General features: G+C 71.8%; 97 protein-coding genes and 4 pseudogenes (1 of these 101 cut by a window edge). 50 read left to right on the plus strand and 51 right to left on the minus strand.

What is annotated here, in order from left to right; translation table 11 throughout:
* The first annotated feature begins 191 nt into the window (after positions 1-191).
* Together JHAT_RS08485 and JHAT_RS08490 are read left to right on the plus strand one after the other, a co-directional pair.
* Entirely contained in the window at positions 192-671 is a 480-nt protein-coding gene (locus tag JHAT_RS08485; RefSeq protein WP_077797450.1) for a DUF1963 domain-containing protein, read from the plus strand.
* Positions 672-713: 42 nt separating this feature from the next.
* Positions 714-1,130 (plus strand): hypothetical protein, encoded by a 417-nt coding sequence (locus tag JHAT_RS08490; RefSeq protein WP_077797451.1) that lies wholly within the window; start codon positions 714-716, stop codon positions 1,128-1,130.
* A gap of 393 nt (positions 1,131-1,523) precedes the next feature.
* On the opposite strand, the gene JHAT_RS08495 is transcribed toward JHAT_RS08490, so the two are convergent.
* Together JHAT_RS08495 and JHAT_RS08500 are read right to left on the minus strand one after the other, a co-directional pair.
* Positions 1,524-2,432, minus strand: coding sequence for a DUF1963 domain-containing protein (locus JHAT_RS08495; RefSeq protein WP_055469146.1), 909 nt, complete (start codon positions 2,430-2,432; stop codon positions 1,524-1,526).
* Positions 2,433-2,768: 336 nt separating this feature from the next.
* A complete protein-coding gene (locus JHAT_RS08500) occupies positions 2,769-4,496 on the minus strand; it encodes a protein kinase (RefSeq protein WP_375603555.1) in 1,728 nt (575 codons plus the stop codon).
* A gap of 142 nt (positions 4,497-4,638) precedes the next feature.
* Here JHAT_RS08500 and JHAT_RS33800 point away from each other — a divergent pair.
* Both JHAT_RS33800 and JHAT_RS08510 read left to right on the plus strand, forming a co-directional pair.
* Positions 4,639-5,123, plus strand: a pseudogene (locus tag JHAT_RS33800) (SWIM zinc finger family protein); the annotation flags it as partial.
* Positions 5,120-7,678: a DUF6493 family protein gene (locus JHAT_RS08510; RefSeq protein ID WP_107481873.1), complete on the plus strand. Its 2,559-nt coding sequence runs from the start codon at positions 5,120-5,122 to the stop codon at positions 7,676-7,678. The pseudogene JHAT_RS33800 and the gene JHAT_RS08510, both read left to right, overlap by 4 nt.
* A 471-nt stretch (positions 7,679-8,149) precedes the next feature.
* On the opposite strand, the gene JHAT_RS08520 is transcribed toward JHAT_RS08510, so the two are convergent.
* Both JHAT_RS08520 and JHAT_RS08525 read right to left on the minus strand, forming a co-directional pair.
* A complete protein-coding gene (locus tag JHAT_RS08520; RefSeq protein WP_077797455.1) occupies positions 8,150-8,911 on the minus strand; it encodes an SDR family NAD(P)-dependent oxidoreductase in 762 nt (253 codons plus the stop codon).
* Complete coding sequence (locus tag JHAT_RS08525; protein ID WP_055469143.1) at positions 8,908-9,330, minus strand: VOC family protein; 423 nt, start codon at positions 9,328-9,330, stop codon at positions 8,908-8,910. Before JHAT_RS08525 ends, JHAT_RS08520 begins: the two co-directional genes overlap by 4 nt.
* A 149-nt stretch (positions 9,331-9,479) precedes the next feature.
* Here JHAT_RS08525 and JHAT_RS08530 point away from each other — a divergent pair, with 149 nt between their 5' ends.
* The 3 genes from JHAT_RS08530 to JHAT_RS08540 all read left to right on the plus strand — a co-directional run bounded on the left by JHAT_RS08530 (position 9,480) and on the right by JHAT_RS08540 (position 12,375).
* Complete coding sequence (locus tag JHAT_RS08530) at positions 9,480-10,157, plus strand: GntR family transcriptional regulator (protein WP_055469142.1); 678 nt, start codon at positions 9,480-9,482, stop codon at positions 10,155-10,157.
* 382 nt (positions 10,158-10,539) lie between these two features.
* A complete protein-coding gene (locus JHAT_RS08535) occupies positions 10,540-11,415 on the plus strand; it encodes a helix-turn-helix transcriptional regulator (protein ID WP_077797456.1) in 876 nt (291 codons plus the stop codon).
* An 87-nt stretch (positions 11,416-11,502) separates the two neighbouring features.
* Complete coding sequence (locus JHAT_RS08540; protein WP_077797457.1) at positions 11,503-12,375, plus strand: helix-turn-helix transcriptional regulator; 873 nt, start codon at positions 11,503-11,505, stop codon at positions 12,373-12,375.
* Between the two features lie 190 nt (positions 12,376-12,565).
* Here JHAT_RS08540 and JHAT_RS08545 read toward each other — a convergent pair whose 3' ends face one another.
* Positions 12,566-12,865: an Atu4866 domain-containing protein gene (locus JHAT_RS08545; protein ID WP_077797458.1), complete on the minus strand. Its 300-nt coding sequence runs from the start codon at positions 12,863-12,865 to the stop codon at positions 12,566-12,568.
* 389 nt (positions 12,866-13,254) lie between these two features.
* On the opposite strand from JHAT_RS08545, the gene JHAT_RS08550 reads away from it, so the two are divergent.
* The 3 genes from JHAT_RS08550 to JHAT_RS08560 all read left to right on the plus strand — a co-directional run bounded on the left by JHAT_RS08550 (position 13,255) and on the right by JHAT_RS08560 (position 16,969).
* Positions 13,255-14,022 carry an Atu4866 domain-containing protein gene (locus JHAT_RS08550; RefSeq protein ID WP_055470072.1) on the plus strand — a complete coding sequence of 256 codons (768 nt, stop codon included), beginning with the start codon at positions 13,255-13,257 and terminating at the stop codon, positions 14,020-14,022.
* Between the two features lie 207 nt (positions 14,023-14,229).
* A complete protein-coding gene (locus JHAT_RS08555; protein WP_077797459.1) occupies positions 14,230-15,624 on the plus strand; it encodes an amidohydrolase family protein in 1,395 nt (464 codons plus the stop codon).
* Positions 15,625-15,742: 118 nt separating this feature from the next.
* Positions 15,743-16,969 (plus strand): MFS transporter, encoded by a 1,227-nt coding sequence (locus JHAT_RS08560; protein ID WP_077797460.1) that lies wholly within the window; start codon positions 15,743-15,745, stop codon positions 16,967-16,969.
* Positions 16,970-17,720: 751 nt separating this feature from the next.
* Here JHAT_RS08560 and JHAT_RS08565 read toward each other — a convergent pair.
* A complete protein-coding gene (locus tag JHAT_RS08565; RefSeq protein WP_077797461.1) occupies positions 17,721-19,310 on the minus strand; it encodes an alpha/beta hydrolase in 1,590 nt (529 codons plus the stop codon).
* A gap of 312 nt (positions 19,311-19,622) precedes the next feature.
* Here JHAT_RS08565 and JHAT_RS08570 point away from each other — a divergent pair, with 312 nt between their 5' ends.
* From JHAT_RS08570 to JHAT_RS34605, 3 genes are all read left to right on the plus strand, one after another.
* Positions 19,623-21,686 (plus strand): sensor histidine kinase, encoded by a 2,064-nt coding sequence (locus JHAT_RS08570; RefSeq protein ID WP_077797462.1) that lies wholly within the window; start codon positions 19,623-19,625, stop codon positions 21,684-21,686.
* A gap of 140 nt (positions 21,687-21,826) precedes the next feature.
* Positions 21,827-22,498: a response regulator transcription factor gene (locus JHAT_RS08575; protein WP_077797561.1), complete on the plus strand. Its 672-nt coding sequence runs from the start codon at positions 21,827-21,829 to the stop codon at positions 22,496-22,498.
* Positions 22,499-23,633: 1,135 nt separating this feature from the next.
* Positions 23,634-24,056: a cupin domain-containing protein gene (locus tag JHAT_RS34605; RefSeq protein ID WP_171990805.1), complete on the plus strand. Its 423-nt coding sequence runs from the start codon at positions 23,634-23,636 to the stop codon at positions 24,054-24,056.
* A gap of 359 nt (positions 24,057-24,415) precedes the next feature.
* Here the strand turns inward: JHAT_RS34605 and JHAT_RS08585 are convergent, their stop codons facing one another.
* The 3 genes from JHAT_RS08585 to JHAT_RS08595 all read right to left on the minus strand — a co-directional run bounded on the left by JHAT_RS08585 (position 24,416) and on the right by JHAT_RS08595 (position 27,933).
* Complete coding sequence (locus JHAT_RS08585) at positions 24,416-24,928, minus strand: GNAT family N-acetyltransferase (RefSeq protein ID WP_077797562.1); 513 nt, start codon at positions 24,926-24,928, stop codon at positions 24,416-24,418.
* Positions 24,929-25,352: 424 nt separating this feature from the next.
* Positions 25,353-25,706, minus strand: coding sequence for a hypothetical protein (locus JHAT_RS08590; protein ID WP_143660383.1), 354 nt, complete (start codon positions 25,704-25,706; stop codon positions 25,353-25,355).
* Positions 25,707-25,782: 76 nt separating this feature from the next.
* Complete coding sequence (locus tag JHAT_RS08595) at positions 25,783-27,933, minus strand: AAA family ATPase (protein ID WP_077797464.1); 2,151 nt, start codon at positions 27,931-27,933, stop codon at positions 25,783-25,785.
* 303 nt (positions 27,934-28,236) lie between these two features.
* Here JHAT_RS08595 and JHAT_RS08600 point away from each other — a divergent pair, with 303 nt between their 5' ends.
* Positions 28,237-29,619 carry a sensor histidine kinase gene (locus JHAT_RS08600; RefSeq protein WP_077797465.1) on the plus strand — a complete coding sequence of 461 codons (1,383 nt, stop codon included), beginning with the start codon at positions 28,237-28,239 and terminating at the stop codon, positions 29,617-29,619.
* 1 nt (position 29,620) lies between these two features.
* On the opposite strand, the gene JHAT_RS08605 is transcribed toward JHAT_RS08600, so the two are convergent.
* Positions 29,621-31,594 carry an ATP-binding protein gene (locus tag JHAT_RS08605; RefSeq protein WP_171990806.1) on the minus strand — a complete coding sequence of 658 codons (1,974 nt, stop codon included), beginning with the start codon at positions 31,592-31,594 and terminating at the stop codon, positions 29,621-29,623.
* 424 nt (positions 31,595-32,018) lie between these two features.
* Between JHAT_RS08605 and JHAT_RS08615 the strand changes: the two genes are divergently transcribed.
* Positions 32,019-32,747, plus strand: a complete 729-nt coding sequence (locus JHAT_RS08615; RefSeq protein ID WP_143660385.1) for a hypothetical protein — start codon at positions 32,019-32,021, stop codon at positions 32,745-32,747.
* Positions 32,748-32,808: 61 nt separating this feature from the next.
* Here JHAT_RS08615 and JHAT_RS08620 read toward each other — a convergent pair whose 3' ends face one another.
* On the minus strand, positions 32,809-33,492 hold the full coding sequence (locus JHAT_RS08620) for a response regulator transcription factor (RefSeq protein WP_030856507.1): 684 nt from the start codon (positions 33,490-33,492) through the stop codon (positions 32,809-32,811).
* Positions 33,493-33,639: 147 nt separating this feature from the next.
* Positions 33,640-34,836 (minus strand): RNA-guided endonuclease TnpB family protein, encoded by a 1,197-nt coding sequence (locus JHAT_RS08625; protein ID WP_077797469.1) that lies wholly within the window; start codon positions 34,834-34,836, stop codon positions 33,640-33,642.
* A 566-nt stretch (positions 34,837-35,402) separates the two neighbouring features.
* On the opposite strand from JHAT_RS08625, the gene JHAT_RS08630 reads away from it, so the two are divergent.
* Positions 35,403-35,828, plus strand: a complete 426-nt coding sequence (locus tag JHAT_RS08630; RefSeq protein WP_055469927.1) for an OsmC family protein — start codon at positions 35,403-35,405, stop codon at positions 35,826-35,828.
* 611 nt (positions 35,829-36,439) lie between these two features.
* On the opposite strand, the gene JHAT_RS08635 is transcribed toward JHAT_RS08630, so the two are convergent.
* Complete coding sequence (locus JHAT_RS08635) at positions 36,440-37,705, minus strand: Lrp/AsnC family transcriptional regulator (RefSeq protein WP_253195445.1); 1,266 nt, start codon at positions 37,703-37,705, stop codon at positions 36,440-36,442.
* A gap of 86 nt (positions 37,706-37,791) precedes the next feature.
* Here JHAT_RS08635 and JHAT_RS08640 point away from each other — a divergent pair, with 86 nt between their 5' ends.
* Both JHAT_RS08640 and JHAT_RS08645 read left to right on the plus strand, forming a co-directional pair.
* The gene (locus JHAT_RS08640) at positions 37,792-39,048 is read left to right on the plus strand and encodes a M20 family metallopeptidase (RefSeq protein ID WP_077797470.1); all 1,257 of its coding nucleotides are present in this window, start codon (positions 37,792-37,794) and stop codon (positions 39,046-39,048) included.
* On the plus strand, positions 39,045-40,571 hold the full coding sequence (locus tag JHAT_RS08645) for an MFS transporter (RefSeq protein WP_077797471.1): 1,527 nt from the start codon (positions 39,045-39,047) through the stop codon (positions 40,569-40,571). Before JHAT_RS08640 ends, JHAT_RS08645 begins: the two co-directional genes overlap by 4 nt.
* 651 nt (positions 40,572-41,222) lie before the next feature.
* On the opposite strand, the gene JHAT_RS08650 is transcribed toward JHAT_RS08645, so the two are convergent.
* Positions 41,223-41,555: a transposase gene (locus JHAT_RS08650; RefSeq protein WP_253195451.1), complete on the minus strand. Its 333-nt coding sequence runs from the start codon at positions 41,553-41,555 to the stop codon at positions 41,223-41,225.
* Positions 41,556-41,646: 91 nt separating this feature from the next.
* Between JHAT_RS08650 and JHAT_RS34965 the strand changes: the two genes are divergently transcribed.
* The 3 genes from JHAT_RS34965 (at position 41,647) to JHAT_RS08660 (ending at position 42,727) form a co-directional block, all read left to right on the plus strand.
* Positions 41,647-41,799 (plus strand): hypothetical protein, encoded by a 153-nt coding sequence (locus JHAT_RS34965; protein ID WP_216353428.1) that lies wholly within the window; start codon positions 41,647-41,649, stop codon positions 41,797-41,799.
* A gap of 28 nt (positions 41,800-41,827) precedes the next feature.
* A complete protein-coding gene (locus JHAT_RS34970) occupies positions 41,828-42,019 on the plus strand; it encodes a hypothetical protein (RefSeq protein ID WP_077797472.1) in 192 nt (63 codons plus the stop codon).
* A 138-nt stretch (positions 42,020-42,157) separates the two neighbouring features.
* Positions 42,158-42,727, plus strand: a complete 570-nt coding sequence (locus JHAT_RS08660; RefSeq protein ID WP_077797473.1) for a DUF6328 family protein — start codon at positions 42,158-42,160, stop codon at positions 42,725-42,727.
* A 288-nt stretch (positions 42,728-43,015) separates the two neighbouring features.
* Here JHAT_RS08660 and JHAT_RS08665 read toward each other — a convergent pair whose 3' ends face one another.
* From JHAT_RS08665 to JHAT_RS08685, 5 genes are all read right to left on the minus strand, one after another.
* On the minus strand, positions 43,016-43,708 hold the full coding sequence (locus JHAT_RS08665; RefSeq protein ID WP_077797474.1) for an SDR family NAD(P)-dependent oxidoreductase: 693 nt from the start codon (positions 43,706-43,708) through the stop codon (positions 43,016-43,018).
* Between the two features lie 130 nt (positions 43,709-43,838).
* Positions 43,839-44,162 carry a putative quinol monooxygenase gene (locus JHAT_RS08670; RefSeq protein ID WP_077797475.1) on the minus strand — a complete coding sequence of 108 codons (324 nt, stop codon included), beginning with the start codon at positions 44,160-44,162 and terminating at the stop codon, positions 43,839-43,841.
* A gap of 55 nt (positions 44,163-44,217) precedes the next feature.
* Complete coding sequence (locus JHAT_RS08675) at positions 44,218-45,042, minus strand: alpha/beta fold hydrolase (RefSeq protein WP_077797476.1); 825 nt, start codon at positions 45,040-45,042, stop codon at positions 44,218-44,220.
* A 160-nt stretch (positions 45,043-45,202) separates the two neighbouring features.
* Positions 45,203-47,962 (minus strand): AAA family ATPase, encoded by a 2,760-nt coding sequence (locus tag JHAT_RS08680; protein WP_253195446.1) that lies wholly within the window; start codon positions 47,960-47,962, stop codon positions 45,203-45,205.
* 317 nt (positions 47,963-48,279) lie between these two features.
* On the minus strand, positions 48,280-49,104 hold the full coding sequence (locus tag JHAT_RS08685; RefSeq protein WP_077797478.1) for a helix-turn-helix transcriptional regulator: 825 nt from the start codon (positions 49,102-49,104) through the stop codon (positions 48,280-48,282).
* 78 nt (positions 49,105-49,182) lie between these two features.
* Between JHAT_RS08685 and JHAT_RS08690 the strand changes: the two genes are divergently transcribed.
* The gene (locus JHAT_RS08690) at positions 49,183-49,899 is read left to right on the plus strand and encodes an SDR family oxidoreductase (protein ID WP_077797479.1); all 717 of its coding nucleotides are present in this window, start codon (positions 49,183-49,185) and stop codon (positions 49,897-49,899) included.
* A 399-nt stretch (positions 49,900-50,298) separates the two neighbouring features.
* Here JHAT_RS08690 and JHAT_RS08700 read toward each other — a convergent pair whose 3' ends face one another.
* The 4 genes from JHAT_RS08700 to JHAT_RS08720 form a co-directional block, all read right to left on the minus strand.
* Positions 50,299-51,540 carry a low temperature requirement protein A gene (locus JHAT_RS08700; protein WP_077797481.1) on the minus strand — a complete coding sequence of 414 codons (1,242 nt, stop codon included), beginning with the start codon at positions 51,538-51,540 and terminating at the stop codon, positions 50,299-50,301.
* On the minus strand, positions 51,537-51,896 hold the full coding sequence (locus JHAT_RS08705) for a hypothetical protein (RefSeq protein WP_077797563.1): 360 nt from the start codon (positions 51,894-51,896) through the stop codon (positions 51,537-51,539). Before JHAT_RS08705 ends, JHAT_RS08700 begins: the two co-directional genes overlap by 4 nt.
* 188 nt (positions 51,897-52,084) lie before the next feature.
* Entirely contained in the window at positions 52,085-53,542 is a 1,458-nt protein-coding gene (locus JHAT_RS08710; RefSeq protein ID WP_171990807.1) for an aldehyde dehydrogenase family protein, read from the minus strand.
* 855 nt (positions 53,543-54,397) lie between these two features.
* Positions 54,398-54,868: a nuclear transport factor 2 family protein gene (locus tag JHAT_RS08720; protein WP_077797483.1), complete on the minus strand. Its 471-nt coding sequence runs from the start codon at positions 54,866-54,868 to the stop codon at positions 54,398-54,400.
* Between the two features lie 161 nt (positions 54,869-55,029).
* Between JHAT_RS08720 and JHAT_RS08725 the strand changes: the two genes are divergently transcribed.
* A complete protein-coding gene (locus tag JHAT_RS08725; RefSeq protein ID WP_077797484.1) occupies positions 55,030-55,473 on the plus strand; it encodes an Rrf2 family transcriptional regulator in 444 nt (147 codons plus the stop codon).
* 482 nt (positions 55,474-55,955) lie between these two features.
* Here the strand turns inward: JHAT_RS08725 and JHAT_RS08730 are convergent, their stop codons facing one another.
* On the minus strand, positions 55,956-56,543 hold the full coding sequence (locus tag JHAT_RS08730) for a TetR/AcrR family transcriptional regulator (RefSeq protein ID WP_077797485.1): 588 nt from the start codon (positions 56,541-56,543) through the stop codon (positions 55,956-55,958).
* A gap of 186 nt (positions 56,544-56,729) precedes the next feature.
* On the opposite strand from JHAT_RS08730, the gene JHAT_RS08735 reads away from it, so the two are divergent.
* Together JHAT_RS08735 and JHAT_RS08740 are read left to right on the plus strand one after the other, a co-directional pair.
* Positions 56,730-57,935 carry an SGNH/GDSL hydrolase family protein gene (locus JHAT_RS08735; RefSeq protein WP_077797486.1) on the plus strand — a complete coding sequence of 402 codons (1,206 nt, stop codon included), beginning with the start codon at positions 56,730-56,732 and terminating at the stop codon, positions 57,933-57,935.
* A 47-nt stretch (positions 57,936-57,982) separates the two neighbouring features.
* Entirely contained in the window at positions 57,983-59,503 is a 1,521-nt protein-coding gene (locus tag JHAT_RS08740; protein WP_077797487.1) for an FAD-dependent monooxygenase, read from the plus strand.
* Between the two features lie 199 nt (positions 59,504-59,702).
* Here JHAT_RS08740 and JHAT_RS08745 read toward each other — a convergent pair whose 3' ends face one another.
* A complete protein-coding gene (locus JHAT_RS08745; RefSeq protein WP_077797488.1) occupies positions 59,703-60,662 on the minus strand; it encodes an NADP-dependent oxidoreductase in 960 nt (319 codons plus the stop codon).
* Positions 60,663-60,720: 58 nt separating this feature from the next.
* Here JHAT_RS08745 and JHAT_RS08750 point away from each other — a divergent pair, with 58 nt between their 5' ends.
* A complete protein-coding gene (locus tag JHAT_RS08750) occupies positions 60,721-61,338 on the plus strand; it encodes a TetR/AcrR family transcriptional regulator (protein ID WP_077797489.1) in 618 nt (205 codons plus the stop codon).
* Between the two features lie 304 nt (positions 61,339-61,642).
* Here the strand turns inward: JHAT_RS08750 and JHAT_RS08755 are convergent, their stop codons facing one another.
* Together JHAT_RS08755 and JHAT_RS08760 are read right to left on the minus strand one after the other, a co-directional pair.
* On the minus strand, positions 61,643-62,206 hold the full coding sequence (locus JHAT_RS08755) for a DoxX family protein (RefSeq protein WP_077797490.1): 564 nt from the start codon (positions 62,204-62,206) through the stop codon (positions 61,643-61,645).
* 175 nt (positions 62,207-62,381) lie between these two features.
* Complete coding sequence (locus tag JHAT_RS08760; protein ID WP_077797491.1) at positions 62,382-63,134, minus strand: metalloregulator ArsR/SmtB family transcription factor; 753 nt, start codon at positions 63,132-63,134, stop codon at positions 62,382-62,384.
* Between the two features lie 125 nt (positions 63,135-63,259).
* Between JHAT_RS08760 and JHAT_RS08765 the strand changes: the two genes are divergently transcribed.
* The 5 genes and pseudogenes from JHAT_RS08765 to JHAT_RS08785 all read left to right on the plus strand — a co-directional run bounded on the left by JHAT_RS08765 (position 63,260) and on the right by JHAT_RS08785 (position 65,965).
* Positions 63,260-63,808 (plus strand): DUF2231 domain-containing protein, encoded by a 549-nt coding sequence (locus JHAT_RS08765; RefSeq protein ID WP_077797492.1) that lies wholly within the window; start codon positions 63,260-63,262, stop codon positions 63,806-63,808.
* A gap of 65 nt (positions 63,809-63,873) precedes the next feature.
* Complete coding sequence (locus JHAT_RS08770) at positions 63,874-64,326, plus strand: hypothetical protein (protein WP_077797493.1); 453 nt, start codon at positions 63,874-63,876, stop codon at positions 64,324-64,326.
* A gap of 1 nt (position 64,327) precedes the next feature.
* Positions 64,328-64,984 carry a GTP cyclohydrolase I FolE gene (folE, locus tag JHAT_RS08775; RefSeq protein ID WP_077797494.1) on the plus strand — a complete coding sequence of 219 codons (657 nt, stop codon included), beginning with the start codon at positions 64,328-64,330 and terminating at the stop codon, positions 64,982-64,984.
* A 66-nt stretch (positions 64,985-65,050) separates the two neighbouring features.
* A pseudogene (locus JHAT_RS35215) lies at positions 65,051-65,200 on the plus strand (LysE family translocator); the annotation flags it as partial.
* Positions 65,201-65,263: 63 nt separating this feature from the next.
* Positions 65,264-65,965 (plus strand): GNAT family N-acetyltransferase, encoded by a 702-nt coding sequence (locus tag JHAT_RS08785; RefSeq protein WP_171990810.1) that lies wholly within the window; start codon positions 65,264-65,266, stop codon positions 65,963-65,965.
* Positions 65,966-66,104: 139 nt separating this feature from the next.
* Here the strand turns inward: JHAT_RS08785 and JHAT_RS08790 are convergent, their stop codons facing one another.
* Positions 66,105-67,118, minus strand: coding sequence for an Lrp/AsnC family transcriptional regulator (locus tag JHAT_RS08790; protein WP_077797496.1), 1,014 nt, complete (start codon positions 67,116-67,118; stop codon positions 66,105-66,107).
* A 136-nt stretch (positions 67,119-67,254) separates the two neighbouring features.
* On the opposite strand from JHAT_RS08790, the gene JHAT_RS08795 reads away from it, so the two are divergent.
* Positions 67,255-68,055: an inositol monophosphatase family protein gene (locus tag JHAT_RS08795; RefSeq protein ID WP_253195447.1), complete on the plus strand. Its 801-nt coding sequence runs from the start codon at positions 67,255-67,257 to the stop codon at positions 68,053-68,055.
* A gap of 119 nt (positions 68,056-68,174) precedes the next feature.
* The gene (locus tag JHAT_RS35725) at positions 68,175-69,026 is read left to right on the plus strand and encodes a hypothetical protein (protein ID WP_077797498.1); all 852 of its coding nucleotides are present in this window, start codon (positions 68,175-68,177) and stop codon (positions 69,024-69,026) included.
* Positions 69,027-69,140: 114 nt separating this feature from the next.
* Here the strand turns inward: JHAT_RS35725 and JHAT_RS08805 are convergent, their stop codons facing one another.
* The 3 genes from JHAT_RS08805 to JHAT_RS08815 all read right to left on the minus strand — a co-directional run bounded on the left by JHAT_RS08805 (position 69,141) and on the right by JHAT_RS08815 (position 73,434).
* Positions 69,141-69,887, minus strand: coding sequence for a hypothetical protein (locus JHAT_RS08805; protein ID WP_077797499.1), 747 nt, complete (start codon positions 69,885-69,887; stop codon positions 69,141-69,143).
* 107 nt (positions 69,888-69,994) lie between these two features.
* A complete protein-coding gene (locus JHAT_RS08810; RefSeq protein ID WP_077797500.1) occupies positions 69,995-72,958 on the minus strand; it encodes a hypothetical protein in 2,964 nt (987 codons plus the stop codon).
* Between the two features lie 56 nt (positions 72,959-73,014).
* Positions 73,015-73,434: a DUF2690 domain-containing protein gene (locus tag JHAT_RS08815; RefSeq protein WP_171990808.1), complete on the minus strand. Its 420-nt coding sequence runs from the start codon at positions 73,432-73,434 to the stop codon at positions 73,015-73,017.
* A gap of 1,097 nt (positions 73,435-74,531) precedes the next feature.
* Between JHAT_RS08815 and JHAT_RS08820 the strand changes: the two genes are divergently transcribed.
* Together JHAT_RS08820 and JHAT_RS34330 are read left to right on the plus strand one after the other, a co-directional pair.
* Positions 74,532-74,969, plus strand: coding sequence for an Rrf2 family transcriptional regulator (locus tag JHAT_RS08820; protein WP_077797502.1), 438 nt, complete (start codon positions 74,532-74,534; stop codon positions 74,967-74,969).
* Positions 74,970-75,092: 123 nt separating this feature from the next.
* Positions 75,093-75,413, plus strand: a complete 321-nt coding sequence (locus JHAT_RS34330; RefSeq protein ID WP_143660388.1) for a hypothetical protein — start codon at positions 75,093-75,095, stop codon at positions 75,411-75,413.
* Between the two features lie 104 nt (positions 75,414-75,517).
* Here JHAT_RS34330 and JHAT_RS35840 read toward each other — a convergent pair.
* Positions 75,518-75,622 (minus strand): annotated as a pseudogene (locus tag JHAT_RS35840) (SDR family NAD(P)-dependent oxidoreductase); the annotation flags it as partial.
* A gap of 72 nt (positions 75,623-75,694) precedes the next feature.
* On the opposite strand from JHAT_RS35840, the gene JHAT_RS08830 reads away from it, so the two are divergent.
* The 3 genes from JHAT_RS08830 (at position 75,695) to JHAT_RS08840 (ending at position 78,147) form a co-directional block, all read left to right on the plus strand.
* Complete coding sequence (locus tag JHAT_RS08830) at positions 75,695-76,201, plus strand: NUDIX hydrolase (RefSeq protein ID WP_253195449.1); 507 nt, start codon at positions 75,695-75,697, stop codon at positions 76,199-76,201.
* 80 nt (positions 76,202-76,281) lie between these two features.
* Entirely contained in the window at positions 76,282-76,947 is a 666-nt protein-coding gene (locus JHAT_RS08835) for an MSMEG_1061 family FMN-dependent PPOX-type flavoprotein (protein ID WP_077797505.1), read from the plus strand.
* Positions 76,948-77,199: 252 nt separating this feature from the next.
* Positions 77,200-78,147, plus strand: a complete 948-nt coding sequence (locus JHAT_RS08840) for an ornithine cyclodeaminase family protein (RefSeq protein ID WP_077797506.1) — start codon at positions 77,200-77,202, stop codon at positions 78,145-78,147.
* A gap of 115 nt (positions 78,148-78,262) precedes the next feature.
* Here the strand turns inward: JHAT_RS08840 and JHAT_RS08845 are convergent, their stop codons facing one another.
* The 8 genes from JHAT_RS08845 to JHAT_RS08880 form a co-directional block, all read right to left on the minus strand.
* Positions 78,263-80,473 (minus strand): SWIM zinc finger family protein, encoded by a 2,211-nt coding sequence (locus tag JHAT_RS08845; RefSeq protein ID WP_077797507.1) that lies wholly within the window; start codon positions 80,471-80,473, stop codon positions 78,263-78,265.
* The gene (locus JHAT_RS08850; protein ID WP_077797508.1) at positions 80,470-83,373 is read right to left on the minus strand and encodes a DEAD/DEAH box helicase; all 2,904 of its coding nucleotides are present in this window, start codon (positions 83,371-83,373) and stop codon (positions 80,470-80,472) included. The genes JHAT_RS08845 and JHAT_RS08850 overlap by 4 nt, the downstream gene beginning before the upstream one ends.
* A 134-nt stretch (positions 83,374-83,507) precedes the next feature.
* Positions 83,508-84,089, minus strand: coding sequence for a sugar kinase (locus JHAT_RS08855; RefSeq protein WP_107481875.1), 582 nt, complete (start codon positions 84,087-84,089; stop codon positions 83,508-83,510).
* Positions 84,086-85,234, minus strand: coding sequence for an ROK family glucokinase (locus tag JHAT_RS08860; protein WP_077797509.1), 1,149 nt, complete (start codon positions 85,232-85,234; stop codon positions 84,086-84,088). The genes JHAT_RS08855 and JHAT_RS08860 overlap by 4 nt, the downstream gene beginning before the upstream one ends.
* Positions 85,235-85,348: 114 nt before the next feature.
* Positions 85,349-86,140: an ATP-binding cassette domain-containing protein gene (locus JHAT_RS08865; RefSeq protein WP_077797510.1), complete on the minus strand. Its 792-nt coding sequence runs from the start codon at positions 86,138-86,140 to the stop codon at positions 85,349-85,351.
* Positions 86,137-87,177 (minus strand): ABC transporter permease, encoded by a 1,041-nt coding sequence (locus tag JHAT_RS08870; protein WP_077797511.1) that lies wholly within the window; start codon positions 87,175-87,177, stop codon positions 86,137-86,139. Before JHAT_RS08870 ends, JHAT_RS08865 begins: the two co-directional genes overlap by 4 nt.
* Positions 87,174-88,178, minus strand: a complete 1,005-nt coding sequence (locus JHAT_RS08875) for a sugar ABC transporter substrate-binding protein (protein WP_077797512.1) — start codon at positions 88,176-88,178, stop codon at positions 87,174-87,176. The genes JHAT_RS08870 and JHAT_RS08875 overlap by 4 nt, the downstream gene beginning before the upstream one ends.
* 194 nt (positions 88,179-88,372) lie before the next feature.
* Positions 88,373-89,137, minus strand: coding sequence for a GntR family transcriptional regulator (locus JHAT_RS08880; protein ID WP_077797513.1), 765 nt, complete (start codon positions 89,135-89,137; stop codon positions 88,373-88,375).
* Positions 89,138-89,238: 101 nt separating this feature from the next.
* On the opposite strand from JHAT_RS08880, the gene JHAT_RS08885 reads away from it, so the two are divergent.
* Positions 89,239-90,261 (plus strand): Gfo/Idh/MocA family oxidoreductase, encoded by a 1,023-nt coding sequence (locus JHAT_RS08885; RefSeq protein ID WP_077797514.1) that lies wholly within the window; start codon positions 89,239-89,241, stop codon positions 90,259-90,261.
* Positions 90,262-90,294: 33 nt separating this feature from the next.
* Here the strand turns inward: JHAT_RS08885 and JHAT_RS08890 are convergent, their stop codons facing one another.
* The gene (locus JHAT_RS08890) at positions 90,295-90,975 is read right to left on the minus strand and encodes a response regulator transcription factor (RefSeq protein WP_077797515.1); all 681 of its coding nucleotides are present in this window, start codon (positions 90,973-90,975) and stop codon (positions 90,295-90,297) included.
* A gap of 103 nt (positions 90,976-91,078) precedes the next feature.
* Positions 91,079-92,353, minus strand: a complete 1,275-nt coding sequence (locus JHAT_RS08895) for a histidine kinase (RefSeq protein ID WP_077797516.1) — start codon at positions 92,351-92,353, stop codon at positions 91,079-91,081.
* 170 nt (positions 92,354-92,523) lie between these two features.
* On the opposite strand from JHAT_RS08895, the gene JHAT_RS08900 reads away from it, so the two are divergent.
* Positions 92,524-92,724 (plus strand): hypothetical protein, encoded by a 201-nt coding sequence (locus JHAT_RS08900; RefSeq protein ID WP_077797517.1) that lies wholly within the window; start codon positions 92,524-92,526, stop codon positions 92,722-92,724.
* Between the two features lie 30 nt (positions 92,725-92,754).
* On the opposite strand, the gene JHAT_RS08905 is transcribed toward JHAT_RS08900, so the two are convergent.
* Entirely contained in the window at positions 92,755-93,150 is a 396-nt protein-coding gene (locus JHAT_RS08905; protein WP_077797518.1) for a ribonuclease domain-containing protein, read from the minus strand.
* A 175-nt stretch (positions 93,151-93,325) separates the two neighbouring features.
* Here JHAT_RS08905 and JHAT_RS08910 point away from each other — a divergent pair, with 175 nt between their 5' ends.
* Positions 93,326-94,090, plus strand: coding sequence for an SDR family oxidoreductase (locus JHAT_RS08910; protein WP_077797519.1), 765 nt, complete (start codon positions 93,326-93,328; stop codon positions 94,088-94,090).
* A gap of 176 nt (positions 94,091-94,266) precedes the next feature.
* Here JHAT_RS08910 and alc read toward each other — a convergent pair whose 3' ends face one another.
* Entirely contained in the window at positions 94,267-95,406 is a 1,140-nt protein-coding gene (alc, locus tag JHAT_RS08915) for an allantoicase (RefSeq protein ID WP_077797520.1), read from the minus strand.
* A gap of 59 nt (positions 95,407-95,465) precedes the next feature.
* Entirely contained in the window at positions 95,466-96,806 is a 1,341-nt protein-coding gene (allB, locus tag JHAT_RS08920; protein WP_077797521.1) for an allantoinase AllB, read from the minus strand.
* A 303-nt stretch (positions 96,807-97,109) separates the two neighbouring features.
* Between allB and JHAT_RS08925 the strand changes: the two genes are divergently transcribed.
* Positions 97,110-97,913 (plus strand): IclR family transcriptional regulator, encoded by an 804-nt coding sequence (locus JHAT_RS08925; protein WP_077797522.1) that lies wholly within the window; start codon positions 97,110-97,112, stop codon positions 97,911-97,913.
* 150 nt (positions 97,914-98,063) lie between these two features.
* On the opposite strand, the gene JHAT_RS08930 is transcribed toward JHAT_RS08925, so the two are convergent.
* Entirely contained in the window at positions 98,064-98,378 is a 315-nt protein-coding gene (locus JHAT_RS08930) for a DUF5955 family protein (protein ID WP_077797523.1), read from the minus strand.
* A gap of 200 nt (positions 98,379-98,578) precedes the next feature.
* On the opposite strand from JHAT_RS08930, the pseudogene JHAT_RS08935 reads away from it, so the two are divergent.
* Positions 98,579-99,179 (plus strand): annotated as a pseudogene (locus tag JHAT_RS08935) (NTP transferase domain-containing protein).
* A gap of 184 nt (positions 99,180-99,363) precedes the next feature.
* The gene (aceB, locus tag JHAT_RS08940) at positions 99,364-100,986 is read left to right on the plus strand and encodes a malate synthase A (RefSeq protein WP_077797524.1); all 1,623 of its coding nucleotides are present in this window, start codon (positions 99,364-99,366) and stop codon (positions 100,984-100,986) included.
* A 166-nt stretch (positions 100,987-101,152) separates the two neighbouring features.
* Here aceB and JHAT_RS08945 read toward each other — a convergent pair whose 3' ends face one another.
* Complete coding sequence (locus tag JHAT_RS08945) at positions 101,153-102,067, minus strand: HipA family kinase (RefSeq protein ID WP_077797525.1); 915 nt, start codon at positions 102,065-102,067, stop codon at positions 101,153-101,155.
* A 432-nt stretch (positions 102,068-102,499) separates the two neighbouring features.
* Between JHAT_RS08945 and JHAT_RS08950 the strand changes: the two genes are divergently transcribed.
* Together JHAT_RS08950 and JHAT_RS08955 are read left to right on the plus strand one after the other, a co-directional pair.
* Positions 102,500-102,874: an ATP-binding protein gene (locus tag JHAT_RS08950; protein ID WP_077797565.1), complete on the plus strand. Its 375-nt coding sequence runs from the start codon at positions 102,500-102,502 to the stop codon at positions 102,872-102,874.
* A gap of 92 nt (positions 102,875-102,966) precedes the next feature.
* Entirely contained in the window at positions 102,967-105,810 is a 2,844-nt protein-coding gene (locus tag JHAT_RS08955; RefSeq protein ID WP_077797526.1) for a SpoIIE family protein phosphatase, read from the plus strand.
* 43 nt (positions 105,811-105,853) lie between these two features.
* On the opposite strand, the gene JHAT_RS08960 is transcribed toward JHAT_RS08955, so the two are convergent.
* Complete coding sequence (locus JHAT_RS08960; protein ID WP_077797527.1) at positions 105,854-107,413, minus strand: IucA/IucC family siderophore biosynthesis protein; 1,560 nt, start codon at positions 107,411-107,413, stop codon at positions 105,854-105,856.
* Between the two features lie 115 nt (positions 107,414-107,528).
* Here JHAT_RS08960 and JHAT_RS08965 point away from each other — a divergent pair, with 115 nt between their 5' ends.
* From JHAT_RS08965 to JHAT_RS08975, 3 genes are all read left to right on the plus strand, one after another.
* On the plus strand, positions 107,529-109,031 hold the full coding sequence (locus tag JHAT_RS08965; RefSeq protein ID WP_077797528.1) for an IucA/IucC family protein: 1,503 nt from the start codon (positions 107,529-107,531) through the stop codon (positions 109,029-109,031).
* A gap of 62 nt (positions 109,032-109,093) precedes the next feature.
* Positions 109,094-110,368: a VWA domain-containing protein gene (locus JHAT_RS08970; protein WP_077797529.1), complete on the plus strand. Its 1,275-nt coding sequence runs from the start codon at positions 109,094-109,096 to the stop codon at positions 110,366-110,368.
* On the plus strand, positions 110,368-111,168 hold the full coding sequence (locus JHAT_RS08975; RefSeq protein WP_077797530.1) for a hypothetical protein: 801 nt from the start codon (positions 110,368-110,370) through the stop codon (positions 111,166-111,168). Before JHAT_RS08970 ends, JHAT_RS08975 begins: the two co-directional genes overlap by 1 nt.
* A 52-nt stretch (positions 111,169-111,220) precedes the next feature.
* Here JHAT_RS08975 and JHAT_RS08980 read toward each other — a convergent pair whose 3' ends face one another.
* Positions 111,221-111,862: a winged helix-turn-helix transcriptional regulator gene (locus JHAT_RS08980; protein WP_077797531.1), complete on the minus strand. Its 642-nt coding sequence runs from the start codon at positions 111,860-111,862 to the stop codon at positions 111,221-111,223.
* Between the two features lie 87 nt (positions 111,863-111,949).
* Between JHAT_RS08980 and JHAT_RS08985 the strand changes: the two genes are divergently transcribed.
* On the plus strand, positions 111,950-113,158 hold the full coding sequence (locus JHAT_RS08985; RefSeq protein ID WP_077797532.1) for a pyridoxal phosphate-dependent aminotransferase: 1,209 nt from the start codon (positions 111,950-111,952) through the stop codon (positions 113,156-113,158).
* 10 nt (positions 113,159-113,168) lie between these two features.
* On the opposite strand, the gene JHAT_RS08990 is transcribed toward JHAT_RS08985, so the two are convergent.
* Positions 113,169-113,627 (minus strand): hypothetical protein, encoded by a 459-nt coding sequence (locus tag JHAT_RS08990; RefSeq protein ID WP_077797533.1) that lies wholly within the window; start codon positions 113,625-113,627, stop codon positions 113,169-113,171.
* Between the two features lie 91 nt (positions 113,628-113,718).
* Positions 113,719-115,099 carry the final stretch of an RHS repeat-associated core domain-containing protein gene (locus JHAT_RS08995; RefSeq protein ID WP_077797534.1) on the minus strand. 5,186 nt of this gene lie beyond the right edge of the window, so the window shows 1,381 of its 6,567 coding nt (coding positions 5,187-6,567); its start codon lies beyond the right edge, outside the window; its stop codon occupies positions 113,719-113,721.

Here is a 115,099-nt window from a genome sequence, read left to right on the forward strand (position 1 = left end):
CAGGTCCACTTTGAGTGCCGCAGTTCCTCGCTTGGTACGCCGATGGCACGGCCCTACTGGCCGACGGCCCCAGCTGCCCGGATGCCAGCCGGCCGAGAGCATGCCGACGGCACCGGAAAGGTGCCTCGCACGCGGTCCGCTGACGAAACCCGAGCGCATGGCATGTCAGTGGCAGGTGTGAGGATGACGGTATGTCATACACAGACGAGTTCCGGGCTTTCGCCTGTGAACACGGCGTCTCCGATGAGGCCATCACCCGCATCATGTGGTGCATGCAGCCGTCCGTACACCTCGACATGGTCGATCCGGCGGCTGTCGGCCCTCACGACATCGTGGTCGGTCACACCGGCGGCCTGCCCGAGCTGCCCACCGGTGTTCCCTGGGAGGGCGGGGAAGTCTATGTCGCCGGCCTGGACCTGGCCGCGATACCGGAGCAGCCCCTGTCCCTCAATCTTCCCCGTGAGGGACACCTCCTGTTCTTCACGAACGTCGGCTACGAGGACGACGAGTCCGCACCGGTGGTGTACGTACCGCCAGGCACCGAGACGACCGTACGACCCGCACCCGCGGGCGTCTCGGTCATTGCCCCGTACAACACGTGGACGACACAGGTCCTCAAGCGCCGGACACTGGTCTACCGCCCCGGTACATCATGGGACCCCCTGGGCTGAACATGGGCTCCCGAGCACCAGTACGACCATCCCCGGGCTCTGATGCCTGACCTCGATGACGTCCACGAGGACGACAGGGAGACGCTCCGTCCGCTTCTGGAGGCGATCACGGAGTACGCCGAGCAAGTCGGGAGTATCCCCTTCGTGCACCGGACCTGCACCCTGCGGGGGGAGTCGTTGAGTCCTCGGGACTACTGGTGCCAGTACGGCAGGGAGTTCTTGGACCGGTGCGAAGAAGCTGTGGTCACGCTGAGGAATACGCCGGAGAGGTTCGACGAGCTGTATGCCGAGGGTCTGGAGAAAGCGTGGTGGAAGGAGGGCGGCCCCTGGCTGAACCTCTTGGAGTTCGGCGAGTCCGAAATGTTCGACACCGGCGACGGCGAGGTGAGTTGGATCATCCGCCGTGAGGACCTTCTGGCGCAGCGCTTCGACCGCGTCATGCAGTCCTATTACTGCTGAATATTCCCTCTTCTCCCTGCTACGCCCGGCGGGTGTCGGAGCCGTGCGCCCAGGTCGGAAGCTCAGTTCGCGCAGCCGACCGACCCGCATCATTGCTCCATCTCGCCGACTGCCCGACGGGCGCCGTCGAGGCCCTACTCGACACCGGCGTCCGCGTCGGCACGGTGCTCATCATCCGCCTGGCGAGCATCACTGCCGACCGCTCTTCGACCGCTCTTGGTACCGGAGCGCGGGGCGGCCGTCGACGGACCGGTGGTTCGTGCACCAGCCACCCCGAACCGGGAGATGCCGACGGCAGAGCGCGTCGGCGTAGGTCTGTCCGAACGCGACACACCAGCGAAGGACCGTCTCATGCGAGGCGATCGCGCGGGGCGTGTGCGCGAGCCGCCGGGGTCAGCCCAGCCAGTAGTGCTCGACCTTGTCGAACCGTCTGGCGTGGAGGTCGTCGCGGCTGATCAACCAGCTGATGTCGCCGTCCATCCATTCGTACTGGAGCGACTCCATGTTGAAGGTCGCGAGGTGCAACAGCGGTTGTTCGGGCAGCTCCCGCCACGCCCGGTCGTAGACCTCGTCGAACCGCTCCGGAGCGTCCCTGAGTTCGAGGACCGCCTCCTCCCGCAGTCGCTGGAACTCCTCGGTGCTGTCGTCCCAGCTGTCGTGTACGTTCCGCTGCACTCCCCGCAGTTTGTCGGTGCTGTTGTTCATGGCCGGCCGGACGCCGACCTTGGTGGCGTACTCCTCGACGGCGGCCTCCAGCCGAGCGTGCCACTCGGCCTCCTCGTCCTCCACCTCGTCCCAGATGCCCCCGTACTCCTCGCCGATCAGCCAGGCGTGGGCGTCCCAGGCGTCGTCGCGGGAGGCCACCATGGTCCTGCGCTCCAGCACCATGTGGGAGGACCCGAACCGCAGGTCCAGTTCGCTCGGGACGGGCACCGGGGCCACAGCCGTCTCGGTCCCGGGCGGTATGTAGAGCGCCTTGCCGCCGCCCGCGTCCGACCAGGTGAACAGCAGGAGATGCCCCTCCCGGGGCAGCCCGTCGTCGAACAGCGTCCGGGGCACCGCCGCGAGGTCGAAGGAGGCGACGAAGACGTCGCCCATTTCCCACTCCATGTCCAGGGGCAGCTCCGGCGCCCCGCCGATGTAACCGATCACCCGGTCATCGGGCCGGACACTCCCCGGGGCCTTCCAGTCGAAGTACACCGCCGGCTCCATGCTCCACAGCAGGCGGGTGATGGCGTCGTCGGAGACCCCGTGCCGCCGGGCGAAGGCCCGGAAGGCGCTGTTGCGGGACGTCTGCCCCACAGGATCTCCGGAGGGGCCGACGGTGCTGGTCCAGTTGTCCACGAAGTCGCTTTCTGACGAGGGATCGGTGACCGGCACCGTGCGGGCGGGCCCGATGCCTGATCAACACGGTAAGGCACCCCTCCGACAACGCCCTCGCAGCCAACTACCAGCGGCCCTACGGCTCTCCACACACCGCGTCGCCCTTCGACCATCGCCGCCCGTGGCCGAGGTCCGCTGTCCCACCAGCCGACCGCGGACCTGCATCAGCCCCGCCGCTGTGAACGCCGAGTCCCACCGCGAACAGCTGGCAGTGCCCCCTGCTCTCCGAGCCGGCCATTCGGGCTGTCGGGCGGGTCATGGCTGAAGCAGGCCGACGATCTCCCCCTCGGTGAGGGCACGGTCGAAGACCGTGACGTCCTTGATGCTGCCCGGGAAGTGATCGACCGGCCTCCTGCCGTAACGGCCCCGGCCGATGACGAAGGGCCCCTCGGACCAGATCAGGATCCTGTCACGGATCGCGCCCTCCTCGACGCCGTTCACGAAGAGGCGCAACTCACCGGCGACGCTGTCGCAGACACCGGTCAGGTGGGTCCACGCACCGGCGACCGGTACGGACATCGACGTGACGCGCAGGTCCGGGCGGGCGAAGGCCCATCGGCCTTCGTCGGAGGAGTACTGGAGGTAGAAGCCGCTGGTTTCCTCGCCGTCCTGGCTGACCGCGGTGACGAAGTGGGGAGGGATCACACCGAGCCGGACCCACGCACCGACGGTGAAGCTGCCGCGTGCCGTGTCGATCACCGCGCCTTCGGTGGCCACTTCGCTGCTGAACCCGTTGAACTCGGCGCCCTCACCGTGGCGCGTTGCCCATCTGACCGCCGTGGCCGTGGCGTGGTGGCGTCCGGCGGCGTCCGTCGCCCGCGTTCCGAACCGTTCGTCGAGCCGCCAGGCCGCGACGGGGCGAGGCGCCGCCGACACCGGACCGGGGCCGGCCACGGCTCCCGCGGAGACCGGCGTGTACCCGGACGCCGGACCGAACCCGGATGCGGGAACCGCTTCCTCCGCGTGGACGCCGGCGGCCGGGGCCATCACGTCGCGACGAATGGACCGGCGGGGGTCGCCCGGCGCGGACGCCCGCCCGCCGGACGACCCCGGCGGGGAGAGCGGCGCCCCGGCGTACTGGGTGAACATTTCCGCGAGGGTGGCGAGCCGCGTGGGCCCACCGGTCTCTCCGTCGGTGGCCGGCCGGCCGGCCGGCGGCATACGCGGGGCCCAGGGAGCGGCCGGGGCCACCCGGCGGAGAATCTGCTGCGGAGTGGGGCGCAGTGCCGGTTCCTTGGCCAGGCAGTCGGCCAGCAGGGCACGCAGCTCGGGGTCCGGGACGCCCTGAAGGTCCGGGGGCTCGTACACCACGCGGTAGAGCATGGCGGGCGCCGATCCCACACCGAACGGACCGGCCCCGGTGGCGGCGAAGGCGAGCACCGCGCCCAGGGAGAAGACGTCGCTGGCCGCGGTGATCTCGCCACCGGCGACCTGCTCGGGGGACATGAAGCCCGCCGAGCCGATGGTGGCCCCGGTCCTGGTGAGGGCGGTGGCGTCGAGCGCCCGGGCGATGCCGAAGTCGATGACGCGCGGGCCGTCGTCGGTGAGTAGCACGTTGGAGGGCTTCAGGTCGCGGTGCACCAGGCCGGCCCGGTGGATGGAGACCAGGGCCTCGGCCAGCCCCGCGGCCAAAGCGGCCAGCGTCACCGGGGGCAGGACCCCCTGTTCGACGACCGCCTGGTGGAGCGAGGGGCCGGGGATGTAGCTGGAGACCATCCAGGGTTGTTCGGCCTCCGTGTCGGCGTCGATCACGGGGGCGGTGAAAGCTCCCCCGACCAGACGCGACGCCTCCACCTCGCGTCGGAACCGGTCCCGGAACTCCGGCTCGTGCACCAGCGACGCGTGCACCACCTTGATCGCCACGGACCGGCCGCTCGGCGAACGCCCGAGGAAGACCCGCCCCATGCCGCCTTCACCCAGTCGACCCACCACCCGGTAGTCACCCAGGAAGTCTGGATCTCCCTGTTCCAACGGCTGCACCACGACGAACTCCTCCCGTACACACGCATCGAACCTGAGCAGCTTACGAGAGCGCAGTGGTGCCAGCGGCCTCACAACTTCCGGACAGCGACGCGGCGTTGAGCGGCAGCCACCGTTGGAGCAGCTACCGGCCGGCCGTAAGGGAGGTGCCAAAGGTGAGGGCGGCGTACTGGAGGCACTGGCCGACGACGAGACCGTCCAGGACGCGGAACTGGTGGCCGTGCTGCTGGCGTGGGAACCGCGGATCGACGTGAGTGCTCTGGCCGCGGCCTGCGGGCTGACCACCGCGCGGGTCCGGTCGGCGCTGATGCGCCTGGCGACCTCGGGCCGGTGGGTTACGACACGGCCGAAGCAGCCTATTTCCACCGGCAGCTCCCCTACGACTCCGGTCTCGCCGAGCGTCACAACCCGAGGCTGCGGCATGCCCGTGCCCTGCTGTCGGCCGGTGCCGTGACGCTGGACGGCGCGATGGGGACCGTCACGGCCGAGGACGGCCACACCCACCGGGTGCGCGAGGACGCCGGCGTCTTGAGGTGCAGTTGCCTGTGGTGGGCGAGATACCGGGGCGGACGCGGCCCCTGCAAGCACGCGCTGGCGGTACGGATGGCACGACGGGAGAGGAACAGTTGAGCAAGCTGATCGAAGCGGTGCGCCGCGGACGAATCGACGACGTGGTGACGATCGTGAACGGCATGACGGCCGCCGAACGGCGCGGGGAACTGCCGGCGCTGAAGGCGTTGCGCAAGGAGTTCCGCGACGCCTGGGTGACGCCGCAGCTCCAAGCGGCCTCTCCTGCGCTGCTCGTGGCGGGCCTCGCCTGCCAGAGCGGAGCGGCGGCCGTCGCGTCCTGGCTCACCGCTTCCGGCTGGGAGCGCATGTGGGTGGCGGAGAAGAGATTCCTCCCCATGCTCGAGGAGCGCCCCGCCGAATGGCTGGCGGAGCTGGCGCACCGGATCGCCGACCGCAGGCCCTCCACGGACATCCGGTATCACCTTCTCGAAGCGATCGTGCAGGCGGCCCGATGCCCGATGCCGGTGACCGACGCCTCCGTGCACGCGTGGATACGCAACATCTACGGCAACAGCTGGAACACCGACGTGATCGCCGAGCGGCTGAGACAGTCGCCCCACCTCACGCCCATGGTGGCCGGCCTTTTCACGGCAGGGGGGACCGGCCAGGCGCTGAACAGCGGTCACTCCAACAAGGACAACCTCTGGCTTCTCGCTCTCGCGCGGCTCACCGCGGAAGGCACACTCGACCGCGCCACCATGGTCGACGGATGTCTGGGGCGGCTGCTGCGCGGCGGCACGGCAGTGGACCAGCGGGTGTTCCACCGGCTGCTGCTCGACCTCGGTCTGTCCGCCGAGGAGCACGCCGGCCGTGTCGCCGACTGGCGGGCCCTGGCCGCCGACGCGCTCCAGCCCGTCGCCGTCCACGCCCAGTCCGTCCTCGCCGAGCTCGCCCTGACCGGCTCCCTGCCGACGCATGACCTGGCCGACATGACGCGAGCGGTGCTCACCCGGCCGGAGAAGAACCTGGTCCGAGCTCAGCTGAAACTGCTGGACACAGTGGTCACCCGCGACACCGCCACAGCCGACGCACTGCTCCCGGCCGCGTCCCACGCCCTCACCCACGAGGACACCGAAGCCCAGGAACGGGCCCTGAAGCTGATCGAGCGGCACGGGACACATCTGACCGACGCCCTCTCGCGTGAAGAGATCCTCACCTCGGCCGCGCCCATCGCACCCGGCCTGCGCACCCGAGTGGTCGAAGCCCTGGGAACCGGAGCGGAAGAAGCTCTGCAGGCGGCCGGCGAGGACACGCTGCCGCCCGTTCCGTCCCCGGTCGCGCTCGCGTCGCCGCCGGCCTCAGTGGCGGAGACGGCCGAGGAGACCGGCGCGCTGCTGGCCTCCCACGGCATCCTGCCCGTCGCCGACTTCGAGCGGACCCTGGACGGACTGGTGCGCTGGGCCCATGAGGATCGAGCAGCACTGCTGGAGGCGCTCGAGCCGGTAGCGGCGACGCGGTGGTGGTCCCGCACCTGCCGCCGGCCTCTCCCCGACGACTCGGTCCCCTCCGCCTTCGCCCCCTCCCATGTCCGCTTCACCCCGCGACTCGCCCTCGACCTGGTCCTCGCCGGCCTCCACCAGCGGATCACACCGGGCACCGCGAAGGCAGTGCTCGACGGTGGGGGCGCGAATGCCGGATGCCTCCCGGACGGCCCCTTCCGGGTCCGCTTCTGGGAGATCGCCCACAGGTTGCTCACCGATCCGCAGCCGTTCCTGCTGTCGACGCCGAGCTGGGACAACGGGCTGCTGGAGCCAGGGGAACTGACCGACCGGCTGAAGACGTACCAGCGGCTGGGCGCCCACGTCGGAGCGTGCGACTTCGCACAGGCCCTGCTGCGGGTGCGCACCACGGACCGGGCGGCCGCCGATGCCGCCGCCGAGCGGGCCGCGGTGCTGGGCACGCCGGAGGGGCGGCGGCTCGCCGACTGGCTGCGGACCGGCGGCCTCACCGGCACGGGCCTGCACCGCACGGTGACGGACCGGACGACACCGGTCGTCCGGTCCGGCGAGATCACGGCCTTGCACATGTTCCCGCTCGCTTTCCGTGAGCTGGGGAGTCCGGCACTCGGTTCCCACCACCGGTGCTGGTGCGCCGCCACCGCGGCCGTCCAGCAGACCCACTGGCCCGCCCTCCTGCCCGAACACCCCGAACTCATAGCTCTGCGGCTGATACAGCACGTCCTGCCCTGCGCCCGGTACCCCGAGAAAGATCCGGACGTCTGCTCCGTCCTGCCCTTGCTCGCGCAGTCACCCGGCGCGAGCGGGCCCGCGACGTCCCTGGTGGTGGCCGGCGGGCTCGGCGTCCAGCGCCAGGAGGACAGAATCGCCGCGGTCGACGCACTGCTGCTGTTGGCGGCACAGAAGAAGCTGGATCCCGGTGCGCTCGCCACCGACCTCGGTGCGCTGATGCTCATCGGGATCGTCGCTCCGAGCCGCCTGGCGGAGTCCCTGGGAACGGCCGCGGCCTCGGCGGGCGCCGCACCGTCTGGACCGTGCTGCGTGACGCGCTGCCACCGCTCCTGTCCAAAGACCTCTCCCCCGCCGAGTCCCGTGGCCTCGGCGAACTGCTCACCGTCGCCGCCGAGTGCGCCGAACGCACCGGAGCCCAGGGCGTAATACCCGGACTCGACCCGATAGCCGCCCGGCGGGGCAGCTCACGGCTGGTGAGCCAGGCCCGTCGCCTACGCGCAGCACTTGCCGGCACGTAGGTCCGAAGAGGCGCATCCGCCCGGGAGATCCTGCTGCAGGGGCACGTAACGCGGCAGGAACGGTCCGATGCCGGCCGGCTCGAGCGGGAGGTGATCGGCCTCGGCGGCACGGAGTGCGGCCGAGGCCGGCGCCAGGACCTCCGAGCGCGACAACTCCTGTCGCTCGGGCAGCGGTCATGCCGAGTCGGTCGAGGGCGACGACGGCGGGGTGAGTCAGGCTGCGTTCGCCGTGGGGCCCGTACCGCCGCGATCGACGAGCTCGGCCATCTTCGTTCTCAGCGGTCCCAGCTTCCCCCGCACTGTCACCTCCAGGCCGAGCTGCTGCCCTGCGTGGGCGGGGCCCCACACGCGCGCCGTTCTTCTCTCGCGCGGTTGGGTGTCACGTGCGCAGGTGAGACGCGCCGTTGAGGTCGACGATGGTTCCCGAGGCCCATGCCGCGGCCGGGGAGGCGAGGAAATGCACCGTGGCGGCGACCTCTTCCGGGGTGCCGACGCGCCCGAAGGGGCTCTCCACGCGCAGACGTTCTCCTTCCGGGCCGGACAACTTCCCCGTCTGCCGTTCGGTGGCCACGAACCCGGGCGCGACGGAGGTGACCGCGATGCCGTGCGGGGCCAGGGCCACGGCCAGTGACTGACCGAGGGCGTGCAGGGCGGCCTTGGTGGCCCCGTAGGCGGGGAAATCGGGTTCGCCCCGGAACGCGCCGCGCGAGCCGATGTTCACGATCGCCCCGCCGGTGCCCCGGTCGACGAGGTGGTGGGCTGTGGCCCAGCACAAGTCGGCCGCGCCCAGCAGGTTGACGTCGACCATCCGCCGCCAGACCTGCTGCCAGTGCTCCAGCGGGGTCTCGGCGATGGGGTGCCGGGTGTCCGCCGCGGGTGCCACGGCCGCGTTGTTCACCAGCACGTCCACGGCACCGAGCGCGGCCACCGCCTCGGCCACGGTCCGCTCGGCCGCACCTGGCTCGCCCAGGTCGGCCTGCAGCAGTGTGTGCCCGGTGCCGGGAAGCTCGCGCACCGTCCGTTCGGCGTCCGCACGGCGACCGGCGTACTGCACCGCGACACGGTCACCGCCGGCGGCGAAGGCCCTCGCGACGGCGCGGCCGATGCCCCGCGATCCACCGGTGACGAGCACGCCCCTCATCGGGCGAACACCATCGACTCGTCACGGAAGGACTTGAACTCCAGGGCGTTGCCCGCGGGGTCGCGGAAGAACATGGTCCACTGTTCGCCGGGTTCGCCGGGAAAGCGGCGATGCGGTTCGATGTCGAAGCGTACCCCCGCGGCTCGCAACCGCTCGGCGAACTGGTGGAAGGACTGTTCGGGCAGCAGGAGACCGTAGTGCGGGATCGGCACCCGGTGCTGTCCCACCACGCTGGTACCCGCCGGCTGCGGCACGGTCGGTACCAGGTGGGTCACCAACTGGTGGCCTTCGAGATTCCAGTCCACCCAGTGGTCGGCGCTGCGCCCCTCGGGCAGACCCAGCACCTGTCCGTAAAAGCCGCGGGCGGCGACCAGGTCGTCGACCGGGACTGCCAGGTGGAAGGCGGGTCGGTGTGGCATCGGGGTCCCCTCTGGTGGAGTCGGCGGCCAGGGCAGCCTGACCCCCCGGTGTTTGAATGTCAACATTAGGACACCAGTCGACTGGAAATCCGGGGCGAGTCGCCTGGCCGGTCTGGTGGTTCCGATTGTCCGGATGTCAACATGGCGGCATGTCATCTGCACTGCCGAAGGCCGCCCGGCGCGGGCTGGCCGACGAAGCCGCCGACCTGGTGCGCGCCGCGATCTTCTCGGGTCACTTCCCGCCCGGAGCCCCACTGCGCGAAGTGGAGTTGGCCGAACGCCTCGGGGTCAGCCGTGGCTCGGTCCGGGAAGGACTGGCCCGGCTGGAGCATGAGGGGTTGGTGCGTGGCGGCTGGCACCGCGGCACCACCGTCATCAGGGTGACGGCCGAGGACGCGCAGGAGGTCTACGCGCTGCGGGCCGCGTTGGACCGCCTGGCCGCGACCACCGCGCGGCGAGCCGCGACCGCGGAGCAGCTGTCCGCGCTGGATCGGCTGGTGGCCGGGATGACGGCCGAGATCGCCGAGGGCGGTGACGCCCCCCGGCTGGTGGCGCTGGACATCGCCTTCCACGACCAGATCTACGCCGCAGCCGGGAACGGCAGGCTCACCTCCGCCTGGGAGGCGATCCGCTCTCAGGTGCACCTGTTCCAGCTGCGCCGCGTCGACGTGGCCTACGACCACTACCGCGCACGCGTGGTCGACGAGCATCGCGAGCTGGCCGCTCTCCTGCGCTCCGGCGACATCCGGACGCTGGCCCGCCGGGCCGAAGAACATGTGGAATCCGCACGGCGCAGTCTGCTGGCCGGTCTGCCGACCGCACCGTGACGTCAAGCACCACGTCAGGCACCGAGGCGTCCGGCCGTACCTGAGCGTGCCCGTATGCGCCAGGCAGCCGGAAAGCGGCGAGTGGCTGTGGGTGGGCTCCGGTTCCGGTTCGTCACCACGTCGTACCGGCTCGGATCTCCCGGCGCAGGGCGGACCGGCCAGGCAGACGCATGCCAAGACAGTGCTGAGGAGTCGCGGCGCTTCACCAGTCGCGGCGCTTCACCTGCGACGGGTGGGAAGCACTCGGCCTGTGCCGCCCTCGGAGAGCAAGGCCGTCGTCGACTCGGACAGGGGTGTGACTGTCCAGGGTGTGCTGTTCCCAGGGTAAGCGCACCCTCCCTCGCCCCTACGGCAGTGCGTCGCACCGCTCTAGCCTCGACGTATGGACAGAGAGAAGGAGCTCGTCGACAACACGCTGGGAGGTTTCCTCCGGGCGCGGCGCGCCCGCCTGCGCCCCTGCGACGTGGGGATCCCCACCTCCGGTCGTCGCAGGGTGCCCGGTCTTCGACGTGAGGAGGTGGCCGCCCTCGCGGGGGTGAGTTCCGACTACTACACGCGTCTCGAACAGGGCCGCGAGCGGCATCCGTCCCGGCAGATCCTCGAGGCCGTGGGGCGGGCACTGCAGCTGGACGGCGAAGCGATGGCCCACCTGCACCGCGTGGCCGGCCCGACCTCCCGCCGGACACGCCGAGCACCGCGCATGGAACGAGTGCCCCCGCACCTCAGGCGTCTCCTAGACACGTGGTGTGACACACCTGCCTTCGTCATGAGCCCCGTACTGGACATCCTGGCCCGTAACCGGCTCGCGAGCGTTCTTCACGCCGACTTCACTCACAGTGACAACCTGTTGCGCATGACGTTCCTGGATCCGGTCGCGCGGCGGTTTCACCGGGACTGGGACCGTGCGGCCGAGTCGACGGTGGCCACACTGCGCCGTGCGGCCGGCATCGATCCCGAGGATCCGCGGCTGAACCAGGTCGTAGGCGAGCTGTCCCTGAAAAGCGCGGACTTCTCCACGCTGTGGGCGCGGCATGACGTGCGCGCCAAGACGCGGGAGGCGAAACGCTTCCACCATGCTCAGGTCGGTGACCTCGAACTGCACTTCGAGTCCTTCACCGTCAACAGCGCGCCGACGCAGCAGCTCGTCGTCTATCAAGCCGAACCAGGCACGGCGTCCGCCGACGCACTGTCCCTGCTCGGCTCCCTCAGTGCCGGCGCAGTGGCCGAGGAGCCGGCGGCCGGCGCCGCGCTCGACTGAGTCGCCGCCGTTCGGGGCCGGGTCCACCGGCCAGGACCGCACGAGAGGGACGAAGGACGGGCCCGGCCTCTCCGTTAGGTTGGAGCAATGAGCGACACCACTCCCCTGGGAGACTTTCTGAGAGCACGGCGCGAAGCCCTCAAGCCGCACGACGTGGGGCTTCCGGAGCACGGGCGCCGGCGGGTGCCGGGGCTGCGCCGTGAGGAGGTCGCCATGCTCGCCGGGGTGAGCGCCGACTACTACATGCGCCTGGAACAGGGACGGGAGTCCAGCCCGTCCCCGCAGGTGACCGACGCGGTCGCCGCCGCCCTTCACCTCAGTGACGAGGAACACGGCCATCTGCGCAGGCTCACCAGGGCGCCCCAGGAACGTCGCGGTGCTCCGGCCGGCCACGACAGGGTTCACCCCCACCTTCTGCGGCTGATCGACGGCTGGCCCGACACCCCCGCCTTTGTCCTGGGCCCGGCCCTGGACATCCTGGCGCGCAATGCGCTCGCCGCGGCCCTGCACAGCGGATTCCAACGGTTCGACAACCTGGCTCGCATGGTCTTCCTCGACCCGGCGGGACGTGCCTTCTACAGGGACTGGGACGACTCCGCCCACTCGTGCGTGGCCGAACTGCGTGCGGCCTTCGGACACGACCCCGAGTCCCCGCGGATCACCGAGGTCGTCGACACGCTCCGCGGGAGGAGTCCCGAATTCGCCGGGCTGTGGGCACGGCACGAGGTCAGGAGCAAGACGCAGCAGGAGAAGTACCTGCTGCATCCCGAGGTGGGTGCCCTGGAGATCCAGTTCTCGGCCTTCACCGTGGGGGGAGCCCCGCATCAGCAGCTGGTCGTCTACCAGGCCGAGCCGGCGAGCGTCACCGCGGCTGCCTTCACCGCGCTTCGGTCCGGTGCCGGCGAAGAGGCGTCGGCGGAGGTGGTGCGGGAGGTTTCGCTGTCGTCAGGCAACAGCTGACTACTGAGTGGCCCCTCGTGTGAAAGGGCCCTGGACGAGAGGGAGGGCTCGCCGGCCGGCGACGAGCCCTCGCTGTGGCAGCCGGGCGGGTTCGGGCTTGTGAGGGCAACCGTGCCTTGTACCGTCGGCCGCCCGCTCCTGGAGTCGGCCCGAGAACCGACGGCCCCTCGGGAGTCCAGGAGCAGGTCCCTCAGCCGCGCGACCCCGTACCTTCCCGCCGGATGCGGTGATCGCCCTCACGGTAGAGCACCAGGTGCTCGTGGAAGAGAACGCCGTCACGAACGTCCCCCGTGGCGGTGAAGCCGGTGTCGTCGACGTAGTCGATGTGGTTGCCGCTGACGGTGTACCGGCCGGTGTAGGCACTCCGGCGCCGTCCGCGGGCCTCGTCGTAGCGGCCGTTCGGCAGTAGTTCCTGGCGGATGAATCCGTCCGCGGTCACCCACATCCCGACGTACGGGTGGGGAGCGCGAGGCGTGTCGTTGCTGGTCATGGCTTCACTCTCGGGCCCGATGACGGAACGTGGCCAGGCCGCCGCGTCCCCGGGTACGGGCTTCCTGGGAGCCGTGCACCCATGATCCGGGGCGGAACGGAGCGGGAGTCACGTGCCGGGGCGGACGGATTTCCCGGACGCTCTGCGCCGGGCCTGTGCCGGACCCGTCATCTCCCTGCCGGCCATGGTGCCGGCCCCTTCCGCTCTCCTCCGGCCGGGCATGGGTGGGTGCCGTGCACCCGGGTGCACGGCGGCCTGGTTCCGCTTGTCCGGCCGGACGAACCTGGTGGTCATGCGGCTGCCGTGACGCCGAGCAGCCGCGACCCGCCCGTGAGGACGCCCGCTTCGTTCGCCGGGCGGACCGAAGAGCCGAACCCCTGAGGAAAACGATGACCACCAACGACACCCACGCCCACACCGGCGCCCTGAGCTGGCACCCGGAGGCGCTCGACGAGATCCTCTCGAACGACGGGGGCCGCCCCGTCCTGTTCACCAACGCCCGGATCGTGACGATGGACCCGCTGATCGGGACCATGACCGGTGCCGACATCCTGTTCGTCGGCGACCTGATCGTCGGCGTCGGCCCCGGCATCATCACCGCGGCGCAGGACGACAACGCCATCGTCGTCGACTGCACAGGCACGACCATCGTCCCCGCCGTCGTGGACACCGTCGCCCTGGCCGGCGGCCGCGGCCGGCGCTCGGAGTACGTCGCGACGCTGACGCCCGGCAACAACACCGACTTCCTGGTGGTACCCGACGAACTCGCCGCCGACGTGCCGAGCGCGGTGGCCACCCTCGTGTCCCACCCGGAGCAGGTCCGCGCACTGGTCGCGGCCGGCCGTCCCGTCCGGTGGTCGGGCACGGAGATTCCCGGCGGGCCCACAACCCCCCAGGCCGGCATCCCCGCCGCTCCGGACCTGACCGGCAGCCCACGGCTCGGCGTCTGGATCGACCGGCAGGACTTCCTGCACCAGGAACTCACCGCGGACGGCCGTTACGACGAGACACGGGGCGGCCGCCCCCACGCCTACCAGGGGCGGTTCTGGATCGACGGCGACCGCATCGACTACCTGGACGACCTCGGCTTCTGGGCTTACGGAGAGTTCAGGGGCGACGAGCTGCACCACGCGGGCTACGTCATGAAGCTGGGCTGAACCGCCCGGCCGGCAACGGCCGAGCCGCACACACGGCGACAACACCGGGTCCGGACCGTGCCTCCGCAGCCTTTCGGTCCTGGACGCACGACGCCCGGGTGAACGGCGCCCTGGCTGCCGGGGCCGGCCCCGCCAGAACCGGAAACCGGGCTGCCGGGCGTTCCCGGCAGCCCTCCCCCTCCCCGAAGTACTGAAAGCAGCTTTTCCATGACCCACGTCAACGGCACCGCCGCCACGGCCGCCCTCGAACAGCTCCGTCGTCGCCCCGCGGACGAACGGCGCATCCTGTTCACCGGCGCGACCGTCGTCACCATGGACGCCGACCTCGGTGTCCTGCCCAACGCCGACCTGCTCGTCGAGGGCGACACCATCACCGCCGTCGGTCCCGGTCTCGAGGCCGGTGACGCCGTGGTCGTCGACGCCACCGGCACCGTCCTCAGCCCCGGCTTCGTCGACACCCACCGGCACGCCTGGGAGGCCCAGCTGCGCCGGATCATGCCGGACGTCGACGACCTCGGCGCCTACGTCATGTCCACCCTGGCCGGCTACGCCACCGTCTACCGGCCCCAGGACATGTACACCGGCACGAAGCTCGCCGCCCTCACCGCGATCGACAGCGGCATTACCACCATGCTCGACTTCTCCCACAACTCCCGCACCCCCGAACACTCCGACGCCGCCGTCGAGGCCCTCCGCGACACCGGCATCCGCGGTGTACACGCCTCCATGGGCCCGCACTTCGGTGACTGGGACAAGCAGTGGCCCGGCGACCTGACACGCCTCAGGGGGAAGTACTTCCACAGTGACGACCAGCTGCTGACCCTGCGCCTGGCGACGCTCGCCACCGACGAGATCGCCGGCCCGGCCCTCGCCTACGGCCCCGAACTCGCCCGCGTCGCCAAGGACCTGGGCATCGGGGTGAGCGTGGACGCGGTCTTCGGGACAGCCTCCTCCGAGGTGATTCTGAACTGGGCGAAGGACGGCATCCTCGGCAGCGACGTCACCCTGATCCACGCCACCGGACTGAGCCCCGAAGCATGGAAGGCGATGGGGGAAAGCGGCACCACCGTGGCCCTCGCCCCCACCTCCGACGCCCAGATCGGCCTGGAGACCGCGATCCCCGCCGTCGACGAGGCTTTGTCCGTCGGCATCCGTCCCGGGCTGAGCATCGACGTCGAAGTCGCCCTGGCCAGCGACATGTTCACCCAGATGCGGGCCCTGCACGCCATCCAGCGGATGCGGGCCGTCAACGCCGCCCACGGCACCGGCCGGCAGCCGGTCCGCATCACCACCCACGACGTCCTGGACTTCGCCACCCTCCAGGGCGCCCGCACCAACGGTCTCGCCGGCGTCACCGGCTCACTCACCCCCGGCAAGAAGGCCGACCTGCTGGTCATCCAGGCCGAGGACCTCAACAACATGCCGCTCAACGACCCGATCGGCACCCTCGTACTGGGCTCCGACGCCCGCAACATCAGCACCGTCCTCATCAACGGCGAGCCCCGCAAGTGGGACGGACAGGTCCTCGACGTCGACCTGCCCGCCCTGCGCAGCGAGGTCCACGCCTCGCGCGAGTACGTGCTGAACACCCACGCAGCCTGATCATCCCGTCACCGCCCCCGGCCGGCCCCTCGCCGGCCGGGGGCGCCCCGGTCCCCGGCGCCTGCCATCGGCCGGTCATGCCGCACACGGGGCCACCAGACGTTCTTTCGGAGTCCCCATGTCCCACCCCACCAGCGCACTCGATCGCACGACCGGGAGCGGAACGCCCGGTCGGCCACCAGGCTGGGCCCCGGCCGCCAGGACCACAGCGCTGCTCACCACGCTGGGCATGCTGATGGTCGGTCAGATGTACACCGTCCTGGCACTGCTGCACCCCATGGCCACCGAGTTCGGCACCACACCCGGTCAGGTCACGTGGACGGCGACGGCGTTCGGTTTCGCCTACGCAGCCGGGTTCCTCTTCGCCGGCCCGCTCTGCGACCGTTACGGACCACGCGCCGTGATCACCGTGGGGCTCGCGGCCGCCACGGCGTCCACCGCGGCGGTCAGCGCGGTCTCCGACCTTCCCACCGCCGTCGTGCTGCGCAGCCTGCAGGGACTGACCGCCGCGACCTTCGCCCCTGCCGCGCTCTCCTACGTCGTCCGGCACATCGCGCCTCGACACCGCGGCACCTCCCTCACCTGCATCACCAGTGGCATGCTCGCCGCCGCCGTCGTTGTTCAGGTCGGCGCGCAGGCCGTTGCGGCCGGAATCGGCTGGCGTGCGGTCTTCTGGATCAGTGCCGTGCTGATGGCCCTGAACCTGTTCCCGGTGCGCCGGGTCCTGCGACCCACTCCGCGTGGAGGCACCGACGGCGGACTGCTGCAGGCGTTCGCGGCGATGCCGCGGCTGCTGCGACAGCCGCGGCTGGGCGCCCTGTGCCTGTCCACCGTCGCCCTGATGACGGCTTTCGTCTCCCTCTACACGGCGGTGGCCATCGCGGGCCCACCGGCCGTCACCGGCAATTCCACGGCGATCCTCGCCCTGCGGGCCAGCGCGCTCCCCGCCCTGATCGCCGTACCCCTGCTGGTCCCCGTGCTCGGGCGGCTGCCCGCGCCCCTGCGCGCGGCCCTCGCCTTCGCCCTGGCCTCTCTCACCGTCGCCACCGGTTCCTTCCTCGGTGGTCACACGGCGCTGCTCGCCCTGGCCCTGCTGCTGTTCGTGGCCGCCGTCGCGGTAGCGGCGCCCGCGGTCGTCGAAACCATCAACGCCAACGCCCCGCAGGCACGTGGTGCGGCGGTCGCCCTCTACGGGTGCAGCATGTTCATCGGCGCCAGCCTGGGCCCACAGCTCGCCGGTGCGCTCACGGGACTGGGCTTCGACGGCATTCTGCTCGTCGTCGCCGGGGTGCTCCTTCTGGGCGCCTCCCTGATCCTGCCGGCCATGCGCCACTCCACCCCGTGACCCCCGCCATCGGCCCGGCACACAACGCATCGGCCCCCGCAAGGACCTCCCCCGACAGCCGTACGCCGACCGCTGCTCCCCCGGCGTACCACGGGCCGGCCCGCGAGAGCCGGAACCGCCGCCGGCCGAACGCCCCGGGCTCGGCAGCGGAGTCCGTCCGGTGCGGATGCCGGCCATCGAGGCGCATCGGACGGAGCAGAAGCGTTGTCCGGGCCGGCAGCGGAAACGGTCTGCCGGAACCCGGGGGCGACAATCTCTGGCCCGGTCCCTTCCTGACCGCTGATCAGAGACCCGCCGCCTCACCGGACCGGATACCGCCCCTGGACGGTGCCCTCGGGGCCCGAACCCGGGGGTACCGCACCCAGCCGGGCCTCCGTCCGAGCCCCGGCTGTCATCGGCACCGATGTAGTGGTCGGACCGTCGCGTCGCACGGGATGGTCAACGGTGAGCGGACACTGTCCGCGCTGTGCCATCCGCCCCCAACCGTTCAGCGCCTACGGAACCTCGGCCGGGGCGCGCCCACAGCACGAGGAGTACCGGGGCGGGTGGGACGTCGTGGCCGCCGGGGGACCGCGCCGGGCTCCAAACGGCCGGGTCCCTGAGCCGTGCGGGCGGCGACCCGCCGGACGCAGACCTTGGTGATCCGTCGGGCCTGAGGCCGGGCGGGTTCACCTCACCGTCCACGCCGGCGGGCAGCGGACCTGCCCGCCGCTGGGGACGGTGGCTCAGGGAAGCCGCGGGGACGCCAACGTCACGAGCAGACGGTGTCGTTCGCCGGGACCGTCCCGTCGAGCAGATACGCGTCGACCAGCTCGGTCAGGCAGTCGTTGACGGCGTAGGTGCCGTGCCCCTCGCCGTCCGCGGTGAGGTGGACGCCGACCTTCTCTCCCAGTTCGTCCGCCATCTTCTTGGCACCCTCGTAGGGAGTGGCCGGATCACCGGTGTTGCCGATGACGAGGACTGGGTTCGCGCCGTCGGCCGACACCTCGATGGTGGGTGCGTGGCCGTCAGCGGGCCAGCCGGTGCACTGGAGCAACCCCCAGGCCATCCAGTCGCCGAACACCGAAGATGCCGTGCGGAATCGGGGCAGGTGACGGTGTACGTCCTCAAGGGTGAAGCGGTCCTTGTAGTCCGCGCAGTTCACCGCGGTGTTGGCTGCGTTGATGTTGGCGTATCCGTCGTCGTCGATCCGTTCGTTGAGGAGGTCGGAGAGCAGCAGCAGTGCGCTGCCGTCGCCGTCCATGGCGGCCTCCAGTCCGCCCCTGAGCAGCAGCCAGCTCTCCTGGTCGTAGAGGGCGGCGGCGATGCCGTTGAGGGCGTGGCTCTGGGTCAGGGGACGCCCGAACTCCGTGGGCAGGGGGTCGGTGTCCAGGCGCTCGAGCAGCGCGATGATGTCCTTCTCGCCCTGCTGCGGGTTCGTGCCTTCGAAGAAGCAGGAGTCCTGCCGTGCGCAGTCCTCCAGGAAGTTGCGCAGTGCGCCCTGGAACCCCTTCGCCTGGCCGAGGGCACCGTTCAGGGCGTCCTCGGTGGGGTCGACCACGGCGTCGAAGACGAAGCGCCCGACACGCTTCGGGAAGAGATGTGCGTAGACGCCGCCGAGCTGTGTGCCGTAGGAGATGCCGAAGTAGTTGAGTTTCTCGTCGCCCAGGACGTGGCGCATCAGGTCGAGGTCACGTGCGGCCTCCTGGGTGCCGACGTGATCCAGCACCGCGCCCGACTCGCTCTGGCAAGCCCGGGCGAACGCGCGTACCCCACGCTCGCGGGCCTTCTCCTCCGTGGCGTCGTCAGGGGTGGCGTCCGCGGCCAGCCAGGCGTCCATGGCCTTCGTGTCCAGACAGTGCACGCCGGCACTGTCCCCGACCCCGCGAGGGTCGAAACTGACCAGGTCATAGCGCTTGTGAAGCGTCATGTACTCGTCGCCGGCGGCGAGGGGGAGGGTGAGCACCCCGGAGCCGCCGGGGCCGCCGAAGTTGAAGACCAGGGACCCGAGGCGCTTCTCGCCGGAGTCCGGGGACGCCTTCGCCCGGATCAGGGCCAGATCGATGGTTTCGCCGTCGGGGTCCGCGTAGTCCAGCGGAGCCTTCATGGTGCTGCACTGCCACGTCGTTCCGTCCGGCAGCTTCTCGGGCCTGTCTCCGCCGCCCTGGGCCGTGGACGGAGCGGAACACGTGCTCCACTTCAGTTCCTGCTCGCTGAGAGCGGTGGGCACCGCGGGTATCGCGGCATCGCCGCGAGCGTCGTCGGCGGTCTCGGGGTTGCAGGCTGTCACCGCGGTGGCCGCCAGCACGGCGAGCGACGCCAGGGCGACAGCGGTCCGGGACATGCGAGGGTGTGCGGGCATGCTTGTGCCGGTCTCCAGTTGGTGTGGGTGATACGGGCGCAGTGGACGGCCGCTCACACGAAGTCGTGGTGGTGGGCGTACCGGTCGGTGCGTGTGCCCTGGAAGGACCTGATCCCCCCGGAGGCTCGACGCGACGACGCGATCCATGTGCCGATCCTTTCGCGCTGAACGTGCCGCCCCGTCGCCCGCCGGAAGGATCGTCGCCTAGTCCGCGGGACATAGAGCGGTGGCGCGACCGCAGGGCCGGCACCGCGTGACCCCTTGAACCCCGCGGTGTCGGGGAGGGCGACGCCCGGCCATACACTTGCGCCAATGGGGAAAGGACGTCGGGTCAGGCCACTGCCGGTACTGTTCATGGGAGCGCAACTGCTGCTGTGGTTCAGCGTCGTTGCGTCTTCGAAGGAGCCGCCGGACACCATTGAGTGGATCACCGCCTTCTGTGCCACGGCGCTCGCTGCGGTGGCGCTCGATCGGCGTCACCGGGCACCGCTCGCCGCCCTGGGCGTCATCGTCGCGGTGTCCGTGGTGGGACAGATCCTGGCGCCGCCCGACCTGCTGGGCCTGGTACCAGGGCTGGCGGTCATGGTGGCGCTGTTCACCGTCACCGTTCTGTGCAGCTGGCCCGTCGGCCTGGGCGCGACCGCGGCTGTCGCCGTCGTCCAGCTCCTGCAGGCGGCCGCACGGCACGGCGTCGGCGGTCTTCTCCTCTCCGACTGGCTCACTGGTGTCGGCCCTTTTCTGCTGGTGTCCGCTCTCGGCACCGGCCGCCGGCACTGGCTGCGGGAACGGCGGGCCACGGCGGAGCGGCTGGCCGGTGCCGAGCAGCAGCGGGCGCGCGCCGCCGAGGCGGAACGGGAACGGCTGGCCGGTGAGTTGCACGACATCAGCGCGCACCACCTCACCTCCGTCGTGGTATCCGTCGAGGCCGCCCGCAGGCTCGGTGACAGCAGGCCCGACCTGGCCGCGGAGGCACTCGCGTTCGCGCGCCGCACCGCACGGGAGACCCAGTCCGCACTGCGGCGTCTCGTGGCGGTCATGCAGGTGGACGACCCACCGGCTCCCCAGGCGATGACCGCTCCGATCGAGACGCTGATCGCCGGATTCGGCAGGCTGGGCCGCCCCGTCTCCGTCTCCCTGCCCGCTGATCTCACCGGACCCGCGGCGGAAGCGGCCCACGGCATCATCCGGGAGGCCCTGACCAACGCCCTGCGCTACGCGCCGGGCGCCGCGGTCAGCGTGCGGGTGCAACGGGCCGGGGACACCCTGCATCTGACCGTCGACAACGGCAGGCCGCCCGGCGGCGCGCACACCGGCACGGCGGGGATCGGCTCCGGCCGGGGGGTGGAAGGAATGCACCGGCGTGCCGCCGTCCTCGGCGGGAGGCTGTCCGCGGGACCCCGCCCCGACGGAGGCTGGCGCGTACACGCCGTGCTCCCCGACGCCGCGTCCGGCCCTCGGCCGAGCCCAGGACGTCGGCGCGACTTTCCTCGCGAACAGCGGATCGCGGACAGGGCGGTCTTCGGCTCGGCCGCCGCGGTGGCGTCGGGCGTCGCCCTGACGAAGGCGGAGGACGCCGGCTACGGGGCCGGCACATGCCTGCTGCTCGTGTCGGTGCTGACCCTCCACGCACTGCCGTTGCTGTGGCGCCGCCACGCGCCCTGGGCGGTCCTGGCGGTGACCGGGGCCGCCGCCCTCCTGTGGCCGGTTCTGCTCCGCGGTGGTGCGCTGCCGCCGTCCTCCGCGATCTGCTTCCTCGGCGGCGGCATCGTCGCACCGGCCGCGGTCTACGCGGTCGCGGCGTACGGCCGGGTCCTGAGAACCGCGCCCATGCCCTCCGGCCGACACGTCCCGCCGCCGACGGCGCATCCACTGACATGTCCGGCGGGCTCACGGCTGTCGTTTCTGTCCGTGCCCGCCGCGGTTCTCCCGTCGGCGATCTCCTTCACGGCCGCCTTCGCCGCCGACGGGACGCTGCTCGGAGACCCGGCCGGGCCTTTTCTAGTGCTGTTCCTGGCCTGCTGGACGCTGGTCCTGTCCGGCCTGGGATGCACGGCCGCCTGGGGGGCGGGATGGCTGATGCACAGGCGTCGCAGGCGGGAACTGGGCCGGGAGGACACGGCCCTCACCACTGTGCTGTCGAGCACGAGGGCCATGGTCCATGGCGAGCGGCAGCGAGTCGCCGTCGGTCTGCGGGAGACGGTGCTCCGGCAGACGGACCGGATGATCTCCTCGGCTGAGGAGGGCAGCCTGGAGCAGGTGGCCGCGGCTACGCGGGCGACACTGAGCGCCATGCGCCAGTTGCTCGGAAGCCTGGACGCCGGCAGAGCGACGAAAGCGCCTCGAAGAGCCGTCGTGGCGAACACCCCTCGCATGTAGAAGTGGTCCGTGCCGACAGGTCGGCGACTGCGTGGCGGCCTCGGATGCGCACGCTGACCTGGTGGGTCCCGCGCACCGCCTCCGTGGGAGGATACGGCGCAGACAGTGGCCCCGGCGCGGGCGAAGAGAGGAGCAGGACCATCGGTATCCGTGTGCTGGTCGTGGACGATCAGGCGATCGTCCGCGCGGGTTTCGTGGCGATTTTGACGGCCGAGGCCGACATGACCGTGGTCGGCGAGGCAGCGGACGGTGACGCGGCTGTGGCGATGTCGGCACAGCTCGAGCCCGACCTGGTGCTCATGGACATCCGCATGCCGGGTATGGACGGACTGACGGCGACCCGGCTGATCACCAGTCACGGCAGCGGCTCCCGGGTTCTCGTGCTCACCACGTTCGACCTCGACGCCTATGTCTACGAGGCTCTGCGCGCCGGGGCCTCCGGCTTTCTGCTCAAGGATTCCGAGCCGGAGGACCTCCTGGCCGCGATACGGGTGGTCGCCTCCGGTGACGGCGTCCTCGCGCCCGCGGTCACGGGGCGTCTGATAGCAGCCTTCGCTCGGGGGGCCTCCTTCGCTCCGGAGATCACAGGGGCGCTGGACAGCCTCACCAACCGCGAACGCGAGATCCTCGTCCTCGTCGCCACGGGCCTGAGCAACGCGGAGATCGGCGCGCGTCTGGAAGTAGCCGTGGGAACGGTGAAGGTGCACGTGAGCTCAGTGCTCAACAAGCTGGGCCTACGGGATCGTGTGCAGGCGACCATTTTCGCCTACGAGAGTGGGCTGGTCCGCCCGTCGGTGACGCCGACTCTCTGAGCGGCCCTCCGCTTGCCTGCCACCAGGGCGATCAGAGGGAGAGTTGGCCGCGAAGCCGGCAGTCGCGATCGCGGACCCGCGGTGGACTGCGCCGCCGCTGCCCTGCGCGGGCCGACTCCGCCCAGCTTTTTCGCCTGCTGTCCAGGACCCCGAATGCAAGGCCGCCCAGTGCGGAAGGGCCGGGCCCCGGAACAGTCACTGCCGGGTCTTTGGACGCTCCCCGTGCGCTGCTACTCGGCAGGTACGACCACGAAGACCACCGGCAGAGCAGGTCACGAAACACGCACGGGTCGTTCCGTGATCTCACTGCGACGATCCGTGCCGTCGAGACACGGGGTTCGCGGACGGACGAGACGGCGCGTTGCTCCTGCCGGTGATCGACGAGTCGCGCCACATCAATTACTGAAGCAACGCGAAGGTCGCTTGTACGGCATCTTCCCTACATAATTCATGGCTTCTTCTGGCCATGAACCTCCCCTCATGCCTTTCGCGGAAGTGAATCCCGCTGGCGGTCGAGGCGATCGGCGCTTCTTGGAGTGCGTCATTCGACGGTCGGCGAGACGGCCGTCGACCCTGCGAATCATTCCTCACAAGAGGGACACAAGGTGCCATGTTGCTGTCACTCGTCCAGCCGCCGTATCGCGGCATCGTGTGCTCGGATATGTCCCGCAGCCCCGACGAGAGGCTCGACACACGAGGAGGATGGGACCCACCGTGCCCGCACACACCGTCTGGGAAGGAACCCGCTCGAGGGCGAGCGCGCCGTCGTCTTCGTTTCCTCCGGCATCGGCGAGCAGACGAACGGCAGCGGGGCTCCCGACGAGCTGACCACGGCCGCCCGCTTCTGCCGCCGCTTCATGCTGTTGGCGGACGGACCCACCGAGGCGCGAACTACCCGGCCCCAACGGCGGGCAGACGATCCTTCCGGCGACTCCTGGGAGACCACACGCTCCGCAGTCGTCGACGCAACGGGCCGATCCGGCGGGCCGCCGTCACTGCCCCGGCGACACCCCCGCGACACCCTCGAGAACGCCACGCCCTCCGCCAGGCGCACCACAGCGCTCCCCGCACCCGCAAGAAAGTACGAACCATGTCTTTGCCCCCACTGCACATACCGCCGGACGGTGGATCCCCTGTGTTCCTCGTAGGAGACACCTACACCACCTTGCTCAGCGCCGCTGACACCGGCGGTGAACTGTCCCTGGCCGAGGCCGTCGTTCCGGCCGATGCCGGCCCCCCGCCGCACACCCACCATCGCGAGTCCGAGACGTTCGTTCTTCTTGAGGGAACACTTCGTGTGACCGCCGGTGACGAGCAGTTCGACGTCGAACCCGGAGGGGTTGTGTACGTCCCCAAGGGCGTTCGTCACTCCTTCAAAAACACCAGCCCGGGCCACCCCGCCCGCATGTACTTCCTCTATGTGCCTGGCGGCATGGACGGCATGTTCCAGGAGATCGGCCGCCCCGGTGTCCGGGGCCAGGTCGGCCCTCCCCTCGACCCGGCCGATGTGGTCGCCATGGGCGAGGTTGCCGAGAAGTACGGCTACACCCTCGGCTGAACGACCGCCCCTCCGCGACGCCGCCGCAACCGCCGTACCCGGTGCTTGGGCGGACGTTCACCAGACGCATACCGGTCACCGGCCACGGTGCGCCAAGCTGGCGTCCCGCTGTGTGCAACGCCAGTGCGTTAAGGGTTCGTGCGCCCTGTCGAGAAGGCGGGACCTCTGGTAGTTCGCATGGTGTCGAAGCCTTTGCGAGTGTCCCGGAGGTCCCGTTGCCGCAGAATCCTGTCAGCGTCGGGTCCGGTGCGACAGCCCTCGACGTGTATGCGCCCGGCCATCTGGGCGAGTTGACCGAGATCATCGATCCCGAGCTGATCGGTGCGGTCCTGGAGGACACCGGTGCCCGGCAGCAGCGGCTACGGCTGCTCGACGGGGACGGTGAGGTCGGCGGTCGAGCGGTGAACGGCGGGCCGGGAGGCACCGAGGGTCCTCAGGATTCTCAGCATGCGCACGTTGTCCAAGCCGGTCATGACACTCATGGAGCAGCAGCCGAAGGTGCGGGCCTGCTCCCGGGCGTACTGCGCCAGCGTGGTGCCCAGGCCACGGCTCTGCCACGGATCCTCGATCATGATGCCGAGTTCGGCGGTGCTGGGCTCGGTCGTGCGGACCAGGTTGGTGGTCGCGATGAGTCGCTGTGGGTCGTCCTCCGGGTGGGTGACCCAGGTGAGGCCCAGGCCGGGGCGGGTCAGGTGGTGGAACTCGCCCCGGCGCAGGGAACGCCGGGCGGCCTGGTAGCGCGCGAAGCGCGTCTCGAGCGAACAGCGGTTGTGCAGCGCGTTCACCGCGTCGAAGTCAGCGAGCGTAGCGGGACGGGTGAGGGTGCGGGTCCCGGTGTGAGGCAGACGGGGGCGATGGGGTGTGGTGGTCATCGGGGCGGGGGCGGGCATAGTGGTCCTCGGCTTATGAAGTCAGGGAAGGCGGGGGCAGGGCACGGTGCAGGAGTGCGGCAACCACCGACAGCCGTTGCGGGGCCACCGACCGGGGCTCGTCACCGTCATTTGCGGTGTCGTCCCCCATGGCAGGATCCCGGCCCCTTGGAAGGGGGTCATTCCCGTGCGGGCCCGGCCGGAGCGGGAGGCTGTCGTCCATGACGAAGCTGACCGTCGAAGCATGGGGCTGAACAGCCGTGTCGGCGACGCTGCCGAACGACACGGAGTGTTCGGAACACGCGCCCCGCGCCCCGCTCACCGGCACGACCTCTCGGTCCGGGGCCGCAGCAGCGTTCCGAACTCAGGGGAACGGAACCCCGGACCGTCACAGATCAAGGTTCACCAGACTACGGGAGAGGGACACTCACGCGTCGGGGTCCTGGTGGTAGGCGTGACGGTCGGTGTGTGGGCCTCGGGAGGACGTGAGGAACCGGAGGGCCGACGCGACGAGCACGGTGATCAGAAGGGCGACGCTGAGCAGGAAGGTCCATTCGACCCACGCACCGCCGGACCGCCCCTTCTCGAACGCTGAGAACAGCCGTGCGCCCACGGGGTAGGAGATCATGCAGACGATGACGAGGGGCCAGAAGGACAACACCTTGAGAGGCTTGGTCCACGCGGTGAGGGCAAGGGCCACAACAGCGATCAGGGCGACGAGAACATGCATGCGATCCATGAGCCGATCCTTTCGCGCGGAATCCGCTGCGATCTCGGCCACCAGGAGGAATCGCACCTAGTCCGCGAAGCATAGACCCGCACGAGGGTGCCGCCCTTCCGCCTGCCGCCCTCGTGCGTCAGCGCTCCACGCGGCTCTGTTCCCGGTCGCCCACGGAGGAGGTGTACCCGTCCGGCACACCGGACGGGTACACCTCCTCATGCCACAGACGAGCCGAGACGAGCTCGACCGCAGTCCTGAGATGACGGCGGTAGGTGCTCAGTGACACTCCCAGTCGTTCGGCCGCTGCCCGGTGCGTGGTCGTCCCTTCGACGAACGCGGTCATCGCGGCCTGGTGCGGTCCGTGCCCGCCTTGCTCCTCGGCCAGCTCGTAGATGGCCTGTTGGAGCACGGCCGCCAGGTCTTCACCGCCTACGGCAGCCACCCGGCTACGCCGCAACGGATTCAGCGCGAGCTCCGACGGCCGCCGCAACGCCCGCAGTCCCGCGTGCACGGCGTCGGCGAACTCCAGCTCGGACAGTACCCCCGTCGGCGTCCGCGCCTCATCCGTGCGGACGAAGCCGGCACCGTTCACCCGATGACAGGGGTCGCGGCCGTCGCCCTCACCCGACACGGAGCGCAGCAGCCCGCGCAGCCAGTCGGAAGCGGGAAAGACCCGCACGTCACGGGCGAACAGACGCTGGGGAACGCCACCGACGTCCCAGCGGTGCTCCGTGGGAAGCAGCCCGTGCCGGCGCAGCGGCCCATCCCAGGCGCCGTCGTCCCGGAGCACGAAGAACACCCAGGCCGGTCCGCCGGTCCGCACGGTCTCCGCGACGAGGCCCCGCAGCGACAGCGCCATGGCCGATGAGGCGTCCCGTCGCTCTTGCGGGTCGGCATGGAAGCGGGCCACCGAGATCCGCTCGTTCGCCCGCAGTGGCCCGTGCCGCCGGACGTGGTCCCAGACGGCGGCGACCACGGAATCTGCTGTCTCCCCTTCGTACGCCGTCAGCCGCAGCCAGGCCGAACAGGCTCGCGGTGGGCCGTACGGGACTGGCCGCCGGACCCTGAACGCCTCCGGCTGGTGACGCAGCCAGAACCGTGCGTTCTCCGCGGACTCCGGCCCCTCGCAGTCCGCGATCAGGCCGAGCACGGTGGCCTCGTCCACAGGTCTGCACGCCTCGTCCTCGTGGCTGTCCCGCGCGGTCCACTCATGGGCGGGTGGCAGCACCGTGATGTCCCGGTACAGGCGGTGCAGGGCTGCCGCAGCGTCCAGGGCGCGGTCGAAAGGCACGGTGCGTATCTGCTCCACCAGGTGGTCGTGCAGGCGCTCGTGCAGAGCGGCGAACCCGTCGGGGTCGTTCCATCTGGCGTCGTGCGCGACCGTGTTGCGTACCGCCTCGTCCAGCAGCAGGCCGCATCCGAGGGCCGTCACCCAGGGCTGCGCGCGCAGCCACGCGAACGACCGGGCCGCCGCGCCGGCGCCGAGTTCGGCGCGCAGCAACTCCTCCGTGACGGTCCCCACCCGGGCGGTCACCTGCAGAGTCCGTCGGTGCTGCTCGGTGGGAAGGCCGCCGACGAGACGGTGGAACAGGACCGCGGTCAGCCGTCGGGAGACGCCCCCGTCCATAGACCACCCTGCTTCCCCACCTGTGCGGGCGGCGGCCGCGACCAGGGACAGAGCCAGGGGATTGCCGCCCGCGAACTCCCGCACGGAGACGTTCAAAGGTGGCGGCACGTCCTGGTCGCCCAGGACCCTCTTGGTCTCCTCCGCACTGAGCGCGGGCAACTTCATCGACCGAGCGCAGGCGGCCCAGCCGGGATCGGTTCTCCAGCCGGGCTGCGGCGGGGTCCTGGACGCCATGACCACGACCGCATCACCCGGCACGTCGGGCAGGAAGCTCTCGCGCAGCCACGCCTCCAGCCCGGTGCACCGCTCCAGGCTGTCGACCAACAGGACGGGTGCGGGATCGTCAAGAACATCACGGAACGCATCCAGGCGACCGCAGGCGTCCGCCGGCGTCCTCGCACCGTCCACCCACACCACCGACCGGCCGGCGGCGGTCGCGTCCAAGGACAGGCGGTGCAGCAGGGCGGACTTACCGATACCGCCGGGCCCGTGCACGAAGAGGACGGGACGGGCTTCGGCTTCTCCCGCCAGCGCCGCTCGGAACGCTTTCCGCTCGGCCGCCCTGCCGACGAAGGCCCGGGCACGTGCGGCGGCCACGTGCTCGCCGAGCAGACCGCCACCACAGGAGCCGACGGGGTCCGTGGCGTTGCTGCCGCTCACTGGGTCGGCTCGGGTAGGGACTGGTCCCGGACTCACCGGAACTCCTCTGCGAAGGGATCGGTCAACCCCTCCAGTCCAACCGTCCCGGTCGTCCGCGAGCTCCGCATTCGAGGCGAACTCGGGGATCAGCCGACCGGACGAGGTCGCTCTCCTGCTCGTCCTGGAGAACGAGTACGTGCACCCGGAAGCTCCTGCACAGACATCGGACTGTCCGCGCTCGCGCTGACCCACGGACGAGGGGTACGCCGTCTTCCGGTGTCCCGGCGGGCCGCTGTCGGCCGGCGCGGTCTACCGTGGACCGTCATGAGCGCACTGAACTCGTGGCCGCGCCGCCGTCTGCCCCCCGCCCTGACCGACCTGGCCCTGGGCGTTCTCCTGACGGGCTGGTGCCTGGCCCTGCCCTCCCTGGTCCCTGCGAGCGAGGCCCTGCACAACGCGCCGGGCGGCTGGTGGGTCGCGCTCATCCTGGTCTGCGGTGCGCCCATTACCGTTCATCACCGGTTCCCGCTGGCGAGCCTCGTGGTTGTCGCGGTCACCTGCAGCATCCTCCAGGCGTTGGGTTACGTCCCTCACCTCGTGGGGCCGCAGGGGACCGCGATCAGCCCCACCTACCTGTGCGCCGCGACTGCCCTGTTCCTGACCGCCGTGCGGACCGAGCGCCGCACCGCCGCTCTTGTGGCGCTCCTCCACGTTCCGGCACTGTCCGTGACGGAAGCCGTGCTGGCGCCCGCGGGTCACTGGCTTGCCGCGGGCACGACCGAGGCGGTGCTGACGGCCGCGGCCTGGTCCCTCGGCCGGCTGGTACGAACCCGGACCGCCATGCAGGATCAGGCGCTGGAGCGCGCCAAGGCGCTGGAGGGTGAACAGCTCGCCAAAGCCCGTGCCGCCGTCATGGAGGAACGCGCGCGCATCGCCCGGGAACTGCACGACATCGTCGCCCACAACGTCAGCCTCATGATCGTGCAGACCATCGCCGCCGACCGGGTCCAGGCCCGCGACCCGGAGAAGGCCCACGAACTGCACCGCACCATCGAGGAGACCGGCCGGGCCACCGTCGCCGAGCTACGGCAACTGCTGGACGTGCTCCGCACCGACGACGAGGACGACACCGACCCCAGCAAGCAGCCACCGCAGCCCACCATCGACGCCATCCCGGCGCTGCTGGAGTCGGTACGTGCCGCCGGTCTCCAGGTCCACTGCGCCATCAGCGGGGAACCGGCCGACCTGTCGGCCGGATCGCAACTGGCGGTCTACCGGATCGTGCAGGAAGCCCTCACCAACACGCTCAAGCACGCGGGCCGCACCCGCACCGCCGTCACGCTGGCGTGGGAGCACGACCGTCGCAGGCTCTCCTTGAGGATCTGCGACGCGGGCCCCGGCGAGCAGGCCGCGCCTTCACCGGCCCACGTCTTCGACCGGGGGGCGGGGCACGGGCTGGTCGGGATCCGGGAACGGGTCGCGGCCATGGGCGGCACACTGCACACCGGTCACCGGCCCGGAGGCGGTTACTGTGTGCATGCCGCCCTCCCCCTTCCGTCCGTGTACGGCCCGCCCCCGCCGGACGACCGGAGCTCCTGCGTCCTCGCCGATCCCGTTGGCCACGAGGACGGCACCGGGTCCCACGACGACGGCACCGGGTCCCACGACGACGAGGCCGGGACCGTCCTCGCTCTCCCGGTCACCTGAGTCAACGCCGCGGCCGGTCCGCGGGTGACAGCAGCGGGGTTCCGGACAGTTCGTGCTCCCACATGATCCGCGTGATCCGGTGTGTCGCCCACGCCAGGTGGCGGCGGTAGGTGCTGAGGGGAAGCCCCAGGCGCCGAGCGGCGGCCGCCTGCGTCGAGGCCCCTTCGACGTAGGCGGCGGTCGCCGCCCGGTAGCCCTTGTCACCACCGCGCTCGAGCGGCAGGCTGCCGATCGCGCTGGTGACCACGTCCTTGAGACCCATGCCGTGCGCCAGGACGAGACGACTGCGCTGGAGCGGGTTGAGCGCCAGCTCACGTGGCCGGTGCAAGGCTCGCAGAGCGGCCTTCACGGCGACGGCGAACTCCTCCTCGCCCAGCACCAGGATCTCCGCCGCCGTGCACGATTCCTTCCCGGAGCGGGCTGGACCAGGAGCGGCGCCGGTGAGCAAGGGAGCGTTCGCCGCACCCCCCAACACCGCGGGCAGGGCACGCCGGTCGCAGGCGAAGAGACGGTGACGGTGGCCGTCGACGGTCACCGTGCCGGCCGTCGGTTCCATGGCGTGGTGGCGCAGATGAGAGTCCCAGAAGCCGTCGTCGCGCAGGACGGCGAACGCCCAGGCCAGTCTGTCGTCGCGGATGATGTCCCCCACCATGCGCCCGAGGGACGCGTCCATCACGGGGGAGGGACGGTGATCGCCGTACTCGCCGACGTGGAACCGCGCCAGCGCGATGTGCTCGCCGGCCCGCACCGGACCGTGCTTCCTGGTGTGCGCCCAGGCGGCGGCGACGACCGGGTCCTCCGCCTCCCCTTCGAAGGGCATGAGCCTCAACCACGCCGAACCTCCGACGTCCTCCTCACCAGGTCCGAGGCGTTGCAGAAGGAAGGACTCGGGCTGCTCGCGCAGCCAGTGCGCGGCCATGCGCGCCGACTCCGGTCCCTCCTGGCGGCGTATCCGGCGGATCAGCGTCGCCTCGTGCCCGACCGCGCGGGGCAGCTCTTCGGCCCGGCCGCCCGACGCCCGGCCGTGCGCATCTGCCAGAAAGCGCCCGGAGCGGTGGAGGAACCGCAGGTCCCCCACGGTCTCGAGGACGCGGGAAGCGGGCCCGAGCCTCGTCCGTTCGAGCAGGTGGCCCCGGATCCTCCGGTGCAGTTCTGCGAATCCGGCCGGATCACGCCAGCGTAGATCGGCTCTCAGCGCCTCGCGTACGACGGCGTGGGGGGCCACACCGAGCCGGGTGGTCTGGACGAACGGCTGGTCGCGCAGCCAGAGGAAGAGATCCTCGCCCTGGTCACCGAGGACCGCCCGCAGCAACGCCACCGAAGTGACACGGGCCTGGGCGCACACGTCCAGGGCTGCCTGGTGAGCCTCGTCGGGCGGGGTACCGACGAGGCGGCGCAGCAGAGTGGCGACGGCGTCCTGGCCCAGCGGAGGATCCGCGTGATCGGCACCGCCATCGGTCTCCGTGCGCACCGCCGCCTCCGCAGCCAGGGCGAGAGCCAGGGGGTGCCCTCCGGTGAACTCCAGCAGGGCGTCGTGCAGGTGAGGGAGCACGCCTCGCTGCCGGAGGAACGCCGCTGCGTCGGGCTTGCTCAGACCGCCGAGGGGCAGTACACGCAGCAGCCCCGTCCAGCCCGGGTCGGCCGGCCAGTGAGGGTCAGGCTCGTGGCGGCTCGCCACGACGACCACGGTGCCCCAGGGGAGGCGGGGTAGGCACTCCTCACGCAACCAGTCCTCCAAGGACCGGCAGTGCTCGAAGGAATCGACGAGCAGAACGGCTCCAGGCTCCCGCGTGACGGGACGTACGGCACGCGTGAACGCATCGGCGGTCGCCGGCGTGGTCCGCCCGTCGACCCGTACGACGGTGCGGCCTGCGGCACGGGCCTCCAGCGCGAACCGGCGCAAGAGCATCGACTTGCCCGTGCCCTCCGGACCGTGCAGGTAGAGAACGCAGGCGGCGCCGGATGCTCCGTGCAACGCTGCGCGGAAGAAGTGGAGCTCATGCCTGCGTCCGAGGAATGAACGCTCCCGGACTCGTTCCAACCGCCGGCCCAGGCTGCCGCCGCGCGTGCTCACTCACTCCGCCTCTCCGTCTCGCCCGACGCGCCCGGGCCGCTGACCGCGACAGCGCGGAGCGCGGCCGCGACGGGAGTACTCCGAGAGGAGCATATGCGTCCGTGGATCACCAAGAGCGGCCGCCCACGAGGGGCGGAGAGTTCGTCGCCCCTGCACCCTCGGCGGCCGCCGTTGAGCACAGGTGAGCACATGACGACCACCGCTTGAGCAGCCGGTGGCGCGCGGGGGTGCCGAGCATGGAACGGACCCGCCACACGAGTACCACCCCCCGCCACACGAGTACCACCCCCACCCCACCCCCATGCCCATGCCCATGCCCATGCCCATGCCCATGCCCATGCCCACAACTGCGATGTCCTCCTCCTGCCCCGTCGATGTCGTCCTCTCACTGCGCCGGCAGAAGACAGCCCGTCTGCTGCGCACCATGCGCCCGTACCACGTGCTGCCCGCCCTGTCCCACTCATGGGGTTCCGCACCGGCCTACATGTCGCTGCTGCGCAGGCCCGACGGACTGACCGTCCTCGATGTGTCAGAGGACGGCGGAACGGACCGACTTGAGCAGCGCGTGCGCGTGCTCAGCACGATCTCCTCGGTCGTGGTGCTGGCCCCCCGGGACGTGGACGTGGTCGCCACGCTGCGTGCGGGGGCCGTCAACGTGCTCCCCCGGGACACCCCTCCTAGGGAGTTGGCCGGACGGATCGTCGCCGAACGCAGGTGGATCGATCTCTCTTCGAGGCGTCAACGCCTGCGGGCACCGTCCCGGAGTCGTCCGCAGGTCGTGCCTCACCAGGCTTCTCAACAGGTGTTGTTGGAACTTCTGAGCCTGCCTTCCCGTGAGTGGTGTTGTCACGATCTGGGTCTGCTGCTCGGCACCGCCGGGGAGCCGGTGAGCAAACGGGCGCTGCAAGCCCGTGTGATGCGTCTGAACGGACGTCTGGCGCCGTACGGGGTCTCCGTCGACGCCGTACACCGGTGGGGCCGGACCAGGTACACGGGTGTGCGCGAGGCCGTGCCGTACGAAGTGCCGCTCGCGCAGTCGCCGTTGCGCCTCTGATCTCGCGCCCCGGATGCGCTGACGACTCGTTCGTGGGAGGCCGTCAGGGAGGAGCAGCCTGTCAGCGGACGGTGGAAGCGTGCCCGACCGGTGTGACCAGGCCGGCGTCGTAGGCCAGGATCACCGCTTGTACCCGGTCACGCAGATGGTACTTCTCCAGGATATGAGCGATGTGTGTCCTGACCGTGTTCTTGCTGACGTCCAACTCCTGAGCGATCTCCTCGTTGGACAATCCCCGACTCAGCGCACGCAACACGTCGACCTCGCGGGCCGTGAGATGCTCCAGCCGCCTGGACGCGGCCCCGACGGCCGGCTGAGGCAGACGGGCGAAGCGGTCCAGAAGCCGCCGAGTGACACGGGGGGACAGGACCGCGTCACCGGCGGCCACCATCCGTACCGCCTCCACCAGAGACTGTGCGGGCCCGTCCTTGAGCAGGAAACCGACGGCCCCGGCCCTGAGAGCGTCCAGGACGTGCCGATCCAGGTCGAACGTGGTCAACATCACGACCTGGGCTTCCGCACCGGACTCCACGATGCGCCGGGTGGCCTCGACACCGTCCGTGCCGGGCATGCGGACGTCCATCAGGACGACGTCCGGCCGCAGGGCGAGGACCTGCTCAACAGCGGAGTCGCCGTCGGACGCCTCACCGACAACGGCGATGTCCGGTTCGCATTCGAGGATGAGACGGAAACCGGTGCGGATCATCTGCTGGTCGTCGACCAGCAGAACGCGGACGGACTCCATGGAAGCGGCTTCCTTCGTGCGGTGCACCGGCGTGCGGTGCGGGTGAAACGGGCGGCAGGCTCGACTGCCGCCCCGAGCGATGCGCCGACGACGAGCATGTGTACCGGCTCTCGTTGACTTCCTCCCCCGCCTGAAGGCGGGGGATTCCTACGGCTCGCGCTGCAGGGTTTCCTGCTTCATCGCCGACTGCCCGCCCGGAGTACTCCGTTGGGGTCTTACGCCAGCTCCACAGGCTGACACCGCCAGTCCGGCGGCCAGAAGGTTCTTTGCGGCGTTCACGTCCCGGTCATGGGTCGCTCCGCAGTCACAGGTCCAGGTACGGACGTTCAGCGGCATCTTGCCCTGCAAGGCGCCGCAGTTCGAGCAGAGCTTGCTGGAGGGGAACCAGCGGTCGACGGCGATCACCTCGCGGCCGTACCACTGGGCCTTGTACTCCAGCATGCCCCGGAAGTCCGACCACGCGGCATCACTGATGGCGCGGGCCAGATTCCGGTTCCTGACCATGTTGCGCACGCTCAGGTCCTCGATCACGACCGTTTGGTTCTCACGGACGAGACGGGTGGTCAGCTTGTGCAGGTGATCGCGCCGCCGGTCAGCGATGCGGGCATGGATGCGGGCGACCCGCCGGCGGGCCTTGGCCCGGTTCGCGGAGCCCTTCCGCTTCTTCGCCAGACGGCGCTGGGCGAGGGCGAGCCGGGCCCGGTCCTTGCGTTCATGCCGGGGGTTGGCGACCTTCTCCCCGGTGGAGAGCGTCAGCAGATGCTCCAGCCCGACGTCGACACCGACTGCCGTGCCGGTGGCGGGCAGCGGCTTCACCATCGGGTCCTCCACGAGGAGGGACACGAACCAGCGTCCGGCCGCGTCCTGCGACACGGTCACCGTGGACGGTGCCGCACCCTCGGGGAGGGGCCGGGACCAGACGATGTCCAGCGGCTCCGTCATCTTGGCAAGGGTCAGCTTCCCGTCGCGGAACCGGAAGCCGGAGGTGGTGTACTCCGCCGACTTGCGGGACTTCTTCCTCGACTTGAAGCGGGGGTACTTCGCCCGCTTGCCGAAGAAGTTGGTGAACGCGCTCTGGAGGTGCCGCAGGCACTGCTGGAGAGGGACGGAGGAGACGTCGTTCAGGAACGCCAGCTCCTCCGTCTTCTTCCAGGCGGTCAGCATCGCCGAGGTGGCGTTGTAGTTGATGCGCTCCGACCGCAGCACCCATGCCTCGGTGCGGGCCTGGAGGGCGAGGTTGTAGACCTTCCGCACGCATCCGAACGTGCGCGACAGCTCTGCTGCCTGCGCATCGGTCGGGTAGAAGCGGTACTTGAACGCCCGCTTCGCGTGAGTGGTGGTCATGGCTCACAAACTAGTGAAACAGTTTGTGAACTGTCAAATGCCGCTTACGACACGGTCTTTCGCCTTGGCGGCGAAACCCCGCCCCTGCCCCGCTCCGCAGGGGTTTCGTCTCCTCCCCGGCCTGAAGGCCGAGGTATCCACGAAGGAATCAGATGACGAGAGATCACGATATCTGCACGGGTCTCCGGGACGCGTTGGGTCGATGCGCGCAGCGTGACGCAGCCGACGTGGAGAGACGAGACGGCACGCTGCTCCGGCCTGGCGACTGATCAGACCGGTCCGAGAAAGTTGCTCCAGCAACTGAGGGATCATCCGTCGGAGCACTTTCCCTTCGCCTTACTGCCTTACGTGCCCTACAGCATGCAGTACACGATTACGCAAAAGTGAACGACGATCAACTTCGTGAAGCGTGCCGTCCGGGCGAGGGTCTGCGTTCGCGGGCGGTGCTGACACCGCACGACCGCCGGTATCGCCGTGGAACACCGTGCCGCCGTGCCACGTCCTCCTGTGATCCGATGGGCTCGCTGCCCCGATCAGGGGCCGAAGGCTCAACGAAGGGAACCACCGTGGCAACCACGCGCTCCGCGCACACCGTCTGGGAAGGCAACCTGCTCGAGGGCAACGGCGTCGTCACCTTCGACTCGTCCGGCATCGGCGAGCAGCCGGTGTCGTGGCCGTCGCGCGCCGAGCAGGCGAACGGCAGGACCAGCCCGGAGGAGCTGATCGCCGCCGCCCACTCCAGCTGCTTCTCCATGGCACTGTCGCACGGCCTGACCGGCGCCGGCACCCCGCCCACCAAGCTCACCACCTCCGCCGACGTCACCTTCCAGCCCGGCGAGGGCATCAAGGGCATCCACCTCACGGTGGAGGGCACCGTCCCCGGCCTCGACAACGACACCTTCGTCGCCGCCGCCGAGGACGCCAAGAAGAACTGCCCGGTCAGCCAGGCCCTGACCGGCACGACCATCACCCTGACAGCGAAGCTGGCCTGAAACAGGGGCGGTGACCGGCCACATGACATGTCGGGACGGAGCCGGTTCTGTGACGGAACTGTGGTGCAGTCCCCCAGAGGTCTGACTCACGCACCCGCTGAAGACACGTAGTGGCGATTCGAAGTGGTCAGGCCACGGCGTTGCCACCGGAGGCAACGCGGCCTCGCCGGCCTGCCACCCTCACGGGCGGCGGGCCGGCCCCGTTCTTGTCGTCCCTTGTCTGCTCGGCGCAGGGGGGCGTGCCGTCTTCCGGCCGTGTGCGGGTGCCGAGGTCGTTCAGCGGGCCGTCGGCGGTCATCACCACGATCGCAGTCGTCACCGTGGCCAACGCGACCGGCAGCATGACCACACGCGGCCGGCCCAGCGGCCCACGACGCGGTCTGCACCAACGGGCTCGACATCCTGTCTGCCCTCGCGGCAATCACCGCTGACGTCGTCCATCCAGTAGGCGCCCGTCAGTTGGGCGAACGTCACACTATGTCCGTCATCCCGCGGAAGGCTCATACCTGAGACAACGACGCACCCCCACATGGGCCACCGCCCTCCACGACTCGGCGGCAAGATCGTGATCACTCGACTCGCCGGGGCCGTCGCGGAAGACAGGCCCTCCTTCATGGCCGGAACGGCCTCGATTCCTCCCGGTCCGGTCGTACCGCGGCAACGATGACTCGGAGCCGGCAGCAGCCGCTCGTTTCCCACAAGCCCCTGTCGTGAAAGGACGGCCAGCCGCTGCGAAGCCACGACGAGGGCAGGCGGTTACCTCGGCGGTGTGCCCCTGCCGCGCAGTCGTCGGAGCAAGGCGTCCTCGTCGGCGGCGACGGCGCTGGGTCCCAGCCCTTCAGCGGAACGGCGCCCACGCGCCGCCCGGCGGGGTCCAGCAGGTGACCGGCGAGCTTGACCGGCCACAAGGTGACCGCGCGGTCGGCGACGGTGAGTCCCGGGAAGGGTGCGGTGAGCTGCGACTCGAAGACGTGGATGTCGTCGACGGACCGCAGCCAGGCAGCGAACAGCAGATTGTGCGGGCCGGTGAGGGAGGCGACCAACCGCACCTCGCGCAGCCCGGAGACATACGCAGCGATCCGTGCGGTGTCCTTCGGCGGAGCCGAGCACCACAGGCTCACGCTCACCGGCCAGCCGGACAGGCCGCGTGCCACCTCGCAGCGGAAGACCAGTGACCGGGACTCCTCCAGTCGGCGCAGGCGGCGCCGTACCGTCGTCGGGCTCAGTCCGGTGCTCCGCGCCAGTCCGGCGACCGACTGACGCGGGTCGTCAGCCAGGGCCCGCACCAGTGCCTGATCCTCACGTCGCACAGGTGAGCTCCCCGCCCCGGGCGCGGCGGTGCTCGCTGTACGCGCCAGCCGCGGCCGAGCCGACGTACGGTCCAGCCGCCACCGGCTGCCGTCCATGTGCAGAGCGGTCGCGATCTGGGTCCGGCTCGCCGCCACCCCGGGCAGTGCCCCCACACGCATCCCGGTGTAGCGGGCCAGCTCGGCCAGACTGCCGAACACGCACGTCAACACGAGCCCTCGGGCCCCGGTGACGTGCTCGGCGCTGAACACATGCGGGTCGCCGGCGACTTCGACCGCGACGTCGTGCACCCGGCCTGGCGCGCAGTCCACCTCCACGAAGGCGACAATCAGCGGCGCCCCCTCCAGGCTGACGGGGTAGCAGCTGAACCACGCGTGCCCCGCTGTGGCGAGCCGGGCCCAGCGTCGCGCCGCAGTCGAGGGGTCGACACCGAGGACCGCTCCCACCTCGCTCCACTCGGCCCGCGGCGAATCCTGCAGGACGGTCACGAGCCGCATGTCCAGCTCGTCCAGCGTATCCGTACGCGTGGGGCCGTCGTCGGCCCGTGGGATCCACGGCCATGTCGACACGGCGGATTCCTGCAAAGGATCATGGGATATAGACATATCCAGGCATGCCGAGGTCATCTTTTACTGCAAGGCGCACCCTATCGGCCATGTTCCAGCTCACCGACGCTGCCGTGCTCAGTGACGACCTGCGGCAGCTGCGCCGCACCCTGCACCGCCGACCCGAGGTCGGCCTGCACCTGCCACAGACCCAACAGGCCGTGCTGGCCGCCCTCGACGGGCTCGGCCTGGAGATCACCACCGGCACGGCTCTCAGCTCGGTCGTCGCCGTGACGCGAGGCAGCCGACGCGGCCCCGCGGTCCTGCTGCGCGCCGACATGGATGCTCTTCCCGTGACCGAAGCCACCGGACTGCCGTACGCCTCCCGCCGCCCCGGAGTCATGCACGCCTGCGGGCACGACCTGCACACCGCAGCCCTGGTCGGCGCCGCCAAGCTCCTCACCGCACGCCGGACGGAACTGGCGGGCGACGTGGTGTTCATGTTCCAGCCCGGAGAGGAGGGCTGTGACGGCGCCCGTCTCATGATCGAAGAAGGCGTGCTGGACGCGGCGGGAGAGCGCGTCGTGGCCGCATACGGCCTCCACGTCATCGCCAACACGCTTCCCGTCGGCATCGTGGCCACCCGTCCCGGCACCGTCCTCGCCGGCTCGGACGGCTTCGACATCACCGTCACCGGCCGGGGCGGCCACGGCTCGTCACCGCACACTGCCGCCGACCCGGTCACCGCCGCCTGCGAGATGGTGACCTCCCTTCAGACGATGATCACCCGCACGGTCAACGCCCTGGACCCGGCCGTTCTCACGATCGGCTCGCTGCACGCCGGAGAAGCACGCAACGTCATCCCGGAGACCGCCGTACTCCGCGCGACGGTGCGCACCTTCTCCGAAGCCACCCGTGCCACGGTGCGGCAGGGCGTGCTGCGCACGGTGCGGGGTATCGCGGACGCACACGGCGTCGAAGCCACCGTCGACTACCAGGACGGCTACCCGGTGACCGTGAACGACCCGGCAGAGACCGCCTTCGCCACCGCGGTGGCCGCGGAACTGCTCGGAGCGGACCGCAGCCTCACCGCACCCCGTCCGATCCCTGGCTCGGAGGACTTCTCCTTCGTCCTCCAGCAGGTGCCCGGCGCCTACCTGGGGGTGGGCGCCTGCCCCGCCGGCCAGGACCCGGCCACGGCTCCGATGAACCACTCACCGCACGCCGTCTACGACGACGGGGTACTGCCCGCCGCGGCGGCGCTGCTGGCCACACTCGCCGCCCGCCGCCTGGAGCGGCCGGCGCAGACCGCTGCCGCCGGCCCCGCCGGCGTGGCCGCCGGCGCGGCGACCGCGGTGAAGGCATGACCGGCACCGCAGCGCCGCACAAGGCCGTCGGTACCGCTCCCGGCGCGTCGGTGACGGCGGTCGTCGGACTGCTCGTGCTGTTCGAGGCGATGAGCGGCATCACCCAGATGGGCATCACCCCGCTCCTGCCCGAACTCGCCACCGCATATGGCCTCGACGACTCCGCCGTCAACTGGATCGGGGCGGTCCAACTGCTTGCGGCGACCGTCTGCGTGCCCCTCTTCGGACGCCTCGGGGACCTGTACGGCCACCGCCGTATGCTGCGCGTGGCGCTGGCCTGCGTGGCGGCGGGCTCCCTGCTCGTGGCGCTCGCGCCGGATCCGGCACTGCTGTGGACCGGACGGGCGCTGCAGGGACCGCTCGCCGCGCTCCTGCCGCTGGAGATCGCCCTCGTCAGGGACCGGCTGTCGGTGCCCGACGCCCGCCGGGCCATCGCCCGGCTGGTCGGCGCGCTCACCGTCGGAGGACTGCTCGGCACAGTTCTGATGGGTGCGCTGGTCAGCGCCTTCGGAGATGTCCGCGTCGCACTCCTGGTCCCGGCCGGGCTCGCCGCGGTGTGTCTCGCGTTGTCGTTCGTCGCAGTCCCCGAGTCCAGCACAGCGGTCGGGGCACGGATGGACTGGGCCGGTTTCGCGCTGCTCGCGCTCGGCGCGACCGCTCTGCTCGCCGGCATCTCCACCCTGGAGCAGGGCGGCGGTGCGGGGCCCGTGGTCGTCGGCCCGCTGGCACTGGGGGTCGCGCTGCTCGCGGTGGGAGTACGGGTGGAACTGCGTCGACCCGATCCCCTGGTCGACGTGCAGTCACTGGTTGACCGGCGAGTGGGCCCGTTCTATCTTGCGGCGGCGGGGTTCGGCGTCGTCTACTTCGCCGCCCAGGCCCCGGACACCACGTTCTTGGCCGCCGACCCACGTGCCGCGGGCTACGGCTTCGGGATGTCCTCGGGGCAGATCTCCTTGGTGCTGCTGCCTGCCATTGTCGCCGCCGTCGCCGGCTCGGCCGTTACCGTGCCACTGGCTCGCCGCATCGGCTACCGCTCTGCGTTGGCCGGCGCGTTCGGGCTGGTCGCAGTGAGCTTCCTGGCGCTGGCCGCCCGCCACGGCACCGTGGGCGAGATTGTGGTGATCAAGGTCCTCACCGGTCTGGGGCTCGGCATCGCTTTGAGCGCCATGCCCACCGTGATCGTCGAGGCCGCCGACCGGTCCCGCAGCGGAGTGGCGACGGCTCTGTACAACGACGTGAAGACCTTCGGCGGGGCGCTCGCCGGCGGCCTCATGGCAGCTGTGCTGGCCACGTCCTCCCATGACGCCCCGACGCCGGACTCTGCACCCGCAGAGACCGCCTACGTAGTGGTGTGGACACTCTGCGCACTATGCGCCGCAGCCGGCGCCGGCGCGGCCCTGCTGGCCCGTCGGGTGGAGGAGGCGGACACTCTTCCTGGTTCGAGTGGCGCTCCCACACGCCGAAACACCGAAGATCGGGAGACGAGCCGCCGGCCCCCCGTGCGGCAGAGGAGGCCCTGGTGAGGTCGTTGCAGGTCGGGAAAGAGCGTCGCGGCCGGTTCGGGATGCGTGTGCGAGCCGGCGATGCCCGGATCCGTCCTTCGAGACACTTCGGTCGTACGGGGCTGCAAGGACGAGCACGTGAGAGCCTCCCCAGGGTGGGTGCCCGCAGGCACGGTCCGGCAACGACCACGAGCAGCGGCGAAGCAGGTGCTGGTGTGCGCCCGGACGCCGCCCGAGCAAATCAGGCACCCGAGAGAGTTACAGGCACACGGACCGCTCAGGAGCGCCGACCGCATCATGCGCGCCGACGCGTTCGACCTCACGCCGAAGCCGCACCGGCACGCTCCGGTGCGGCTTCGACGTCTCACGGATCCGGGCAGAGACCCCGCCATGACGGACCGCGGCGGGGCCTCGCCATATCACCCGCGTATCACACAGCCATCACCAACTGGGTAGACGCTCTCGGACCGAGAGGCTCCGACCTGCACTTTCATGCCCACGGGAGACTGGAACAGACGCCCCTGGACGGTCTCTACAACCTGTGCCAGGTGGTACCCAGTGAGGGACCCAGGATCAGGACCGGGGCGTCTTCCGGCCCGTCGAAGCGGTATTGCAGGGTGTTCGGGGGTGTCTCACTCACGCCCCAGACCTTCTCACGTCTCACGGACGTCCCTATAACGTGGGGCGCTGGAAACCGGTCTGACCAGGTGGAAGACCGCGCGTGCGGCATACCGCCTGAGGCATCGGACGATCTCGCGTCGGGTCTTGCCCTCCTGGATGCGGCGTTCGTAGTACTCCTGGGTGCGTGGGTGGTGGCGCAGGCGGGTGAAGACGATGCGGTGCAGGGCGGCGTTGGCCTGGCGGTCGCCGCCGACCCGACGAGTACTCGACGGGGCTGGCTCCGCAAAGCGCAGCAAAGGATGCCTCGGTGTTCAGCCACTCGGGGATGTCTCCCCTGGTGATCAGCAGGGTGACGGCGCTGTCCGGGCCGATGCCCACCGGCACGAGCAGCTGCGGCGCGTGGTGCTCGACGAGCCGGAGGCGTTGGTTCAGCTCGTTGATCTGTCCGGTGAGCTGTTCGATGCGCTCGGCGAGCATGCGCAACGTCGGTAGCGGGCCGGCCGCCGAGCAACTGGACATGGCGCTGCGCCTCGCGTTCTTCCGCGACAGCCGCTGCATCTCGCTGCACCACGAGATCCTCGACATCGCCTCCGGCTGCGACCGGGTGGACACCGACGCGCTGGCCTAGGCTCTCGACACGGGGAGCGCGCGGGGCGATGATGCGCGACTACCGGGAGCACCGTGACGAGGTCCAGGGCAGCCCGCACTTCTTCCTCCCGGACGGCTCGGACGTCCACAACCCGGGCATCGGCCTGCGCTGGGAGGGTGATCCCGGCGCAGGTTGTCCCGTGGTCGAGGACGACGATCCTGGAGCCCACGACGCGCTCGTCCGCCGTGCGCCGGCATGACGCCTCGTCCCGGCCACGAAGTCGTCGTGCGTGGCGTCCTCGTCGGCCGCAGTCGTCGGATCAGCCTTATCGTTCCCATGACCTGCATGAAGGCGGTGGAGACGGGGCAGACGGTGGTCCTGCGACGGGGAGAATGCCATGACGATGACGGAACAGCCGGCCGAGCAGGCGGCGGAGGAGACCGCTCGCTGCGCACACCACGACGGCCACGGCCCGGGGCCGGGTGCCGAGGCGCCGGAGTCCCCGCGTGAGCGGGTCAACCGCCGCTGGAACGAGGTCCTGCAGGAGACGCGGGTCACCCAGACCGGTGTACAGATCCTCTTCGGCTTCCTGCTGAGCGTGGCCTTCACCCCGCTGTTCCGGGAACTGGGGACGGTGGACCACGTCATCTACGTCATCACCGTGGTCCTGGGCGCGTCGGCCACGGGATCTCTGATAGCACCCGTCTCCATCCACCGTTTCCTGTCCGGCCAGCGCATGAAGGACGAGGTGGTGGAGGCAGCCTGCCGCCTGATGATGTGCGGCATGGTCCTGCTCGCGCTGACCATCGGCTGCACGCTGCTGCTCATCCTGCGTTTCGTGGTCCCCGGTGTCCTCGCCGAAGTGCTCGTCGGCGGGGTCATGCTGTGGTTCGGCCTCTGCTGGTACGTGCTGCCGCTGCGCCTGCGCCGCCGCGCCGCCCGGCGCTCCCCCACCGACGACGCGTAGGCGCCCGGGGCGCGAGGCGGGCAGGGCGTCGTGACCGGACGCCGGAGCGACGGGCGACACGGTCCGCCTCAGGTGCGCGGCCTGAAGGCCAGCGGGTTGCGCTGACTCTCATGGTGGATGACGATCCCGGCATCAGCGGGCCGGTCCTGTCCGAAAGAAGCGGACTTGACGTCCACTCAGGGGCTTGGCGACTGAGTCCTGATTCCCTCGGTAAGGGCCCGTCGGCCCTTACCGGTGCGCCGGGTGGGTGTGGTTGCCAGGACTGTCGCGGGGTCGGGCCTGCCGCCGTCACCAGGGGAGTGCGCCGGCGCGGTCGGTCACCGTGCCGGTGGGCGTGTCGGGCCCCAGGGTGGCGATACGCACCGCCGCCTCCGCGCCCTCCTCGACGCTCTGCCCGATGTGGCCGGTGAACTCGGTCGCGGTCTGGCCGGGGTCCACCGCGTTGAAGCGGACGTCGGGGATCGTCCTGGCGTACTGCATGGTCAGCATGGTGACCGCGCTCTTCGACGAGCCGTAGGCGGCGAGCGGATACTGCGACTCGACCCGCTCCGGGTCGTGGGTCAGCGTGAACGACCCCAGACCGCTGGTGACGTTGACGACGGACGGGGCAGTTGCCTCACGCAGCAGGGGCAGGAACGCGTGCGTGACGCGCACCAGGCCGAAGACGTTGGTTTCGTAGACGTGGCGGATCTGGTCGGCCGTCATGTCCTCGGGCGTGGTCACTTCGCCGAGGATCCCGGCGTTGTTGACGAGGATGTCCAGGTGGCCCGCCCGAGCGCGCAGCGTCTCGACCGCCGCGCCGACCGACGCGTCGTCGGTCACGTCCAGCTGGACGAAGCCGGCGCCGAGCCGGTCGGCGGCCTTGCGTCCGTTCCCGGCGTCCCGGGCTCCGATCCAGACCGTCTGGCCCGCCTGGACGAGTCGGCGCGCGATCTCGTGGCCGAGGCCCCTGTTGCCGCCGGTGATCAATGTGGTGGTCACGTCGTGTCTCTCCTGTGCGTGTCGTCAAAGCGGGTGCTCCCGGAAAGCGGTCACCGGGAGCACCCGAGGGATCGGTTCCGCGGCGGTGTGCTCCGTCGGCGTCGACGCCGACGTCGGCGGGCGTCCTGCTCTAGTGGGCGGGGCGGAACGGACGCAGCAGGCGGATGCCGTCCTCGATGGATCCGTCGATCAGTTCGAGCATCTGCGGGACGAGTTCCCGCATCCGGGGCGCGGCGAGGTGTGCGTCGAGGTGGGCGCGTGTCTCCCAGCGTTCGTAGATGACGAACTCGCCGGGCCTGCCCTCGACTTCGTGGGCCTCGTAGTCGATGTTGCCGGGGTCGTTGCGCGAGGGGGTGACGGCGGCGGTGATGAACGCCTTGAGGTCGGCCTCCCTGCCGGCCTTCGCCTTCGCGTCCCACACGACGGTCACGTAGCCGGCGGGTGTTGCGGTCATGGTGATTCCTCTTCAGTTCAGTGCCAACGGACTGTGGGCCGGTACCGGGCCGGTGTCAGCTCTCGATGAAGTCGAGGAGGTCGGCGTTGACGGTGTCGGCGTTCACGGTGCACATGCCGTGCGACAGTCCCGGGTAGACCTTCAGGCGCGCGTTCTTGACCAACGTGACCGCGATCTCGGCGGAGTCGGCGATCGGGACGATCTGGTCGTCGTCGCCGTGCAGGATGAGCGTGGGCACGTCGATCGCCCGGAGATCGTCGGTGAAGTCGGTCTCCGAGAACGCCTTGATCCCCTCGTAGTGCGCCTGCGCGCTGCCGGTCATTCCCTGGCGCCACCAGTTCTGGATGACACCCTGGGAGATGTCCGCGCCCGGGCGGTTGAACCCGTAGAACGGCCCGGAGGCGAGGTCGAGGTAGAACTGGGACCGGTTGGTGGCCACGGCCTCGCGGAAGCCGTCGAAGACCTCGACCGGCAGCCCTCCCCGGTTCGATTCGGTCTGGACCATGAGCGGTGGGACCGCTCCGACGAGGACGGCCTTGGCGACCCGCCCGGCACCGTGCCTGGCGACGTACCGGGCGACCTCCCCACCACCGGTGGAGTGGCCGACGTGGACGACGTCACGCAGGCCGAGGTGCGCCACCACGGCGGCGGCGTCCGCCGCGTAGTGGTCCATGTCGTGCCCGTGGCCGACCTGGGCGGAGCGCCCGTGCCCGCGGCGGTCGTGGGCGATGACACGGTAGCCGTGCCGGACGAGGAACAGCAGCTGGGCGTCCCAGTCGTCCGAGCTCAGCGGCCAGCCGTGGTGGAACATGACCGGCCGGCCCGAGCCCCAGTCCTTGTAGAAGATGTCGGTTCCGTCGCCGGCGGTGACGAACGGCATGGTCTGCTCCTCGTGGTCGCGCCCGGGTACCGGGCGGATTCGATGTCTCCACGAGAATGGCTCGGCCGCCGTGCCGACAGCCTCCGTCAGCTGACTGACATCCGGCCGACCGCTCGCCTACGTCAGTACCGGGGCAGTGCCGGGACCCGGCCGGCAGCTCTCACAGCCGGCCGGCCGAAGGCTCGGGAGGCAGCGCCTCCAGTGCGTCGCGGAGCTCGGCCCGCGATGTGATCCCCAGCTTCGGGAACACACGGTAGAGATGCGACGACACGGTCCGCGGCGAAAGGAACAGATGCGACGCGATCTGCGGGTTCGACAGCCCCGTCGCCGCCAGCCTGGCGACCTCCAGCTCCTGCGGGGTGAGGGCCTCACCGGCCTTGCCCCGGCCGGTCCGCGTCAAGCCGGTGGCGCGGAGCTCCGCCGCGGCCCGGGCCTCCCACGAAGGGGCCCCGAGTTCCTCGAAGCGGTCGCGGGCGGCGGCCAGCTGCACCCGGGCCTCCCGGTTGAGCCCCTGACGGCGCAGCCTCTCGCCGTAGGCCAGACGAGCATGGCCGACCTCGAAGGGCCACTGCTCGACGCCCGGCAGTGCGAGTGCGTCCTCGAAGCACCGGACCATGTCCTCGGCAGCCGACGTCATCGCCGTGACCGTGGCCGAGCTCAGCGCGAGCCGCGACGAGAGGTGACCGACACCGGCGTCCCGCAGCGCGTCCGCGTGCCGTCGCGCCTCCGCGTGCCGACCCGTGCGCACGGCGGCCTCGACGAGGTCCGGCGCGGACCACACGGCTTCGGGGTTGAACGGCGGCAGCACACCCGGGGCGCAGATCGCTGTGGCGTGCCGGAAGGCTGTCTCGAAGTCGGCGGCGCCGAGGGCCGCCCGGGCCGCCGCCTGGTGGGCGCAGTTCTCCAGCCGCCGCAGTCCCCTGGGCCCTGACCACCCCCAGATGTCCTCGCAGTGGCGGCGGCACGCGTCGAGGTCGCCGCGCTGGGCCGCGGCCATCGCGGCGATGTAGTGCCCCACCTGGGCGAACAAGTGGTATCCCGTCTCTTCGGACAGGGCGATGAGCTCGACCGCGGCGTCGGCCGACGGCTGCCACCGGCCGGTGTGGAGGTCGTCCAGGGCGACGAACATCAGGGCCGGCATGCTCGACCCCACCGCGCCGCCGTCGCGTATGACCCGGGACAGGGCCTCGCGACAGCCCGGAAGCCGGTCGAGGTAGGAGGCGGTCAGGGCGGTGCGGATGACCACGTCGGCGTTGCTCTGGTCCCTCAGCCGCGCGATCTCCTCGTCCAGGTGGCGCAGCATGCCGTCGGTGACGGAGCCGAGGTCGTGGTGGACGCGCCCCAGGGACGCCGCGGCGGCGGGCGCCGCCTCGGGGAACCGGGCGAGCACGTCGACCAGAGGCTGCCAGTGCTCGGGCCGGCCCGAGTACTGGCTGGCGAGCGTGAGGGTGAAGAGCGCGGTCTCCAGCTCGCCGGACGGTGGGCCGGGCGACGTCGGCGCCTGCTCGATCGCCTCCGTCAGCAGCGCGTGGGCGGTGTCGGCGTCTCCTTCCGTGACGAGCACGAGGAAGCCCGCCGTCGCGGCCGCCGAGAGCGACCGGGCCGCCAGATCGCCCTCGACCTCACGCATGATCTCGTGGCTGACTTCGAGATGACCCGCGACCCAGGCGGCGACGTAGGCGGCCTGCGACAGGCGGCGTCTGCGGACCGTCCGGTCGGGGCTCAGCTCGGCCGCGCGCCGCAGCCTCGCGATCGCGCCGTCGGCGTCACCGCGTCGCAGGCTGCTGCGGGCCGCCGACTCCACGACGGCGGCGACCGCCTCGTCGGGCGCCGTCGTGGCTCTCGCGAGGTGGTCACCGCGTCGCTCGGGCTGGTCGCCCAGCGCGTCTGCCAGCCGGCGGTGGGCGCTGCGCCGCTGCTCGCCGGTGGAACCGTCGACCACCGCGGACCTGACCAGCGGGTGCCTGAAGCGCACCGTGCGGCCGTTCTCCGCGACCATGACCAGGTGGTCGCGCTCCGCGGGAGCGAGCTCCTCGAGGCTGCCCGGCCCGCCGGCCTCCTCGAGGATGCCGAGGTCGCCGGAGCCCTCGAGAGCCGCGAGCAGCAGTACCTCGCGCGTTCGGTGCGGCAGTCGCCCGACGCGGGCGCTGTACAGAGCGCGCACGTCCCGTCCCTGCCCGCTCGACCACCCCGTGCCTTGACCGTGCCGGCCACCGGACGCCCCGGCGGACCCGGCGAACTCGAGCAGGGCCAGGGGGTTTCCCTGCGCCTCGTGCGCCAAGGTCGAAAGGACCCGACGGGGGAGGTGGGCGAAGCGCCGGGACAGCAGTCGCAGGGCGTCCGCGTCACCCAGCGGCGCGATCACGAGTTCCGGCAGGCCGGTGGAGCGGAAGGATTCGCCGGACTCCGCTCGCCCTGCTCCGAGCAGCCCGATGCGGCGGCCGCCCAGTCTTCTGGCGACGAAACCCACCGCGGCCCGGCTCGCCCGGTCGACGGCATGAAGGTCGTCGACCACGAGGAGCAACGGCCGCTCCTTCGCGGCCTCGTCGAACAGGGACAGTGCCGCGTTCAGGACGGCGATCCGGCTCGGCGTGGGGCCGGCGCCGAGACCGAGGGCGACCTCGAGGGCCTCCCGCGTGGAACGCGGCAGACGACCGAGCTCGTCCGGCAGCGAGCCGACGAGCTGATGGAGCCCCGCGAAGCTGATGTCCGTCTCGTACTCGACACCGCTGCCGCGGACGACCCGCACTCCCTTCGCCACCGCCAGCTCGGCGGTCGCGTCCAGGAGTGCCGTCTTCCCCACACCCGGATCACCGGTGAGCAGCAGAACAGCTCCGTCCGTCCCGGCCATGTCCAGGAACGCCGCAAGCTCGGCGAGCTCGCCCTCCCGGCCGACCAACCCGGTCGGGCCGACGCCCACGCCTGTCCCTGACTTCGCCCACATCCGCCGCGTCCCTCGTCCTGCCTTGCGAAGCAGTCGAAACACTAGCCACGCACCTGACCAGGAAGTATTGCACCCACCGGCAAACGGAGCCTGAAGCCATCTGCTTCGCCTACACCCGCGGCTCCCGAACGAAGATCATGCAGAACGCCCGTCGGGCGCCGCAGCCCCACCGCAACGACAGCACCAAGGGCGCGCGGATCACCGTGCCGGTCTTCCTGGAGCGAAGAGGCCTGGGAGGCCAAGCTCGCCGCACTACGGTCCTACCGGCGGGCCACAGGCCACCTCGCACGGCGTCAGGACACAGTGGGGCGAGGGCCGGCCAGCCTGCGCAGGGCCCGCACGGCAGGTGATCCGGGGTCGGCCGTCATCAGGACGACCTCCTGGTCGTCCTCGGGCACGAGCAGGACGTCACAGTTCAACCGCAGCGCGCCGGCCTCCGGATGGTCCAGGGTCTTGGTGCGGTGCCCGGGGGCGTGGACCGGATGTGTCTGCCAGATCTGCCGGAACTCCTCACTGCCGTCGTGCAGTTCGGCCAGCAGGGCGGCCAGCTTCGGGTCGTGCGGGTAGCGGTCGGCGGCCCGGCGCAGCCGCGCCACCGCGATGTGTCCGAATTCCTCGGCGCCGGAGCTCTCGTACGTCCGCCCCTGGCCCAGGAAGCGGCGGCGGGCCAGGTTCGTCGTCCCGTCCCCGAGGTCGGCGCCGAGCAGTGCCTGGGCCAGGGGGTTCCAGGCGACGACGTGGTACGCCGCGTCGGTGACGATGGCACCGGTCTCCGGCAGCCGGTCCAGCATCCGGGCCACGTGCGGGCGCACCCGCCGCACGACGCTGGTGCCGGGCGGCGCGCTCGAACCCGCCAGGCGGAACAGGTGGCTGCGCTCGGCCGGCGTGAGCCGCAGCGCGCGGGCCAACGCGTCCAGGATCCGGGCCGACGGCCGCGGTCCCCGGGCCTGCTCCAGCCGCGTGTAGTAGTCGACCGACATGTGGGCGAGCTCCGCCACCTCTTCGCGGCGCAGGCCCGGTGTGCGGCGGGCGGTGCCCGTCTCCGTCAGGCCGACCTCGTGCGGACGCAGGGCCGCCCGGCGGTCCCGCAGGTAGCGGGCCAGCTCCTGCCGTGCCATACCGCCTCCTGTCTCCCCCCACTGCCTGGTACAGACTGTCCCTGGCCGGGCGCCCGCGACCAGGGAAGCGTGGTTGCCATGAACGAACGCACAGCTCTGGTCACCGGTGCCAACAAGGGCATCGGCAAGCATATTGCCCGGCTGCTCGCCGCCGAGGGCCTCACCGTGTACGTGGGCTCCCGCGACCCCGGGCGCGGGCAGCGGGCCGTCGAGGAGATCGGCGCCGGGGCCCGCCTGCTGGTCCTCGACGTGAGTGATCCCGACGGCATCGCACAGGCCGCGGCTCAGGTGGACCGCTTGGACGTGCTGGTCAACAATGCCGGCATCTCGCTGTCACTCGCCCCGCCGGCCGGCACCGGCGTCGAGGAGTTCCGGCGCACGTACGAGACCAATGTGTTCGGGGTGGTGGCGGTGACCAATGCCTTCCTGCCCGCCCTGCGCCGGTCGCCGCGCCCGCGCATCGTCAACATCTCCAGTGGCACCGCGTCGCTGACCTGGAGCGCGAACCCCAACCCCCAGTTCACCCCGGGAAGCGGCGGCGCCGCTGCCTACCGGTCGTCCAAGGCCGCCCTCAACGCCCTCACCGTCTTGTACGCCCAGACGCTGGCCGAGGACGGCTTCAAGGTCAACGCGCTCGCTCCTGGCCTGCGGGCCACTGATCTCACTCCCGGGGCCGCCGCTGCCGGCGGCGACCCGGCCGAGGCCGCCCGAGGTGCCCTCCGTCTGGCCCTGCTGCCGGACGACGGCCCCACCGGTGGCTTCTTCTCCTGGGACGGAACCCCCGTGCCCTGGTGACGGGTCGTGGGAGGCGTCGGGGACGGGTGCCCCAGCGGTGGGTGACCCATGCCCGGCGCATCAGGGTGCGGAGGGCCTGCTGCTCGGGTCCGAGCCGGCCGCAGGCGTACCGGAGGAAGTCGCCCCGGGCCTCGCCGTGCAGGCTGGTGCCCGGTTCGTCGGGCAGGCGTGGGCACCGAACCGGCGGTGCCCACGGCGCGTACGGTCGCGTGGGTCACCGCGTCCGCGCCCCGCCGTGAGGACGTCGTCCGGGGCCGGCGGGTTCGCGGTGCCGAGCGGGTGCGTCCCCGTCGTCGGCGTGAACAGCGTGTCGCCGTCGTTGAGCAGGTGCACCGGGCGCACGGCACGGGCGCCGTCGTACGCCGTGCCGGCCAGGTTCCCGCGGCGGCGAGGGTTCCCTCACAGAACCGGCACCGCGACGCCTTCCTCGCCCGTCCCGCGCTCCGGGCTCGCCCCGAGCGCCGTCAGCGTCACCCCGGCTGCCACCGCCAGCACCGCCACCAGCCCCGCCGCGAGCACCGCCCAGTGACCCAGGAACGTGCAGACGACCACCAGCAGCGCCGTGGCCGGCAGCACCGACTGCTGGGCGATCCCCACCTTGTAGAAGCGCGAGTGCAGCGCCCACACCGTGAGCAGGAACAGCGCTGTCGGCAGCGTCACCGCTGCCGACGCCGACAGCGCCGAAAGGTGCGTCCTGCCCACCGCCTGCTCCACCGCCACCTCCAGGCCGGCCCCGATCGCGGCACCCGAGACGAAGATCAGGTAATGGCCGTAGCCCCAGAGGAAGGACTGCCGGTTGGACCGGAGGTGCCCGTGGATGGGGACCGCGAAGTAGACCCACCAGGCGGCGAAGATGATCAGCAGTCCGCCGGCGGCGATGGGCAGCAACTCACCCAGGGCCTCGTGCTCGTCGATCCCCGACTTCACGGCGACGGTGGCCGCCGCGATGGTCTCGCCGAGCACGATGAGCGTGAGCAGCCCGTACCGTTCGGCGATGTGGCGGGGGTGCCAGGGCGTGGGGTGGGCCCGCTCCGCATACAGCGGTACGGCCATCTCCAGCAACGCCATCACCAGGAAGACCCACGGGCGTCCGGCCTCCGGCAGGGCCAGTAGCCCCAGCCAGCCGATCTGGCACAGCCCGATGGCGTACCGCAGCGCCATCGTCCGCTCGGGGCCCTGGCTCGACCGCGCCACGCGCAGCCACTGCGCCGTCATGGCGAGCCGCATGATCACATAGCCGAGGATGACGACCAGGTACGCGTGTTCCTCGAACGCCTGGGAGACGCCTGCCGTCAGGACGAGCACGCCGGCCATCTGGATCAGCGTGACGATCCGGTACAGCACGTCGTCGTTGTCGTAAGCCGAGGCGAACCACGTGAAGTTCATCCACGCCCACCAGATGGCGAAGAAGATCATCAAGTAGTTGAGGATCCCCTCTCCCGTGTGTCCCTCGACCATGGCGTGCACCAACTGGGCGCCTGCCTGGGCCATGGCCACGATGAAGCACAGGTCGAAGAAGAGCTCCAGTGAGGAGACGCCGCGGCGGGTCTCGTCGCGGCCTCGCGCCGTGAGCCTGCGTAGTGGTCTGTGGTGTGCGGGCGCCGCGGAGCACACCGGCGGCGGAGCCGGGCTGCTTGTCATCTGGTGAGCCAAGCTCCGAAACGCCGCTGCAGTCGGGGATTGATCTGCCAGACCATCGCTGCTGCCGCCGCCGGGACGAGTACAGCGAGTCGCACCGGCAGGTACAGATCCTCCAGAACAGGATTCGTGACCAGGCCCAGCAGGACGATGGTGGGGTAGATACCGCACACGGTGAGGAGCCACAGCTTCCAACGCCGGACGGCGGCCGGAACGGCGGGGCCGAGCCGGGGTTCGGCGTTCGCGGACGCGTTCCGGCTCTGCTCTCGGAGCGTGTGCCGGATGCCTGTCACCGCCGGTGGGCTTGGCGGTCCGGGATCGTCGGCACCGTAGGCATCGGAAACAGTTCTCTCGTTCATGGACCACTCCACATCGAAATGCTGCGTATCGTTTTGATTCCATCGGTCCCTGCGCGACCGAGCAGCGGCAGCAGTTGCCGGGTGGGCAGCACAGGGTTCAGATGGCTCACCGCCGGCCGCTGGGTATCCGTCTGCCGGCACGCCTCCGCCCGGCGCCCGGGTGGGCGCCGGGCCAGGTGACGATCTGGTCAGTGAGCGGACTGCGTGTGGTCCTGCTCCACGTACACCTTGAGGGCCTGGAACTCCTCGATCGCTCGCGGGCCGCACAGGTAGCCGTAACCGCTGCCCTTGACGCCGCCCTCCTCGAAGTCCTCGCTGATGGCGCCCCAGGTGTTGATCCATACGGTGCCGGTGCGGATGCGCCGGGCGATCCGGCGGGCCTTCATCGAGTCCGCGCTGAACACCGAGGCGGCCAGACCGTAGATGGTGGCGTTCGCCTTGTCCACGGCGTCGTCCTCGTCGTCGAAGATCTCGAACGTCTGGACCGGACCGAAGACCTCCTCCTGCACGATGCGGACGTCGGTGCGGTCCACCTCGATCAGGCTCGGCCGGTAGAACGCCCCGGCGGCCAGCGGGCCGTCGGTGACCACACCGCCGCGCAGCAGCACCGTGCCGTACGAGGCGGCTTCCTCGACGATCGCGTCCACCCGCTGGGCGGACGCCCGGTCGATCACCGGGCCGAGCTGGGCCTTCTCGTCGTCGCCCGACCCGAGCCGCACCTGCGCGAGGGCGTTGGTGAGCCGGGTGCGCACCTGGTCGGCGATGTCCCGGTGAACCAGCACACGGGAGCCGGTGCAGCAGAACTGCCCGTTCATCAGCACCAGCGACTGCACGACGGTCGGGATCACCATGTCCAGATCGGCGTCGGGAAGGATCACCATCGGCGCCTTGCCGCCCAGTTCCAGACCGAGCCGCTTGAGCGTGGTGGAGGCCGCGGCCGCGATACGGCGCCCGACCGGCGTGCTGCCGGTGTAGTTGATCACGGCGACCTTGTCCGAGGAGACCAGGAACGGGGCCCCGGTGTTGCCGGACTCGGTGAACACGCTGACCACACCCGCCGGGATCTCCGGGACCGAGGCCAGGACCTGCGCGAAAAGCTCATTGGTCAGCGCCGTCTGAGCCGGAAGCTTGACCACGACGGTGCAGCCGGCGGCCAGCGCCGGGCCCAGTGCCCGCACGGTCAGCATGACGGGAGAGTTCCAGGGAGAAATGATCCCGGCGACACCGAGCGGCTCGGGCACCGAGTGGGTGTACTGGCCGGGTGCCGTCTCGGCGGCGCGTCCGGCGGTCTGGGTGCGCGCAGAGGCCGCCGCGTACCGCAGCCACCCGACCGCACCGCTGACCTCCCACGTGGTCTCCCCCAGCAGCTTGCCGTTCTCCCGGGACAGCATGGCCGCGACCTCGGGCACCCGGGCCTCGAGGGCGTCGGCCAGTCGGCTGAGCGCGGTCGCCCGGAGCGAGGGAGTGCGCGCCCATTCGGTGGTCTCGAACGCGGCGGCGGCGGCGTCCACGGCGGCCGAGGCCTCCGCCTCGCCACCGTCGTAGAACGAGCCGACGACGGTGCCGTCGGCCGGGTTGATCGATTCCAGGACCGAACCGGAGCCGGTCCACTCTCCGTTGATCCAGTGCTGCGCGATGGTGTTCATGGTCCGCTCCTCGTGGTCCCGCCCGGCTGCCGGGCGGTTTCGATGTCTCCACGAGAATGGCTCGGCCGCCGTGGCGACAGCCTCCGTCAGCTGACTGACATCCGGCCGACGGCTCGCCTACGTCAGTACCGGGGCAGTGCTGAGACCCGACCGGTGGCCCTCGGTGGACGTTGAGTCCGCTTCCGGTGGCGGCCTCGTCCGGGTTGGGTGAGGAAGCCTTGGCGGGTGAGGTGGTCGGCGAGCGCGGTGAGTTCGGCGGCGTCGCGGCCGAGGCGCTTCATCTCGTACACGGTAAAGATGACGCGGCAGTGCGGGGCGTGGGCCTGACCTCCCGCGCCGTACGAGCGCCTCCTCGAACTGGGTCCTCCGCGGACGCGGGTGCTGATCTCCTCGCTGAAGATCTTGTTCCTCGGGATGCCGTGGCCCGCAAGGCGTCGAGCTGGGCGTCGTCGTCCTGCCCGAGGGCGGAGCAAGGGGCGCGGGTGGTGCCGTCTCCTACGCCGGCCTCCGCGCCGGTTCCCGTGACCGTCACGGACTCATGGCAGGGCGAGCCCTCCACGGTCCGCGCACGCGTGGAACTCGTCCACGGTCAGCGTCGGACGCGCAGGGCTTGGCGGCATGGGGAAGGACAGTCCGGCCCCGCACACCTCGATGATCTTTGGGGCGGGGTCTCGTCGCAGCCGTGTGTCTCGTGGAGGCGGGCCCGGAGAACGTCACTCGATGTGGGTCGTTGCCCTACCTGCCGGGTCGTGTCGGCGGTTGGGTGCGGACAACAACTTTGTTCGAGAAGCAGCGCCGAGCATGCGGCCCGAAGAAGGGAGTGTCTTGTCGCATACTCGGCGCTGACCGGCAGAGTTACGCCGTCGTGGCTGCCGTCTCGGTGGCTTCGACTGCGGACTTGAAGTCAGGGTGGACCCCGATTTGATCAAGCCACACGCTCATCAAGTTGTAGCAGTTGAACCTTTCGATCTTTCCGTCACGGAGGTACCAGAGGTCCGCCGCCGGCACGTCGATCCGGTTCCCGGTCGGTGGGATCTCGCCGACCGGAGTCGGAAACCCTCCGAGATGCGTGCCCTGGATCCGCAACTCGACGGCGACGACATCACCGAACGCATGCACCTCGAGCAGCTCACGGTGTACATCGGGGAACGAGCGGGCGAGGCCCGCGATCACCTGAGGAATCTGCTCTCCGCGGAAGCTCTGCGAGGTCGACATGTCGTTGAACGACCCGTCCTCGGTGAACAGGGCCAGGAAACCGTCACCGTCGAGAACGTTCCCTTCCGCGAGCCGGTAAGCCTCGCGAATGATCTTTTCGTTGCTTTCCATCCCTGTTCTCCTTTGATTTCGCAACGCGCTCACGGTCCGCGCTTGCCCTTGGTTGACCCTTCCCGACTGTCGTAACGATAATTGTTACGTCAGATTGTCGCAACCTTCACTGTTGCGACTGCGCTGTCGTAACATGGAGCGTTGCGACCGGAGGAGGGATCATGAGCGCCAACAGCAGGCTGACCATTGCTGCCCACGCGCTGGCCTGGATCGGTCTCTACCAGCGCCAGGGCCACGAGGTCGCCACCTCCGAGCAGATCGCAGCCAGCGCGAACACCAACCCCGTGGTGATCAGACGGCTGCTCGGCGAGCTGCGCGGGGCCGGGCTCGTGGAGTCCCGGCGGGGCGCGGGCGCGGGCTGGTCGCTGGCGCGCGAGCTGGGGTCGATGACCTTGCTCGACGTGTACGAGGCAGTGGAACCCGGCCCGCTGTTCGCGATGCACCGCACCGTCCCGGACCAGGGATGCGTGGTGGGTCACGGCATCCAGCCGGCAATGCGGGGCATCTACCAGGACATCGAGGAGACCCTGAGACACGAACTGGCCCGCGTCACGCTCGAGAAGGTACTCGGGGACGTACTCGCGGCACCTCGCCAGCCTCTCTGATCAACTGGGCGACCCCGTGCGAACCGTAGGGTTCGGCGTGGGTTCCGCCCACCGGGGCGGGGTGTTGACGATACCGAGCGTGGTCGCGTCCAGGTCGATGTCCGACCACCGCAGGCCGCGGACCTCCGCCGGACGAAGCCCCCTCAGGGACAGCAGCAGCCTGGACAACCGCCCCGAGACGACTTCCCCGCTGCACGCACACCGTTGTGACCAGCGGTCAGGCACGAGGGCTGTCGTCCGGCGGGCGGGCCGGGCAGGTCTGATACGGCTTCCCGCCGCGAACCGCCGTGCCTCAACCAGGCCGTCCGAGCAGGCGAGTCCGACGGTGGCCGGACTGCTGACGCACCAGCCGCTCGCCGTACCCGGCCCACTCGAGAACGGGCAACGTGGAGACGTTGCAGCCACGGCGCGAACCCGCAGCAGGTGGCGCTGCTGATGACCGTGAGGCCGGGCGGCCTCGTCGACCGTCCGGCGCGAGCGCGTTATCGCCGCGTGGGGTCGTAACGCGCCCAGCCCTCGTCGAGAAGCCGGAACCCGATCTCCACGGCCGACTCCGGATCGGCCTGGCGGGCCATGAGAGGGATCTGGAGTGCGAACCGCGCGTAGAAGCGGATCTCCATGCTCGGCTCGGCGAGCCCGGATTCCTCGGTGAGCACGGCGATCAGAGCGTCCTCGTGACGCAGCCACATCCTCTCGGCGTACTCGACCAGGGACGGCGTGCCTTCCACGAGGGTCAGGATCCGGTTCATGGGCTCGGTCCGCAGCAGGGCGATCTCGGCGAGGCAGTGCGCCTTCAGCGCCTCGGAGACCGTCGTCCCCGGTGCTCGGCCGCTGACCGCCGCGACGAGCCGGTCCCGCTGCTCGCCCTCCGCGCTGAAGACCAGCGCCTCCTTGCGCGGGAAGTGCGCGAAGACCGTCTTGGGCGTCACATCGGCCTTGTCCGCGATCTCTCGCACCGTCACCGCGTCGAAACCACGCTCGAGGAAGAGCGTGGTCGCCGCATCCAGGATCGCGGTCCGGGTCGCCGTCTTCTTCCGCTCGCGTCGCCCCACGGGCGCGTCGTTCACCATACCCAAACCCTAACCCTGAGGTATCACTACACCGAGTGGAAAAGTAAATCGGGTATAGTAAGAATCCGAGTGGAGCTACCGGCTTCGTCGGAGCCGCCTGATCGCCGGGCCGGTGATCTTCCTGTTCGGGGAGTTCATCGCCGCCATGGCGTGGACCGATTCCGCCCACAGCAAAGGACAACGGACATGACCGACAACAGCATCGGCACCCGGACCGCAGACGCGGACGCGTCGGGCTGGGTGCGCACCTGGGGTGCCTCGCCGCAGGCGCCGGACAACTCCGTCACCCGCGTCGATCCCTTCGCCGACGCCACGCTGCGCCAGATCGTGCGCGTCAGCGGCGGCGGCAGCCGTATGCGGATCCGCCTCAGCAACGAGTACGGGACCGCGCCCCTGACGGTCGGCGCGGCGCGGGTCGCCGTGACCGACTCCGACCACCTGATCCAGGACGGCAGCAGCCGGGCGGTGACCTTCAACGGCAGTCCGACCGCCACGATCCCCGCCGGAGCGCCGATACTCAGCGACCCCGTCGACCTGCCGGTGCCGGCGCTGTCGCAACTGGCGATCAGTGTCCACCTGCCCGGCCGGGTCGAGGCCGCCACCTGCCACGGAACCTTCCACGCGCTCGGCTGGATCACCCCGGGCGACGCGACCGCGGCGTCTTCACTCCCCGCTGACGCGGTCCCGCTGCCCGCCCAGGCGTTCATCTCGGCCGTGGAGGTGCTGCCCGACCGGCCGGGACACGCGATCGCCGTCCTCGGCGACTCCCGCGTCGACGGCATCGGTTCCACGCCGGGCGCCGACCGGCGCTGGACCGACGTCCTGGCCGAACGCCTGGTCAGGCGCGACGGGACGACGCGGTACGTGGTCAGCCAGGGCATCGGCGGCAACCGAATGCTCAACGACGGGATCGGCACCTCCACTCTGGCCCGCTTCGACCGGGACGCCCTCGCCACACCGGGCCTGGGCCACGTGGTGATCGCGGTCGGCGGCGACCTGGTGTTCTCCTTCGCCCCCGACACCGAGGAGAACGCCGAACTGCTCGCCATGTTCGGCGGCGAGCCCGTCACCGTGGAGGACATCGTCGCCGCCCACCTTCAGCTCGCCGCCCGGGCCCGGGCGCACGGCGTGAAGGTGCATGCCGCCACCATCGCCCCCTACGGCGGTTCGGAGATGTACTCGGCCGACGGTGACGCGGCACGCGGACAGGTCAACGCGTGGATCCGTACCAGCGGTGTGTTCGACGGAGTCCTGGACTTCGACGCCGTCTGGCGTGACCCCGCCGACCCCTCCCGCATCCGCGCCGACTTCCACATGGGCGACCACCTGCACGGCAGCGACGCCGGATACGACGCCCTCGCGCGCTCGGTCGACCTGGCGCTCTTCGACTGAACCCCCTGGTCCGGCTTCCGTCGGGCCCCAGACCTCAAGGATCTTCCATGTATGACGTAGTGATCGCCGGCGGAGGCCCCGTCGGCCTGTTCCTCGCGAGCGAACTCGCCCTGGCCGACTGCTCAGTTGTGGTCCTGGAGCGCGAGATCGACCCGCGCCCACCGCTCGGAGCACTCCCACTGGGGCTGCGCGGCCTGAACGCGGGCTCGGCCGAGACCTTCCACCGCCGGGGCCTGCTGGAGCCGCTGCTGAAGGCATCCGGCCTCGACGCCGCCACCATAGGTGCCGACCCCGAGGCCGACCGGGCACCCGCCCCACGGAGCGTGGCCCACTTCGCCGGCATCACCCTGGATCCCGGCGACATCGACCCGGCCGCGCTGGCCCACCGTCTGCCCGGCCCCGCGATGGACGGTTTCATGACGAGCCTGGAGGCGATCGGCGAGGTCCTGGCCGAGCACGCGGCGACGCTCGGCGTGTCGATCGTGCGCGGTGCCGGCGTCACGGCCGTGGCCCAGGACGACCGGATGGTGACGGTGACGGCCGGCGGCCGGGACTACGCGGCCCGGTGGCTCGTGGGATGCGACGGCGGACGCAGCACGGTCCGCAGGCTCGCGGACTTCGAATTCACCGGCACCGCCCCGCTGTTCACCGGCTACGTCGCGCAGGTCACCTTCGCCGACCCGCACGCACTGCCCCTGGGCTTCCATCTGACGCCGACCGGCATGTACCTGCGCACGCCTCTCGAAGGCCACCTGGGCATGATGGACTTCGACGGCGGCGCCTTCGACCGCTCCCAGCCGCTGACCCGCGAGCACCTGCAGAGCGTGCTGCGCCGCGTGTCCGGCACCGAGGTGACCCTCAAGGAGGTTCACCTCGCCTCCAGCTTCACCGACCGCGCGATGCAGGCGACCACGTACCGCCGGGGCCGCATCCTGCTCGCGGGCGACGCCGCCCACATCCACTCGCCGCTCGGCGGCCAGGGGCTCAACCTCGGCATCGGGGACGCCATGAACCTCGGGTGGAAACTGGCGGCCACCGTGCGCGGCGACGCGCCCGACGGCCTGCTCGACACCTACACCGCCGAACGCCACCCGATCGGCGCCGCGATCCTCGACTGGTCGCGCGCCCAGGTCGCGACCATGAACCCCGGCCCCCACGCTCCCGCACTGCGGCAACTGGTGCGCGACCTGATGGACACCCCCGACGGCACCACCCACGTCCACCGCCGAACCAGCGGACTGTTCCATCACTACGACCTGGGCGGCGAGCAGCCGCTCGTGGGCCGCACCGCCCCCGACTTCCGCCTCACCGACGGCACCGGCCTGGGCGACCTTCTTCACGAAGGACACGGCGTGCTGCTCGACTTCACCCCCCGACGGGGCCTGAGCGAACAGGCCGAGCCGTGGCAGGAGCGCGTGCGCTACGTCAGCGGCCGTCCCAGGAACGACCTGGGCTTCGAGGCCCTCCTCGTCCGCCCCGACGGCATCGTCGCCTGGGCGGACGGCCCTGCCGCACCTGCCGGGGAAGCCCTTCACAGCACCCTGGCCCGCTGGTTCGCCCGCACCTGAACCGTCATTCCGTCGCCGCCGGGGGGGCCTGTGCGGGGGCCCCGCCGGACGGCCACCCCGCCGGCGGGCTGATCCACATCGTCGACACCGTACGGAGACACGCAGGTCCCATCGGAGGCCGGTGACGGGCATGTCCACCGCGGCCGAGTACAGCAGCGGTGGCAGCGCCATCGCCTTCATCGTCACGACAGGCTTCGGTCTAGAGGTCGATGACGACCTTGCCCTTGACGTGCCGGCCGGCCTGGAGCTCGACCGCGGTGCGGATCTGCTCGATCGGGAAGTTCGCTGCGACGGGCACCCGGAGTCGGCCCGCCGCGACCAGGCCGGCGAGGCTCTCCAGGGTGCCGGGGGCGGCGTTGGCGCCGTTGGCCGGCGTGATCCCGTCGAGGGCCTGGCTGGCGATGGTGGTGATCCGCGCGTCAGGGACGCCGAGCTCCCTCGCGGCGTGCGCGGTCTCCGTGCCGTGCAGGTCGAGGGCGGCCGTGACACCGCTGGGAACCAGGGCGCGGACCCGGTCGGCCAGGCCGTCGCCGTAGGTCACCGGCTCGGCTCCCAGCTCGCGCAGGAACTCGGCCGATGCCGCGGATCCCGTCCCGATCACGCGGGCGCCGGCGATCCGGGCCAACTGGACGGCGAACACCCCGACCCCGCCTGCCGCGCCGCCGATCAGCACGGTGTCGTCCGGGCCGACGCCGACCACGTCGAGGGCCGCGGATGCCGTGCGGCCGGCGATCGTGAGGGTGGCGGCAGTACGGTCGTCGACGCCGTCGGGCGTGAGGTACGCCTCGTTCGCCGCGATCTCCCCGGCCGCCTCGACCACCACGAAGTCGGCGACCGCCCGGGACAGGGCGCCGCCGAACACCCGGTCGCCGTGCGCGATTCCGCTCACCCCGTCACCGACCTGGTCGACCACGCCCGCGTAGTCGGTCCCGAACCCGGCCGGGAGGCTCAGGCCGAACCGGGCGGCGGTGTCCGCGTCAGTGATCATGAACCAGTCCATGGGGTTCAGGCCGGCTGCGGTGACCCGCACACGGACCTGTCCCGGGCCGGCCTGCGGAACGGGAACGTCACCGATGTCCAGGACCTCGGGGCCGCCGAAAGCCTCCAGCCGCACCGCCCTGCTGCCGCCCGTCGCCGATTGATCGCGCTGTTCCTGCATGGCGCCCGTCTCCTTCGGGGTCGAGGGAACACGCCTAAACGGACTATGCTCCGTTTACATGAACGACCGTAGCACAAGCGGAGCGCGCTCCGTTTCTCCCGAGGTGGAGACGCGCACGCCACGGGCGGACGCAGCCCGCAACCGCGACCAGTTGCTCGCGGTGGCGACCCGCATGTTCGCGTCGGCCGACGCCGAGCCGTCGATGCGCGCCATAGCCCGCGAAGCGGGCGTCGGCATCGGCACGCTCTACCGGCACTTCCCCACCCGCGAGTCACTCGTCGACGCGGTCTACCAGGACCACGTCGAACGGCTGACGACCGGCGCCCGGCAGCTGCTCGGCCAGCTGCCCCCGGCCGCGGCGATGCGGCGATGGATGGACATGTTCGGCGACTGGATCGCGACCAAGAACGGCATGCTCGACACGCTGGTCACGATGATCGAGACGGGCGAGATCGCCCATGCACAAACCCGGGCCGAGCTCCTGACGGCCATCACCGCCATGCTCGACGCCGGCCACGCAACAGGCGAGATCCGCTCCGACATCACCGCCGAGGACATCGCCGCCGCCCTCATCGGCATCTTCACCGTCGCCCCCCGGCCCGAGCGCGAAGCTCAGGCCGGTCGCCTGCTGGACCTCATGATGGACGGCCTCCGCCACGCCGCCCCGCCCGCCTAGGCGCGTAGCCGGTCGGCCGGCCTGTCCTCATTCGCTGACGCGGTGGGCGTCGTCGCCGGCACGGTGGCCGGCGGGCCTGGTGCGGCAGCAGTCGGTGCTGCGCGTATCGGTACCGCCGGCGCCGCGTGTATGGGCGCCGCCGTCACCGGCGCGCTATGGGGTGCAGGGGGCGGCGCTGCTGGCGCCACGACTGCCGACGGCACGCAAGCGGAACGGCGGAATGGCATGTGGGGCGGTGTGATCGGTGGCGCGATCGGGAGCTTCTTCTGAGGAGAAAGGCAGGGGACGGACGGGCGCTCCGGCTCTACAGGCTGAGCGTGATCGCGGCGGCGATGCCGCCCAGACCAAGGGCGAAGGCCGCTTCCTTCCAGCCGCCCCTGCCCCAGCGGAAGGGGCGGTCGGCGGCCAGCCGGCCCGGCCCGATGGCGGCGACGGCCAGCGCGACGACGACGATGCACACGCTGTACTCCACACCGCCGTTCGCCTCCCACAGACCATGAGCGCCGGTGACCGTGGCCATCGCATTGATCATGACACCGATCAGAGCGGCGGACGCCAGCGGCGTCAGCAGACCCAGGGCCAGACCGAGGCCGCCGAGCGACTCGGACGCGCCTCCGACCGCGGCGAAGAGCTTTCCCGGGTGGTAGCCCAGAGCCGCGAACCCCTTGCCGGTCTCCGTCAGACCCGGACCCTCGAAGAACCCGAAGAGTTTCTGCGCCCCGTGTCCGGCCATCAGCAGCCCGAAGGTCAGCCGGATGAGCAGCAGTCCGATGTCGGCGGCGGCTATCGGCGGCGCACCGACGGGGGCGGACCGGGCCGCCGGTTCGGTGGACGGGGCAGGAGAATTCAGGATGAGTTTGGTCAACATGGCGATGCTCCGGTCGGAACGCCAGAACGGGTGTCTTCCCCCAGCTCGATGGGACGTCGAGCACCGGTGACGTGTGTGTCCCGCAGCAGATCGCGGACGATGGCCTGCTCCTCGTGCCGCGGGCAGGGGCATACACCGGGCCGGTGGTCCGCGGGGGCGGGCGGCCGGCGCCGCGTCAGTGATCCTGGGGCATCTGATCATCGCGATCGGTGTTGTTCGGGCCCAGCCGTACGCAGCACTCGTCGGGCTCCGGGGCCAGGACGGCCTGGATGCCGTTGACCTCGAGGCCGTCGAGAAAGCCGCCGAGGAACGCCTGGTTCATGCCGCACACCAGGTCGGGGGCCTTCGCGGCCAGCGGATGGAACGGGCAGTTGCGCAGCCGCAGCCGGGTGGGGCCTTCCCGGACGGGCTCGTAGCCGCACCGGTCCAGCAGGTGCTCGCAGGCGGTCAGCCCGCGCTCGGGACCCAGGCGCCCGGGCCGGGTCTCCTCCCGTGCCTCCTCGCCCATCTGCCGGCCGCGCCGCTCGGCGCTCCGCATGGCCGCCTGCGCGGCGTTCTCGCCGGCCTCCTCGGTCAGGACCGCGTCCAGGAGAAGGTCCGCGAGCAGTTCGTGACGCCGGTCGGGGATGCTGACGGTGATCTGGGCATCGGTGGGCTCATACACCTTCGGGCGCCTGCCGACCTTGCGGATCCCGCCGGGCGTCTCGACCCGGGTGCGCAGCAGGCCGGCGTCGACGAGCTTGTCCAGGTGGAAGGCGGCGAGTTTGCGGGATATGCCGACGCTCGCCGCGGCCTCGTCACGGGTGACGGCGTGGCCGGCACGGCGGATGAAGGCGAACATGCGCCGCCGCGAGTCCTCACTCAGGACGCTGACGGAGTCGATGGCGCTGCCGGCCGCGTCGGTCTGTGCTGTCTGATCGGAAGCCACAAGACCACAGTAACTCCCACCAGCGTAGGCACAAGTGTTCCTTCCGGCTTGGTGTCCTGTATGTCTTGACGACCTACCTGAATAAGACCAAGAATTATTGGTGAAACAGGAAGGGGGCTATCACGATGACCGACGAGTCCCGGCTGCAGGCGAAACGCCCGGTCAGTGCCTCGCTGGCCGGCCCGTACGGCCACCCGTTCCACCCGATCCTGGTCACGGTGCCGATCGGCGCCTGGGTGACCAGCCTGGTGTTCGACATCGCCTCCCACGTGGTCGACCGGCCGGGTTTCCTGACCCAGGGATCGCAGTGGCTGATTGCGGTGGGGGTGATCGGTGCCCTGCTGGCGGCCATGGTCGGGTTCCTCGACCTGTTCGCGATCCCGACCGGCACCCCGGCCTTCCGCACCGCCCTGGTCCACATGACGCTGAACCTGCTGGTGACCGTCGCCTACGCCGTCAACTTCCTGTGGCGCCAAGGCGCCTACACCGACGGCGGGAGCGTCGGCTGGGACAGGCTCGTCCTGTCCGCGGTCAGCATCGCCGTGCTGGGCGTGTCGGGGTTTCTCGGCGGCAAGCTGGCCTACCGCTACGGAGTCCGCGTCGCCGACGAGAACACCCAGGCCGAGGGATACACACCCGGCACCGGCGCGCGAAACGCCCGCCCCACCGCCTGAAACCGCACGATCCGCACCACGGCCGGCTGCTCCGGCCGCTCCATCACATCGCTGGGGAGTTCATGATGGACATCGCCGCACTGATCACCTGGGTGATCACCGCCCTCGGCGGCTTCTACCTGCTCGGCACCTGGATCCAACGCGGCGGAATCCGCCAACAGCAAACCGGCGCCAGCCACCTTCCCGCCCCCGTGGTCTTCGGCCACTTCGCCCTGGCCGCGATCGGACTGGTGGTGTGGATCATCTATGTGGTGACCGACAAGAGCGCCCTGGCCTGGGCCTCCTTCGGCCTGCTGCTGCCGGTCGCCCTGCTGGGATTCGTGATGCTGGCCCGCTGGATCCCCGTCCACCGCGACCGCACCGCCGTCGGAGCACCGGCCGCCGCGGCGCCGGGAGCCGGCGGGACCGTTCCCGCCGAACGTCACTTCCCGATCGCGGTCGTCCTGGCCCACGGCTTGTTCGCCGTGGCCACCCTGATCCTGGTCCTGCTCACCGCCCTCGGCATCGGAGGAAGCTGACATGACCGAACACCCCCACCGCACCGCGGCCCGAATACACCCGCACGGCGAGGAGGACACGGCACCGGCGCGGCCCGCCCTGCGGGTCGTGCACGAGCTCGACGGCATCGACCTGGCCGCCGCGGAGACCGCGGCCGGCCAGTTCCTCAACGCCCTCGGCATCTCCACCGCCTCCGAGAGCCTGCGCGCGACACCGGGCCGCATGGCCCGCGCGTACGCCGAACTGCTCAGCCCGCGACCCTTCGACCTGACCACCTTCCCCAACGACGAGGGCTACGACGAACTCGTCCTGGCCCGCCGCATCCCTGTCCGCTCGGTGTGCGAGCACCACCTGCTGCCGTTCGTCGGCACCGCCCACGTCGGCTACCTGCCCGGCGCCCGCATCCTGGGCCTGTCCAAGCTCGCCCGCGTCGTAGAGCACTTCTCCTGCCGCCCCCAGGTCCAGGAACGCCTGACCAAACAGGTCGCCGACTGGCTGCAAATTCACCTCGAACCCAAAGGCGTCGGCGTGGTCATCGAGGCCGAGCACGCCTGCATGACCCTACGCGGCGTCCAGGCCACCGGCTCCACCACCATGACCTCCACCCTGCTCGGCCTGCTGCGCTCCGACGCCCGCTCCCGCAGCGAATTCCTCGCCCTGACCGGCGCCTCCTCATAACCGACCGCGCCGCGATCGCCGGGCAGACGCGCCGCTGACGCCTCCGCTTCCGGGAGGCCAGGGACGCTCACCGCGCTCTGGCTCGGCGGGTACGTCCTGCTGCTGGCCAAGGCACGCGCCTTCTTCGAGAGGCCGGCCGTGCGCCGGGCCATGGACCGCGTCACCGGGGTCGTACTGATCGGGTTCGGGCTGAAGGTCGCCACGACTCGGCCGTGACTGTCCGCGGAACCAGTGGCAGTTCCGCCCCGGAACCCCTCCCCTACAAGGAACCACGCGATGATGAACGACGACGACCCGGTGCTCGACGACCCGGTGGGTCAGTCGCTCGGCGGCCGGCACGCCCCTCTCGCCCGGCGGCTCGGCCGGGCCGCCACCTACCTCACCGGCGTGACGACCTTCTCCTGCGTGCCCGCTGATGCGGGCAGGCAGGACTGGGACGACCTCGCCGCGCTGCTCGGTCCGGACGCGTTCGCCGACATGTTCAGCTGTCCGGCTGTCCCACCGCCGACCTGGGAGCCCGTGTTCCGTCTCGAGGGCCGGCAGATGATCCGGTCCGGCGGCGACCGGACCGTTCCTCCTCGGACCGCCTCCGGCACCGCCGTGGTCGAACTGGGCGCGGACGACGTGCCCGAGATGCTCGACCTCGTCGCACGGACCGAGCCGGGCCCCTTCTGGCCACGCACCCACGAACTCGGTACCTACCTGGGCGTCCGTATGGAGGGCACCCTGGTGGCGATGGCGGGAGAGCGGTTGCGGCCCCCGGGGTGGGCCGAGATCAGTGCCGTCTGCACCGCTCCCGAAGCACGTGGGCGAGGCCACGCCGCCCTCCTGGTCACTGCCCTCGCCGCCCGCATCGAGGCACGCGGCGAGCGCCCCTTCCTGCACGTGGCCGAGACGAACACCGGCGCGATCGCGTTGTACGAACGGCTCGGTTTCAGCACCCGCAAGCAGGTGACCTTCCGGGGCTTCCGTACGCCCTGACGGCCTGCCCAGAGCCGGTTTCCCGGCTCGCCGTCCCACCTGCGGTCGCCCGGAGCGTCGAACGAGCGTCACAGTCGACGGGCCGTCCCTCCCGCCCGTGGCGGAGCAAGCCGCGAGGTGGGGCCCGGGAGGGACGGCGTCACGAGCGCGCGACAGCCCTGCCGGGGCGGCTCGCGGACTGCGTTTCCGTGTCCCTCCCGGCACCCACGGGCTTGACGGCGCGGGCGATCACCGTGGTCTCCACGCTGCTGATGCCCAGTGGCCCGAGAACGTCCACGGTGAACTCGTACAGGGCCTGGTGATCGCGGCAGTACAGAGCGGCGACGAGGTTGCACGCACCCGTGGTCGCGGCAACCGCGTGGGTGAGCGGATGGGCGGCCAGGGCCTCACCCGCCTCCCGCAACCGCCCGGGCGGCACCTGCATCCACAGATTGGCGTCGACCGCCAGGCCCAGCAGGCCGGGGCGGACCCGAACCAGGGTGCGCAGATGTCCCGCGGCCGCCAGCCTGCGCAGCCGACGCCGGACGGTCGTCTCCGGGACCTGCGCCAGGTGCCCCAGCTCGGCGAAGCTCAGCCGGGCGTTCTTGTCCAGGACGGTAAGCAGACGGCGGTCCACGTCGTCGTGTGCGGAGACCACCGGCTCAGCGGGCTCGGCCCGCTGCGGTGCGGCCAGTGCGGCCGTCTCCTCGGGGGTGAGGACGTCGGCGCGCCAGTGCTGTGCGTCGGCGAAGAGACGCAGGACGGTGTGGGCCGACACGGACGTGATCGCCGCCGTGGCAGGGACCTGACGGTACAGAAGGTGGTCGCGGTCGGCGTCGTCGCCGAGGAGCAGCACGCTCAGTTCCTCACCGCCGGTGAGGAGGTCCACCGAGAGGACGTCCGGTCGCAGCGCGAACGCCTCGGCGACCGTCTCCGCCTTGCCGCGTGTCACCCTCACCCGCAGCGCTGTGGCCCCCACGACCTCTTGGGCGGGGGGCAGGCGTACGACGGAGACGGCTCCCGCGTCCTGCATGCGCGCGAGCCTGCGGGACACCGTGCGCGCGGAGACCCCCAGCACCCTGGCCACGCGAGCGGCCTCCGCCCGGCCGTCCACCTGCAGAGCGCCGACGATACGCCGGTCCAGGCGGTCGAAGGTGATGACGCTATCCGCCACTGTCGCGAACTCCCTGACCGATCCCCGCCACTTCCCTCGTTCCGGGAAGGCCCCCAGCACCGCTCACGGTACCTGTGTACAGGCGATCGCGGCGCAGACGGCTGCCGACCGCAGACGACGAGGAGGAGTGCGTACGGTGACGGAGAGCTACGGGGAGCTGCTGCCGCAGCTGGTCGAGGTCGTGCGGGAGGTCGGCGTGCTCGCCGCGTCCGCGCACCGCACCCAGCCGAGCGGCAGCACGAACACCGGCGAGATGATGACGGCGTTCGCGGCCGTGGACGGGCCCACGAGCAGGCTGCTGCGCGAGCGGACGTACGAGTTGCGCCCGGGTGCGCGCTGGTCGAGGGACGAGGTCGGCACCGGTGTGGGCGACACCGGGGAGTGGTGGGTGTGCGACGCCGTCGACGGGGCCGTGCACTTCCTGCAGGGGCTTCCCTACTGGGGCGTGACGTCGACGCTCGTCAGTGACGGAAAGCCGGTGGTGGCCGTGGTCTGGGCACCACAGCTGGACCTGCTGTACACCGCGGTGAGGGGTGGCGGCGCCCACCTCAACGGCATGCCGATCGCCCCCTCCCGCAAGGATCTCGCGTCCGCGCTGGCCACCACGAGTCAGCCGCCGTGGAACATCGAACCCGAACGGGCCGGGCGCTCCCTGACGGCGATGCTGCGCCGCACCCTCGCGGTCCGCAATCTCGGCCCGACGTCGCTGCAGGTCGCCCAGGTCGGCTCGGGGCACGTCGACGTCTTCTGGGAGTTCGGACAGGACGCCTCCAACCTGCTCCCCGGCGCCCTCGTCGCGGCCGAGGCAGGCGCCCTCGTCACCGACGCGGCGGGGGGCGACTGGACTCCGGCGGCGACGAGCTTCGTGGCCGCGGCTCCGAGTCTGCACGGCCAGGTTCTCGACGTACTCGGCCGAAGTGCCGTCGTCGCCCGGTGACGGCGGGCGACCGGCGCCGTCCACCTCGCCGCGCACGCCATGAGGCAGTCCAGCCCGATCACACCACCACTTCGGCCCGGCCGCCCCTGGCAGGGCCTCCGCACAACGGGGAGTTGCTCATGCGACACATCAACCGGCACATCCTGCGCATCGCCATCACCGCGGGCGTCCTCACGGTCGGGCTGGTGACCACAGCCTGTGAGCCGGGGGACTCGGCGGCATCGTCGTCCACGTCCGCCGGTACGCCGCGCGGTGCCTCGGGGGACGGCGGGACCCGCACCCTGACGGGCGTCTTGAAGTACCTGGCACCTGGAAGGCTCACTGTCACGCCGCCCGGCGGAGACGAGACGGCGTTCTGGCTCGCCCAGGACACGATGATCCTCGGCGGCGGGCAGATCTGCGGCGAGGACAGCCAGAGCACGTACGACTGCACCGAGGAGGAGGCGGAAGCCGCCGCCAAGCGGGGCGACGTCACCGTCGACGTGACCATGAAGGGCGGGTACGCCTCTCGTGTGGCCGAGCACAAGGCCGGCGAGGGGGGCGGAACGGATTCCTCGTCCGGCGGACCGACCACGGGAAGCTCCTCCTCGGGCGGGTCGGCCTCCGGCGGTGCCTCCTCGGGCGGCACCGGTTCCGGCGGCGCGTCCTCCGGAGGATCCGGTGGCGACGGGTCCCCCACCCCCTCGCACACCGGTCCGGCCGGCCCGACCGTTGTCGAACTCAGCGGTTCCCTCAGCTACGTGGCACCTGGGAAGTTCCTCGTGACGTCCGGCGGAGAGAGCACCGCGTTCATGGTGGCCCAGGACACGATGATCCTCGGTGGCGGCGGCATCTGCGGCGAGGACTCCCAGACCACCTACGACTGCACCGAGGAACAGCTCGAAGCCGCCGCCAAGCGCGCAGACGTGAACGTCCAGGTCACTCTGACGCAGGGCATCGCGGACAAGGTCGCGGAGGTGAAGTCCTCGTAAGAGGGCAGGCGGACCGGTCGTGGCGTGTCGGCTGCTGCGGCTCGCCCCGGAGCGGCAGCGCCGAAGGAGCTCAGTGCACCGGTGCAGGCCTCCTCGCACCGTGCGCACGTCGGGTCAGGCGTCCGTGCCGAAGACTCGGAGCCGGTAGACCGTTCCGTTCTCGCCGTCGTTGTAGGCCAGCAGGAAGAACGCTGAGGAGCCTTGTCGGTGCAGGGGGCTGCCGACCGGTTTCCGGTTCTGCCGGTAGCTCTTGTCCAGGGCGGGGAGCATGTCGTCCAGCCAGGCCGCGGCCTGGGACGGCTGCGACCTCGGGTGGTCCAGTTCCGCGCAGTCTTCCAGGAACTTCTCGTGGTCCGCCGCCTTCTCGCCCGCGGAGCAGACGAGTGACTCCAGGTCTCCGGACCGATCCCAGCTGATGAGGAGGGACAGTTTCTTTCCGTCTGCGCCCGTGCTGCCCGAGGAGTACCAGCCGGAGGCCTCCGTGCCCTGCTTGCCGAGGTCGTCCTTCTTCTTGTCGCTCATTTCGATGTGCCACTGTTCGGCCAGCTTGTGGAGGTAGACCGCTCCCGTGTAGCCCTTGGCGAACGGGACGCCGCGGACCGTGTCGGGGAACTTGTCGGCGGTCGCGGGCTCGGTCGGCCAGTCCGCCACGCCCGATGGCGAGGCGGTCGGCGAGGGAGACGGCGGACTGCTTTCTCCCCCTTGGCCGTCGGGCGACGCGGCTGCGTCCGTCCTGGTCGTCCCCGTGGCGTCGGTGGAGCCCGTCGGCTCACCCTGGCCAAGGGTGTCCGAACAGCCGGTCACGACCAGTGCGAGGGCGATGCCGACGGCGGTCCGGCGGATCGGGAGGAAGGCGTTCATGGGGGAGGTACTCCGCAACGAGAGGGTCAGCGAGGGGCGAAGAAAAGGGAGGTGCGCGGTGGTACGCCCCGCACCGGGGGCGTACCACCGCGCTCAAGGACAGGGGGTCACGACTCGTCGAAGCAGGGTCCGGCGACCGCTGAGGACGACGGCTGGAAGACGACCGCGTCGTAGGCCACGTCCAGGTCGCCGGTGCCACCGGGTTCACTGGTGTTGTCGGCCTGCATGAAGGCGCCTTGCCAGAGCCTCAGGGTTCCCATCTGGTACCAGGCGTCGCCGTTGGCGGTGATCTTGGCCTGGCTCAGTCGGCACATGTGTGTCTGCTGGGCGCCTTCGGTGTTGGCGCCGACGTTCACGTAGTAGCGCGTGATGGCCTGGGCGCCGTGGTTGGGCAAGTGCACCCAGATGTTGTAGAGCATGCCGTTGGTGCCGTAGTCGGGCATGCGCGACGGGTCGGGTGTCCAGCGGGCTGTCACCTTGTGCCACAAGTCCGCGGCGGCTCCCTCACCGGCGGGGTAGTTGTGCGTGAACCACGTATGGCCGTCGTAGCCCGCGCCCAGCTGGTGCAGATCGATCGGGGCGATGTCGCCGGTGGCCCGGTAGCTGCCGTCCGGGCGCCGGTAGGTGAAGTTGTCCCCCAGCTGGAGGTTGAACTTGCCGCCCAGCTCGGCGCTCTCTGTACAGCCCTGGGTGTTGTCGTCCGGGTCCGGCAGGTCGTCGATCAGGAGACCGGATGGTGCGCCTCCGCAGGGGCCGGCGTCGTATTGCCGGTCGAGCGCGGGTTCTCCGCTGCCGAGGGAGTAGGCGAGCAGTTCGGTCGTGCCGTTGGTGGAGGCACTGCCGGCGCCCCAGTCGACCGACCCGTGGAACCAGCACGTCGAGTTCTCGGCCGGGCAGGGGTCACTGCCTGCGGCCGCGTCCGGGTCGCAGTTGTTGGAGCTGTTGCAGTAGGAGCGGTAGTCCTGGTTCAGGTTGAGCCGGCCGGCCGGGACGGTCCCGCCCGTGGAGTACTGCGGCGGCGCGTACGAGGGTTCGCCGTTGTAGGTCAGCTGGGGCGTCTCTATCCACCCCATGATCTTCTCTTCGTAGGGCCACTGGGCGGGGTGCGCGGCGTCGTCGTAGGAGTCGCGCAGGAAGGGAGAGCGGTCGGCCGGGTAGTTGGGGTTGGCCGGGTTGTTGTACCAGCCCAGGCCGGTGTGTCCGCCGTTCTGTGAGGCGTCGGTGTAGACACCGCTGTTGTAGCCCCACAGCGCCATGAACCAGTTCTCGATGTACGCGGAGTCTCCGGTGTTGACGTTCATCCCGAGGCCCTTGAGCTGGTTCCAGATACCGCTCAGGATCCGGAGGCCGGCCGAGATGTTGGCCGCGTAGTCGGTGGCGATGGCGTAAGCCTCGGTCGGGTTGTACGGGTCGGGCTTGGCCTCGTTCATGCCGGTGGTGACCTGCGCGATGCCGTAACCGCAGTCGGCGGCGCCGCCGTTGGGGTAGTAGTGGATGCTGTCGGTGTTGCCGTAGTAGTCACCGAGGAGCGGGTTCCCGCCATCGCCGGGGACCGAGTGCCAGCTCGCCTGCTTGAAGTTGGATTCCTGGGCGAGGATCCCCAGCATCACCTGCGCGGGTACGGTTCCGCCGCCGGTCAGGGGAAGCCTGGGGAAGAGCCCCTGCGGGCTGTAGGCCACGCTTCCCGTGCCGAGGTAGTTGGCGGGGCGGGTCGTGGTGAGGTCGCCGTGCACGGCCTGGTCGACCGCCCACTCGACCATGTTCGGGCTCGGCTGCAACGCCTGCGCGTGCACATCGCCGCGTTTGACGAGACAGTTGCTGTAGTGGGACTGGGGGTTGGGGTCGCTCGGGGTCAGACCGGTTCCGGCCAGCACCTCCTTCTCGGTCCGGCCGTCGTCGGCGACGGGTTCCGTGTCGTCGGTCGCAGCGGTCGTGGCGAGGGCGGAGGCCGTGACGACCTCGGTGGTCGAGGGCGTGTCGGTGGCGGTGGCGAGGACCCGCACGTCGATCCGTCCCGCGCCCTGGCCATCGGTCGAGCCGACCTTCGCGGTGACTCCCCTGACCTCTCGTGACACCGCGGAGGTGGTGAGCAGGTGTCCCCGGCGCGAGGCGGCCAGCGGTTTGCCGGGGGCCTCGGTCTTGGCGAGACCGGGAGCCTTGGAGACATCGATGTCGGACACGTCGCCGGCGACGAGGTCGCCGCCCTCGCGGGTGTAGAGGCCGAGCTTGCCCAACGGGGCCGTGCCCAGCTCGGTGAGACGCTTGCCGTTCCAGCGGTGCAGTACGTCCTTGCCGTTGGTCACGACACCGATGTCGATGGCGCTGTCGGCCGCCGCCGTGAGGGCGAACGGACGTCCGGGAAGCTTCGCCAGGACAGCCGTCCGCCCGTCGTCCAGCACCTTGACGAGATGTCCGCCGAGCACTCCCACGTCACCGTCCGGCGTCGGCACCGGATTGGTCAGCTGACCGGTGACCAGGCGGGTTTTCACCGTCTTGCCGGTCCTGGCGTCGACGTCGTAGAGCTTGGTCGTCCCCCTCGCCGAGTCACCGATGTCGCTGCGGGTGAAGGTGACGGTGTCGCCCTGTCCGCAGCCCGGCGAGAAATAGGCGAGCTGAACGCCGGTGATCGACTGGGTGACTTTCCCCGTCTCGATGTCGACGACGGCGGCGAACGCCCCGTGCTGGGTCAGCGCGGGTGTGTTCGTCGCCGTAGAGGGGGCGTAGACGGCGGCCGCGTAACGGCCTGAGCCGGTGGTGCACACGTAGCCGGTCCACAGTCCGATGCCGTCGAGTCCGGCCTGCGTCAGATTGGCCAGCTCGCGGTAGCGGAAGGAGTCGGACTCGTCGGCCACGAGGATGTGGAAGCCCGCGGTGTCACCGGTGCCGACGACCGAGCGGTCCTCGGAGGTGCGCCAGTTCTTGCCCAGGGCCTTGTCCGGCGAGGCGAACGGACGGCCGTCGGCCGAGGACGGCGAGGAGGAGGCGGAGTCCGGGGCCGCGGGCTCCGCGGAGGCGGCTCCCGCAGTGGGCAGCAGGCCCGCCAGGGTCACCGCACAGGACACGGCGGCCATCCGAGCGGTCCATGCCGACGCGCGCCGGCGGAGGTGCGGGGGGACGTTCCCACGTGTCAGTGCCATTCCGTGCACACCCCCGTAGATCCGTCCTGCCATGACTCCGGCGAGGGGTCGAATCCCTCTTCCAACTCGGTGGTGCAGCCCTTCGCCAGCAGATTTCCCCCCACCATGGGCGTGGGCTCGGCCACGTCGTCCGGGTCCACATATCCGGTGGAATACCACTGTTCGCTACCGCCGAGCTGCGGCAGGTAGAAGATGTTCAGGGTTTGCGGCCACAGCGACTCGTTCGGGCTGAGTGTCAGGTAGGCCCAGGACGCGACACACTGCGGCGAGTAGTAGAAGCGCAGCGACAGACCGGTCTCCGTTATCTCTTCCAAGAGCCGGGCGTCGTCGTCGCAGCCCATGGTGGCGGGATTGCGGCCGGTACAGGCCGACCCCTTGCAACTGTCGGCCGACGCAGGTCCGGCGCCCATGAGGACGCAGGACAGAACGAGAGCGAGGGCCAGTAGGCAGGATCTGATCGCGGAGGTGGAGAAAGGGCCGGATCTCAGTCTTTCCGGGCGCCTTTCTTTCCATTTATTCCAGGGCATCGGTGAATCCTCATGTCAGGTTGCACCGTCGTGCACGCAGCCAGGACTTAAACGGGCATGACGGTCGATACAATCAAGAGCTCACAAAGACGGTCGACCCTCGGCCGACGCGCACCACATTCGATACATGTAGCGGCCATCCAAGAGCCCAGGGGATCGTAATCCACTCTCGGGAAATTCCTGGGTAAAGCCCATTCAAAATTCGATCCATGGCGGATCGATGTTGCGATGAGTTGCGGGCCCGGGATGTTCGACCCCATCTGAACGGAAGGATTCGCATGCCGGATCCACCCGGACTGTCCAGAGTGTGACCGGCGAATTTCGGCCAGGTGCAGGACGGCCTTCACCTCGGCCGTCAGGCGTGACGGCCGTGCAGCGCCCTGCACTCATGACCTTCGACGAGGCCGAGGAGCGCGGGGGCCGGCGTCAGGTTCCGGCCAAAGCCCGCCGCCCACCGTCCCGGACTCACCCCACCACGGCCTCAACCGAAGGTAGTCGGAATGCTGCTGCGGCCGCCTTCGCACGGATCTGCTCCTCGGCCATGTCTTGGCCAACGTTTGACCGACTCCAGACGCCACTACACGTTTCGGCAGCCGGACGGACTCCGCGCGACGCGGCACCCACCGCCGGATCGGCGACCTTCAGGCCGCCCACAACACCGCCGACCCCGTCCTACGCGCCGGACCCCGCGCCCGCTTTCGTCCCCCACCTCGACGAGGCCGAACCCGCCTCCGCACAGGCGGCGGACGTGACCGGTGTCCCGGGGCATCCCTCCGGCCGCCGGAGGACGTCCGGCCCCGGCAGGCCGGGACCCCGGCGCCCTCACCCGGTCACCGAGGACGCCGCAGGTGCCGGCGACTGACGGGCCGTCAGTCGTCCGACGTCGTCACCCTCGTGAGGGCCACTCCCCCGACGAGCAGGCACAGCGCATCAACTCCCCTTGCTGCAACTGTTATTGTTACAGCAAGGGGGTGGAGGACGTGAGCGCCAACAGCAGGATGACGGTCGCCGTCCATGTGCTGACCTGGATGGCCCTGGTGCACGGCCGCGGACGCGACGTGGTCACCTCGGACCAGATCGCCACGAGCGTGGCCACGAACCCGGTCGTGATCCGGCGCAGCCTCGCGGACCTGCGCGAGGCGGGCCTGGTGACGGCCCGGCACGGCGCGGGGGCCGGCTGGACGCTGGCCCGCGCCCCGGAGTCCATCGCACTGCTCGACGTCTTCCGCGCGGTGCACGACGAGCCCCTGTTCGCCCTGCACCGCGGTGAACCGAACCAGGCGTGCCCCATCGGCCGTGGCATTCGGCCGGCGCTGCGCGACGTCTACGCCGACGCCGAGGAGGCCGCTCGGCGGGAGTTCGCGAGGGTCACGATCGCGGACGTCCTGCGGGACACCCTGGCCACCCGCTCCGACTGAACCGGCGCCCCGGTGCGGCCGGACCCACCCTCGCCCGCAGCTGTAACAGAACTTGTTTCATTGGCGTGGGTCATCCGGCGTCCCCGGGTGGTCCTGACCTCTCACACACGGAGGTGTGACGCCATGCTGGCGATCGAGTACCGGCGCCACGGCGGCTACGAGGAACTGCAGCCACCCGGTGAACCCCTCCTCGCCTGCGGCATGGCCTGGATCACCTACCACCTGCCCGGCCCGCGCCGGCCCGACGGACGCCGCGGCTACCTCGACGGCGTCGTGACCGGCGCCCCCGCGGCCGCGGCCACGCACGCCGCATCGTGGGCGCACTGGTCGGCCGCCTCCGCACGGCGGGCATCCACCACGTCCAACTGCACGCCGGTGCGGCCGGAAGGCCGGTGTACGAAGCCGCGGGCTTCGTCACGGGCACGTACCCGGGCATGGACCTGATCACGGCTCCGCCCACCGGGTGAGGCACTGCCGAGCAGCCGTCGTGCGGTGACGGGCGTCGTACGGTGACGGACGGACGCAGAGGGCAGACCTGGCAGAGGGCAGACCTGTTCGAAGTGGCACGCCTTGATGAAGCAGTCACGAGGCTGGGCGACGGCGAGGAGGATGCGCTCCACGAGCGACTGCGCCGTCAGGGCGTCCCGGTCCCCGGCGGCTGCTCGCCGTCACCGGCCACGACGACTCCGGCAGGCCGGGCGGGTTCCGGCTCTACGCTGTCGGTCGTGTCCACTCACCAACGGTCGTTCACCGTCGACGGCGATGTCGAAGTGCCCAGCCCCGGTGCGGACGAGGTCTGGACCGTCGGCGCCGTCATCCTCGATCGGGAGGGCCGTGCCTTCGCCCAGAAGCGGAGCCGGGACCGTCGTCTGTTTCCCGGTGCCTGGGACATCGTGGGCGGTCATGTCGAGGAGGGGGAGACGCTTCTGGAGGCTCTCGCGCGTGAGGTCGAGGAGGAGACCGGCTGGCGCCTGACCCGCGTGCGGCGGTTCCTCGGCACCACGACCTGGACGGGGGACGACGGCGGTGGCCTGCGTCACGAGGCCGACTACCTGGTCGAGGTCGACGGCGACCTGGACCATCCGGAGCTGGAATGGTCCAAGCATTCCGCCTACGGCTGGTTCGGCCCCGACCGGCTCGCCCGTCTCAGGGAGAACTGCGGACCAGGGGAGTTCATGGTCCACGACCTGATGGCCCGTGCCGTCCGGGATCACCCGGGCACGTCCCGGTGACCTGGGGCGTGGGTTCTTCGGGCAGGCGCTCTTCCCGGTTTCCGGCTCAGGTCACCAGGTCACCTCCTAGGGTCGTCCGTATGATGATCGACACCGAGGCCTCCGGCTTGCTCTTCGAATCCCTCCGGGCGGACGCCCTCACCAGTCCGGACCAGCTGCGCGAGCTCTACGCGCAGCCGAACCCGAACTCGTTGCGCAAGGAGACCGACCGCCTGACCGAGGAGACCCGGGCGCTGATCGGCTGTTCCTCACTGGTGTTCATCGGCAGCGCGGACGCCGAGGGCCGGGCGGACGTGACGCCGCGCGGCGGCCCGGCCGGGTTCGTCTCGGTCCTGGACGAGCAGACCCTGGTGATCCCCGACGCGACCGGCAACAAGCGGCTCGACACCATGCACAACGTGCTGCAGACCGGACGCGTCGGCCTGCTCTTCCTCGTCCCCGGCCGCCCGACCACACTGCGCGTCAACGGCCGCGCCTGCGTCTCGGCGCGCCCGGAGCTGCTGGCCCGGCTCACCCCCGTCGGAAAGCCACCGGTCACCGCGTTGGTGGTGCACGTCGAACAGGCCTATCCGCACTGCCCGAAGTCGCTGATGCGCGCCGACGCCTGGCGACCGGAACGGTGGCTGTCCGCCGACGCCCAGCCGACCAGCGCCGAGGTGACGCTGGCCCAGCTGAACTTGCCGGGCCTGACCCTCGACCAGATCGAGGAGGTCGAACGGGAGTCGCTGCGCCTGCGGTACGAGTGAGTTCGGCATGGATCCACCGGTGAGGGTGGACCTCGTACGGCGGTCACCATCGGATGCGGTGTCCGCGAAGGCGCGCGCCGGGCGAGACGGGCCGGCCTTTTCCGAGAGGGGCTCTGAGCGGATGGTGGGTGGACCGGTCGGCCGCGGTCGGCTGTGCGGACCGCCCGACGGCAGGTTCACCACCCGCCTGTGCCGAGCACGCCGCCGCCCCTCGTACGGGCCGCCGGGGAACCGCGTGAAACTCTGACGCGCATGACCCGGATCCTGACGCGCACGGACCTGTTGGAACTGCTGGACCCCTCGGAGTGCATCGAGGTGCTGCGAGACGGGTTCGCCGTGTCCGCGCACAGCTCGCCGCCGGGCCGGCGGGTGCGCACCGACCTTCCCTTCCCGGGCACCGCGACGGCCCTGCTGCCCGGACTGCTTCCGGGGACGGACGCCTACACGGTCAAGGTCAACGCGAAGTTCCCTGGCGCGGTCCCGTCCCTGCGGGGTGTGATCTGCCTCCACAGCGGCACGGACGGCGCACTGCTGGCCCTGATCGACTCCGCCACCATCACGGCCTGGCGGACCGGCCTCGCCGCGGCCCTGGCCACCGATCTGATCGCCCGGCCGGCCGGCGACGGTGCCCGCACGGTCGGCGTGATCGGCGCCGGAGCCCAGGCCGAACTGACCGTCCGTGGGCTTCGCACGCTGAGGTCGTGGGACCGTCTGGTCGTCCACGACGTCGACGCACGGCGGGCGGCCGCCTTCGCACGGCGGCACGGCGGCACCGTGGTGTCGGCGCCGGCGGAGGTGGCCGCCGCGGCGGACGTGGTGGTACTGGCCACCTGGTCGCGTGAACCCCTGCTGCACCTGGAGGACGTGCGGCCGGGACAGCACCTGACCTCGCTCGGTGCCGACGAACCCGGCAAGCAGGAAATCGCCCCCGAAGTCCTCCTCTCCGCCCGGTTGATCGTCGACGACGCCGCACTCGTCGCCACGCACGGCGCCCTCGCCACCGCCGGGCTGCCCCCCTCGACGGCTGCCGCCTCCCTCGGAGAAGTCGTCCGCGGTGACGCCCTCGGCCGCTCCCACGGCCGGGAAATCACCGTCTACGCTCCCGTCGGCCTGCCCTGGCAGGACCTGGCCCTGAGCCGGCTGGTCCTCCAGCAGGCCGAGGCAGCGGGAAGGGGAGCGACCGTCGACCTCCTGGCATGACCGCCGCCGGGGGCACGGCGTCCCGGCCCCGGCATGTCCGTTCCAGGCGGAGGCCGCACTGCAGAAGCAGGCCGTCGAGGACGACGCGGAAGAGCTGTCGGCGGAGTGCGGGAAGTCAGAGGCCGCCCGCGCCGGCCAGGCCGGTCAGGGCGCCGACCGGGTCGAGGTCGGGGGTGCCGCGGGGCCACCAGTCGTCGCGGCCCGGCTCGGACTCGTAGGCGTACCACAGACCGGTGCGGCCGAGGCGGAGTTGGAGGTGCCCCGCGGGGTGCGTGAGGTGGTTGCGCCAGGGGCGGAAGGCGGGCAGGTCGGCCGCGAGCAGCAAGGGGCGGGCGCGGTCGAAACGGCCGGCCGGCGGGTCCCAGGGCTCCTCCAGGACGGTGAGGGCCTCGAGGCCGCCCTGCCGCCAGGCGGCCACCGCGCGCGCCAGTTCGGACGTGCTGCGGCCGGCCGCGCGGGCCAGGGAGGAGTACAGCGCCCGGGTGCCGGCGGTGAGGCCGGAACCGGGGCGTGCGGCGGCGTGCCGGACGGCGTCCTGCCACAGCGTCAGTCCGCCGACCGGATCGCGGCCCGTGGTGAGCAGGGCGTGGGCGCGGGCGGCGGCGTCGGTGGCCAGCTGGTCCAGCGCGAAGGGGTCCGGGCCGCCCGGCGCCGCCGGGTAGGCCGGGGGCTGCTCGGGGTGCGGGGGCGCGGGCAGCGGTGCCGGGAGGGGCGGGAGCGCCCGCACGGCCAGCGCCTCGGTGGCCCGGACGCCGGGGAGGGGCTCCGGGCCCTTGTCCTGGGCGGCGCGGGCCGCGCGGGCGGCGCTGAGCCGGGACAGGGCGTCGAGCAGCTCGCGTTCGCCCCTGCCGCGCAGCAGGAGCAGGACGAAGGGGTCGGCGTCGAGCAGCCGCGCCGTCTGGTAGCAGAGGGCGGCGGCGTGCTTGCAGGGGTGGCCGGAGTCGGGGCAGCTGCACCGGGGCACGAGGTCGCCGGGGCCGGGCAGCAGCGGAACTCCGCAGTCGGCCAGGGTGTGGGGCAGCTCCCCGTCGAGCAGGGCGGCGATGTGCCCCGGCCGTTCGGCGGCGGCGTCCAGGAACCGCTCCCAGTCGGCGTCGTCGAGGGTGCGCAGCCGCACCTGCACGCGGTACGGCCTCGGACGGCTGCCCTGTACGTAGGCGAGGGCGAGTCCGGGCGTCACGGTGATGGCGTCGACGTGCCCCTGCTCGGCGTAACCGCGGCCGCGGCCCAGCCGCTCGGCGTCCAGCGCGCCTTCCTCGAGCGCGGTCACCCAGGCGTTCCCCCACCAGGTCTCGGCGAAGCCGCCGTCCGGTGCCGTGCCGGGCGGGAGGGCCGGGAAGGTGCGCCGGAGGTCGCCGTCGCGGTTCGGTGCGGCCATGGAGCGGGGAGTGCGGGGGGCCGCCGGTGGAGTGGAGCGGTCCTGGCCGTACGCCACCGGGTACGCGGTCCGGCCCCGCACCGCCGGGTCCCCCTCCGGGGGCACCACGGCCTGCCGCGGTGGCGGCGGCCCGTGCGACGACCAGGAGGGCGGGAGCGACGGCTCGCCGGTGGGTGCCGGGGCCTCGGCGGGCTGCGCCGTGTGCTCGGTGCGAGAGGGCGCGGAGGTGGGGTCGGGGTCGGGCGCCGCGCCGGAGGACGGGTCGGGCGCCGCGCCGGAGGACGGGTCGGGCTCCGTCGGTGACGGCACCACGCTCCGGGGGGTCCCGGCGGTGGTCCCGGGTGGCGGAGCCTCGTCGGGGAGGTCCGCTTCCGGGGGCAGCCGGAACGCGTCCGCGATGAAGTCCCGTACGACGCGGGCGCGGGCCTCGGCGGGGGAACCGCCGGTCCCGGGAGCGCGACGGGCCGGGTGGGCGGCTCGTCGTCCGCCCGCCGCGCGCTCGGCCTCGGCGCCCTCCCTCGCCTGCCGACGGGCCGCCCGCAACGCCTCCCGCACCACGTCCGCCGGACGGCCGTCCGCCTTGGGGACGGAGACGGAGACGGAGGCGGTGTCGGGGGACGCCGGGTCGTCGCCCGGATCCGCCGGGTCGGCGACGGCCCGTGCGCTGCGCAGCGCCGCGCGGGCGACGTCCCCGGGGCGCGGCCCGGCGTACTCGCCGTGGCTCCGGCTCGCCCCTCGGTTCCGCTCCTCGGGCCCCGCCGAGCACGCGTCCTGTGGCGGGGCCGGGGTCCGGCCCCGCTCGGGCGCCGCCTCCCGGTCCGTGCCGTCCGCGTCGGCGTCCGCGGCGATACCCGCGTCCGTCCCGGCGTCGGCCGGGCGGGCCGTCTCGCCGCGCTCGCGTGCCGCGCGCAGGGCTCGGCGGGCCTCGTCGGCGGGGCTGGGGGTCATGACGGCCTCCGCAGGGACACCAGGTCGGACAGCTCGCGGTCCGTCAGCTCGGTCAGGGCCGCCTCGCCTCCGCCGAGGACCGCGTCGGCCAGGGCCCGCTTGGACTCGAGCATCTCGGCGATGCGGTCCTCGACCGTGCCCTCGGCGATGAGCCGGTGGACCTGGACCGGCTGGGTCTGGCCGATGCGGTAGGCGCGGTCGGTGGCCTGTTCCTCGACGGCCGGGTTCCACCAGCGGTCGACGTGCACGACGTGGCCCGCGCGGGTCAGGTTGAGGCCGGTGCCGGCGGCCTTCAGGGACAGGACGAGGACGGGGGTCGCCCCGCTCTGGAAGCGGTCCACCATGCGCTCGCGCTCGGACACCGGCGTACCGCCGTGCAGGAGTTCGGCCGGGACCGCGCGGGCGGCCAGGTGGGCGGTGATGAGGCGGGCCATGCCGACGTACTGGGTGAAGACGAGCACCGAGCCGTCCTCGGCGAGGACCGTGTCCAGCAGCTCCTCCAGCAGGGCGAGCTTGCCGGAGCGGGCGGTGAGCCGGTCGGCCCCGCCCGGCGGGTGCTCCTCCTTCAGGAACAGCGCCGGGTGGTCGCAGATCTGCTTCAGCGAGGTCAGCAGCTTGAGCACCAGTCCGCGCCGGGCCATGCCGCCCGCGGTCTCGATGGCGAGCATCGACTCGCGCACCACCGCCTCGTACAGCGCGGCCTGTTCGCGGGTGAGCGGCACCGGGTGGTCCGTCTCGGTCTTCGGCGGCAGTTCGGGGACGATGCCGGGGTCGGACTTCCTGCGGCGCAGCAGGAAGGGACGGACGAGGCGGGCCAGGCGCCGCACCGCCTCCTCGTCCTCGCCGTTCTCCACCGCGCGCGCGTGCCGGGCGCGGAAGGACTCGAGCGGGCCGAGGAGGCCGGGGGTCGTCCAGTCCAGCAGCGCCCACAGTTCGGAGAGGTTGTTCTCGACCGGTGTGCCGGTGAGCGCCACCCGGGCCGGGGACGGGATGGTGCGCAGCGCCTTCGCGGTCGCCGAGTACGGGTTCTTGACGTGCTGCGCCTCGTCGGCGACGACCATGCCCCAGGGCTGTTCGGCCAGGGTCGCCGCGGCCGACCGCATCGTGCCGTAGGTGGTGAGGACGAAGCCGTCCCGCAGGCCGTCCAGGGTACGGTCGGGGCCGTGGAAGCGGCGGACGGGGACGCCGGGTGCGAACCGGGTGATCTCCCGCTGCCAGTTGCCCAGCAGGGAGGCCGGGCAGACCACGAGGGTCGGCTCGGTGCGGGCCCTTTTCAGGTGCAGGGCGATGACGGTGATCGTCTTGCCGAGGCCCATGTCGTCGGCGAGGCAGCCGCCGAGGCCGAGCGAGGTCATGAGGTCCAGCCAGGCCAGGCCCTCGAGCTGGTAGTCGCGGAGGGTCGCGTGCAGGCCGGGCGGGGGTGCGGCGGGGCGGACGCCCGCCGTCAGCCGGTCGCGCAGGGCGGCCAGGGCACCGGCCGGCACCACCTCGACCGTCTCGCCGTCGGCCTCCGCGGTGCCGGTGAGGGCGACGGCGAGGGCGTCGACCGGGTCGAGCAGGCCGAGGTCGCGCTTGCGGGCCCGGCGGGCGACGGCCGGGTCGACCAGGACCCACCGGTCGCGCAGCCGGACGACCGGGCGGTGGGCCTCGGCGAGGGCGTCCATCTCGGCCTCGGTGAGCGGGTCGCCGCCGATCGCGAGCTGCCAGCGGAACCGCAGCAGTTGCTCGCTCTCGAAGAAGCCCGTGCCGTCGGTCGCCGAACCGGGCGCGGGCCGCACCACCGCGGTCGCGGTGAGGTCCTGGGCGAGGTCGCGGGGCCAGTGCACGGCGACCCCGGCGGCGGCGAGCCGGCCGGCCGCGACGCCCAGCAGGTCGGTGACCTCCTCCTCGGACAGGCCGAGGACGTCGGGCACGTCCTGCTCGGTGAGCCGGTCGAGCGGTGGCCACACGCGCGCCGCCCGCCGCACCGCGAGGGCGGCGTCCACGCGCGCGCGGGGGCCGAACGCGGCGTCGGCCGCGCCGGACCACAGGTCCGCGGCGTCGGTGACGAGGGTGGGGTCGGCGAGACTGTGCACCTGGACGACGGCGGCCCCGGCGCGGCGTGCGCCGCCGTTCCCGTCGCCGTCGAACAGGTCGTACGCCGAGAGGTCCAGGCGCAGGGAGATCCGTACGCCCGCGTCCATGCCGGCGGCGACCTCCGCGGCCCAGTCATGGGCGCCGGGCAGGCGCTGGGCGGCGCGTGCGGCGAAGGGGCGGCCCGCGGCGTGGGGTGCGGCGGGGGTGCGGGGCAGGGTGTCGGCCACCGCGTCCAGGAAGGAGCGCATCAGTGCCTCGGGAGCCGGCAGCCGGATCGGGCCGGGCCCGTCCAGCGGGACCGCGTGGCCCTCGGGCGGCAGCGCGGCGGCCACCGCCCGCAGGTGCGCGATGTCGTCGGGGTCGAGCGGGCCGGCCCGCCAGGCGTCGTGCCCGGTCGCCGTCAGGCCGGGCAGCAGGCGTCCGCGTGCGGTGAGCCGCAGGGCGTGCAGGGCGGCGGCGCCCCAGCAGGCGGTGGCCGGGTGGGCGGCCGGGTCGTGCCGGGCGCGCACCAGCAGGGGCAGGGCGTCGGTGAGCGGCAGGGACAGCGCGGGCGTGGTGGCGCGGCGCGCCCCGGTGCCGTGCCGGCGTACGACGGTGAGCTCCGTGGGCTCGGGTGCGGCCGCCGCGGCGCCGGGGGCCGGGGGCTCCGCGCCGGTGACGGGGCCGCCGTCGGGGTCCCAGAAGGCGATCCTTCCGTCACGCGGGAGGGGGGCGGGCAGGAAGACGGCGGCGAGCCGGGCGGGCGGGGAGGGGGCGGGCGGCTCCGGCTCTCCCCGTCCGCGGGTGCGCGGGGCCGCGGTGACCGTACCGGTCGTGTCGCTCATACGTTCTGTCACCTCCCGCCCACGTCTCGGAATCAGTTGTCTCCGACTCTACGGGCGGGGTCCGACAATCGGCCCCGGCGGCCTGTGGGACGGGTCCGCGGCCCGGGGCGCACGGTCGGGGGCGGCGGGCCCGGTCAGGGAACCGTGCGCGCGACCACGTACACCATCGGGCGCTCCGGGTCGGACATGTTGACCAGCACGTCGTGGGTGGGCGCCGGGTTCGCCTGCTCGTGGACGAGGCCCCACCACGGGCCGGGCCGGTCGAAGTTCCAGCCGGTGATCTCCTGGTCGCGGTCGCCGATGGCCTGCTCGTCGCGCTCCAGGTCGCCCCGGGAGACGCCCAGGCCCGCCAGGAAGGCGTCCAGGCCGGCGCCGCTGGTCTCGAACTGGACGTAGAGGCGGCTGGTCTTCCAGTTGTTCGTCTCGTAGTAGGCGACCTCTTCGGACGGGAGCGGGACGGGGACCTCGTAGAGGCGGCGCTGGAGCTTGGAGGGCCAGCCCTCGGTCAGGCCGGTCGCCGAGTACTTGGCCTCCTTGACCCTGCCGCTGTCGCGGCTCTGGTTGGCGGAGATCACCAGGTAACCGGCCGGAACGCCGATGAGCAGGACGATGATGAGCAGGGTCAGCGCCCGTCGGCGGATCATGTGCCGGCGGTCCTCGGCCGGGCGCACGGGTTCCTCCGGGGCGTCGGCCCCGTCCGGGCGGGGGTCCGTCACCGCGACTCCCCGGACGTACGGCGGGCCTCCGCGTACCGCTCGTAGCGCTCGTGGCGTTCCACCCGGCGCCGCTTGGCGCGCCGGAACCGGCGGGCGACCAGGCGGGCCAGGTCGGCGGCGCCCACCATGCCGGCCTCGGGGCCGAGCTGGGCGCGGACGATGCGGGCCTCGGGGCGGTAGCCGCGGCCGGTGAGCTGGCGCTTGAACGCGTCGCGCGCGGGGCCGATGAGCAGGTCGTCGGCCGCGCTCACGCCGCCGCCGACGACGAAGCAGGACGGGTCGAGGGCCGCGGCGAGGTTGGCGATGCCGACGCCGAGCCACTGGCCGATGTCCTGGAGCAGCTCGACGCACATGGCGTCGCCCTCGCGGGCCAGCTCGGTGATCATCGGGCCGTTGATGTCGGCGATGTTGCCCTTGACGTGCTCGATCACCCCGTACGCCACCGGGGAGTCCGCGGCGGCCAGCTCCCTGGCCTCCCTGACCAGGGCGTTCCCGGAGCTGTACTGCTCCCAGCAGCCGCGGTTGCCGCACGGGCAGCGGTGGCCGCCGGGCACGACCTGCATGTGGCCGAACTCGCCGGCGACGCCGTACTTGCCCCGCTTGACCTGGCCGTCCTCGAGGATCGCGCCGCCGATGCCGGTGCCGAGCGTGATCATGACGAGGTGGTCCTCGCCGCGGCCGGCGCCGAAGCGCCACTCGGCCCAGGCGGCGGTGTTGGCGTCGTTGTCCACCAGGACGGGGACCGCGAGGCGGCCGGCGATGCGGTCGCGCAGCGGTTCGTTGCGCCAGGACAGGTGGGGGGCGAACAGCACGCGGTTGCGGTCGGCGTCGACCCAGCCGGCCGCGCCGATGCCCACGGCGTGCACGTCGTGCCGGTCGGAGAGGTCCAGGACCAGTTCGACGATGGTGTCCTCGACGACCTTGGGGCTCTTGGACTTGTCCGGGGTCTCCGTGCGGAGCTTCTCCAGGATGTTGCCGTCCGCGTCGACGACGCCCGCCATGACCTTCGTGCCGCCGATGTCGATGCCGACCGTCGGCACGCGGGGTGCCGTGAGGTGCGAGCGGCGTTCTCTCGTGCCCACGGTGCGCAGGACCGGGGCGCGGCGGGAGCCGATGGGGGCGGTGAGGTCGCGGTAGGTGCTCATCGGGTGCGATTGTGCCGCACGCTCACGCCGGGTGCCGAATGGGCGGGGGCGGGTGGAGCGGTCCGTTGCCGGGTGCCGGTCCGTCGCGGCCGCTCGCGCCGTTCCCCGCGCCCCTTACCGGCGTTCCAGTTCATGGCGCAGATCGTCCAGCTCGTTTCCGCCCGCCATCTGGCGGGTCAGCTCGTCCAGGGTGATGTCGTCGCGTTCGTGGTTGCCCACCATCGCGCCGCGCTTCAGGAGGACGAAACGGTCGCCCACCAGGTACGCGTGGTGCGGGTTGTGGGTGATGAGGACGACACCCAGGCCCTGGTCCCGTGCCGCCGCCACGTACTTCAGGACCACGCCCGACTGCTTGACGCCGAGGGCCGCCGTCGGCTCGTCCAGCACGAGCACCTTCGCGCCGAAGTGCACCGCGCGGGCGATGGCCACGCACTGGCGTTCGCCGCCGGAGAGGGTGCCGATGGGCTGGTCGACGTCGCGCAGGTCGATGCCCATGCGCAGGAGTTCCGCGTGGGTGGTGCGGCGCATGTGGTCGACGTCCATGCGCCTGAAGGGGCCGACGCCCTTGCGCGGCTCGGAGCCGAGGAAGAAGTTCCGCCAGACCGGCATGAGCGGGACGACGGCCAGGTCCTGGTAGACGGTGGCGATGCCGCGGTCCAGGGCCTCGCGCGGGGAGGAGAGGCGGGTCTCCTCCCCGTCGAGGGCGAGCGTGCCGCCGTCGTGCTGGTGGAGGCCCGCGATGATCTTGATCAGGGTCGACTTGCCGGCGCCGTTGTCGCCCAGCACGCAGGTGATCTCACCGGCGTGGACGGCCAGCGAGACCCCCTCGAGGGCGCGGACGTTGCCGTAGTGCTTGCTGACGCCGGACAGCTCGACGAGCGGTGTGCGGCTTTCGGTCTGCGTCACTTGGTGGCCTCCGCGCGCTTGCGGACCCAGGCGTTGAGCAGGGTCGCGAGGAGCAGCATCGCTCCGAGGAAGAACTTGAACCAGTCGGGGTTCCACTCGGCGAAGACGATGCCCTTGCTGGTCATGCCGAAGATGAGGGCGCCGACCGCCGAGCCGACGGCGCTGCCGTAGCCGCCGGTGATCAGGCAGCCGCCGATGACGGCCGCGATGATGTAGATCAGTTCGTTGCCGACGCCCTCGCCGGACTGGACGACGTCGTACGAGAAGAGCAGGTGCTGGCCGGAGATCCAGGCGCCGAACGCCACGCCCATGTAGAGGCCGATTTTGGTCCGGGTGACCGGGACGCCGACCGCGCGGGCCGCGTCCTTGTTGCCGCCGACCGCGAAGATCCAGTTGCCGGCGCGGGTGCGCAGCAGGATCCAGCTGGCGACGGCGACCAGGAGGAGCCACCACAGGATGGTGACCTTGAAGCCGACGCCGCCGATGGTGATCGTGGACGCGAAGACGTCGTGGGCGGAGGGGAAGCCCTCCATGTCCTCGATCGACTTGGTGGAGACGGTGCCGTCGATGAGCTTGGTGAAGCCCAGGTTCATGCCGGTCAGCATCAGGAAGGTGCCCAGCGTGATGATGAAGCTGGGCAGTTTCGTGCGAGTGAGCATGAAGCCGTTGAAGGCGCCGATCGCCAGGGTGACCAGCAGGGAGACGCCGACGCCGACCCAGACGTCGGCGGTCATCTGGTAGCTGAACATCGACGACACCAGGGCCGACGAGGTGACCATGACGCCCGCGGACAGGTCGAACTCGCCACCGATCATCAGCAGTGCCACGGGGACGGCCATGATGCCGATCGTGGAGGCGGCGTAGAGCACCGTGCTGAGGCTGGAGGCGCGCAGGAAGCTGTCGGCGAAGAACGCGAAGAAGACGAAGACCGCGAGCGCGCCGACGATGGACCCGAGCTCGGGGCGGCCCAGCAGCTTCCGGAGCGCGGAGGTCTGCAGAAGCCTTTCGTCGGCGTCTTTCACCTGCGTGGCGCTCATCGGGTGCCCCGCTCCGTGTAGTCGGCCAGGGCCGCGGCGTCGTCCTTGGTGATGATCTGCGGTCCGGTCAGCACCGGCCGGCCGCCGCCGAGGACGTCGGCGTTGTACTTGTACAGCCACAGCAGGTCGACCGCCTCGTAGCCCTGGAGGTAGGGCTGCTGGTCGACGGCGAAGCCGAGGGTGCCGTCCTCGAGGCCCGCGGCCACCTTGGCGTTGAGGTCGAAGGTGTCGATCTCGGCCTTGCTGCCGGCGCCCTGCTTGGCCTTCACGGCCGTGTCGGCGTAGGGGGCGCCGAGGGTGACGACCGCGTCGACGGACTTGTCGGTCTGGAGCTTGGCCTCGATGGCGGACTGCACGTCCGGCATGCTCGTGCCGGTGACGTAGAGCCGCTGGACCTTGCCGTCGAAGGTCTTCTCGACGCCGTCGCAGCGCTGCTCGTGACCGACGTTGCCCTGCTCGTGCAGGACGCAGAGCGCCTGCTTGCGGCCCCGCGCGTTCAGCTCCTCGCCGACGGCCTCGCCGGCGATCGTCTCGTCCTGCCCGATGTGGGTGAGCGCGCCGAACTCCTTCGACTCCTGCGAGCCGGAGTTCACGGTGACCACCGGGATGCCCGCCTTCTCGGCGCGGGCGATGGCGGCCTTCATGGCGTCGGGCTTGGCGAGGGTGACGATGATGCCGTCGACCTTCTTGTCGACGGCCGCGTCCACGAGCTGCGCCTGCTGCTGCGCCTCGTCGTCGTGGGAGTACAGGAAGTTGATGTTGTCCTTCTTCGCGGCCTGGTCGGCGCCGCGCTGGACGATGTCCCAGAAGGTGTCGCCGTCGCCCGAGTGAGTGATCATCGCGAAGGTCCAGCGGGGGGTGTTCACCGCCGCCTTGCCCTGGGCCGCCGCGGCCTTGCGGGCGTCCTCGGCGCGCTTGCCGCCGGTGCTGCTGCAGCCGGCGAGCGACACCGACAGTGCCCCCGCCAGTGCGATGCCTACCCAGGTCCGAAACCGTGCCACGAGGCCGTGCCCTTCTCGCTGTGCCGTGCTGTGCGTGCCGGGGTGTCCAGGCCCCGGCCGGGTTCTGGAGACCCCAAACGCCCCATTGTCCGACACGGGCATCGGTCGCACGGCGCCGGGGAGCGGTGGCCGGTCACATTGTCCGGACATGGAGACCTGCCCGCACGACGGGGCGGTCCCCCGGCCGGTGCGGGTCAGGACCGTACGAGCAGCTGGAACTCGAAGGAGTAGCGGGACGGCCGGTAGGTGTGCGTGCCCAGTTCGACCGCGCGTCCCGTGTCGTCGAACGTCGTGCGCCGCATGGTGAGCAGCGGCGCGCCCTCCTCCTCGTCGAGCCGCTCGGCCTCGGCGGCGGTGGCGGCGCGGGCGCCGATGGACTGGCGGGCGCTGTGCAGGGTGATCCCGGCGGCGCGCAGGAGCCGGTAGAGGCCGGTGGCCTCCAGCTGTCCGGTGTCCAGGTCGAGCAGGCCGGGCGGCAGGTGGTTGCACAGGTACGCCATCGGCTCCCCGTGCGCGAGGCGCAGCCGTTCGATCCGGTGCACGTCGCTGCCCTCGGCCACGCCGAGGGCGGCGGCGACCTCGGCCGTCGCCGGGACGACCGTGTCGACCAGGAGCTTCGTGGCCGGGTGCTGCCCCGCCGCCTCCAGGTCGTCGTAGAGGCTGCTGAGTGCCAGTGGGCGCTTGACCTGGCTGTGCACCACCTGGGTGCCGACGCCCCGGCGCCGCACGAGCAGGCCCTTGTCGACCAGGGACTGGATGGCCTGGCGGACGGTGGGCCGGGACAGGCCGAGCCGCGCGGCGAGCTCGATCTCGTTCCCCAGCAGGCTCCCCGGCGTCAGCGTCCCGTGCTCGATCGCCGCCTCCAGCCGCTGCGACAGCTGGTGGTACAGCGGCACGGGGCTGCCGCGGTCCACGCTGAGGTCCAGCGCCGCGGTCGGGTGTGCTTCTGGTTTCGGCACGGTCCGAGCGTAGCCCGGTGGACTATTGACGGAAAGTCGTGCGGTCCGGTTGTCCGGACATGCACATTGACAGGGTGCGGGCCGTGACCCACTTTGTTTCCATGCGCATCGGGGTCATCGGTACGGGTCGCATCGGCACGGTCCACGCCCGCACGCTCAGCCGTCATCGCGACGTCGGGTCCCTGATCCTCACGGACGCGGACCTGGGGCGGGCGCAGGCCCTGGCCCAGCGGCTGGGCGAGACGGCGGCGCCCGGGGTGGACGAGATCTTCCGGTGGGGCGTGGACGCCGTGGTGATCACGACGGCGACGTCGGCCCACGCCGAGCTGATCGGCCGGGCGGCGCGCTCGGGGCTGCCGGTGTTCTGCGAGAAGCCCATCGCGCCGGACATGGCCGGCACGCTGCAGGCGATTGCCGAGGTGGAGACCGCGGGGACGATTCTGCAGATGGGGTTCCAGCGCCGCTTCGACGCGGGCTACACGGGGGCGCGGGAGGCGGTGCGGTCCGGGCGGCTGGGCCGGCTGCACACGGTCCGGGCGGTGACGAGCGACCAGGCTCCGCCGTCCGCCGCGTACCTGGCGCAGTCCGGCGGGCTCTACCGGGACACCCTGATCCACGACTTCGACGCCCTGCGCTGGGTGACCGGCCGGGAGGTCGTCGACGTGTACGCCGCCGGGTCCGACGCCGGGCCGCCGGTGTTCCGCGGGGCGGGCGACGTGGACACGGGCGCGGCGCTGCTGACGCTGGACGACGGCACGCTGGCCACGGTGACGGCGACGCGGCTGAACGGCGCGGGCTACGACGTGCGCATGGAGCTGGCCGGGGAGCGCGACCAGATCGTCGTCGGGCTGGACGACCGTACGCCCATCGCGTCGACCGAGCCGACCGGGCCACCGGCCGCGGACAAGCCCTGGACGGGCTTCGTGGAACGTTTCGGGCCCGCCTACGAGGCGGAGCTGGCCGCGTTCGTGGAGGTGGTGCGGGGCGAGCGGGCCAACCCGTGCGACGGCCGCGAGGCGCTGCAGGCGCTGCGGATCGCCGAGGCGTGCGAGATCTCCCGGCGTGAACGCAGGGCGGTACGGCCGGCGGAGGTACCGGGCGGCGACGGCCCGACGACGGGCTGAGCGGGCGCCTTCCGGCGGGGGCCGGCCCTTCCGTCAGCGTCCGTCGTCGTGGTGGTCGTCCAGGAGGCCCGCGTCGTACGCCAGCAGCGCGATCTGCACGCGGTTGTCGAGGCCGAGCTTGGCCAGGATGCGGGAGACGTGGGTCTTGACGGTGGCGACGCTCATGTAGAGCTCCGCCGCGACGGCGGCGTTGGCCAGGCCCCGTCCGACGGCGACGGCGACCTCGCGTTCGCGGTCGTTCAGCACGGCGATGCGGGCACGCGCGCGCGTGCGCCTGGCGTCGGTGCCGGTGCCGGCCGCGTGCTCCATCAGCCGCCGGGTCACGGCGGGCGACAGGACCGGATCGCCGGCGGCGACCTTGCGCACCGCGTCGAGGATCTGCGCGGGCGGGGTGTCCTTGAGGACGAATCCGGCGGCGCCCGCGCGCAGGGCCCGCAGCACCTGCTCGTCGGCGTGGAAGGTGGTGAGCACCACGACCTGCGGGGCGTCCGCGCGGCCGCGCAGCCGTTCGGTGGCCGTCAGACCGTCCGTCCCCGGCATCCGGATGTCCATGAGGACGACGTCCGGGCGGGTGCGGTCGACGAGCGCCTCGACCTCGTCGCCGTCGGCGGCCTCGCCGACGATCTCGACGTCGTCGGCGCCGCCCAGCATGAAGGACAGTCCGGCCCGCACCAGCGGGTCGTCGTCGACGAGGAGCAGTCTGATCGCAGTCATGGCCCCACGTAATCACGGTCGTCGAGAGGAGCACACACGGACCCGGCCCTTGCTGCGGCCGGGCGGTGACGCCGCGTCAGGACGCCGGGACGGTGTTCCGGCCTCACCCCCACGGCAGCCGCGCCCGCACCTCGAAGCCGCCGTCGGCCGTGGGACCGTGCTCCAGCGTGCCGCCCGCCAGCGTCGCACGCTCGGTCAGCCCGATCAGCCCCTGCCCGGAGCCCGGTACGCCGGGCACGTCCCCCTCGGGCGGACCGTTGCGCACGGACACGGCGAGACCGTCGCCCGGCGCCCCGGTGACGGAGAGGGCGACCTCGGTGCCGGGGGCGTGTTTGCGGGCGTTGGTCAGGGCCTCCTGGGCGACCCGGTAGGCGGTGCGGCCCACCGAGGCGGGGACGGCGGCGGGGTCGGTGACGTGACGGACGAAGGTCACCTCCATGCCGGCCTGCCGGGACTCGGCGACCAGGGCGTCCAGTGCCGCGAGGGTCGGCTGGGGGCGGCCCGCGTCGTCGGAGTCGCCGGCCCGCAGCACGCCGATGATCTCCCGCAGGTCCTGCAGTGCCTCGTGGGCGCTCTCGCGGATGACGCCGGCCGCCCTCGCCACCTCCTCGCGGGACGCGTCGGGCCGGAACTCCAGGGCGCCCGCGTGCACGCTCAGCAGCGTCAGCCGGTGGGCGAGGACGTCGTGCATCTCCCGGGCGATGGCCTCCCGTGCCAGCCGTTGGGCCTGCTCGGACCGCAGCCGCGCCTCCGTCTCCACGCGCCTGGCCCGGTCGCGCAGGCTGAGCAGGAGCTGGCGCTTGGACCGGGCGAGCATGCCCCAGCCGGCCACCGTGACCGCCAGCAGGACGCCCAGGAGGACGGTGCCGAGATAGGGCAGTTCGGGGTCCGGTCGCACCCAGTAGAAGAGGGGCTGCACCAGCACGTTGGCGACGGTCAGCCAGGCCGTGTACCGGAAGGGGCGGTGGACGGCCACGGTGAAGAGGGAGACGAGCGCGGCGCCGGCCGAGGTGACCGACACGAGCCCGACGGGCACCAGCGCCACCGCCAGCCCGGCCGGCCACCGGCGCCTGAGCCACACGGCGGCGCACGCCGCCGCGCCGATCAGCTGGTCGGCCACTCCCCAGGCGTACGGGAGGTCGGGTTCCTGCTCCAGCGTGTCCGCGCCCAGCAGGCCGATCAGGACGGCGAGCAGGAAGCAGACGAAGTCGACGAGCCAGTCGCGTGCGGTCCGCCGGGACCGCCGTCCCGAGCGGTCCGCGTCCGGGTCGAGCTGGTCGGCCAGCGCCGACGGCAGCAGCCAGCGCCGTACCAGGGGTGCCGGGACGAGGGGTGCCGGCGCGGTCCGTACCGGCTTGTCTTTGCTCACGGTCGGCAAATCTACGCAGCGCGGGCCGCCGTCACCGCCCCTCGCGCCGGATCGTCGACCGAAGTCGCCGGTCCGTGGACTTTCGGCGTACCGGGCGTCCGGGAACGGCGACTTCGGTCGGCGGTGCCTCGCCCCGCGGCCGATGCGGGTGGGGGGTCCGCGGGGCGAGAGTCGGGGGCATGAAGGAGTTTCTGGAGATCGTCGGATTCCTCGCTCTGGTGCAGGGCGTGGCCGGTCTGGTGCACGAGTTCACCGGCTGGGACTGGGGTTTCGTGCAGCGCGTCGGCTTCCTCGACGGCTACGAGATCTACGCGAGCGTCGCCCTGATCGTGCTGAGCCTCGCGCTGTTCGCCGCCGCCGAGAGCCGCGGAGCGGAGTGAACGCGGCACCCCGGTTCCGCGGCGCCGTCCTCAGCAGCCGTGGTCGACCAGGTCGAACGACGCGTAGTGGTCGGCCGTGTAGTAGTCCTCCTGGTCCTCCTCGCCGGTGACGATGCGGCGCGCGCCGCGGGTGTCGGAGCCCGGGGTGATCACCGTGTACTCGTGGTAGTACCCGGCGGACCGGCTGGGCAGGACGCCCTCCCGGTTCTGGAAGACGGTCCCGTCCTGTTCGTACGGGTAGGGACCGCCCTGCTCGATCAGGTCGAGCGTGTCGTGCGCCTGGGCGGGCAGGTCGCTGTAGCAGATGTCGCCGACCGCGGCGGTGGCGGCGCCGGCGGTGGTGGCGGAGACGGAGCCGCCCACGAGGAGGGCGGACAGGACTGCGGCTGCGGCGCCGGTCCGGGCGGCGCGTGGGGAGAATCGCATGGCCTCATGATGACGCGCGTAGACGATGGCATGTCAATGACAAGACCGTGGAGCTTCCCTGGACGTCGTATGTGTTTTCGGCGACTCCGCCCCTTCGTCCGTGCCGTCGGCCGCGGACGAGGTCGACGTCCGTTCGCCGCCGGTGCGGGTATGCGGGGCCCGCTGGGATGGACCCATGAACACGAACACGAACGCACCCGCCTTCGCTCCTTCGACCGGACGGACGGCCCTGGTGACCGGCGGCAGCCGCGGCATCGGCGCGGCCACCGCGCTGCGCCTGGCGCGGGAGGGCGCGGACGTCGCCCTCACCTACGTGAACGGCGAGGACGCGGCCGCGGACGTCGTACGGGCCGTGGAGGCGCTGGGGCGCCGGGCGGTGGCCCTGCGGGCGGACTCCGCCGACGCCCGGGAGGCGGCGGGGGCCGTCGAGCGGGCGGCACAGGCGCTCGGGAGCGACATCGACGTGCTGGTCAACAACGTGGGCCTGGGACTGCTCGGACCGCTGGAGAGCCTGTCGCCCGCCGACGTCGACCGCCTGCTGGCCGTGAACGTCCGCGGCGTCTTCCTGACCTCCCAGGCGGCTGCGGCCCGCATGCCGGAGGGCGGCCGGATCATCACGATCGGCACCTGCATGACCCAGCGGGTGCCGGGGCCCGGCGGCACGCTGTACGCCATGAGCAAGGCGGCCCTCGTCGGCCTGACCAAGGCCCTGGCGCGGGAGCTCGGTCCGCGCGGGATCACGGCGAACATCGTCCACCCGGGGCCGATCGACACGGACATGAACCCGGCGGACGGCCCCCACGCGGACGGACAGGCCGCCATGACGGCACTGGGCCGTTTCGGCACGGCGGACGAGGTGGCGTCGACCGTGGCGTACCTGGCCACCGCCTCCTACGTCACCGGCGCGGAGTTCGCGGTGGACGGCGGCCACGCGGCGTAGGGGCCGCGGGGCACAGGGGCCGCGGGCAGGGCCGACCGCGGGCAGGGCAGGACCGACCGCGGCCGGCACGCTGCCGTCCGCCACGCGCGCGGGGCGCACCGGTGCTGTCCTGCCGGTGCGCCCCGCGGTACTCGGGGACCGGCCGCTCCCGTCGCCGGGGCCGGCCGGTCCGTGCGTCAGCCGCCCAGTTCCTGGTGGCGGGCGGCCAGGCGGGCCGCTCCGTCCTCGGTCAGGGAGCCGAACAGGCGCAGGCGGGAGATGCCACCGTCGGGGAAGATGTCCACGCGCGCGTGGGTGCCGACGGCCGCCTCGGGCAGGACGAAGCGGTGGTTGGTGTCGGGCTGCATCCGGGTCCGCGGCAGCACCTCGCGCCACTCACCGGCCCCTTCCCCGTCGACGTCCTTCACCGACACCGACGCCCAGCCCGCCGAGTTGCCCTTCAGGTACGCCGTGTCGATCTCGATCGCGCGGATCCGGGAGCGGCCGACCAGCCGGTAGCTGATCCAGTCGTTGCCCCGGTCGCGGCGGCGGCGGGTCTCCCAGCCGTCGTCCATCTTGCGGGAGCGGCCCGGCTGGATGGTGTTGGTGGCCGGTGAGTAGAAGAGGTTGGAGGCGTCCTCGACCCGGCCGCCGTTCTCCAGCGCGACCACGTCGAAGGTGCCGAGCGCCGCGAGCCACTCGGGGTCCGGGACGACCTCGCCGTACACGCGCAGGCGGGCGATGCCCCCGTCGGGGTGCTGCTTGAGGCGCAGGTGGGTGAAGCGCTGCTCGGCCGAGACGGCGAAGCCGTTGGCGGCGTGGCCGCCGACCGCGGTGCGCGGGACGAGGGTCGTCCACTTCACGTCGTCCGCGAGCAGTTCCTCCGGCGACGGGGAGCCGGCGACCGAGGTGCCCTCGACGGAGACGGCCTGCGGGTAGTTGCCGCGGAAGTGGGCGGTGTCGACGACGACGCCGCGGACCACGCCGGGCGCGCCGAGGCGGATCAGCGCCCAGTCGTGGTCGTCCTCGGTGGGCCAGGGGTGCTCGGCGGAGACGCCGCGGCGGCGGCGGGTCTCCCAGCCGTCCATGACCTTGCCCTTGTGCCCGAAGTGCTCGGGGTCGAACTCGGCGCGCTCGGGCACCAGCAGGTTCTCGCGCTGGGCGAAGAACTCGTCGTTGGCGGCGACGACACCCGCGCCGAGCTGCCGGTCGGCAAGGTTGGCGTACTGGGTGAAGGGGAAGTCGGCGGTGCGGTAGTCCGCGTACGGGTCGCCGCCTCCGTAGGGGTTCGCGTCTCCGGTGAAGCTGGCCAACGAGGTGTTCTGCTGGGCCGTCACGGTGATCAGGAGTTCCTTTCGGGGTCGTTCGTGTGGGTGGGGGCAGGTCCGGACGTGGGTCACGGGGTCCGGGTGAGGAGCTGTCCCTTCGGGTCGGTGAACGCGCCGTCCGCCACGATGCGCTCCCCGCGCAGCCAGGTGGACTTCACGACGCCGTACAGGGTCTTGCCCGCGTACGCGGTGACGCGGTTTCGGTGCTGGAGGCCGGCCGGGTCGACGGTGAAGGTCTCGTCGGGGGCGAGGACGGCGAAGTCGGCGTCGTGACCCGGCGCGACGGCGCCCTTGCGGGCCTGGAGCCCGACGAGACGGGAGGTGTTCGCCGACATCCAGCGGACGATGTCCTCCAGGCCGTGGCCCCGCTCGCGGGCCGCGGTCCACATGGCCGCCAGGCTCAGCTGGAGACCGGCGATGCCGCCCCAGGCGGTGGCGAAGTCGTCGGTCTTCAGGTCGGCGGTGGACGGCGAGTGGTCGGTGACCACGCAGTCGATGACGCCGTCCGCGAGCGCCTGCCACAGCAGGTCCTGGTTGGCGGCCTCGCGGATGGGCGGGCAGCACTTGAACTCGCTTGCGCCGTCGGGGACTTCCTCGGCGGTGAGGGTGAGGTAGTGCGGGCAGGTCTCCACGGTGAGGCGGACGCCCTGGGCGCGGGCCTCGGCGATCAGCGGCAGGGCGTCACCGGAGGACAGGTGGAGCACGTGCACCCGCGCGTCGAACCGCTTGGCCTGCGCGATGAGCGCGGCGACGGCGGTGTCCTCGGCGTCGCGCGGCCGGCTGGCGAGGAAGTCGGCGTACCTGGGGCCGCCCTGCTGCGGGGCGGCGGCCAGGTGGTGCGGGTCCTCGGCGTGCACGATCAGCAGGCCGTCGAAGGCGGCGATCTCGGCGAGGGAGCGGGCGAGCTGCTCCTGGTCGAGGTGCGGGAACTCGTCCACGCCCGACGGCGACAGGAACGCCTTGAAGCCGAAGACGCCGGCCTCGTGCAGCGGGCGCAGGTCCTTGACGTTGTCGGGCAGGGCGCCGCCCCAGAAGCCGACGTCGACGTGCGCCTTGTCGGCGGCGACCCGCTGCTTGACGCGCAGGTTCTCGACCGTGGTGGTCGGCGGGAGGGAGTTGAGCGGCATGTCCACGAGGGTGGTGATGCCCCCGGCCGCCGCGGCGCGGGTGGCGGTCCAGAAGCCTTCCCATTCGGTGCGGCCGGGGTCGTTGACGTGCACGTGGGTGTCGACCAGACCGGGCAGGACGACGTGGTCGCCGACGTCCTCCAGGCGGGCGCCCTCCGGGACGGGCGCGTCGTGCGGGAGTACGTCCGTGATCGTGCCGCCGCTCACCGCGACGGACGCGGCGCGTACGCCCTCGGGAGTGATGACGCGCGTCGAGCGCAGCACCAGGTCAGCCTGGGACACCCGAACCCCTCTCTCTGCAGTCGTTCCGCCACCGGTCCACCACCGGCCCGCCGGTTCACATCCGGGAAACGGGATCTCTCACCACGTAACGGACTTCAACGTTCTGTTGAAGGAGTCTTCACTTCCCGTTCCGCGTCGTCAAGAGGCACCCTTCGTGCGGGTGTGACCGACGACCCCGCTCTGGACGTTTCCACAAAGCGGAATTAGAATTCCGACAGACAGAACGTAGCTATGTACAAGCGGGGAGTCAACCGGCCGCCGGGTAGGCTTCTGCCCTCCCGCCAGCCCCGAAAGGAACGTGCCGTGCCGACGTCCAGCGCCAGCACCACCGACTCCGCCAGGTCCACCCCGGGCGGCGTCCAGTCCCTGGAACGCGCCTTCGACCTGCTCGAACGGATGGCGGACGCGGGCGGCGAGGTCGGTCTGAGCGAGCTGTCCGCGAGCAGCGGGCTGCCGCTGCCCACCATCCACCGCCTGATGCGCACCCTCGTGGCCTGCGGATACGTGCGCCAGCAGCCCAACCGGCGCTATGCGCTCGGCCCGCGCCTGATCCGGCTCGGCGAGTCCGCGTCCCGCCTGCTGGGCACCTGGGCCCGCCCGCACCTGGCCCGGCTGGTCGAGGAGACCGGCGAGACGGCGAACATGGCCCTGCTCGACGGGGACGAGATCGTCTACGTCGCGCAGGTGCCGTCCAAGCACTCGATGCGCATGTTCACCGAGGTCGGCCGCCGCGTCCTGCCGCACTCGACGGGCGTCGGCAAGGCCCTGCTCGCCGGCTTCCCGCCGGAGGAGGTGCGGGCCCTGCTGCACCGCACCGGCATGCCGGCCGCGACGGACAGGACGATCACCACGCCGGACGGGTTCCTCGCGGCGCTGGAGGACGTGCGGCGCCAGGGATACGCGATCGACGACAACGAGCAGGAGATCGGCGTGCGCTGCCTGGCCGTCTCCGTGCCGAACTCCCCCACCGCCGCGGCCATCTCCATCTCGGGTCCGGCGGGCCGCGTCACGGAGGAAGCGACCGACCGGATGGTGCCGCTGCTCCAGCAGGTGGCGGCCGAACTCTCGGAGGAACTGCTGGCCTCGAACGGCAACCCGGCCGGCTGATCCGCCGGTCGGGCCGCACGGCGGGGCCGGGCCGCCGGGAGGGACCGCGCGGCGGTGCCGTCCCCGGACGGGTCCCGCACTCGGCCGGGGTCCCCGCCGGAGAGCGCGGGACCCGCGCCCGCGATGTCCTCGCGGTCGTGCGCCGGCGCCTCACCGCCGCGGCGGGTCCCCGAACAGCTCGACGGCGTGGCGGACCTCCGTCAGCCCGGGCGACAGGGCGCTGACGGAGCCGATCGCGCCGGCTATCAGCAGCAGGGAGCGGCGCAGCCTCGGCACCTCCGGGACCCCGTGGCCCGCCATCGCGGCCAGGTCGGCCAGTTCGGCCTCGGCGATCGCCCGGTCCGGGAAGTCCGCGGGCAGCACGGCCAGCTGACGGCGCAGCCGGGACACCGCGGTCCGCAGTGCCGCCACCCTCACGTCCTCGTCGTCGACGGTCACGCGCCTCTGCCCCAAGCTCCGCAACACAACCCCTCCCCCTCGCACCCCGTCGTGCGCCCCCGCGCGGTGAACGCGCCGAGCACCCCCGTGACGCCGGCCGGGCGCCGGGGGTGCGGGCCAGTAAACGCCACCCGGCGCCGGGCGCGCCACCGCGGGGACCGAAATTCAGCCCTCCGGACAGTGGGCGCGGGCCGGGGGTTTGACGCGCGGTCGGGTATGCAGGACGCATGACGGACAACGAAGACCGGGTGGCCGGGCTGCTTCTCGCCGCGGGGGGGCGGGCGGCGGCTCGGCGGCCGGCCCAAGGCCCTGCTCGAACACCGCGGACACCTGCTCGTCGAACAGGCGGCCGAGGTGCTGTACGCGGCCGGCTGCTCCCGCGTGCACGTCGTCCTGGGGGCGCGGGCCCGGGAGGTGCGCGCACGGGCGGCGCTCGCGGGGTGCGTCCTGGTGGACAACCCGGAGTGGGAGCGGGGCATGGGCACCTCACTGCGCGCCGGACTCGCCTCGCTCGCCGGCACGGGGGCGCGGGCGGCACTGGTCTCGCTGGTGGACCAGCCCGGCATCGGCGCGGAGGCGATGGCGCGGGTGCGCGCCGGATACCGGGACGAGACGTCGCTGGCCTCGGCGGCGTACGCGGGCGTGCGCGGCCATCCCGTCCTCCTCGGGGCGGCCCACTGGGCGGGCGTCACGGCGACCGCGACCGGCGACCGGGGGGCACGCGCCTACCTGAGGGAACACGAGGCGGACATCGCGCTCGTCGAGTGCGGGGACGTGGCGCGGCCGTACGACATCGACACTCCGGCCGACCTGCGCCACCTTGGGTGAAGGGCATGGCACGGGGAGCCACTGTCCCTCGACCCGGAGAATCTCGACATCAACAAACCATTGAAGTTCCACGATGAGGAAACTACTATCCACTGACCAGAAGCACTCGACCGCACAGCGAGTGCGTTATGCCCCATACGCGCCCTCTGGCACCCGGTGCCACCGCTGAAGGAAGTGACAGCTCATGTCCGCACCAGCGCCGTCCACGCTGGCCATCGTCGACGCCGAGCCCCTGCCCCGGCAGGAGGAGGTCCTCACCGATGCGGCGCTCGCCTTCGTGGCCGAGCTGCACCGGCGGTTCACGCCCCGGCGTGACGAGCTCCTCGCCCGCCGCGCGGAACGCCGCGCCGAGATCGCCCGCACCTCCACGCTCGACTTCCTCCCGGAGACCGCCGCGATCCGCGCGGACGACTCCTGGAAGGTGGCCCCCGCTCCGGCCGCGCTGAACGACCGCCGCGTCGAGATCACCGGCCCCACCGACCGCAAGATGACCATCAACGCCCTCAACTCGGGCGCGAAGGTCTGGCTCGCGGACTTCGAGGACGCCTCCGCGCCGACCTGGGAGAACGTCGTCCTCGGCCAGCTCAACCTGATCTCCGCCTACACCCGCACCATCGACTTCACCGACGAGCGCACCGGCAAGTCGTACGCCCTGCGCCCGGACGAGGAGCTGGCGACGGTCGTCATGCGCCCGCGCGGCTGGCACCTCGACGAGCGCCACCTCCGGGTCGACGGCCGCCCGGTCCCCGGCGCCCTGGTCGACTTCGGCCTGTACTTCTTCCACAACGCGCAGCGCCTGCTGGACCTCGGCAAGGGCCCGTACTTCTACCTCCCGAAGACGGAGTCCCACCTGGAGGCCCGCCTCTGGAACGAGATCTTCGTCTTCGCTCAGGACCACGTCGGCATCCCGCAGGGCACCGTCCGCGCCACCGTCCTGATCGAGACGATCACGGCCGCGTACGAGATGGAGGAGATCCTCTACGAGCTGCGCGACCACGCCTCCGGGCTGAACGCCGGCCGCTGGGACTACCTGTTCTCCATCGTCAAGAACTTCCGTGACGGCGGCGAGAAGTTCGTGCTCCCGGACCGCAACGCGGTCACGATGACCGCCCCGTTCATGCGGGCGTACACCGAACTCCTCGTGCGCACCTGCCACAAGCGCGGCGCGCACGCGATCGGCGGCATGGCGGCGTTCATCCCGTCCCGCAAGGACCCCGAGGTCAACGAGGTCGCCTTCGAGAAGGTCCGCGCCGACAAGGACCGCGAGGCCGGCGACGGCTTCGACGGCTCGTGGGTCGCCCACCCCGATCTGGTCCCGATCGCCATGGAGTCCTTCGACAAGGTCCTCGGCGACAGGCCGAACCAGAAGGACCGCCTGCGCGAGGACGTCGACGTCAAGGCCGAGGACCTCATCGCGATCGACTCCCTGGACGCCAAGCCGACGTACGCGGGCCTGGTCAACGCCGTGCAGGTCGGCATCCGCTACATCGAGGCCTGGCTGCGCGGCCTGGGTGCCGTCGCCATCTTCAACCTGATGGAGGACGCGGCCACCGCCGAGATCTCCCGCTCGCAGATCTGGCAGTGGATCAACGCCGGTGTCGTCCTCGACAACGGCGAGCGGGTCACCGCCGAGCTGGCCCGCAAGGTCGCCGCCGAGGAACTGGCGAACATCCGCGCCGAGATCGGCGACGAGGCGTTCGCGGCCGGCAACTGGCAGCAGGCGCACGACCTGCTGCTGACGGTCTCCCTGGACGAGGACTACGCCGACTTCCTGACGCTGCCGGCGTACGAGCAGCTCAGGGGCTGACGCCCGGCCCGGCCCGGCACCCGCCGCCCGCCCGCTCGTGCCCCCGGTACCGCACAGCACCGGGGGCACGAGCGCGTCCGCGTGCCGACGTCACCTCAGGTGCACGGCGTCACTCGGGGCACACGGCGCCATTCCAGGTGCACCACGTCACTCTTGGTGCACCACGTCACTCCAGGTGCACGGACCAGTCCTGTTCCGCGGCCGGCTTGCCGTGCAGGTCGGGGACCTGCTTGAGCCAGTCGGGGCGGCCCCGCCGGGTGCGCGCCGCCCGCCGCTCCTCCTCGGCCGCCAGCTCCTCCCGGCTGGGGAAGTCGGTCGGCAGCCACTGCGCGGACGCCTTCACGCGCGCGCAGAGGTAGTCCGCGTACGCCGCCCGCACCTCGCCCGGCCCCGCGAAGCCGGGCTCCCGCGCCAGCCAGGCGTCCGGCACCTCGGCGACGACGGCGCGCAGCAGCTCGTCGGTGACCTTCGGCGCGAGCTCGGCGTCGGCGGCCCGGACGTCCGGGGTGCTGTGGCCGAGGGCGTGGTGGCGGAAGTCGTACGCCTTCTCCGGCGCGGAGGTGTCCCAGCGGTGGTGGAAGACCAGGGCCGCGCCGTGGTCGATGAGCCACAGGCGCGGGGGCACGGCGCCGAAGGTCGGCCACACCATGAGGTTGGAGCTGTGCACCGTCCGGTCGACGTTCACGGTGAGGGCGTCCAGCCAGACGATCCGTCCGGCCTCCACCGGATCCACCGGGAACCTCCGGGCGACCTCGGGCGTGAAGTCGGCGGCGCCCGGCAGGTAGTCCATGCCGAGGTTGCGTCCCGCGCTGGCGTTCAGCAGGTCCCGCACCTCCTGGTGCGGTTCCCCGGCACCGATCGACGGATCGAAGTCGACGACGACCAGCTCGGGCACGCGCAGTCCCAGCGCCCGCGCCAGCCGCCCGACGATCACCTCGGCGACCAGCGCCTTGCTCCCCTGCGCGGAGCCGGTGAACTTCACGACGTAGGTGCCGAGGTCGTCGGCCTCGACGACTCCGGGAACGGAGCCCCCGGTGCGCAGGGGCTCGACGTAGCGGGTGGCGGTGACCTCTCTCAACACGTTCGAAGGTCCCCTCGCTCACGGGCCTCACAGCTCACGGCCACCTCCAGGGCGCTGCAGTCCGGGAAGGCGGTCCGCCGGCCTCCGGCACGAAGAGAGCATAGTAACCGAGCGTGACAGCGGGAGAGGAGGGCTCGGGCCGTCGCGCCGACGGCCGCCGGGCTTCTCCGCCTCCCGCATGATCGAGGCGGGCGCGGTGGTGCCGCTCCGGCCGGCTCCGTTCCCGGGTGCAGGAGGACCCGTGCCCTCCCGGGGAACACGGCTCCGTGTGCGTCCGACGCCGCCCGTCCGTTTTCGGCGGTCTTTTCGGCACACGGGCGGCGTCGGGCGGCCCGGAGGGGGAAGGCGCACTGCAGTGGACGAGCCAGGGAGGGCTTTGCAGTGGAAGACGATTCCTCGCTCCGGGCGGTGGGCTGGGCGCGGTCGCTGCCGATGGACACCAGTCCCAAGGAGGCGCGCGACTGGGCCTTGCACCACCTGCGGTCCCTGCCGTGGACCGACCGTGCTCCCCAGACGGTGGACGATGTCCTGCTGACCGTCTCGGAACTGGTCACCAACGCCCACGTGCACGCCCACTCCCACGCCCAGCTGGTGATGACCTGGGACGGGAGGTGCCTGCACGTCGCCGTCCACGACGCCTCCACCACGCTGCCCACCCAGCGGGCCGCGACCACCGACCAGCCCGGGGGGCGGGGCATGCTCCTGGTCGACGCCCTGACCGACAGCTGGGAGGCCCGCCCCTGCCCCCACGGCAAGACGGTCATCGCCTGTTTCCATCCGCCGGCCGAGGTCCAGGAGCCCTGCTGACACCCGCGTGACGCGCGGGAACCCACGGGTCGCGGTCCCGGGAGGGCGCCCGCAGCAGGCGGATGCCCCGTTTGCCCGCTTACCCTGATTCTGTGGAGCCGCATGCACCTCCCCCGGACAGCGGTCACGACGGCCCGGAGCCGCCGGCCGCCGGGGTACGTCCGGAGATCCTCGCCTCCTGGCAGCGCTCGCAGTCGCTCGGCATCGACCAGGAGAAGGCCGCCCTGCCGGTCGAGAGCGACCTGAACCCCGACTCCCGGCTGCTCAGGGCCGCCACGCCGGTGCTGGAACGCCTGTACGAACAGCTCTCGGGCGTGCCGGCGACCGTGGCGCTGGCCGACTCGCGGGCGATCATCGTGGACCGGTGGGGCGACCCCGCGGGGCTGAGGCTGATGGACGCCGCCTCCCTGGTGCCGGGCGCCAACGTCGACGAGCGGTTCATGGGGACCAGCAGCGTCAGCATGGTGCTGAGCACCAGGGCGCCGTTCGTGGTCGTCGGCCACGAGCACTTCCTGCACGACCTCAAGGAGCTGACCTGCATGGCCGCGCCGGTGCGCGACCCGGTGGGCGGCGCCGTACGGGGCGCGGTCAACCTCTCCGTGCCCCGGGAGCTGGCCGACCCCCGCATGGCGCTGGTCCTGCAGGAGGCCACCGAACGCATCGGGGAGCGCCTGCTGGAGCTGGGGACGGCCCGCGAGGCCGAGCTGATGCGCTCCTTCCACCGGGCCAGGGAACGCGGTGGGCACGCCGAGCTGCACCTCGGCTCGGGAGAGCTGTCCCGGCTCGGCAAACCGCCGCCGCAGCTGGCCTCGCAGGAACGGTCGCTGCTGCTGGAGCGGGCCGTCGAGCTGATCTCCTCGACCGGTGAGGCGTTCACGGAGGTCCCGCTCGCGGGCGGTCGCGTGGCCGTGCTGCGCCGCCGGGAGCTGCACCACGGCGACGCGGAGGGCGCGGCGGTCGAGGTCAGCTTCGAGGACGCCCGCGGCACGGGGACGGCGGCCCCGGCCACCGCGACGACCCCGGCCACCGCGTCGGCCCCCGACGGCCGTCACGTGCCCCTTCTGGACCGTCCCACCGGGGCGGCGGAGGCGGAAGCGCCCGACGAGACGGCGCAGCCGCAGGCCGCCGGACCGGCCGACGCGTGGCTGCTGCTGGTGGGCGAGCCGGGCGTCGGCCGGCTCGCCGCCGAGGCGCGCGGGCGGCTGTCCCTGCTGAACGAGGCGGGCACCGGGCTCGGCACCACCCTGGACATGCGGCGCACCGCCGAGGAACTGGCGGAGATCACCGTGCCGCGCTTCGCCGACCTGGTCGTCGTCGACCTGGTGGAGAGCGTCCTGGCGGGCGAGGAGCCACCCCCCGGACGGCTGTCCCCCGACGTGACGCTGCGCCGGGTGGCCGCCTGGGCGGGCGAGGACGCCGGCGGCGCCCCGGCCGGCGGCGTGGACGAGCCGGCCGGCTACCCCGCCGGTACTCCCCAGGCCCGGTGTCTGGAGACCGGGCGGCCGGTCATGGACTCGGTGATGACCGCCGCCCTGGCCGGGCACCCGGCCGACCGGGTGCACCCCGTCGCCCTGCTCGGCGAGGGCGTGCACTCCTACCTGGGCGCCCCGCTGTCCGCCCGGGGGTCCGTCCTGGGCCTGGCGGGCTTCTACCGCCGCGGCAGGACGCGGCCGTACGAGCAGGACGACCTGACGCTGGCGGGCGAGCTGGCGGCCCGTGCCGCGATCAGCGTGGACAACGCCCGCCGCTACCGCCGGGAGCACCACGCCTCCCTCACCCTGCAGCGCAGTCTGCTGCCGCACGCCCTGCCCCGGCTGGGGACCGTCGACCTCGCCTCCCGCTACCTGCCCGCGGACGCCAGGGCGGGCGTGGGCGGGGACTGGTTCGACGTGATCCCGCTGTCCGGGATGCGCGTGGCGCTGGTCGTCGGGGACGTACCCGGAAACGGTCTGCAGGCCGCGGCGACCATGGGCCGGCTGCGTACGGCGGTGCGGACGCTGGCCGGACAGGACCTGCTGCCCGAGGAGGTGCTGGCCCACCTGGACGACCTGGTCAGCCGCACCCACGACGAGGCGGCCGACGAACAGGACCCCGCGACCGGGACGACCCTCCTGTACGTGGTGTACGACCCGGTGACGTGCAGTTGCACCGCCGCACGGGCCGGTCATCCGCCGCCCGCCGTGCTGACGCCGGGCGGCCGGGCGCGGCTGCTCGACCTGCCGGCCGGCCCGCCCCTGGGGCTCGGCGGGATCCAGCCGTACGAGTCCGCCGTCGTCGACCTGCCCTCGGACAGTCTGCTGGCGATGTACACCGACGGCCTGCTCAAGGAGGACCGCGGCTACGGGGACACCGACGCGCGCACCGGACGGCTGCTGGCCTCGCTGGACGGCGCCGGTCCGGCGCTGGAGGACGTCTGCGACCGGATCACGGGCACCCTCCTGCCCGGCGGTCCGTACGACGACGTGGCCCTCCTGCTGGCCCGGGTGCACGCGCTGCCCGAGGACCGGGTGGCGTCCTGGGAGTTCCCGTCCGACTCCTCGGTCGTGGCGCGGGCCAGGGCGCTCACCCGCGCCCAGCTCGCCGCCTGGGGCATGCGGGAGCTGGACTTCAACACCGGGCTGGTGGTCAGCGAGCTGGTCACCAATGCCGTGCGGTACGGCAGCCAGGGGCCGGTGTGCCTGCGGCTGCTGCGCGACGACTCGCTGATCTGCGAGGTCTCCGACCGCAGCAACACCTCCCCGCGCATCCGGCGGGCGGCCACGACCGAGGAGGGCGGGCGCGGCCTGTTCCTGGTGGCGCAGTTCACCAAGAGCTGGGGCGCCCGCTACACGCCGCAGGGCAAGACGGTGTGGGCCGAGCAGGTGCCGCAGCGGGGGCGGGCCGGGGCGGAACCGGACGAGCAGGCGCTGCTGGCCATGTTCGACGATCCCGGCTGACCCGCCGGCCGGACGTGTCCCGCGTGACGTCCGCGGGGCGCCCTCACCGCCCGCCGGGGCGGAGGTCCGGTACGGCAGCGGACCGCAGGGGGTTCGGCAGCGGCCGGTAGCGTGCGGCGGCGCCGTCCGCGCCCGTCCAGCGCAGCAGGAGGTTCGTCTTCGCGGGCAGCGTCGGCGCGGTGAGCAGGGCCGGGATCTCGGGAAGGTCGTGGCGGGCCAGGGCGGCGCGGAGGGCGGGCCGCGGGTCGAAGCGCGGGTGGTGGTCGGCGAGGGCGCCGGCGATCTCCAGCAGGTGGTTGACGACCAGGCAGTACACCAGCCGTTCCCAGCCGGCCGCGCGGGGCGTGTCCGGCAGGAGTCTGACGCCCTCGGCGTCCCGGAAGAGGGCCTGCACCGGAGTGCCGTCCCCGTCCACGGCGACCAGCGTGTTCTGCAGGTGCGCCTCCAGGACGACGCCGTCGTCGGCGAAGGCGGTCAGGACGGGCGGGACGACGGCGTGGAGGTACGCCTCCCACCAGCCCGCCGGGTCCGGGGCGGCCGTCAGCGGGTCGCCGGGGAAGCCCTCCACGAGGGCCGCGGCGAGCAGTGGGGTCGCGCCGGGCAGCAGGCGGGTGCGCAGGCCGTCGCGGACGACGACGGCGAGTTCCTCGAAGGCGAAGTCGGCGGTGCGGTACCCGCGGTCGGCGAGCCAGACCGCCGGGGGGCCGATCGCCTCGAAGGCCTCCGTGACCGCCGTGTCGGTGCGGCGCAGTCCCAGCAGGTCGTGGCGCCACAGGCGGCGGACGTCGTTGGTGATGCGCACGTCGAGGCTGAACTTCAGGAACAGGTCCTGTTCCGGAGGCCGCTCGGGCGCGTACACCGTGCGGACGGCCGCCGTGGGCCACACCGGGAACGCGGTCGTGCCCAGCCGGATCAGCCGTCCGTCGGCGAAGGCCGGGGCGAGGGCCGTCGCCGTCAGGTCGAGCTGCCAGGGGTGGGCGGGCAGCAGGCGGTAGCCGGACGGGGCTTCTCCGAGGGCGTCCAGGGCGGTGGTGTCGCCCTCCTCGACGACCGTGTCCGCGCGCACGGCGAGCAGCGTCAGCGGGAACCGGGCGTGCGCCTCCGGCGCGTAGGGAAGCCAGCCGGTGTGCGGGCCGCCGCCGCGCGCCTTGGGGGCGGGGTGGTGGGTGTGGCCGGTGAGCAGGGACTGTTCGGAGCGCAGGTACGGGTCGCCGGGCGGGACCGCCCCCGCGCGTGCCGTCAGGAGCGCGGCGACCGCGTCCCGGCTGTCGGTCATCTCGGTGGGCAGTTCGTGGTTGGGCAGGCCGGTGTGGCGGTGCAGTTCCTCGGCGACGAGTTTCACCAGTTCGGCGTGGCCGACGCGGTGCCAGCCGTCCGCCGTGCGCACCTCCGGCTCGGCGGGGCGCCGGCCGCCGCGGACCCGGAGCAGCCGGCCGCCGGGCAGCCGGTGGACCGGGCGGCCGCCGGAGGGCGGGCACGGTTCGGCCACCTCGCGCAGCAGGCAGTTCAGCAGCGGTACCGCCGCGTAGGCGTCGGCGCGTTCCGCGATGTCGTCCGGGACGGCGGTGCCGGAGGGCGGGGGCAGGAGATCCACGCGTTCCACTCGTTCCCTACGGTCTGAAAGGGCGGAGACGATCAGTATGTCTGTCGTGGTCCCTTCGTCGTGACGTCCCGCGCGTACGCGACTCGTTCCCGCCCCGTACCCGAGGAGCCCGCCCGTGTACCGTCCCGCCACCGCCGAGGCCGAGGTCGCCGACGAACTGGCCGTCGTCCGGCCCGGTCTGCTCCCCCGGTACGCGGCCGGGCTGCCCGGTGCCCGCGCGGCCGTGCTGACCCGGCTGTGGCGGGCGCTCGCGCACGAGCCGCTGCCGTGGATCACCGTCCGGGAGCCCGTGCGGGACGGGCTCGTGCTGCGCCTGGCGGACGGACGTCGGCTGTACGGTCCGGCCGCGGATCCGTACCGCACGTCCGCGTACGTCACCGCCGTACGGCTCGACGGGACGCCGTACGACGATCCCGCGCGTCTGATGGCGGATCTCGCCGTACCGCACTCCGCGGGTTTCGCCGCCGAACTCGGCCACAGCGCGGCGTCGTTGGCGCTGTCGCGGACGAGCCGGGAGAATCACCCGGACGAGTGGCCGGACAGTGACCGGGGCTGGGAGCAGCGGGTGGTCGACGGCCATCCGTTCCACCCCAACTGCCGTGCGCGGCCGGGCTTCTCGGTGGCCGAGCAGCTCGCCTACGGGCCCGAGCACGGGCCGGTCGTGGAACTGGGTCTGGTGCCGGTCCCGGCAGCGGGGTGCCTGGTGACGGGCACGTGGCCGCGGGAGTTGCGGGACGGGGGGCGGTTGCTGCTGCCGGTGCATCCGTGGCAGGCGGCGCACGTGCTGAAGCGGACGGGCGGGGGAACGACGCTGGCCGCGCACCCGCTGATGTCCCTGCGCACGCTCGCCGTGCCCGGTGGTCCGCACGTGAAGACCGCGTTGAGCGCGCGGCTGACGTCCTCGGTGCGGGACATCTCCGTCGCCTCGGTCGCCGCGTCGGACACCCTGTCGGCCTTCGGCCGGGCGCTGGCGGCGCGCACGGACGGGCTGCTGGAGGTCACCCGTACCCTGGGCGCGGCCACCGCGCACTCCCCCGACCTGGCCGCCGTCCTGCGCGAGCCGCCCCGGGCGTACGCGGCCGCCGGCGAGCACGTCGTCCCGGTGGCGGCGCTGGCGACCACCGGGCTGCCCCGGTCCCCCGCGTGGCTGGCCGGCCTCGCGCGTCTGTGCCTGACCGTGGGACTGGGTCTGCTCGAACGGGGCGTGGCGCTGGAGGCGCACGGTCAGAACCTGCTCGTGGTGCTCTCGGCGTCGGGCGAGCCGCTGCGCCTGGTCTACCGCGACCTGGCCGACATCCGCGTCAGTCCGGCCCGCCTCGCCCGGCACGGCGTGCCGGCCCCGGACCTGCCCGCGCGCATGCTCACCGACGATCCGGTGGCCCTGCGCCGCAAGCTGTTCGGTTCGCTGGTCGCCGGGGCCCTCGCCGACGCGGCGGGGTCGGGGGCGGCGCTGGGCGCGGCCCTGGAAGCGGCCCTCAATGAACTGCCGCCCACGCCGGACCTGGTGGCGCTGCGCGAGGAGCCGCTGCCGGTGAAGGCGCTGACGCTGATGCGCATGTCGCCGGGGACCGGCGGGGACATGTGGACGGATCTGCCCAATCCCCTGCACGCGAGGTGACGTTGCGGCGTCCACGGGGTCTCGTTTTGGATCGCGGCAGTCCCGGTCAATAGGATCCGCCGATGATCACAAGAAAACGGCTGGCGGCGGGCGTGTGCGCCCTGCTCGCCGCGCTGACGGCCGGGATCGCCCTGCCGGCCGGTGCTGTTGCCGGTGAACCCACGGGCGAGGACGCGCCGAAGGTCGACCTCGTGCTCGACGTCAGCGGTTCGATGCGCACCCGGGACATCGACGGCGGCACGCGGATGGCCGCGGCGAAGCAGGCGTTCAACGAGGTGCTCGACGCGACGCCCGAGGAGGTGCAGCTGGGCATCCGGACCCTCGGTGCCGACTACCCCGGTGACGACCGCAGAACGGGCTGCAAGGACACCGCGCAGCTCTACCCGGTCGGTCCGCTGGACCGCACCGAGGCCAAGACGGCGGTGGCGACCCTGTCGCCCACCGGCTGGACGCCGATCGGGCCCGCGCTGCTGAAGGCGGCCGACGACCTCGACGGCGGGAACGGGTCCAAGCGGATCGTGCTGATCAGCGACGGCGAGGACACCTGCGCCCCGCTCGACCCGTGCGAGGTGGCCCGCGAGATAGCCGCCAAGGGCATCGGGCTGACCATCGACACCCTCGGCCTGGTCCCCAACACCAAGATGCGGCAGCAGCTCAGCTGCATCGCCGAGGCGACCGGCGGCACCTACACCTCCGTGGAGCACACCGACGAACTCACCGACAAGGTGAACCAGTTGGTCGACCGCGCGGCCGACCCGGTGGTGACGCCGGTCGCCGTCGAGGGCGCGGACGCGTGCGCGAAGGCGCCGACGCTGAAGTCGGGGCTGTACACCGACCGCGAGGAGTTCGGGAAGCAGCGCTGGTACCGGGTGGACGTGCTGCCCGGCGAGGAGCTGCGCGCCTCCGTGAGCGTGTCCGCCGACCGGGCCGTGAACCCGTCCTACGGCGTGCTGCTGCGGGCGGTCACGGTGCACGGCCGGGAGATCGTGCGCGGCGAGGCGGCGGACAACGGCCGTACGGACGTGGTCTCGACCGGTCTGCGCTACCCGAAGCCGGAGACCGACGACGCGGACACGGACGAGCCGGCCGCGGAGACCGTCTGCCTGCAGGTCACCCACTCCTTCTCCGTCGCGTCCGGCGTGAAGACCACTCCCGGTCTGCCGCTGGAGCTGACGGTCGACGTCGTCGACGGCCCGAGCCAGGCCGACGACGTGGCCGCGTTCGGCCTCGGGCGCGGCTGGTGGCTGCTGGGCGTGCTGGTACTCGTCGGCTTCCTCGCCGGTCTGCTGTGGGGCTGGCTGTCGCGCTGGCGGTTCGCGGTCTGGAGGACCAACTGATGCGTATCACTCGAGCGTTGAGTGCCGCCGTGCTGCTGCTCGGCCTCGCCGCGGCACCCGCGGCGGCCGACTCCTCGCCCTCCGCGGATCCGTCGGACAAGGGCGGCGCGCCGACCGCGGCGGGCACGTCCTTCCGCACGGCGACGGAGATCGAGCAGGGGCAGCGGGCCACGGCGAACGCCTCCGCGGGCGACTACCTGTACTGGTCGTTCCCGGCGGACGCGCGGCAGCGGCCGACCGTGAAGGCCACGGTGAAGCTGCCCGGGACGCACGCCGCCCAGACCTGGCGGATCGACGTGTACGACGGTCTGCGCCGCCGCCAGGCCTGCCAGTGGGGCGCGCAGACCCGCACGGCGCCCGAGGGCACGCCCTCCGTGGAGCTGGCGTGCGTGCTGCGCACGGTCCGCGCCTGGTCCGAGCCGTGGGCGAACGACCCGCTGCCGGGCACGTACTACGTCCGGCTGACGGTGGTGAACCTGCCGACGTCCGACCTCGGCGTGCCGGTCGGCGCCGAGGTCCGGGTCGACTCGAAGGACATGGGCGGAGCGGCCGCCGTCGACGGCTCGCTGGCCGAGCCGCTGGTGCCGGGCGTCGCGATGACGTCCGGGCGGGACGACGACGCGGAGCGCGGCGCGGTGCTGTCCGCGATCGAGCCCGAGGACGGCTGGTCGTCGGGGTGGTGGTCCGACCGGTGGGTGTGGACCGGGATCGGTGCCGTGCTGGCCGCGCTGGCGGGCATCGGCGGGTACGCGCTGACGCGGGGTTCCGGACGCCCGTCGCGGGTGCCGCCGGGCGCCTGAGCGCCAGTCAGGAGGCCCGTTCCCGACGAAAGGGAGCGGGCCTCCCGGCGTTTCAGGCGGCCCCGCCGAGCGCCTTGGCCGCCGTGCCGTCGCCGGTCACCCCGACCCGCCCGTCCCGCACCGCGTCCCGCAGGTCCAGCTCCCCGCGGCTGAGGGCCGCGCACGTGCCGGCGTCCAGCACCAGCCGGGCGTCGGGCTCCCCGGGCGCGGGCCCGTCACCGTACACCGGGCCCTCGTCCGCGCCGGCGTACAGGTGGAAGTCCCCTTCCTCCAGCCGGACTTCGACGATCCCCTCCGCCGCGCCCGCCGTCCGCAGGGCCCGCAGCAGGGGCAGCGCGAACCAGTGCGCCCGCACCGCGTCCGTGGGCCGCCGCTCTCCCAGCTCACCGGCGCCCCACGCCCCGAGCGCCTCCAGGACGGGCAGCAACGCGCGGCCCCGGGTGGTGAGTTCGTAGACGTACGCCGCACCGGGCGGCGGCAGCCGGCGCCGGGTCGTCAGCCCCTCGCGCTCCATGTCCTTCAGCCGCGAGGCCAGTACGTCCGTGCTGACGCCGGGCAGGTCGGCGTGCAGGTCGGTGTAGCGCCGCGGTCCGGCGAGCAGCTCCCGGACGATCAGCAGGGTCCAGCGGTCGCCGACGGTGTCGAGCGCGCGGGCGGCGGAACAGTACTGGTCGTAGCTTCGGCGAGGTGACATGCGACGCAGTGTAGACATGTTGTTGGACTTTCCAAGCTCCCACTTGGTAAAACCAAGCAACACCAGATGGCGGAGGGGAAGCGGCGCATGGAGTTCCGGCAGTCGAACAAGCTCAGCGAGGTCTGCTACGAGATCCGGGGCCCGGTGATCGAGCACGCCGACGCACTGGAGGCGGCGGGGCACAGCGTGCTGCGCCTGAACACCGGCAACCCGGCCCTCTTCGGTTTCGAGGCGCCGGAGGAGATCCTCCAGGACATGATCCGGATGCTGCCGCGGGCGCACGGCTACACCGACTCGCGCGGCGTCCTCTCCGCCCGCCGGGCCGTCGCCCAGCGCTACCAGGCGCTCGGCCTGGAGGTCGGCGTGGACGACGTGTTCCTCGGCAACGGCGTCTCCGAGCTGGTCTCCATGGCCGTGCAGGCCCTGCTGGAGGACGGCGACGAGGTCCTGATCCCCGCCCCCGACTTCCCCCTGTGGACGGCGGTGACGACCCTCGCCGGCGGCAAGGCGGTCCACTACCTGTGCGACGAACAGGCCGAGTGGTACCCCGACCTGGCCGACATGGAGTCGAAGATCACCGACCGCACCAAGGCGGTGGTCGTCATCAACCCCAACAACCCCACCGGCGCGGTCTACCCCAAGGAGGTCGTCGAGGGCATCCTCGACCTCGCCCGCCGCCACGGCCTGATGGTCTTCGCCGACGAGATCTACGACCAGATCCTCTACGACGACGCCGTCCACCACGCGGCCGCCGCACTCGCCCCCGACCTGGTGGTCCTCACCTTCTGCGGCCTGTCCAAGACCTACCGGGTGGCGGGCTTCCGCTCCGGCTGGCTGGTGGTGACCGGACCGAAGCAGCACGCGAAGGACTACCTGGAGGGCCTGACCATGCTGGCCTCCATGCGCCTGTGCGCCAACGCGCCCGCCCAGTACGCCATCCAGGCAGCGCTCGGCGGCCGGCAGTCCATCCACGAGCTGACCGCCCCGGGCGGACGGCTGCGCGAACAGCGCGACGTGGCCTGGGAGAAGCTGAACGAGATCCCGGGCGTCTCGTGCGTCAAGCCCAAGGGCGCGCTGTACGCCTTCCCGCGCATCGACCCGAAGGTGCACCCGATCCACGACGACGAGAGGTTCGTCCTGGACCTGCTGCTGCGCGAGAAGATCCAGGTGGTCCAGGGCACGGGCTTCAACTGGCCCTCCCCCGACCACTTCCGCATCCTCACCCTGCCCCACGCGGACGACCTGGAGGCGGCGATCGGCCGGATCGGCCGGTTCCTCGGCGGGTACCGCCAGTAGCGGCGGGCCGTCAGTCCTTGCGGGTGAAGCGGACGCCCAGGTCGCAGGGGGTGTCGGGCTCGGACGTGGCGCACAGGGTGTCGCCGTCGTCGACGACCGTCAGCGTGAGCCGGCAGGGCTCGTCGGACTCCTCGGTGAAGGACAGGCCGATCTCCGAACCCGACGTGGCCTGCGGCGAGGTCATGTACAGGCCGTCGTCGTGGGCGAAGAAGGCCCAGTCGCCGCCGCTGTGCCCGCCGGGGCAGCCGGTGTCGGCGAGCTTGCCCGCGTTCAGGCCGGACGCGGTGAAGGTCCGGCCGGCGGTGAGGGCGAGGGACGCCCCGTCGCCGGCCTGCCAGGTGCCGGTGACCCGGTCGGCGGAGACCGTCGCGGTCTCCGCGCCGGCACCGCCGCACGCCGTGGCCGACAGCAGGGTGATCAGCACGGCGGCCGTCCAGCGGGCGGCGGGTGCGAAGGGTGTCTTGAACACGGAGGAATCCTAGAAGGGTGCCGGATGTGCCGGTGGTCCGGGGCGGCGGGCCGCCCCGGACCACCGGGTGTCTGTCACGGGCGCGGTGGTGCTACCCCAGCCACTCCGAGTAGTTCACGCACTCGTTGATGGGCCACTTCTCCTCCCAGGAGAAGTCCTCGCGGACCGCCGCCCCGAAGGTGTCCTCGAACGCGGGGTTCCACGAGCGTGGGATGGCGTGGGTCGCGGACCGCCAGTCGGAGGAGTTCCAGGCGGTGAACTTGAGGGTGACGGACCCCTCCTTCTTGTTGATCGAGCTGATCTTGGCCTTGCCGCTGTACGTGCCCAGGAAGGCGTCGGCCTGGTTGCTGGTGCCGATGGCGCCGTTGGTCAGCACGCTGGACATGTCCTTGGCGAAACCGCGCAGCGAGTTGAACTTGTACCAGGGGCTGCCGGGCTCGGGACCCTTGTCCTCGTACTGGAACTCGACCTCCTTGGCGAAGGCCCCCTTCGTGCCCTTCCGGGCCTGGCCGACCATCCTCGCCCGCAGGCCGGAGATGGTCTCGTCCTGCGCCAGGATGGACGTGAAGGCGTCGCCCCCGCGGAAGTCCTGGTGCTCGCGCAGCGGGTAGCCGCCGCCCCACAGCCAGCCGAAGAACAGGGAGCGCGAGGTCTCCCAGCGGTTGGCGGCCTTGGGGTCGCTGACGATGCCCCAGTCGGGGATGGAGGCCAGCCACTCCTCCATGCTCTGGGTGGGCGGGTTGAAGGGCAGGTCCCACGACTTGGTGATGTAGTTGTAGGTCGCGCCCGGCGTCCACTGGTTGACCGGCTTCTGGGTCCAGCCACCCGACGAGGTCGGGGCCGTGCCGCCCCAGCCACCGCCACCGCCGCCACCACCGCCACCGCCGCCGCCGAGGGCGCCGATCACGGCACCGACCACGCTGATCACCGCGCCCACGACACCGCCGATGATCGCCCCGATGGCGCCGAGGAGACCGCCGAGACCGTCGCTGGTGCCGCTCGGGTCGGAGTTGGTGACCGGGTTGTTGCTGGCGTAGGCGTAGCCGTTGAGGGTGTTGGGCTTGTCCGGTTCGAGCAGCGGGTCGACGCTGAGGAACCGGCCGGTGCCCGGGTCGTACTGGCGGGCGCCGAGCTGGGTGAGGCCGGTCGTGGCGTCGGCCGGCTTGCCCAGGAAGCCCTTGTCGTCGGGCCAGGCGCCGCCGGCCGTGCCGCGCGGGGCGCCGAACGGCGTCGACCAGCGCTTGACGAACGCCAGCGTGCCGGCGTCGATCGCCAGTGCCGAGGTGCCGTGGTGGTCACCGGCGAGGAAGGTGAGCTTCGTGCCGGAGACGCCCGCGGTGGAGGTGCGGACGGCGATGACGGACGAGCCCGCCTTGTAGGTGCGGGCACCGGAGAGCGCCTTGGTCGCACCGTTGCCGCTCACCTTGAGGTGGACCTCGGTGGTGCCCAGGTACAGGACGGTCTCGCCGTCC

This window comes from Streptomyces sp. JHA26, from assembly GCF_002005565.1.
Classification (GTDB): Bacteria; Actinomycetota; Actinomycetes; order Streptomycetales; family Streptomycetaceae; genus Streptomyces.

Bases quoted from the DNA above. Each gene is read 5' to 3' on its own strand.
- JHAT_RS08485 (WP_077797450.1), top strand. From the start codon at position 192: ATGTCATACACAGACGAGTTCCGGGCTTTCGCCTGTGAACACGGCGTC.
- JHAT_RS08490 (WP_077797451.1), top strand. From the start codon at position 714: ATGCCTGACCTCGATGACGTCCACGAGGACGACAGGGAGACGCTCCGT.
- JHAT_RS08520 (WP_077797455.1), bottom strand. From the start codon at position 8,911: ATGAGGGGCGTGCTCGTCACCGGTGGATCGCGGGGCATCGGCCGCGCC.
- JHAT_RS08525 (WP_055469143.1), bottom strand. From the start codon at position 9,330: ATGCCACACCGACCCGCCTTCCACCTGGCAGTCCCGGTCGACGACCTG.
- JHAT_RS08530 (WP_055469142.1), top strand. From the start codon at position 9,480: ATGTCATCTGCACTGCCGAAGGCCGCCCGGCGCGGGCTGGCCGACGAA.
- JHAT_RS08535 (WP_077797456.1), top strand. From the start codon at position 10,540: ATGGACAGAGAGAAGGAGCTCGTCGACAACACGCTGGGAGGTTTCCTC.
- JHAT_RS08540 (WP_077797457.1), top strand. From the start codon at position 11,503: ATGAGCGACACCACTCCCCTGGGAGACTTTCTGAGAGCACGGCGCGAA.
- JHAT_RS08545 (WP_077797458.1), bottom strand. From the start codon at position 12,865: ATGACCAGCAACGACACGCCTCGCGCTCCCCACCCGTACGTCGGGATG.
- JHAT_RS08550 (WP_055470072.1), top strand. From the start codon at position 13,255: ATGACCACCAACGACACCCACGCCCACACCGGCGCCCTGAGCTGGCAC.
- JHAT_RS08555 (WP_077797459.1), top strand. From the start codon at position 14,230: ATGACCCACGTCAACGGCACCGCCGCCACGGCCGCCCTCGAACAGCTC.
- JHAT_RS08560 (WP_077797460.1), top strand. From the start codon at position 15,743: ATGTCCCACCCCACCAGCGCACTCGATCGCACGACCGGGAGCGGAACG.
- JHAT_RS08565 (WP_077797461.1), bottom strand. From the start codon at position 19,310: ATGCCCGCACACCCTCGCATGTCCCGGACCGCTGTCGCCCTGGCGTCG.
- JHAT_RS08570 (WP_077797462.1), top strand. From the start codon at position 19,623: ATGGGGAAAGGACGTCGGGTCAGGCCACTGCCGGTACTGTTCATGGGA.
- JHAT_RS08585 (WP_077797562.1), bottom strand. From the start codon at position 24,928: ATGACCACCACACCCCATCGCCCCCGTCTGCCTCACACCGGGACCCGC.
- JHAT_RS08600 (WP_077797465.1), top strand. From the start codon at position 28,237: ATGAGCGCACTGAACTCGTGGCCGCGCCGCCGTCTGCCCCCCGCCCTG.
- JHAT_RS08615 (WP_143660385.1), top strand. From the start codon at position 32,019: ATGCCCATGCCCATGCCCACAACTGCGATGTCCTCCTCCTGCCCCGTC.
- JHAT_RS08620 (WP_030856507.1), bottom strand. From the start codon at position 33,492: ATGGAGTCCGTCCGCGTTCTGCTGGTCGACGACCAGCAGATGATCCGC.
- JHAT_RS08625 (WP_077797469.1), bottom strand. From the start codon at position 34,836: ATGACCACCACTCACGCGAAGCGGGCGTTCAAGTACCGCTTCTACCCG.
- JHAT_RS08640 (WP_077797470.1), top strand. From the start codon at position 37,792: ATGTTCCAGCTCACCGACGCTGCCGTGCTCAGTGACGACCTGCGGCAG.
- JHAT_RS08645 (WP_077797471.1), top strand. From the start codon at position 39,045: ATGACCGGCACCGCAGCGCCGCACAAGGCCGTCGGTACCGCTCCCGGC.
- JHAT_RS34965 (WP_216353428.1), top strand. From the start codon at position 41,647: ATGCGCAACGTCGGTAGCGGGCCGGCCGCCGAGCAACTGGACATGGCG.
- JHAT_RS34970 (WP_077797472.1), top strand. From the start codon at position 41,828: ATGATGCGCGACTACCGGGAGCACCGTGACGAGGTCCAGGGCAGCCCG.
- JHAT_RS08660 (WP_077797473.1), top strand. From the start codon at position 42,158: ATGACGATGACGGAACAGCCGGCCGAGCAGGCGGCGGAGGAGACCGCT.
- JHAT_RS08670 (WP_077797475.1), bottom strand. From the start codon at position 44,162: ATGACCGCAACACCCGCCGGCTACGTGACCGTCGTGTGGGACGCGAAG.
- JHAT_RS08675 (WP_077797476.1), bottom strand. From the start codon at position 45,042: ATGCCGTTCGTCACCGCCGGCGACGGAACCGACATCTTCTACAAGGAC.
- JHAT_RS08685 (WP_077797478.1), bottom strand. From the start codon at position 49,104: ATGGCACGGCAGGAGCTGGCCCGCTACCTGCGGGACCGCCGGGCGGCC.
- JHAT_RS08690 (WP_077797479.1), top strand. From the start codon at position 49,183: ATGAACGAACGCACAGCTCTGGTCACCGGTGCCAACAAGGGCATCGGC.
- JHAT_RS08700 (WP_077797481.1), bottom strand. From the start codon at position 51,540: ATGACAAGCAGCCCGGCTCCGCCGCCGGTGTGCTCCGCGGCGCCCGCA.
- JHAT_RS08705 (WP_077797563.1), bottom strand. From the start codon at position 51,896: ATGAACGAGAGAACTGTTTCCGATGCCTACGGTGCCGACGATCCCGGA.
- JHAT_RS08710 (WP_171990807.1), bottom strand. From the start codon at position 53,542: ATGAACACCATCGCGCAGCACTGGATCAACGGAGAGTGGACCGGCTCC.
- JHAT_RS08720 (WP_077797483.1), bottom strand. From the start codon at position 54,868: ATGGAAAGCAACGAAAAGATCATTCGCGAGGCTTACCGGCTCGCGGAA.
- JHAT_RS08725 (WP_077797484.1), top strand. From the start codon at position 55,030: ATGAGCGCCAACAGCAGGCTGACCATTGCTGCCCACGCGCTGGCCTGG.
- JHAT_RS08730 (WP_077797485.1), bottom strand. From the start codon at position 56,543: ATGGTGAACGACGCGCCCGTGGGGCGACGCGAGCGGAAGAAGACGGCG.
- JHAT_RS08735 (WP_077797486.1), top strand. From the start codon at position 56,730: ATGACCGACAACAGCATCGGCACCCGGACCGCAGACGCGGACGCGTCG.
- JHAT_RS08740 (WP_077797487.1), top strand. From the start codon at position 57,983: ATGTATGACGTAGTGATCGCCGGCGGAGGCCCCGTCGGCCTGTTCCTC.
- JHAT_RS08745 (WP_077797488.1), bottom strand. From the start codon at position 60,662: ATGCAGGAACAGCGCGATCAATCGGCGACGGGCGGCAGCAGGGCGGTG.
- JHAT_RS08750 (WP_077797489.1), top strand. From the start codon at position 60,721: ATGAACGACCGTAGCACAAGCGGAGCGCGCTCCGTTTCTCCCGAGGTG.
- JHAT_RS08755 (WP_077797490.1), bottom strand. From the start codon at position 62,206: ATGTTGACCAAACTCATCCTGAATTCTCCTGCCCCGTCCACCGAACCG.
- JHAT_RS08765 (WP_077797492.1), top strand. From the start codon at position 63,260: ATGACCGACGAGTCCCGGCTGCAGGCGAAACGCCCGGTCAGTGCCTCG.
- JHAT_RS08770 (WP_077797493.1), top strand. From the start codon at position 63,874: ATGGACATCGCCGCACTGATCACCTGGGTGATCACCGCCCTCGGCGGC.
- folE (WP_077797494.1), top strand. From the start codon at position 64,328: ATGACCGAACACCCCCACCGCACCGCGGCCCGAATACACCCGCACGGC.
- JHAT_RS08785 (WP_171990810.1), top strand. From the start codon at position 65,264: ATGAACGACGACGACCCGGTGCTCGACGACCCGGTGGGTCAGTCGCTC.
- JHAT_RS35725 (WP_077797498.1), top strand. From the start codon at position 68,175: ATGCGACACATCAACCGGCACATCCTGCGCATCGCCATCACCGCGGGC.
- JHAT_RS08805 (WP_077797499.1), bottom strand. From the start codon at position 69,887: ATGAACGCCTTCCTCCCGATCCGCCGGACCGCCGTCGGCATCGCCCTC.
- JHAT_RS08810 (WP_077797500.1), bottom strand. From the start codon at position 72,958: ATGGCCGCCGTGTCCTGTGCGGTGACCCTGGCGGGCCTGCTGCCCACT.
- JHAT_RS08815 (WP_171990808.1), bottom strand. From the start codon at position 73,434: ATGGGCGCCGGACCTGCGTCGGCCGACAGTTGCAAGGGGTCGGCCTGT.
- JHAT_RS34330 (WP_143660388.1), top strand. From the start codon at position 75,093: ATGCTGGCGATCGAGTACCGGCGCCACGGCGGCTACGAGGAACTGCAG.
- JHAT_RS08835 (WP_077797505.1), top strand. From the start codon at position 76,282: ATGATGATCGACACCGAGGCCTCCGGCTTGCTCTTCGAATCCCTCCGG.
- JHAT_RS08840 (WP_077797506.1), top strand. From the start codon at position 77,200: ATGACCCGGATCCTGACGCGCACGGACCTGTTGGAACTGCTGGACCCC.
- JHAT_RS08845 (WP_077797507.1), bottom strand. From the start codon at position 80,473: ATGACCCCCAGCCCCGCCGACGAGGCCCGCCGAGCCCTGCGCGCGGCA.
- JHAT_RS08850 (WP_077797508.1), bottom strand. From the start codon at position 83,373: ATGAGCGACACGACCGGTACGGTCACCGCGGCCCCGCGCACCCGCGGA.
- JHAT_RS08860 (WP_077797509.1), bottom strand. From the start codon at position 85,234: ATGAGCACCTACCGCGACCTCACCGCCCCCATCGGCTCCCGCCGCGCC.
- JHAT_RS08870 (WP_077797511.1), bottom strand. From the start codon at position 87,177: ATGAGCGCCACGCAGGTGAAAGACGCCGACGAAAGGCTTCTGCAGACC.
- JHAT_RS08885 (WP_077797514.1), top strand. From the start codon at position 89,239: ATGCGCATCGGGGTCATCGGTACGGGTCGCATCGGCACGGTCCACGCC.
- JHAT_RS08890 (WP_077797515.1), bottom strand. From the start codon at position 90,975: ATGACTGCGATCAGACTGCTCCTCGTCGACGACGACCCGCTGGTGCGG.
- JHAT_RS08900 (WP_077797517.1), top strand. From the start codon at position 92,524: ATGAAGGAGTTTCTGGAGATCGTCGGATTCCTCGCTCTGGTGCAGGGC.
- JHAT_RS08905 (WP_077797518.1), bottom strand. From the start codon at position 93,150: ATGCGATTCTCCCCACGCGCCGCCCGGACCGGCGCCGCAGCCGCAGTC.
- JHAT_RS08910 (WP_077797519.1), top strand. From the start codon at position 93,326: ATGAACACGAACACGAACGCACCCGCCTTCGCTCCTTCGACCGGACGG.
- aceB (WP_077797524.1), top strand. From the start codon at position 99,364: ATGTCCGCACCAGCGCCGTCCACGCTGGCCATCGTCGACGCCGAGCCC.
- JHAT_RS08950 (WP_077797565.1), top strand. From the start codon at position 102,500: ATGGACACCAGTCCCAAGGAGGCGCGCGACTGGGCCTTGCACCACCTG.
- JHAT_RS08970 (WP_077797529.1), top strand. From the start codon at position 109,094: ATGATCACAAGAAAACGGCTGGCGGCGGGCGTGTGCGCCCTGCTCGCC.
- JHAT_RS08975 (WP_077797530.1), top strand. From the start codon at position 110,368: ATGCGTATCACTCGAGCGTTGAGTGCCGCCGTGCTGCTGCTCGGCCTC.
- JHAT_RS08980 (WP_077797531.1), bottom strand. From the start codon at position 111,862: ATGTCACCTCGCCGAAGCTACGACCAGTACTGTTCCGCCGCCCGCGCG.
- JHAT_RS08985 (WP_077797532.1), top strand. From the start codon at position 111,950: ATGGAGTTCCGGCAGTCGAACAAGCTCAGCGAGGTCTGCTACGAGATC.